Origin of the sequence: Uniformispora flossi, assembly GCF_049534875.1 — a bacterium.
GTDB lineage: Bacteria > Actinomycetota > Actinomycetes > Streptomycetales > Streptomycetaceae > Yinghuangia > Yinghuangia aomiensis.
In genome coordinates this window covers 1-113,550 of the sequence record NZ_JBMULZ010000017.1, presented here as the reverse complement: position 1 = coordinate 113,550, position 113,550 = coordinate 1, and the positions used below count along the sequence as shown (strand labels likewise).

General features: G+C 69.9%; 103 protein-coding genes and 3 pseudogenes (1 of these 106 only partly in view). 56 read left to right on the top strand and 50 right to left on the bottom strand.

From position 1 onward, the window contains the following. The 3 genes in view from ACPA54_RS30140 to ACPA54_RS30130 are tightly spaced (each overlapping or abutting the next) and all read left to right on the top strand, a layout consistent with a single transcriptional unit that may run on beyond the window. Positions 1-33, top strand: partial view of an ABC transporter permease gene (locus tag ACPA54_RS30140; RefSeq protein ID WP_423534554.1) — the end only. 915 nt of this gene lie to the left of the window's left edge; only the last 33 of its 948 coding nucleotides appear in the window; the start codon falls outside the window, past its left edge; it ends in the stop codon at positions 31-33. Then, positions 30-1,826 carry an ATP-binding cassette domain-containing protein gene (locus ACPA54_RS30135; RefSeq protein ID WP_423534553.1) on the top strand — a complete coding sequence of 599 codons (1,797 nt, stop codon included), beginning with the start codon at positions 30-32 and terminating at the stop codon, positions 1,824-1,826. The genes ACPA54_RS30140 and ACPA54_RS30135 overlap by 4 nt, the downstream gene beginning before the upstream one ends. After that, entirely contained in the window at positions 1,823-2,722 is a 900-nt protein-coding gene (locus ACPA54_RS30130) for an ATP-binding cassette domain-containing protein (RefSeq protein WP_423534552.1), read from the top strand. The genes ACPA54_RS30135 and ACPA54_RS30130 overlap by 4 nt, the downstream gene beginning before the upstream one ends. Before the next feature lie 139 nt (positions 2,723-2,861). Here the strand turns inward: ACPA54_RS30130 and xylB are convergent, their stop codons facing one another. Both xylB and xylA read right to left on the bottom strand, forming a co-directional pair. Further along, complete coding sequence (gene xylB / locus ACPA54_RS30125; RefSeq protein ID WP_423534551.1) at positions 2,862-4,304, bottom strand: xylulokinase; 1,443 nt, start codon at positions 4,302-4,304, stop codon at positions 2,862-2,864. Between the two features lies 1 nt (position 4,305). Next, positions 4,306-5,478, bottom strand: coding sequence for a xylose isomerase (gene xylA, locus ACPA54_RS30120; RefSeq protein ID WP_423534550.1), 1,173 nt, complete (start codon positions 5,476-5,478; stop codon positions 4,306-4,308). Between the two features lie 114 nt (positions 5,479-5,592). Here xylA and ACPA54_RS30115 point away from each other — a divergent pair, with 114 nt between their 5' ends. The 5 genes from ACPA54_RS30115 to ACPA54_RS30095 all read left to right on the top strand — a co-directional run bounded on the left by ACPA54_RS30115 (position 5,593) and on the right by ACPA54_RS30095 (position 12,046). Beyond that, entirely contained in the window at positions 5,593-6,798 is a 1,206-nt protein-coding gene (locus tag ACPA54_RS30115) for an ROK family protein (RefSeq protein WP_423534549.1), read from the top strand. A 231-nt stretch (positions 6,799-7,029) separates the two neighbouring features. After that, positions 7,030-8,808: an alpha/beta fold hydrolase gene (locus tag ACPA54_RS30110; RefSeq protein ID WP_423534548.1), complete on the top strand. Its 1,779-nt coding sequence runs from the start codon at positions 7,030-7,032 to the stop codon at positions 8,806-8,808. A gap of 315 nt (positions 8,809-9,123) precedes the next feature. Next, complete coding sequence (locus tag ACPA54_RS30105; protein WP_423534547.1) at positions 9,124-9,576, top strand: hypothetical protein; 453 nt, start codon at positions 9,124-9,126, stop codon at positions 9,574-9,576. A gap of 431 nt (positions 9,577-10,007) precedes the next feature. Next, on the top strand, positions 10,008-11,258 hold the full coding sequence (locus ACPA54_RS30100; RefSeq protein ID WP_423534546.1) for a cytochrome P450: 1,251 nt from the start codon (positions 10,008-10,010) through the stop codon (positions 11,256-11,258). A gap of 188 nt (positions 11,259-11,446) precedes the next feature. Further along, positions 11,447-12,046 carry a dihydrofolate reductase family protein gene (locus ACPA54_RS30095; RefSeq protein WP_423534545.1) on the top strand — a complete coding sequence of 200 codons (600 nt, stop codon included), beginning with the start codon at positions 11,447-11,449 and terminating at the stop codon, positions 12,044-12,046. Here ACPA54_RS30095 and ACPA54_RS30090 read toward each other — a convergent pair. After that, the gene (locus ACPA54_RS30090; RefSeq protein ID WP_423534544.1) at positions 12,028-12,237 is read right to left on the bottom strand and encodes a hypothetical protein; all 210 of its coding nucleotides are present in this window, start codon (positions 12,235-12,237) and stop codon (positions 12,028-12,030) included. The genes ACPA54_RS30095 and ACPA54_RS30090 overlap by 19 nt on opposite strands. Positions 12,238-13,027: 790 nt before the next feature. Then, positions 13,028-14,032: an AraC family transcriptional regulator gene (locus tag ACPA54_RS30085; protein ID WP_423534543.1), complete on the bottom strand. Its 1,005-nt coding sequence runs from the start codon at positions 14,030-14,032 to the stop codon at positions 13,028-13,030. A gap of 288 nt (positions 14,033-14,320) precedes the next feature. On the opposite strand from ACPA54_RS30085, the gene ACPA54_RS30080 reads away from it, so the two are divergent. The 8 genes from ACPA54_RS30080 (at position 14,321) to ACPA54_RS30045 (ending at position 20,512) form a co-directional block, all read left to right on the top strand. Next, positions 14,321-14,548, top strand: a complete 228-nt coding sequence (locus ACPA54_RS30080; RefSeq protein WP_423534542.1) for a hypothetical protein — start codon at positions 14,321-14,323, stop codon at positions 14,546-14,548. Then, positions 14,548-14,979, top strand: coding sequence for a hypothetical protein (locus ACPA54_RS30075; protein WP_423534541.1), 432 nt, complete (start codon positions 14,548-14,550; stop codon positions 14,977-14,979). The genes ACPA54_RS30080 and ACPA54_RS30075 overlap by 1 nt, the downstream gene beginning before the upstream one ends. A 23-nt stretch (positions 14,980-15,002) precedes the next feature. After that, positions 15,003-15,647: a lecithin retinol acyltransferase family protein gene (locus ACPA54_RS30070; RefSeq protein WP_423534540.1), complete on the top strand. Its 645-nt coding sequence runs from the start codon at positions 15,003-15,005 to the stop codon at positions 15,645-15,647. 17 nt (positions 15,648-15,664) lie between these two features. Next, positions 15,665-15,802 (top strand): hypothetical protein, encoded by a 138-nt coding sequence (locus tag ACPA54_RS30065; RefSeq protein ID WP_423534539.1) that lies wholly within the window; start codon positions 15,665-15,667, stop codon positions 15,800-15,802. Between the two features lie 496 nt (positions 15,803-16,298). Next, the gene (locus tag ACPA54_RS30060; protein WP_423534538.1) at positions 16,299-16,754 is read left to right on the top strand and encodes a tellurite resistance TerB family protein; all 456 of its coding nucleotides are present in this window, start codon (positions 16,299-16,301) and stop codon (positions 16,752-16,754) included. A gap of 221 nt (positions 16,755-16,975) precedes the next feature. Continuing rightward, positions 16,976-18,361 carry a hemolysin family protein gene (locus ACPA54_RS30055; protein WP_423534537.1) on the top strand — a complete coding sequence of 462 codons (1,386 nt, stop codon included), beginning with the start codon at positions 16,976-16,978 and terminating at the stop codon, positions 18,359-18,361. Beyond that, on the top strand, positions 18,358-19,392 hold the full coding sequence (locus ACPA54_RS30050; RefSeq protein WP_423534536.1) for a hemolysin family protein: 1,035 nt from the start codon (positions 18,358-18,360) through the stop codon (positions 19,390-19,392). The genes ACPA54_RS30055 and ACPA54_RS30050 overlap by 4 nt, the downstream gene beginning before the upstream one ends. Before the next feature lie 52 nt (positions 19,393-19,444). Beyond that, positions 19,445-20,512, top strand: a complete 1,068-nt coding sequence (locus ACPA54_RS30045; protein ID WP_423534535.1) for a TIGR04222 domain-containing membrane protein — start codon at positions 19,445-19,447, stop codon at positions 20,510-20,512. Between the two features lie 81 nt (positions 20,513-20,593). On the opposite strand, the gene ACPA54_RS30040 is transcribed toward ACPA54_RS30045, so the two are convergent. From ACPA54_RS30040 to ACPA54_RS30020, 5 genes are read right to left on the bottom strand one after another with little or no spacing between them, the layout of a single operon-like run. Beyond that, positions 20,594-21,505 (bottom strand): M56 family metallopeptidase, encoded by a 912-nt coding sequence (locus ACPA54_RS30040; protein WP_423534634.1) that lies wholly within the window; start codon positions 21,503-21,505, stop codon positions 20,594-20,596. A 27-nt stretch (positions 21,506-21,532) separates the two neighbouring features. Then, entirely contained in the window at positions 21,533-21,937 is a 405-nt protein-coding gene (locus ACPA54_RS30035) for a BlaI/MecI/CopY family transcriptional regulator (RefSeq protein WP_423534534.1), read from the bottom strand. Next, positions 21,930-22,442, bottom strand: coding sequence for a YvaD family protein (locus ACPA54_RS30030; protein WP_423534533.1), 513 nt, complete (start codon positions 22,440-22,442; stop codon positions 21,930-21,932). The genes ACPA54_RS30035 and ACPA54_RS30030 overlap by 8 nt, the downstream gene beginning before the upstream one ends. Continuing rightward, positions 22,439-22,567, bottom strand: a complete 129-nt coding sequence (locus ACPA54_RS30025) for a hypothetical protein (protein WP_423534532.1) — start codon at positions 22,565-22,567, stop codon at positions 22,439-22,441. Before ACPA54_RS30025 ends, ACPA54_RS30030 begins: the two co-directional genes overlap by 4 nt. After that, positions 22,567-23,403 (bottom strand): hypothetical protein, encoded by an 837-nt coding sequence (locus ACPA54_RS30020; protein WP_423534531.1) that lies wholly within the window; start codon positions 23,401-23,403, stop codon positions 22,567-22,569. The genes ACPA54_RS30025 and ACPA54_RS30020 overlap by 1 nt, the downstream gene beginning before the upstream one ends. A 54-nt stretch (positions 23,404-23,457) precedes the next feature. Between ACPA54_RS30020 and ACPA54_RS30015 the strand changes: the two genes are divergently transcribed. Further along, positions 23,458-24,057, top strand: a complete 600-nt coding sequence (locus tag ACPA54_RS30015; protein ID WP_423534530.1) for a TetR/AcrR family transcriptional regulator — start codon at positions 23,458-23,460, stop codon at positions 24,055-24,057. Between the two features lie 250 nt (positions 24,058-24,307). Here ACPA54_RS30015 and ACPA54_RS30010 read toward each other — a convergent pair whose 3' ends face one another. The 3 genes from ACPA54_RS30010 to ACPA54_RS30000 form a co-directional block, all read right to left on the bottom strand. Beyond that, on the bottom strand, positions 24,308-24,730 hold the full coding sequence (locus ACPA54_RS30010) for a hypothetical protein (RefSeq protein ID WP_423534529.1): 423 nt from the start codon (positions 24,728-24,730) through the stop codon (positions 24,308-24,310). Between the two features lie 105 nt (positions 24,731-24,835). Beyond that, entirely contained in the window at positions 24,836-25,936 is a 1,101-nt protein-coding gene (locus ACPA54_RS30005; RefSeq protein WP_423534528.1) for a PP2C family protein-serine/threonine phosphatase, read from the bottom strand. Positions 25,937-25,994: 58 nt separating this feature from the next. Next, positions 25,995-26,168 (bottom strand): hypothetical protein, encoded by a 174-nt coding sequence (locus ACPA54_RS30000; protein ID WP_423534638.1) that lies wholly within the window; start codon positions 26,166-26,168, stop codon positions 25,995-25,997. Between ACPA54_RS30000 and ACPA54_RS29995 the strand changes: the two are divergent. Further along, a pseudogene (locus ACPA54_RS29995) lies at positions 26,086-26,453 on the top strand (alpha/beta hydrolase); the annotation flags it as partial. The gene ACPA54_RS30000 and the pseudogene ACPA54_RS29995 sit on opposite strands and share 83 nt — an antisense overlap. Here ACPA54_RS29995 and ACPA54_RS29990 read toward each other — a convergent pair. Next, complete coding sequence (locus tag ACPA54_RS29990) at positions 26,454-28,307, bottom strand: gamma-glutamyltransferase (RefSeq protein WP_423534527.1); 1,854 nt, start codon at positions 28,305-28,307, stop codon at positions 26,454-26,456. Positions 28,308-29,151: 844 nt separating this feature from the next. Between ACPA54_RS29990 and ACPA54_RS29985 the strand changes: the two genes are divergently transcribed. Beyond that, the gene (locus ACPA54_RS29985) at positions 29,152-30,492 is read left to right on the top strand and encodes a hypothetical protein (protein WP_423534526.1); all 1,341 of its coding nucleotides are present in this window, start codon (positions 29,152-29,154) and stop codon (positions 30,490-30,492) included. A gap of 283 nt (positions 30,493-30,775) precedes the next feature. Here ACPA54_RS29985 and ACPA54_RS29980 read toward each other — a convergent pair whose 3' ends face one another. Both ACPA54_RS29980 and ACPA54_RS29975 read right to left on the bottom strand, forming a co-directional pair. Continuing rightward, the gene (locus tag ACPA54_RS29980) at positions 30,776-31,147 is read right to left on the bottom strand and encodes a toxin Doc (protein ID WP_423534525.1); all 372 of its coding nucleotides are present in this window, start codon (positions 31,145-31,147) and stop codon (positions 30,776-30,778) included. Positions 31,148-31,149: 2 nt separating this feature from the next. Next, the gene (locus tag ACPA54_RS29975) at positions 31,150-31,392 is read right to left on the bottom strand and encodes a hypothetical protein (protein ID WP_423534524.1); all 243 of its coding nucleotides are present in this window, start codon (positions 31,390-31,392) and stop codon (positions 31,150-31,152) included. A 386-nt stretch (positions 31,393-31,778) separates the two neighbouring features. On the opposite strand from ACPA54_RS29975, the gene ACPA54_RS29970 reads away from it, so the two are divergent. Continuing rightward, entirely contained in the window at positions 31,779-32,369 is a 591-nt protein-coding gene (locus ACPA54_RS29970) for a hypothetical protein (RefSeq protein WP_423534523.1), read from the top strand. Between the two features lie 424 nt (positions 32,370-32,793). Here ACPA54_RS29970 and ACPA54_RS29965 read toward each other — a convergent pair whose 3' ends face one another. The 7 genes from ACPA54_RS29965 to ACPA54_RS29935 form a co-directional block, all read right to left on the bottom strand. Next, positions 32,794-33,654 carry an alpha/beta hydrolase fold domain-containing protein gene (locus ACPA54_RS29965; RefSeq protein ID WP_423534522.1) on the bottom strand — a complete coding sequence of 287 codons (861 nt, stop codon included), beginning with the start codon at positions 33,652-33,654 and terminating at the stop codon, positions 32,794-32,796. A gap of 284 nt (positions 33,655-33,938) precedes the next feature. Then, positions 33,939-34,469: a MarR family winged helix-turn-helix transcriptional regulator gene (locus ACPA54_RS29960; protein WP_423534521.1), complete on the bottom strand. Its 531-nt coding sequence runs from the start codon at positions 34,467-34,469 to the stop codon at positions 33,939-33,941. 62 nt (positions 34,470-34,531) lie between these two features. Beyond that, positions 34,532-35,296 carry an enoyl-CoA hydratase-related protein gene (locus ACPA54_RS29955; protein WP_423534520.1) on the bottom strand — a complete coding sequence of 255 codons (765 nt, stop codon included), beginning with the start codon at positions 35,294-35,296 and terminating at the stop codon, positions 34,532-34,534. A 35-nt stretch (positions 35,297-35,331) separates the two neighbouring features. Then, positions 35,332-36,093: an SDR family NAD(P)-dependent oxidoreductase gene (locus tag ACPA54_RS29950; protein ID WP_423534519.1), complete on the bottom strand. Its 762-nt coding sequence runs from the start codon at positions 36,091-36,093 to the stop codon at positions 35,332-35,334. Positions 36,094-36,153: 60 nt separating this feature from the next. Next, the gene (locus ACPA54_RS29945) at positions 36,154-36,849 is read right to left on the bottom strand and encodes a nitroreductase family protein (RefSeq protein ID WP_423534518.1); all 696 of its coding nucleotides are present in this window, start codon (positions 36,847-36,849) and stop codon (positions 36,154-36,156) included. A gap of 56 nt (positions 36,850-36,905) precedes the next feature. Next, positions 36,906-37,730, bottom strand: a complete 825-nt coding sequence (locus ACPA54_RS29940) for an SDR family NAD(P)-dependent oxidoreductase (RefSeq protein ID WP_423534517.1) — start codon at positions 37,728-37,730, stop codon at positions 36,906-36,908. Between the two features lie 286 nt (positions 37,731-38,016). Beyond that, the gene (locus ACPA54_RS29935; RefSeq protein WP_423534516.1) at positions 38,017-38,499 is read right to left on the bottom strand and encodes a nuclear transport factor 2 family protein; all 483 of its coding nucleotides are present in this window, start codon (positions 38,497-38,499) and stop codon (positions 38,017-38,019) included. 232 nt (positions 38,500-38,731) lie between these two features. On the opposite strand from ACPA54_RS29935, the gene ACPA54_RS29930 reads away from it, so the two are divergent. Both ACPA54_RS29930 and ACPA54_RS29925 read left to right on the top strand, forming a co-directional pair. Then, a complete protein-coding gene (locus tag ACPA54_RS29930) occupies positions 38,732-39,250 on the top strand; it encodes a MarR family winged helix-turn-helix transcriptional regulator (protein ID WP_423534515.1) in 519 nt (172 codons plus the stop codon). Between the two features lie 166 nt (positions 39,251-39,416). Further along, complete coding sequence (locus tag ACPA54_RS29925) at positions 39,417-40,235, top strand: coniferyl-alcohol dehydrogenase (RefSeq protein WP_423534514.1); 819 nt, start codon at positions 39,417-39,419, stop codon at positions 40,233-40,235. Between the two features lie 165 nt (positions 40,236-40,400). Here ACPA54_RS29925 and ACPA54_RS29920 read toward each other — a convergent pair whose 3' ends face one another. The 3 genes from ACPA54_RS29920 to ACPA54_RS29910 form a co-directional block, all read right to left on the bottom strand. Then, positions 40,401-40,904: a pyridoxamine 5'-phosphate oxidase family protein gene (locus ACPA54_RS29920; protein WP_423534513.1), complete on the bottom strand. Its 504-nt coding sequence runs from the start codon at positions 40,902-40,904 to the stop codon at positions 40,401-40,403. A gap of 14 nt (positions 40,905-40,918) precedes the next feature. Further along, positions 40,919-42,532, bottom strand: coding sequence for an acyl-CoA synthetase (locus ACPA54_RS29915; protein ID WP_423534633.1), 1,614 nt, complete (start codon positions 42,530-42,532; stop codon positions 40,919-40,921). Positions 42,533-42,598: 66 nt separating this feature from the next. Continuing rightward, positions 42,599-43,378 carry an SDR family NAD(P)-dependent oxidoreductase gene (locus ACPA54_RS29910; protein WP_423534512.1) on the bottom strand — a complete coding sequence of 260 codons (780 nt, stop codon included), beginning with the start codon at positions 43,376-43,378 and terminating at the stop codon, positions 42,599-42,601. A 397-nt stretch (positions 43,379-43,775) separates the two neighbouring features. On the opposite strand from ACPA54_RS29910, the gene ACPA54_RS29905 reads away from it, so the two are divergent. Next, a complete protein-coding gene (locus tag ACPA54_RS29905) occupies positions 43,776-44,792 on the top strand; it encodes an LLM class F420-dependent oxidoreductase (RefSeq protein WP_423534511.1) in 1,017 nt (338 codons plus the stop codon). Between the two features lie 326 nt (positions 44,793-45,118). Further along, positions 45,119-46,564, top strand: coding sequence for an ABC transporter substrate-binding protein (locus ACPA54_RS29900; RefSeq protein WP_423534510.1), 1,446 nt, complete (start codon positions 45,119-45,121; stop codon positions 46,562-46,564). A gap of 42 nt (positions 46,565-46,606) precedes the next feature. Here the strand turns inward: ACPA54_RS29900 and ACPA54_RS29895 are convergent, their stop codons facing one another. Continuing rightward, entirely contained in the window at positions 46,607-47,173 is a 567-nt protein-coding gene (locus ACPA54_RS29895; protein WP_423534509.1) for a TetR-like C-terminal domain-containing protein, read from the bottom strand. 212 nt (positions 47,174-47,385) lie between these two features. Next, positions 47,386-48,231 carry an enoyl-CoA hydratase/isomerase family protein gene (locus ACPA54_RS29890; protein ID WP_423534508.1) on the bottom strand — a complete coding sequence of 282 codons (846 nt, stop codon included), beginning with the start codon at positions 48,229-48,231 and terminating at the stop codon, positions 47,386-47,388. A 326-nt stretch (positions 48,232-48,557) separates the two neighbouring features. Here ACPA54_RS29890 and ACPA54_RS29885 point away from each other — a divergent pair, with 326 nt between their 5' ends. Together ACPA54_RS29885 and ACPA54_RS29880 are read left to right on the top strand one after the other, a co-directional pair. After that, positions 48,558-49,712, top strand: a complete 1,155-nt coding sequence (locus tag ACPA54_RS29885) for a phosphotransferase family protein (RefSeq protein WP_423534507.1) — start codon at positions 48,558-48,560, stop codon at positions 49,710-49,712. Further along, complete coding sequence (locus ACPA54_RS29880; RefSeq protein WP_423534506.1) at positions 49,709-50,860, top strand: Rv3169 family protein; 1,152 nt, start codon at positions 49,709-49,711, stop codon at positions 50,858-50,860. The genes ACPA54_RS29885 and ACPA54_RS29880 overlap by 4 nt, the downstream gene beginning before the upstream one ends. Before the next feature lie 125 nt (positions 50,861-50,985). On the opposite strand, the gene ACPA54_RS29875 is transcribed toward ACPA54_RS29880, so the two are convergent. Both ACPA54_RS29875 and ACPA54_RS29870 read right to left on the bottom strand, forming a co-directional pair. Further along, the gene (locus ACPA54_RS29875; RefSeq protein WP_423534505.1) at positions 50,986-51,423 is read right to left on the bottom strand and encodes a nuclear transport factor 2 family protein; all 438 of its coding nucleotides are present in this window, start codon (positions 51,421-51,423) and stop codon (positions 50,986-50,988) included. Next, entirely contained in the window at positions 51,420-52,421 is a 1,002-nt protein-coding gene (locus tag ACPA54_RS29870) for an LLM class flavin-dependent oxidoreductase (RefSeq protein WP_423534504.1), read from the bottom strand. The genes ACPA54_RS29875 and ACPA54_RS29870 overlap by 4 nt, the downstream gene beginning before the upstream one ends. Before the next feature lie 246 nt (positions 52,422-52,667). On the opposite strand from ACPA54_RS29870, the gene ACPA54_RS29865 reads away from it, so the two are divergent. From ACPA54_RS29865 to ACPA54_RS29850, 4 genes are all read left to right on the top strand, one after another. Then, the gene (locus ACPA54_RS29865) at positions 52,668-53,870 is read left to right on the top strand and encodes an amidohydrolase family protein (protein WP_423534503.1); all 1,203 of its coding nucleotides are present in this window, start codon (positions 52,668-52,670) and stop codon (positions 53,868-53,870) included. Between the two features lie 221 nt (positions 53,871-54,091). Then, entirely contained in the window at positions 54,092-55,540 is a 1,449-nt protein-coding gene (locus tag ACPA54_RS29860; RefSeq protein ID WP_423534502.1) for an NAD-dependent epimerase/dehydratase family protein, read from the top strand. After that, a complete protein-coding gene (locus tag ACPA54_RS29855) occupies positions 55,537-57,939 on the top strand; it encodes a family 78 glycoside hydrolase catalytic domain (RefSeq protein WP_423534501.1) in 2,403 nt (800 codons plus the stop codon). Before ACPA54_RS29860 ends, ACPA54_RS29855 begins: the two co-directional genes overlap by 4 nt. Positions 57,940-58,126: 187 nt before the next feature. Further along, a complete protein-coding gene (locus tag ACPA54_RS29850; RefSeq protein WP_423534500.1) occupies positions 58,127-58,804 on the top strand; it encodes a TetR/AcrR family transcriptional regulator in 678 nt (225 codons plus the stop codon). An 83-nt stretch (positions 58,805-58,887) separates the two neighbouring features. Here ACPA54_RS29850 and ACPA54_RS29845 read toward each other — a convergent pair whose 3' ends face one another. Both ACPA54_RS29845 and ACPA54_RS29840 read right to left on the bottom strand, forming a co-directional pair. Then, the gene (locus tag ACPA54_RS29845; RefSeq protein ID WP_423534499.1) at positions 58,888-59,214 is read right to left on the bottom strand and encodes a hypothetical protein; all 327 of its coding nucleotides are present in this window, start codon (positions 59,212-59,214) and stop codon (positions 58,888-58,890) included. Positions 59,215-59,258: 44 nt separating this feature from the next. After that, positions 59,259-60,755, bottom strand: coding sequence for a class I adenylate-forming enzyme family protein (locus ACPA54_RS29840; RefSeq protein ID WP_423534498.1), 1,497 nt, complete (start codon positions 60,753-60,755; stop codon positions 59,259-59,261). Positions 60,756-60,816: 61 nt separating this feature from the next. Here ACPA54_RS29840 and ACPA54_RS29835 point away from each other — a divergent pair, with 61 nt between their 5' ends. The 6 genes and pseudogenes from ACPA54_RS29835 (at position 60,817) to ACPA54_RS29810 (ending at position 66,026) form a co-directional block, all read left to right on the top strand. Further along, positions 60,817-61,029: a hypothetical protein gene (locus ACPA54_RS29835; protein WP_423534497.1), complete on the top strand. Its 213-nt coding sequence runs from the start codon at positions 60,817-60,819 to the stop codon at positions 61,027-61,029. Continuing rightward, a pseudogene (locus ACPA54_RS29830) lies at positions 61,026-62,309 on the top strand (CoA transferase); the annotation flags it as partial. The gene ACPA54_RS29835 and the pseudogene ACPA54_RS29830, both read left to right, overlap by 4 nt. Positions 62,310-62,331: 22 nt before the next feature. After that, a pseudogene (locus tag ACPA54_RS29825) lies at positions 62,332-63,411 on the top strand (CaiB/BaiF CoA transferase family protein); the annotation flags it as partial. 70 nt (positions 63,412-63,481) lie between these two features. Next, complete coding sequence (locus ACPA54_RS29820; RefSeq protein ID WP_423534496.1) at positions 63,482-64,687, top strand: thiolase family protein; 1,206 nt, start codon at positions 63,482-63,484, stop codon at positions 64,685-64,687. Beyond that, complete coding sequence (locus tag ACPA54_RS29815) at positions 64,684-65,151, top strand: Zn-ribbon domain-containing OB-fold protein (RefSeq protein WP_423534495.1); 468 nt, start codon at positions 64,684-64,686, stop codon at positions 65,149-65,151. The genes ACPA54_RS29820 and ACPA54_RS29815 overlap by 4 nt, the downstream gene beginning before the upstream one ends. Continuing rightward, positions 65,148-66,026, top strand: a complete 879-nt coding sequence (locus tag ACPA54_RS29810) for an SDR family NAD(P)-dependent oxidoreductase (RefSeq protein ID WP_423534494.1) — start codon at positions 65,148-65,150, stop codon at positions 66,024-66,026. The genes ACPA54_RS29815 and ACPA54_RS29810 overlap by 4 nt, the downstream gene beginning before the upstream one ends. Before the next feature lie 120 nt (positions 66,027-66,146). Here ACPA54_RS29810 and ACPA54_RS29805 read toward each other — a convergent pair whose 3' ends face one another. Both ACPA54_RS29805 and ACPA54_RS29800 read right to left on the bottom strand, forming a co-directional pair. Continuing rightward, positions 66,147-67,175 carry an amidohydrolase family protein gene (locus ACPA54_RS29805; protein ID WP_423534493.1) on the bottom strand — a complete coding sequence of 343 codons (1,029 nt, stop codon included), beginning with the start codon at positions 67,173-67,175 and terminating at the stop codon, positions 66,147-66,149. 1 nt (position 67,176) lies between these two features. Beyond that, on the bottom strand, positions 67,177-68,052 hold the full coding sequence (locus tag ACPA54_RS29800; protein ID WP_423534492.1) for an SDR family NAD(P)-dependent oxidoreductase: 876 nt from the start codon (positions 68,050-68,052) through the stop codon (positions 67,177-67,179). A gap of 403 nt (positions 68,053-68,455) precedes the next feature. On the opposite strand from ACPA54_RS29800, the gene ACPA54_RS29795 reads away from it, so the two are divergent. Beyond that, positions 68,456-70,081, top strand: coding sequence for an ABC transporter substrate-binding protein (locus tag ACPA54_RS29795; protein WP_423534491.1), 1,626 nt, complete (start codon positions 68,456-68,458; stop codon positions 70,079-70,081). A gap of 73 nt (positions 70,082-70,154) precedes the next feature. On the opposite strand, the gene ACPA54_RS29790 is transcribed toward ACPA54_RS29795, so the two are convergent. After that, on the bottom strand, positions 70,155-70,910 hold the full coding sequence (locus ACPA54_RS29790; RefSeq protein ID WP_423534490.1) for a TetR family transcriptional regulator: 756 nt from the start codon (positions 70,908-70,910) through the stop codon (positions 70,155-70,157). A 553-nt stretch (positions 70,911-71,463) separates the two neighbouring features. On the opposite strand from ACPA54_RS29790, the gene ACPA54_RS29785 reads away from it, so the two are divergent. Next, positions 71,464-72,828, top strand: coding sequence for a glycosyl hydrolase 53 family protein (locus ACPA54_RS29785; RefSeq protein ID WP_423534489.1), 1,365 nt, complete (start codon positions 71,464-71,466; stop codon positions 72,826-72,828). 85 nt (positions 72,829-72,913) lie between these two features. Here ACPA54_RS29785 and ACPA54_RS29780 read toward each other — a convergent pair whose 3' ends face one another. Next, a complete protein-coding gene (locus ACPA54_RS29780; protein WP_423534488.1) occupies positions 72,914-74,101 on the bottom strand; it encodes an amidohydrolase family protein in 1,188 nt (395 codons plus the stop codon). 579 nt (positions 74,102-74,680) lie between these two features. Here ACPA54_RS29780 and ACPA54_RS29775 point away from each other — a divergent pair. The 3 genes from ACPA54_RS29775 (at position 74,681) to ACPA54_RS29765 (ending at position 81,136) form a co-directional block, all read left to right on the top strand. Next, complete coding sequence (locus tag ACPA54_RS29775) at positions 74,681-76,900, top strand: ATP-binding protein (protein WP_423534487.1); 2,220 nt, start codon at positions 74,681-74,683, stop codon at positions 76,898-76,900. 11 nt (positions 76,901-76,911) lie between these two features. Further along, the gene (locus tag ACPA54_RS29770; RefSeq protein WP_423534486.1) at positions 76,912-79,767 is read left to right on the top strand and encodes an ABC transporter permease subunit; all 2,856 of its coding nucleotides are present in this window, start codon (positions 76,912-76,914) and stop codon (positions 79,765-79,767) included. A gap of 61 nt (positions 79,768-79,828) precedes the next feature. After that, a complete protein-coding gene (locus ACPA54_RS29765; protein WP_423534485.1) occupies positions 79,829-81,136 on the top strand; it encodes an ABC transporter substrate-binding protein in 1,308 nt (435 codons plus the stop codon). A 139-nt stretch (positions 81,137-81,275) separates the two neighbouring features. Here the strand turns inward: ACPA54_RS29765 and ACPA54_RS29760 are convergent, their stop codons facing one another. Then, positions 81,276-82,280, bottom strand: a complete 1,005-nt coding sequence (locus ACPA54_RS29760) for a LacI family DNA-binding transcriptional regulator (RefSeq protein WP_423534484.1) — start codon at positions 82,278-82,280, stop codon at positions 81,276-81,278. 184 nt (positions 82,281-82,464) lie between these two features. Between ACPA54_RS29760 and ACPA54_RS29755 the strand changes: the two genes are divergently transcribed. After that, entirely contained in the window at positions 82,465-84,729 is a 2,265-nt protein-coding gene (locus ACPA54_RS29755) for a glycoside hydrolase family 3 C-terminal domain-containing protein (RefSeq protein ID WP_423534483.1), read from the top strand. Positions 84,730-84,800: 71 nt separating this feature from the next. On the opposite strand, the gene ACPA54_RS29750 is transcribed toward ACPA54_RS29755, so the two are convergent. Continuing rightward, complete coding sequence (locus tag ACPA54_RS29750; RefSeq protein WP_423534482.1) at positions 84,801-85,055, bottom strand: hypothetical protein; 255 nt, start codon at positions 85,053-85,055, stop codon at positions 84,801-84,803. Positions 85,056-85,403: 348 nt separating this feature from the next. Between ACPA54_RS29750 and ACPA54_RS29745 the strand changes: the two genes are divergently transcribed. Further along, complete coding sequence (locus ACPA54_RS29745; protein ID WP_423534481.1) at positions 85,404-88,217, top strand: family 78 glycoside hydrolase catalytic domain; 2,814 nt, start codon at positions 85,404-85,406, stop codon at positions 88,215-88,217. 248 nt (positions 88,218-88,465) lie between these two features. Here the strand turns inward: ACPA54_RS29745 and ACPA54_RS29740 are convergent, their stop codons facing one another. After that, entirely contained in the window at positions 88,466-89,161 is a 696-nt protein-coding gene (locus tag ACPA54_RS29740; RefSeq protein ID WP_423534480.1) for a type III effector protein, read from the bottom strand. 155 nt (positions 89,162-89,316) lie between these two features. Here ACPA54_RS29740 and ACPA54_RS29735 point away from each other — a divergent pair, with 155 nt between their 5' ends. The 4 genes from ACPA54_RS29735 (at position 89,317) to ACPA54_RS29720 (ending at position 91,003) form a co-directional block, all read left to right on the top strand. Further along, positions 89,317-89,754, top strand: a complete 438-nt coding sequence (locus ACPA54_RS29735; RefSeq protein WP_423534479.1) for an Hsp20/alpha crystallin family protein — start codon at positions 89,317-89,319, stop codon at positions 89,752-89,754. A gap of 116 nt (positions 89,755-89,870) precedes the next feature. Then, a complete protein-coding gene (locus tag ACPA54_RS29730; protein WP_423534478.1) occupies positions 89,871-90,233 on the top strand; it encodes an STAS domain-containing protein in 363 nt (120 codons plus the stop codon). Then, a complete protein-coding gene (locus ACPA54_RS29725) occupies positions 90,230-90,574 on the top strand; it encodes a hypothetical protein (RefSeq protein WP_423534477.1) in 345 nt (114 codons plus the stop codon). Before ACPA54_RS29730 ends, ACPA54_RS29725 begins: the two co-directional genes overlap by 4 nt. Before the next feature lie 39 nt (positions 90,575-90,613). Further along, positions 90,614-91,003, top strand: a complete 390-nt coding sequence (locus ACPA54_RS29720; RefSeq protein WP_423534476.1) for a DUF2267 domain-containing protein — start codon at positions 90,614-90,616, stop codon at positions 91,001-91,003. A gap of 175 nt (positions 91,004-91,178) precedes the next feature. Here ACPA54_RS29720 and ACPA54_RS29715 read toward each other — a convergent pair whose 3' ends face one another. Then, a complete protein-coding gene (locus ACPA54_RS29715) occupies positions 91,179-91,442 on the bottom strand; it encodes an EF-hand domain-containing protein (RefSeq protein ID WP_423534475.1) in 264 nt (87 codons plus the stop codon). A 349-nt stretch (positions 91,443-91,791) separates the two neighbouring features. On the opposite strand from ACPA54_RS29715, the gene ACPA54_RS29710 reads away from it, so the two are divergent. After that, positions 91,792-95,232: a DNA polymerase III subunit alpha gene (locus tag ACPA54_RS29710; RefSeq protein ID WP_423534474.1), complete on the top strand. Its 3,441-nt coding sequence runs from the start codon at positions 91,792-91,794 to the stop codon at positions 95,230-95,232. Positions 95,233-95,470: 238 nt separating this feature from the next. Here the strand turns inward: ACPA54_RS29710 and ACPA54_RS29705 are convergent, their stop codons facing one another. Further along, complete coding sequence (locus tag ACPA54_RS29705) at positions 95,471-96,595, bottom strand: erythromycin esterase family protein (protein ID WP_423534473.1); 1,125 nt, start codon at positions 96,593-96,595, stop codon at positions 95,471-95,473. 138 nt (positions 96,596-96,733) lie between these two features. On the opposite strand from ACPA54_RS29705, the gene ACPA54_RS29700 reads away from it, so the two are divergent. Further along, positions 96,734-97,390, top strand: a complete 657-nt coding sequence (locus ACPA54_RS29700) for a TetR/AcrR family transcriptional regulator (protein ID WP_423534472.1) — start codon at positions 96,734-96,736, stop codon at positions 97,388-97,390. Positions 97,391-97,658: 268 nt separating this feature from the next. Here ACPA54_RS29700 and ACPA54_RS29695 read toward each other — a convergent pair whose 3' ends face one another. Then, entirely contained in the window at positions 97,659-97,910 is a 252-nt protein-coding gene (locus ACPA54_RS29695) for an acyl carrier protein (RefSeq protein ID WP_423534471.1), read from the bottom strand. A 277-nt stretch (positions 97,911-98,187) separates the two neighbouring features. On the opposite strand from ACPA54_RS29695, the gene ku reads away from it, so the two are divergent. Further along, on the top strand, positions 98,188-99,231 hold the full coding sequence (ku, locus tag ACPA54_RS29690) for a non-homologous end joining protein Ku (RefSeq protein WP_423534470.1): 1,044 nt from the start codon (positions 98,188-98,190) through the stop codon (positions 99,229-99,231). Positions 99,232-99,350: 119 nt separating this feature from the next. Here the strand turns inward: ku and ACPA54_RS29685 are convergent, their stop codons facing one another. The 5 genes from ACPA54_RS29685 to ACPA54_RS29665 form a co-directional block, all read right to left on the bottom strand. Further along, a complete protein-coding gene (locus ACPA54_RS29685; RefSeq protein WP_423534469.1) occupies positions 99,351-99,827 on the bottom strand; it encodes a hypothetical protein in 477 nt (158 codons plus the stop codon). Between the two features lie 28 nt (positions 99,828-99,855). Further along, positions 99,856-100,353, bottom strand: a complete 498-nt coding sequence (locus ACPA54_RS29680) for an Asp23/Gls24 family envelope stress response protein (protein ID WP_423534468.1) — start codon at positions 100,351-100,353, stop codon at positions 99,856-99,858. Positions 100,354-100,497: 144 nt separating this feature from the next. Beyond that, complete coding sequence (locus ACPA54_RS29675) at positions 100,498-100,950, bottom strand: ATP-binding protein (RefSeq protein ID WP_423534467.1); 453 nt, start codon at positions 100,948-100,950, stop codon at positions 100,498-100,500. A gap of 194 nt (positions 100,951-101,144) precedes the next feature. Continuing rightward, positions 101,145-101,426 (bottom strand): hypothetical protein, encoded by a 282-nt coding sequence (locus tag ACPA54_RS29670; protein ID WP_423534466.1) that lies wholly within the window; start codon positions 101,424-101,426, stop codon positions 101,145-101,147. A 71-nt stretch (positions 101,427-101,497) separates the two neighbouring features. Further along, the gene (locus ACPA54_RS29665; protein ID WP_423534465.1) at positions 101,498-101,998 is read right to left on the bottom strand and encodes a flavin reductase family protein; all 501 of its coding nucleotides are present in this window, start codon (positions 101,996-101,998) and stop codon (positions 101,498-101,500) included. A gap of 188 nt (positions 101,999-102,186) precedes the next feature. On the opposite strand from ACPA54_RS29665, the gene ACPA54_RS29660 reads away from it, so the two are divergent. Both ACPA54_RS29660 and ACPA54_RS29655 read left to right on the top strand, forming a co-directional pair. Then, positions 102,187-103,140: a TIGR03557 family F420-dependent LLM class oxidoreductase gene (locus ACPA54_RS29660; RefSeq protein ID WP_423534464.1), complete on the top strand. Its 954-nt coding sequence runs from the start codon at positions 102,187-102,189 to the stop codon at positions 103,138-103,140. Positions 103,141-103,168: 28 nt separating this feature from the next. After that, entirely contained in the window at positions 103,169-104,647 is a 1,479-nt protein-coding gene (locus ACPA54_RS29655; protein ID WP_423534463.1) for an aminotransferase class I/II-fold pyridoxal phosphate-dependent enzyme, read from the top strand. Positions 104,648-104,670: 23 nt separating this feature from the next. On the opposite strand, the gene ACPA54_RS29650 is transcribed toward ACPA54_RS29655, so the two are convergent. The 3 genes from ACPA54_RS29650 to ACPA54_RS29640 form a co-directional block, all read right to left on the bottom strand. Further along, on the bottom strand, positions 104,671-104,853 hold the full coding sequence (locus ACPA54_RS29650; protein ID WP_423534632.1) for a CDGSH iron-sulfur domain-containing protein: 183 nt from the start codon (positions 104,851-104,853) through the stop codon (positions 104,671-104,673). An 88-nt stretch (positions 104,854-104,941) separates the two neighbouring features. Further along, complete coding sequence (locus ACPA54_RS29645) at positions 104,942-105,580, bottom strand: HemK2/MTQ2 family protein methyltransferase (RefSeq protein WP_423534462.1); 639 nt, start codon at positions 105,578-105,580, stop codon at positions 104,942-104,944. A 490-nt stretch (positions 105,581-106,070) separates the two neighbouring features. Continuing rightward, on the bottom strand, positions 106,071-106,628 hold the full coding sequence (locus ACPA54_RS29640; protein ID WP_423534461.1) for a hypothetical protein: 558 nt from the start codon (positions 106,626-106,628) through the stop codon (positions 106,071-106,073). 193 nt (positions 106,629-106,821) lie between these two features. Between ACPA54_RS29640 and ACPA54_RS29635 the strand changes: the two genes are divergently transcribed. Further along, on the top strand, positions 106,822-107,361 hold the full coding sequence (locus ACPA54_RS29635) for a cysteine hydrolase family protein (protein WP_423534631.1): 540 nt from the start codon (positions 106,822-106,824) through the stop codon (positions 107,359-107,361). A gap of 94 nt (positions 107,362-107,455) precedes the next feature. Further along, complete coding sequence (locus ACPA54_RS29630) at positions 107,456-108,613, top strand: glutathione-independent formaldehyde dehydrogenase (RefSeq protein WP_423534460.1); 1,158 nt, start codon at positions 107,456-107,458, stop codon at positions 108,611-108,613. Positions 108,614-108,857: 244 nt separating this feature from the next. On the opposite strand, the gene ACPA54_RS29625 is transcribed toward ACPA54_RS29630, so the two are convergent. Continuing rightward, entirely contained in the window at positions 108,858-109,028 is a 171-nt protein-coding gene (locus ACPA54_RS29625) for a hydrophobic protein (RefSeq protein ID WP_423534459.1), read from the bottom strand. Positions 109,029-109,245: 217 nt separating this feature from the next. Between ACPA54_RS29625 and ACPA54_RS29620 the strand changes: the two genes are divergently transcribed. Next, positions 109,246-111,465 (top strand): catalase, encoded by a 2,220-nt coding sequence (locus ACPA54_RS29620; RefSeq protein WP_423534458.1) that lies wholly within the window; start codon positions 109,246-109,248, stop codon positions 111,463-111,465. A gap of 795 nt (positions 111,466-112,260) precedes the next feature. Continuing rightward, positions 112,261-113,142, top strand: a complete 882-nt coding sequence (locus ACPA54_RS29615; protein ID WP_423534457.1) for a glutamate ABC transporter substrate-binding protein — start codon at positions 112,261-112,263, stop codon at positions 113,140-113,142. Positions 113,143-113,550 lie beyond the last annotated feature (408 nt).

The following is a 113,550-nucleotide window of genomic DNA, read 5'->3' as shown; positions in this document are numbered from 1 at the left end:
TGGCTCAACCCGAAGGCGAGGGCCGCCGCATGACCGACACACCCGCGCTCACCGCCGCGGCGGACCCCCCGCCGGCCGCTGTCCGCGGCTTGGCCGGACGCCTGATGCACAACCCGCTCGGCGCCACTGCCGCGGCATTCCTGGCCGTCATCGTGCTCGCGTCGTTCGCGGCACCACTGCTGGCCCCCGGCGACCCGGCCGCGGCGAGCCTCAAGGACGCCTTCGCCGACCCGAGCGGCGCCCACTGGCTCGGCACCGACTCGGCGGGCCGCGACATTCTCTCGCGGCTGCTGTACGGCGGCCGCGAGACGCTGCTCGGTGCACTCGTCACCCTCGGCATAGGCCTCGCACTCGGCGTGCCGGCCGGCCTGTGGGCCGGCTACCGCGGCGGCAGGTTCGACGCCGTCGCCGACTGGTGCGCGAACTTGGTGACGGCCCTGCCCGCGATGATCGTCCTCCTCGCGTCGCGCGCCATCATCGGCGCTACCGTGTGGGCGTTGATGATCGTGCTTGGAGTGCTCGTCGCCCCGGCGTTCTTCCGCTTGGTCCGCAGCATCGTCACCACGGTGCGCGGCGAGCTCTACGTCGACGCCGCCCGGGTCTCCGGCCTCTCCGACACCCGGATCGTCACCCGCCACGTGCTCATCGTGGTGCGCGGACCGGTCGTCATCACCGTCGCCCTCGTCGCCGGCATCGCCATCGGGCTGCAAGCCGGACTGGAGTTCCTCGGCATCGGCAGCGGCGACACCCCCACGTGGGGAGCGATGCTCAACGAGGCGTTCAAGAACATCGAACGCGCTCCCATGCTGCTGTTGTGGCCCGGCCTGGCGCTCGGCCTCACCAGCGCCGCGTTGGTCCTCTTGGCCGCGGCGATGCGCGATGCTTTGGAAGACCGCGGGATACGCGCCCGCGCCGCCCGAACGCGCCGCGCCGCAAAGCCGGAACCCGCACGGGAGGGGGAAAACGCGAGCCCTGTGGTGCCGCGGCAGCGCGCCGCGCTGTTGTCCGTACGGGACCTCGCTGTCGCCTACCTGACCCCGGCCGGGACCGAACGCCGCGTCGTGCACCGCGTCGACCTCGACGTCGCCCCGGGCGAAATCGTAGGCCTGGTCGGCGAATCCGGCTCCGGGAAGACACAGACGGCGTTCGCCGTGCTGGGGCTGCTCCCGGCCGCCGGTCGAATCGCCCGCGGAAGCATCCTCGTGGAAGGACGGGAACTCGTCGGTTCCTCGGAACGCGACTACCGCGCCCTCCGCGGTAAGACCATCGCGTACGTACCCCAGGAACCGATGAGCAACCTCGACCCCGCGTTCACCATCGGGAGCCAACTGACCGAACCCCTGCGCGTGGTCCTGGGGATGTCCCGCAAAGACGCCTCGGCACGTGCGCTCGCCCTGCTGCGCGAGGTCGAAATCCGTGACCCGAAGCGGGTGTTCGACTCCTATCCGCACGAGATATCCGGCGGCATGGCGCAGCGCGTCCTGATCGCCGGCGCGATCTCGTGCGATCCCAAGCTGCTGATCGCGGACGAGCCGACCACCGCACTGGACGTCCGTGTGCAAGCCGAAGTCCTCGACTTGCTTCGCCGATTGCGCGATGACCGCCAACTCGGAGTGCTGCTCGTCACCCACAACCTCGGCGTGGTCGCGGATCTGTGCGACCGCGTCGCGGTGATGCAGACCGGCCTCATCGTCGAAACCGGCGACACCGCCCGGGTTCTGCACACGCCGACTGCCCCCTACACCCAAAAGTTGCTGAACGCCGTCCTGGACGACGTCCCGGCCCGTGCCCCGTGGCAGCCACATCCGGCAAGGAGCACCGCATGACCGATCCCCTGCTCGACATCGTGGACCTGCGTGTGGCCTACCAGGGCAAGGGATGGCGCGCACCGAGCACGGAAGTCCTCAAGGGCGTCTCCCTCTCCATCCGCCGCGGCGAAACCCTCGGGCTGGTCGGGGAATCCGGGTCCGGCAAGACCACCCTGGGCCGGGCCGTCCTCGGACTGGCACCGGTCACCTCGGGCACCGTCACCTTCGACGGCGAGCGCATCGACGACGCCGACCGCAAGCGGCGCCGCACGCTCGGCCGGGACCTCCAAGTCATCTTCCAAGACCCCCACACGTCCCTGAACCCGTCGCGCACAATCGGCGACACCTTGGGCGAACCGTTGCTCGGGCACGGCGTCGGCGCCGCCGAGGCCCGCGCCAGGGTGGTGTCCCTGCTCGACCGCGTGCACCTGCCCGCCGACGCCGCCGGGCGCCTGCCCCGCGAGTTCTCCGGCGGCCAGCGCCAGCGCGTCGCCATCGCCCGCGCCCTCGCCCTGCGTCCGCGGCTGGTGGTGTGCGACGAGCCGGTGTCGGCACTGGACCTGACCACCCAGCGCAACGTCCTCGACCTTCTCCTGGAGATCCAGCAACAGACGGACGTCGCCTACCTGTTCGTCTCACACGACTTGTCCGTCGTGCGACTCATGAGTCACCGTGTCGCTGTGCTGCGGCACGGCGAGATCGTGGAGACCGGCGACGCGGCGGCCGTCACCGGTAACCCGGAGCACCCCTACACCCGTGATCTGTTGCTGTCCGCGCCCGTAGCCGACGTTGCCGCACAGCGCGAACGACGCATGCGCCGCCGCCCGAAAGGGTGCGTGGATGGACTCGTAGTCGACCGAGGCCAGGCGTCACTCCCACACGCAAGGCGCGTTGCGCCGAGGAACACGATTTAAGGGCATGAAGCCCACTAATCAGTACTCGGTGGCCCGCTGGCCCGCTGGCCCGCTGAGCGTTTCCACCCTGCGCCCGCCGAACAAGCGAGCGGCGAGGAACCGGCGTTCGCCCCGCAACGGTGTCCTTCTTCCCCACCGGTTACCGCACCGGATCCGGTCCGCCTCCGCGGGGATGGGCGGGACGGTCGAGATGGAGTGCGCGTGCGTCGGCGTAGCGGCGGCGGACGTGGGCGTCGAACCGCTGAGGGCGTAGCTCGGTGCATTCGATCGTCCAGGTCGGCGGGCCGCTGTCCTGGTTGATCGCCCACGCGGCCTGGCGGGCTGCCCCCAGTGCGGCGTATTCGGCGGGTTCGGGAAGCGCGACCGGGCGTCCGAACAATGCCGGGGCGATGTCCGCGATGGCCGGGGAGCGGGCCGCGCCGCCGGTAAGGACAACGCGCTCGCCGTGGACACCTGCTGTGTCGAGGGCATCGAGGGCGTCCGCCAGCCCGCACAGCATGCCTTCTATTGCGGCGCGAGCCAGATGGGCCGGATTGGCGGTGTGTCCGGTCAGGCCGTGAACAGCGCCTGTGGCGTTGGGGAGGTTGGGGGTGCGTTCGCCGTCCAAGTACGGCACCAGTACCAGGCCATCCGCACCCGGTGGTGCGGACAACGCGAGTTGGGCAAGCCGAGCGTGGTCCACGCCGAGCATGTGTGCGGTGGCGTCGAGTACCCGGGCTGCGTTGAGCGTGCACACCAGGGGCAGGAACCGTCCGGTGGCGTCTGCGAATCCGGCAACGCTGCCGGTGGGATCGGCGGTGGCGGTCCCTGCAAGGGCGTACGCGGTTCCCGACGTGCCGAGCGAGACCACGAGGTCTCCTTTGTCCGCGCCCAAGCCGAGCGCGGCGGCCATGTTGTCGCCCGTGCCGGCGGAGACCGCGACGCCGCCCGGCGTCGTGCCGGCGAGCTCCGAGGGCGCCAAGACGCGGGGAAGTACCGGCACCCGTCCGAAGGCAAGGCGCAGCAGGTCCTCGCGGTACGTCTGGGTGTGGGGCGACCAATAGCCGGTACCCGACGCGTCGCCCCGATCGGTGACCAGGTCCGTGAGGTCACGGCTGCCGGTCAGCCGCCAGGTGAGGTAGTCGTGGGGCAGGCAGACAGCGGCCACGCGGGCGGCGACGTCGGGTTCGTGTTCCGCCAGCCAGCGCAGCTTGGTGACGGTGAACGACGCCACGGGGACGCTGCCGACCGCATCGGCCCAAGCCCCCGGGCCGCCGAGCTCGCGTACCAGGTCGGCGGCTGCCCGGGCGGACCGCGTGTCGTTCCACAGCAGCGCGTCCCGGACCACTTCCCCGTCGTGGTCGAGGCAGACCAGGCCGTGCTGTTGGCCGGCGACGCCGATGGCCGCGACGTCGTCCAGGCCGCCCGCTTCGGCAAGCGCGTCTTGCAGTGCGCGCCACCAGTGTTCGGGGTGGACTTCGGTGGCGTCGGGGTGGGTGGCGCGGCCGTGCCGGACCACCGTGCCGGTGTCGGCGTCGCAGACGACGACTTTGCAGGCCTGGGTGGAGGAGTCGACGCCTGCGACGAGGCGGGGTGTGGCCATGTCAGCGGGCGCCGAGGAGGTGTTCGAGGGCGAGCTGGTCGAGGCGTTCGTAGCCGTAGCCGCGTTCGGCGGCGGTGTCGGGGTCGAAGGTGTCGGCGGCCAGATCGCGGTACGTTTCGCCGGGCGCGAGCGTCGGCACCGCGAGTTCGTCGCAACCGGCTGCGGTCATCGCTTCGCGCACCTCGGGGTCGGCGCGGAACGCGCGGGCGCGGTCCCGCAGCAGGAGATAGGTGCGCATGTTCGCGGCCGCCGACGCCCACACCCCGTCGGCGTCTTCGGTGCGCAGCGGCTTGTAGTCGAAGTGCCGCGGGCCGTCGTAGCCGCCGTGTTCGAGCAGGTCGACGAGGAAGAACGCGCTCTTCAGGTCGCCGTGGCCGAAGACGAGGTCCTGGTCGTACTTCGGTCCGTGCTGCCCGTTGAGGTCGATGTGGAACAGCTTGCCCGCCCACAACGCCTGCGCGACGCCGTGCACCATGTTGAGCCCGGCCATCTGCTCGTGCCCGACCTCCGGGTTGAGGCCGACCATGTCGGGGTGCTCGAGGCGCTCGATGAAGCCGAGGGCGTGGCCGATCGTGGGGAGGAAGATGTCGCCGCGGGGCTCGTTCGGCTTGGGTTCGAGGGCGAAGCGGAGGTCGTAGCCCTGGTCGCGGACGTAGCCGCACAGGGTGTCGAGGGCTTCCTTGAAGCGGTCGAGGGCGATGCGGGCGTCTTTGCCGGCGTCGGTTTCGGCGCCTTCTCGGCCACCCCAGAACACGTAGGTGCGCGCGCCGAGTTCGGCGGCGAGGTCGATGTTGCGCATGACCTTGCGCAGCGCGAACCGGCGGACGCCGCGGTCGTTCGCGGTGAACGCGCCGTCCTTGAACACCGGGTGCGTGAACAGGTTCGTCGTCGCCATCGGCACGGTCATGCCGGTGGCGTCGAGCGCGGCGCGGAACGCTGCGATCTTCTTGGCACGGGTGTCGTCGTCGGCGCCGAACGGGATCAGGTCGTCGTCGTGGAAGGTGACGCCGGACGCGCCCAGGTCCGCCAGTTTGTGCACGGCCTCGACGGGGTCGAGCGGCGCGCGTGTGGCGTCGCCGAACGGGTCGCGCGCCTGCCAGCCGACCGTCCACAGGCCGAAGGTGAAACGGTCGTCCGGCTGCGGGGTCAGGTCTGTCACGGTAGCCTCCGACATAAATAAGTCCAATGCATGGACTAAACACTGTTCAGCTAACCGGCGCAGCCCCTGGCTGTCAACACCCACCCTCCGGAACACTGCGCCGCCGAAGGGGGTGAAAGGATCACGGCCATGACCGTGCCGTCCCGTCCCACGCACATCGACACCATGCGGGAGCGCAACCTTGCGCTGGTCCTGGGCGAGGTCGCACGCCACCAGCCGGTGACCCGGGCGCGTCTGGCGGAACTGACCGGCCTCACCAAGACCACGGTCGCCACTCAGGTCGCCATCCTCGAAGAACTGCGGCTGACCACCAGCAGCGGCCCGGTACGCGCAGGCAGCCGCGGACGCCCGGGAGCACCGATCTCCCTCGCCTCGGGTCCCGTGGCAGGGCTCGGGCTGGAAGTGAACGGGCACTACCTCGCCGCCTGCGTCCTCGACCTCACCGGTGCCGTTCTCCTGAGCGAAACCCTCGAGGGTGACAACCGGGGACGGCCGCCGAACGACACCGTCGACGCGCTGGCCGACCTGGCGCGGGGCATCACCGGACAGGCCGCGCGGCAGGGCCTGGAGGTGGTCGGAACGCAGGTTGCCCTCCCCGGCGTTCTGGTCGACGACCGCGTCAACGCGCCGAACCTCGGCTGGAAGGCCGTACGAGCACGGCAGTTGCTGGCCGGCGCCCTGCCATCCCAGCCACTGGGGGTCGGCGTCGACAACGAGGCGAACCTCGGCGCCTTGGGCGAGCTCTGGTACGGCTCCGGCCAAGGGGCCGGCAGCTACCTCTACTTGTCCGGCGAGACGGGTATCGGCGCCGGAATCGTCGTCGACGGCGAACTCTTTCGCGGCGCGCACGGCGCGGCCGGAGAACTCGGCCATGTCGTCGTCGATCCCCAGGGCCCTCCGTGTGCCTGCGGGGGACGCGGCTGCCTCGAACAGGTCGCCGGGCTCGATGCCGTCCTGAACGCCGCAGCGGTCCCCGACCCCGCCCAGTCCGCCCAGCCCGCCGAGGCGAAGGTCGCGGAGCTGGTGCGCCGGCTCGAAGACCGCGACCCGGACGCTTGCCGAGCAGTCGAGGCGGCGGGCCGCGGCTTGGCCGTCGCACTTGTCGGCGCCGTGAACCTGCTGGATCCGGACACCGTCGTCCTCGGCGGCCTCCACGCACGCCTCGCCCCGTGGCTCATCCCCACAATCGAAGAGGCCGTTGCCCGAAGCGGCAATACCCTGCGCGGCCGCACCCCTGCACTTCGGCCGTCATCTCTGGCGACGCAAAGCGCCGTACGCGGCGCCGCGGGAGCAGTGATCGCACGCATCCTCGCCGACCCGCTCAGCCTCAGTTGACGGGACATCCACACGACGATCCCCCGCTGGACGCCCGTTCCGCGCGCGCCCGCTGAGGCCGCTCGTGCGGGGGCCGGTCACCGGTGCCCGCCACGACCGCCCCTGCATGGTTCGTGTGGAGGCGGATCGCGGTGGGCCTCCTCCTTGAGCGGGTGAACAGGCAACGAATGTGTTCGGTGGCCGATACCGTGTTCGGGGCTGTGCGGAGGGGGCTGCGCGGAGGGGGCTGTGGTGGCGGTTTCGGGCACGGAATTGGGTTTGGTGCTGGTTCACGGCTTCGCGTCCGGACCGAAGGTGTGGGAGCCGCTCATCAAGCTGGTCGAGGCGGATCCGGATCTGACGTTCGTGGGGCCCATGACGTTCGGCTATGCCACCGGGTTCGTCCGGTTACGCCCGGACCGCAGGATTCCCAGCCTGGACACGGTCGCCGACAGTTTCACGGCCTACTTCGACACCGAAGCGACGGCGCCAGAGGACCTGGTGATCGTGGGACACAGCCAGGGCGGCCTGATCATCCAGCGCTGGCTGGCGCGCATGCTCGCCGAAGGACGCGGCTCGGACCTGGCCCGGGTCAAGCGGGTGGTGCTGCTGGCATGTCCCAACAACGGGTCGCAACTCGGTGCCGGCCTGCGCCAACGGTGGCTGCGGCGCAATGAGCAGGAAGAGCAACTGCGGCCGTTGAACGAACAGATCACCGACACCCAGCGCATCGTCCTGCGCGACATCGTCAACGCCACCCAGGTCACCGCTCGGACCTGCCCCATCCCGTTCTCGGTGTACGCGGGCGAGTCCGACAACGTCGTCGTACCCGCGTCCGCGCGCAGCGTGTTCCCGAATGCGGCGGTGCTGCCCGGCGACCACTTCTCCATCGTCCGTCCGACCAGCGCCCGGCACCGCACCTTCACCACCTTGCGCCGGCTCCTCCTGACCCGCGACCAGCCGCCACCGCCCGGCGACAGCAGTGGGGCTGGGGCATCCGAGGTTGGCTCGGCGGCGCCCGGAGCGTCCCCGGTCCATGTACCTGGCTCGCAGCCGGCGATGCCCCGCAGCCGGGTGCTTGGTGAGCAGGCACTGCGGGCAGAGCATCCTGCGGTGGTGGCACTGTCCTTGAAACCCCTGACTGGTCACCGGGGCGGAGTAAGGGCGTTGGCGTTCTCTCCGGACGGGACGGTGCTCGCCGTCGGAACCGAGAAGGGGCTCTGGTTGTGGGACCCCGTCAACGGCAACGCACTCGGCGGCCCTCTGACCGGCCACAAAGGCATGGTCAATACCGTGGTGTTCTCTCCCGACGGAACCTTGCTCGCCACGGCCGGCGAGGACAAGTCGGTGTGTTTACGGGATCCGGGAACCGGCACGTTGCTAGGCGCGCCGTTCAAGGCGACCAAGGCGACCACCGTCTTCGCCGCGGCGTTCTCCCCCGACAGCACCTTGCTCGCCACCAGCGGAGACGGCGTAGTGCGGCTGTGGGACCCGCGCGCCGGCGTCCAGGTGGGAACCATCACCACCGGCTACGTCAGGACCATGGCGTTCTCTCCCGACGGGAGCCTGCTGGCCACCGGCGGAGGCCCGAATGAAAGGGTCGTGCGGTTGTGGGACATTGCCGAGCGCCGCAACGCCGGCGATCCACTGGGCTCTCGCACCGAGGGTGTGGTGTTCACGGTCGCGTTCTCTCCCGACGGATCCCTCCTGGCTGCGGGAAGCGGGGGCGGCGAAGTACGTTTCTGGCATCCGGCCACCCGCCGCCCCGTCGGTACGCCCCTTATATGCGGCGGCCGTTTCGTCCGTGCGGTGGCGTTCTCCCCTGACGGCAGGGTGCTCGCCACCGGCCACTCCCGGTCCCACGGCGGTGTACGGCTGTGGGACCCGGAAACCCGACGCCCGGTCCGGGACCCCCTGGTTGACTCAGACGTGTCCACAGTGGCGTTCTCCCCCGACGGATCACTCCTCGCCGCCGGCGGCGGCACCACCGTGTGGCGCTGGTCTATCGCCGGGACGGCCGGACAGGGATAGCCGGACCGGTACCGCGAAGCCACGTCGGACCAGCGGCAGCCGCCGTGGCGAAGCCGACCATCGCGGAGGAACGATCTCCCGGGCCGCATTGTTGGCAGCCGAAACCCCATCAGCGCCCTCGGGCAACCTCAAACCTGCCGCCGAACCGATTCTGCGCGCCGCGTCTGACCGTCCCATCCCGAAGCGCGGCCGTTCGGCGGCGCGGATGCGGCGCTGTCGGCCGACCAGTGCCGCGCGTTCCCCCAGGTCAAGAGCTGGTAAGCCCCCTCGGGGCGCCCTTGTCGCGCCGGATCACCCTTGCGAACATGTCTGCCCATGACAGCCGCTTCACGGCGTGCCGCGGGCACGCGTACATTCACCGACGTCCTGTTGTCGTGGACGTTCATCCGCCGCCGCACCCCCGAGCAGGACATCCGGGACCTGGCAGCGGGGCAGGCCCTCGAGGTCGCCGTGCTCAGCACGAGCCTCGGCGGCGTGCAGCTCCGGTCGATCGGCGGGGGCAACCAAATCCCCGTCACGCGCCGGGGATCCCTCCTGCTGACGGCCGGTCAGCCCCCGGTGTGGCGGGAGCGGCGCACCGATCGGATCGTCTCGCTCACCCCGCCGTTCGCCCTCGGCCCCGCCGCCGAACGGCACGTGCGGATACCCGGGCCGCTGGAGTGGTTCTCGTTGACCACTGGTGACGGCGCTCACGAGGTGGCGATCCCCAAGAAGGACGCCCTCCTCGTACGCGCGGCATTGGCAGAGGGCCCGGTGATCGTCGACTGAGCCGCACCCCGTGTGCCCGCGGGACCGCCTCCCGGCGAGGTCCTCGGTGTGATGCCGGACTACGTGTGAACGCGGTCATGGAACGCTGGGCCCGCACCTGCCGCCACCCACGAACTCCCCGACCGCACCTTGATCTGGAATCCGAGGTCGACGCGGGCGGACGCGCCGGGCTCACGTCGTCCGAGCGCGAGGAACTCGCCGCACTGCGGCGGGAGAACACGCGCCTGCGGGGTGAGGCTCCGGTTTGCGGTCGACGGTTCGTACGCACCGTTGTCTTCGCGGGCCGACTCGCGTGTGGTGTACCGCGCTTGCATCCGGCTGTGCGGCCGCTCGGTGCCGGATCCTATCGAGGCCTTGAGCTATAACGTGTTATCGACCATGCTCTCATCGCGCTCGCTCGACACACCCGACCCCCACGGGAGGTGGGGCCGATGCACGGTGCCCCCGTCATGGCCGAAGACCTGTTCGCGCCGGGCGTCCTCGACGACCCCTATCCGCTGTACGAGCGGCTGCGCGCGCACGGCCCCGTGCACTATATGCCGCAACTCGGCTTGCACTTGGTGGTGCGCCACGCCCAGGTCCTCCAGGCCCTCGACGACCCCGGCACGTTCTCCAGCAACCTCGCGGGCATCCTCTACGCGGGCGAGGATGGCGTCGCGCTCATGGACACCGGCGGCGCCGACTCCGGCACCGCGGTCCTGGCCATCGCCGATCCGCCGGCCCACGCCACCCACCGCCGCATCGTCCAGCAGACGTTCAGCCGCGGTGCGGTGGGTGATCTACGCTCCGACATCGATGCGATCCTGACCCCGCGCGTGTCCGCGCTGGCCGCCGCGGGCGGTGGCGACTGGATGGCCGCCGTGGCAACGCCGCTGCCCGTGCTGATGATCGGCCGCATCCTGGGGCTCCCGGACACGGACGCGGACCGCTTGGCCGCGTGGTCGGACGCGGGAGTGGAACTGCTGGGCGGACTGGCGGACGCCGACCGCATGGCGGAACTCGCCGTCGAGGTATTCGCGTTCCTGACCTATCTGCGCGACCACCTGGAACGGGCCGGGCACACACCGACCGGATCACTGACCGATCTGCTCGCGGCCGCACGGACGGACGGGCGGCTCACAGCCGACGAGGCGACCTCGATGCTGCTCCAACTCGTCACCGCAGGAAGCGAGTCCACAACCAGCCTGATCGGCTCCGCCACCCTCATCCTCGCCACCGACGCCGACCTGCAAGAACGTGTGCGCCACGATGACGCCTTGGTCGATGCGCTGGTGGAGGAAGCGGTACGCCTGGAGAGCCCGTTCCGCGGCCACTTCCGGGTGGCCACCCGCGACACCGAACTCGGCGGAGTCCACCTGCCCAAAGGCTCGCGCCTCGTGCTGCTCTGGGGCGCCGCAAACCGCGACAGCGCCGCGTTCGACGAACCCGATGCCCTGAACCTGACACGGCCTGCCCCCAAGGGCCACACCTCCTTCGGCCGCGGCATCCACTACTGCATCGGCGCCCACCTCGCCCGCCTCGAAGCCGGACTCGCGCTGCGCGCACTGCTCGCCGCAACGAGTCACGTCGCTCTCGCCCCCGAAGCCGAACCGGCCTACGTCCCCAGCATGCTCGTCCGCCGACTGACGGCTTTGCCCCTGACCGCAACTCCGAAGCCGGCACCGGAACAGACGCTCGCATGACACACAGCACAAGCCACGGCATTCTGCGCCTTTTATCGTGATCTTTCGTTGTCCAGGATCGCCTGAAGGAGGCGGGCCGCAAAACTCCCGCGAAATCTCCGGGCAGCGATGTCGAGAACGGTGGGGCGGCTCCGTCCCAGGGGCGGACGCGGCCGGCGAAGCCGCACCGAAGACACGAGGAGCACGAAATGACCGACTCGACCGGCCGCAAGGTGACCGCGAACCTGGTTCTCTCCCTCGACGGGCGCTACCACGGCGCCGGAGGACCCGCCGACTTCGCGATGTTCGCACGGTACGTGACCTCCGACGTCGCGCGGCGGCAACTCACCCGCACGTGGGAGAACGCGACAACCGCCCTGCTCGGCCGCGTCAACGCCGAAGGCTTCCTGGGGTTCTGGCCCTCGGTCGCCGACGACGAGAACGCCGACCCGCGCGACCGCGGCTACGCCAAGTGGCTCCTGGACACCGACAAAGTCGTCCTGTCGACCACCCTGACCACAGCACCGTGGGAACGCACCCGGGTGGTCAACGCCCCCGCCGCCGACGTCGTCGCCGAACTCAAGGCCACCGGCCGCGGCGACATCCTCGTGAACAGCTCCCCCACCGTGATCAAGCCGCTCCTCGCCGCCGACCTGGTCGACCGCCTGTATCTCATGGTCCTGCCGGAGATCACCGGGGGCGGTCAGCGCCTGTTCGAGGGCGGCCTGCCCGCCACGCGATGGAAACTCACCCACCACGAGACCGGTGATCTGGGCGAGATGGCCCTCGTCTACGACCGGGCCCGCTGAACCTGCGGGGGCACGACGGTCGAAATGACGACGATGCCCGTGCCCACCCACCCGCGCGGCCGCTGCCGGTGCGCCGCCCACCCACCGAACCGGAGCCCGACCGAGTACCGGATCCGTCGTTGTCGACGCGGCAGCGCGGGAGGCTCGTCCGCGCGGTCGCCGAGCGCGAGCACGTCGGCGCGTTCGGGCACACCGTCACGGTGACGCGCGGGACGTTGGACCGGTGGATCCGCGCCTACCGGCCGGGCAGGTGCGCGGCGCTCGCGCCGGCGGAGCGCGACGAGGTGCAGCGGATCCTGCGCCAGTCCACGGGCTGGTCGCCGACCGACTGCACCCTGCAGCGGCACTTCGCGCGCTGCGGGGCCGGCCCGGCCGATCTGGGCGCCGCGCCGGTCTTCGGCCGGTTCGAGGCGAAGCGCGCGAACGAGTTGTGGACGGGGGACGCCGCCCCGGCCCGCGAACCCGCCCACCAGCGAAGCCCCGCGCCCGCCCGCGACGCCTCCTCCCGCCCCGGAGCGCGCGGCCGAGCAGCCGCGCCTCCACACGTGCGTGATCTGCGGAGCCGGCTTCACCGAACTCTGGCAGGTCCAAGTCGCCACGGGCGCGACAACCCGGACGCTGGAGGTCTGCGCGACCAACCCACGCTGCTCACCGGCATCGGTGATGCCGCCGCTGCGTGTCCGCCACTGAGACTCGTCGCGCCCCCAACTCGATCGGGAACCATCGGCCGGCCCGCGACAGAGGAGAAACGACTCCGCCGACCGGCGGTTCTGCACTCCAGCGGATCCGACCGCGCCAAGCCGGTCCCGACGCAGTTTCACGACCGCTGGCTGCGTGTGGGCCATGAGCCCAGCCCGCGAACCCGGCCACGCAGCCTTCACCTGCCTTCACCCCTGCACGGATGATCGCGCATCCCCGAGCTGCCGTGCGGGGACGGCGAGCTGATGGCGCAGGGTCGGCCCGATACAAGGCCGACCCTGTTCACCGGTGCAACGTTGCCGAGGGGAGTTCGCCGTACCGGTGTTGGTAGTAGGCGGCAAAGCGGCTGGGGTGGAGGAAGCCCCAGCGGAGCGCGATGGCGCCCACGGTCGCGTCGGCCGGGGACGAGGCGAGGAGGTCGTCGCGAGCGCCGCGGAGACGGACTTCGCGGAGGTATCCGGACGGTGTGGTGTTCAGGTGGATGCGAAAGCCCTGTTGCAGTGCGCGGACACTGAGCGCGGTGGCGCGGGCGAGGTCGTCGATCGTGAATGCGTCCGCTGCGCGCTCTTCGATGATCTCGGCGGCCCGCTGGATTGCGCGCGGAGCCACGCGCGCGGTCGGGCCCCGAAGCCGAGCGGAGTAGTTGTTCGGCTGCGACACGAGGAGCTGGGTCAGCAGCAGGCGTTCAAGTTGGCGCATGGCCAGAGGAGTCCGCAGGATTGGGCCGGAGGAGTCGGCTTCGTCCAGGAGCAGGCGCAGGACCTTCCACCATGAACCGACCGCGGGTGCGGTGCGGTCCATTCGAAGGTCGAAGCGGACTGGGGTGGTGACCGGGCTCATCAGCAGCGCGTGCAGTTGGTCTTCCAGCGCGGTTCGCGGGACCCACAGAACGAGGTGGGGGCTTTGCGCCTCCACCTTGATGCGGTAGGCGCTGTCGACGGGCGGAATGGCGGCTGCCCTGTGGTCGTACAGGGCCTCGTTGCGGCCGTGTGTCAGCCCTGCGCGGCCTGCGAGCGGGGCCAACACCAGGTAGAAGCGCTCCTGCGGTTCAGGAGCGATGTCGACCTGTGAACCATAGTCCAGGAAGCACAAGTTCACCTGGCCGGCCTGCACGGCGTGAAACCGGGTCTCGAAGACGCCGGACCTTGACGGGACTTGGAGTGTGTGCGGGCAGAAAGCGTCGGCCACCGCGCGGCGGGCCTCGTCCACGTCCCGGGTGTGCAGCTTCGCGAACTCGCTTAACGGCAAGCGTACTTCGTCGCTGGATTGGTCGGCATCCAGGACCATCCTGCACTCCCCACTGTGCGGTTGCAGCAAGTGTATAGAGCGGTACGCATGGCGGATAGGAGAGCACAGGCCTGGCACGGGACTCTGGATTCGTCGGCTCGATCGGAGGAGTCAAGTCCCATGCGCCCGCCCCGGATACACGCCACGCTCGCCGCGCTGACCGCGGCCGCCATGCTCGTTGCCCTGCCCGCGTGCCGGGCTTCCCGGACAACAGCGCACGCCCCTGAGGCGAGGCCCCAGGCGCCCGGCATGCGGGTCCCCGGAGCCGGTGCGCAGCCCGGCGGCTTGGTGAGCGACATCGCGAAGGAAGCCGTGCAGACCCTCCCGGACATCGTGAACCTCTGCCCGCAACGAGGCACGATCGTGACCACCAGCGATGTGCTTGACGTGCTGGACCGTGCCTTTCCCCGCTCGCCGCAGCGCGAGCGCTATGTCAACCAGACCGTCGCGGAGCTGATCGCAGCCGATCTGAACACCCGTCGTGCGCGCGCCATCAGCGTGGACCAGTGCCCCTGATGACGCCTCCCGACGACGCTCTCGTCCGCGTCCCCGACGACCCGCGCCCCGAGTACCAGCAGGCGCTGCGCAACGAGATCGAACGTACGGCGAAGACATACCGCATCGGGACGTTCAACTACGGCGTCACCTACTACCTGAGCCGAATCTTCCTGATCGTGTCGTCGAGCGTCGTCGCCGCCGGCAACAACCTCGCCGACGGCAAGGCGAGCACGCTGATCGCCTGGATTCCCGCACTGTCCGTCGCGGTGGCCGCGATCACCGCTCTGGACACCTGGCTCAAGCCCCAGCAGAAATGGCAGGGATTCATGGAGTCCAGGGATCGACTCGAAGGGCTGATGTCCGAGTGCGAGGCGGGCCTGCCGCCCGATCAGGCCAGGGCTCGGCTGACCGAGATACGGACGGAACACCGCAGCAAAAACATCTTCTGAGTGACGGCCCCTTGGAGGGACCGGTGAAAACGCCACGACCGGTAGTTCCCGGCGACCACGTCTTTGCGATCCGCCGGCGTACGCTTTCCACCTATTCCCATCACGGGATCTTCCTCGGTTCCGGAGAGGTCGCCCATTTCAGCAGCCAAGGACCGAATGCCCGGTCGGGGTTGAAGAGCACCGTGCAAGTTGCCTCGATCGCCGACTTCCGCCAGAACGACCGGGTAACCCTGCGCTGGTACACGTCGCCCAAGCTGAACTCGGCCGAAGGCTACGCCGAGGCGCTGCAACGTACGCGCGATGTCCTGACCAGTTTCGCCCACTCTGGCCCCGGCTCGCCTTACCAGTACAACGTGTTCACCTTCAACTGCGAGCATCTTGCGGTGTTCTGCCGCACCGGTTTCATTCGGAGCGAACAGATCGGCGGTGGCTTGCGTGCCCAGCGCAACGGCACGGCGTACGCGTTCGTCAACGCCAGTCAGAGTGTGCCGGTGATCGGCTTGGCGGTCACCGCCGCGGGATTGGCGGGGTCTTTCCTCCGCCACCGCCGGGAGCGCCCGGGGGAGTCGTTCTTCCGGGGCCGCGGAATCCAGTCGGTCAACTGGGCGCAGAACCTTTTCGAGGGTTACGGTTTGGAGCACCACGACGTCCCGGCCCTCTTCGACTAGGCCCACGGAAAGGACGCATGGTGGCCATTATCGTGGGATTCCTCCTGTCCGCTGCGGGTTCGGTGATGGTGGCCGGAAGAAATCCCGTCGGGTTCAAGGTCATCGGCATTCTGCTCATGGTGCTGGGAATCCGCGTCTTCTTCCTCGGCGCATGAGGGCCATGGGCCCGACGCAAGGTTCTCCCGAAGCGGACACGGCGCCAGTGCACGGAGCACCCGGCACCCCGCACCTCGAAGAACGCGAGACCCGCCCTGCTCGGCCGCGTCAACGCCGAAGGCTTCCTGGTGTTCTGACCCTCCGTCGCCGACGACGAGAACGCCGACCTGCGCGACCGCGGCTACGCCAAGTGGCTGCCGCGATCAACAACATCGCCGGCTGGATCCACGCGCGCGGGGGCTTTCTCCATGACCTGACGCGCTTCGCTGCCGCGAGCACAGAGGTGCCCGCAGGTGCCGTCAGCGATACGGGCGCCGCGGGGCGGCACCTGTCCTGAAGGCCGGGCCGCCACGAAAGAAGCAGCCGGAAGCCGGGCGCCGCGGCGTTCAAGGGATACCCCTCGGCGCTCTCCCGCGATTTTGATCTACGGTTCTGTAGATTCCGAGTATCCGGGCGGTACACGCGCCGGCGTCGTCGATTCAGGAGAACGAGCAGATGGCCCTGTGGGACCGTTTCAAGCAGTCCGCGCAGTCGATGCAGTCGCAGTTGGTCGCGAAGAAGAACGACCTGAAGAGCGGGGCGTTCCGGGACGCGAGTATGGCGATCTGCGCCCTGGTGGCCGCGGCGGACGGCTCGATCGATCAGGCGGAGACGGCGAAGGTCGCCCAGCTGATCGGGTCGAACGAGGTGCTGCAGAACTTCGACCGGACCGACCTCGAACGCCGCTTCCACGGCTACGCCAACCAGCTCTCGGCCGACTTCCAGGTCGGCAAGGTGCAGGTCATGCAGGAGGTCGCGAAGGCGAAGAAGAAGCAGGACGAGGCGCGCGCGGTCATCCAGATCGGCATCGTGATCGGCGGCGCCGACGGCAACTTCGACCCCCAGGAGCGGGCCGTGGTGCGGGAGGCGTGCTTCGCGCTGGGAATCAACCCCGCCGAATTCGACCTCTGACCTGACGGCACAGCCCCGGCCACGCCACGTGGCCGGGGCTCTGCCGTACTGGTTTGCCGAGCTTTTACACTGCCGTAGATGACGCGGGCCTGGCCCTCCTGACGGGGCGGCACGGCTTGCGTGCCCAAGTCGCCTGGATGGAATGAGGTGTCGGCACCGCCGATGGACGGTCCTTCGAGCAGACGTCGGATTCCGTATGCGCGGCCCGAGGCGGTGACGCGGTGAACGACGGCTTGGCTCTCGGCGTGTCGGTGCTGCTGATCCTCGCGTGCGCGGTCTTCGTGGCCGCGGAGTTCGCCTTGACGACGCTGGACCGCGCAGCGTTGGAGCGCGCGGCTGCCGCCGGGGAGCGGGGCGCCCAGGGTGCACTGGCGGCGGTACGGCGGCTGACGTTCCAACTGTCCGGCGCCCAGCTGGGCATCACGCTGACGTCCCTGGTGATCGGCATGCTCGCGCAGCCGGCACTCGCCGCGGTGCTCGCCGGGCCCTTGGAATCGGCCGGCCTGTCCGAAGGAGCCGCGGAGTCGGTCGCGCTGCCTTTGGGCGTCGCGTTGTCCACGGTGACGCTCATGGTGTTCGGCGAGCTGGTGCCGAAGAACTGGGCGATCTCCCACCCCATCGGCGTCGCGAAAGCGGTCGCGGCCCCGCAGCGCGCGTTCACGACCGTGTTCTCGCCGCTGATCGGTCACTTGAACAACACGGCCAACCGCGCCCTGCACCGCATGGGTTTGGAGCCCGCCGAGGAACTGGCGTCGGCCCGCAGCCCTCAGGAGTTGGTGGCGCTGGCCCGGCATTCCGCGCGCGCCGGAACTCTGGAGGCGGACACGGCGGAGCTGTTCGTCCGCGCGGTGAGCCTGGCCGAGTTGACGACCGAGCAGATCATGACACCGCGCATCCGGGTGCACGGGCTGCGCGGCACGGCGACCGCGGACGAGGTGATCACGCTGACCCGGCGCACCGGCCACACCCGCTTCCCCGTCTACCAGGGGAGCCTTGACGACGTGGTGGGGATCGTCGAACTCAAAGCCGCGCTGGCCGTGCCGGAGGCGGCGCGGGCCGCCACCGCGGTAGCCGAGCTCGCCGAAACTGCACCGCTCGTCCCCGCCACTCTTCCGGTCGACGACCTGCTGAACCTGCTGCGCGGCGAGCAGACCATGGCCGTGGTCGTCGACGAGTACGGCGGCACCGCGGGCGTGGTCACGCTGGAGGACATCGTCGAAGAAGTCGTCGGCGACGTCCGCGACGAGCACGACCCCGAGGAGCGTCCGGAAGTCCGCCCGGTCGGGACCGATGCCGAGGGCCGCTCGTCGTGGGACGTCGACGGCTCCTACCGCGTCGACCAGGCCGAGGAGTTCGGCTTCCCCGAAGCGGACGGCCCCTACGAGACGCTGGCCGGACTGGTCGCGGACCGGCTGGCCCGCATTCCGCAGGTAGGTGACGAGGTGGCAGTCGGGGGGTGGACCGTTCACGTGACCGAGGTCGACCACCACCGGGCCTCGCGCGTCCGTGTCACCGGCCCGGTCTCCGCCCGGGACGAACACGAGGACGAACACGAGGACGAACACGAGGACAGAGACGAGGACGGAGACGAGGGGATGGCGAAATGACTGTCGTCCAGATCCTCATCGGGCTTCTCACTCTGGTCACCAACGCGTTTTTCGTCGGCGCGGAGTTCTCCTTCATCTCGGTGCGCCGCAGCCAGATCGAGCCTCGCGCCCTCGCGGGCGAGCGGCGCGCACGTTCGGTGCTGTGGGGCCTGGAGCACCTGTCCGCCGTGCTGGCGTGCGCTCAGCTCGGTATCACCGTCTCATCGCTCGTCCTCGGCGCCGTCGCCGAACCGGCGATCGCGCACCTGCTCGAACCGGTGTTCCATGCCGCGCATACCCCGGACGGGTTGATCCATCCCCTTTCCTTCGCGATCGCACTGGCGCTGGCCACGTATCTGCACATGCTCGTCGGCGAGATGGTCCCCAAGAACATCGCGCTGGCCGCGCCCGAGCGCACCGCCATGCTCCTCGGCCCGTCGCTGGTGGCGATGACCAAGTGGCTCCGCCCGGTGATCTTCGGTATCAACGCCCTCGCCAACGGCCTGCTGCGGCTCGTCCGCGTCGAGCCGAAGGACGAGGTCAACGCGGCGTTCACCGGCGACGAACTCGCCGACATGGTGGACGACGCCCGAGCAAACGGTCTCATCGACCCGGACGAGGGCGAACTGCTCCGCGACGCCCTGGAACTGGGCGAGCGACCGGTGTCCGACGTCGTTCTCCCGCTCGACGAAGCGGTGCACGTCGGCGTCGAAGTCACGCCGCGCCGACTCGAAATGCTGGCCGCGGCCAGCGGGTTCTCCCGCTTCCCGGTCCTCGCACACGACGGAAAAGTCCTCGGCTACCTGCACGTCAAGGACGCTCTCGACGCAGTCGACCGCGACGCGCCGTTCCCGGACCGGGCACGGCGCCCGGTCGCCACGGTCGCCGCGGACATCCGCTTGGACGACGTCCTCGCGGTGATGCGCCGCTCCGGCGCCCACCTGGCCGCCGTCACCGACCCGGAACGCGGCCTGCTCGGCTTGGTCACCATGGCCGACGTGCTCAAAGAACTGGTCGGACAGCCGACCGCAAAACACGCCGGAACCGCCTGACGGAGCCACGCTCCGCCAGGTTCCACAACCACCACGAGGGGGAGCACCACCCATGGTCTGGCTCGTCATCAGCGCCCTGCTCTTCGCCGCCGTCGGCGGCTTCGCGATGTCCGTGCGACGCGACGGCAAAGCCACGAGAGCACCGGTACCCGAACCCCACAGCCTCGACCTGTACCACCTCGCCTTCCTCGCGGGCGGGCCCGCGCGCGCCGCCGACGTCGCGGTTCTGGCCGCCCAGGCACGCGGGACCGTGGCGGTGGCCGGGAACGGCCAGGTCACCGCGGTCGGCGGGGACGCACCGGACGCGGTCGCCGCGGGTGTCCTGGACGCCGTCCGGGGCGGCGGCGGATCGCCGCCGCTGGCGAGCGTCCGCGTCGCCGTCGCGGAGTCGGCGGCCGTGCAGGGTTTGCGCGAAAGTCTTTTCGCGCAAGGTCTGGTGAATCCCGCTGCGCGCCATCCGCGGTTGACCGCCGTGCGCGTCGCGCTCTGCGCCGTGCCGCTCGTCGCGATCGCCGCGCTGTTCGTCGACGGGCTCGCGGGCTCGCCGAGTGACGACACGGCGATCTGGGTGGCGAACCTCATTCTCGCCCTCTTGGGCACCGCGGCCTGCGGGATCGCCCTGTACGCGCTCTTCACCCGCTACGACCGCCTCCGCGGCCCGCTGACCGAGCACGCGATCCACTACCTGTGGCAGCAGGTACGCGACCCCCAGGGCCTGCGCGGCGTGGAGTCCACGGTGGCAGGCGGCCACGGGCTCGGCTCGGTGGCCTTGGGCGGGGTGTCCCGCATCAAGGAGACAGCCCTCCAAGCCGTGTTCGCGCAAGCGTTCCAGGTCACTTCAGGACGTATCACCAGCGCCGGCTGGGCCGAACAACGGTGGATCGACAACGCCAACGAGCGAGGGCCGCTCGACGGGCCGTCGTATGTCGACCTGCACGAGGAGGCGATGCGGCAGCAGGCACCGGCACACCCCGCCCCCGGACAGCCGGTACCCGGCTTCCAGATCCCGCCGCCCACGTCCGGCGCTGCGCCGTACTCGCCGTACTCGGACGGAGCCGTCCCGTGGGAGTCGGCTCCGGGCGCGGGAGAGAGCCCCTACGGAAGCTCCGACCCGGCATAGGAACGGAAAGGGGCCGCACCGAACATGCGGTGCGGCCCGATCGCTTTTTTGGACCTGTGGCTGTTCGGCGACCGTTGCCTTCTAAAGGGCCGTGGCGGCCTTGAGGATGACGAACAAGGCGAACGCCGCGTTCGCGGTGGCGCACACGGACACGGTCGTGCCCGCGGCGGCCACGATGGCTGCGAAGCCCGTGGGGGATGCCGGGGCCGGCCACGCAGACGTCGGAGGCGGGGCAAGCAGCGCGGCAACCCGGCGCGGCACCGGGCCCGGTGCCGCGAATGCCGGGAGTGCCGAGGCGGGATGCCCCGATTTCGCCGAGGCCAGTGCCGCTTTGCCCACGGCGCGGGCGGTGACCGTGCGGTCCCCCACCGCGGCGGCCGCTTCCTCGTCGGCCCAACGTTCGACGGTGTAGGAGACCGCCGTACGCAGTGGCCGCAGCAGGGGATGGCTCACGGCCGCGAGGCGGGACACGGTCAGGAACAGGTGGTGGCGTCCGTCGAGGTGCGCCTGCTCGTGGGCAAGGAGCGCTCGTCGTTCTTCAGGTGTGAGGGACGTGAGCATCGCCGTGGTTGCGACGACGCGCGGCTCCCGACCGGGCAGGGCGTAGGCGTAGGGGCGTTCGTCCTGGACAACGACCAGGCCGCCCGCATCGGGCAGCGCGGAGACGGCGGATCGGGCATCGCGGCGTACCCGCCGGACGCGCCGCAGCGTCACCGCGGATGCCGTCACGACCGCGCCCAGTATGACGATCGCGAGACTCCCGAAAACCCGCACGTGCGGCACGGCGTCGCGCACGTCCGGGTCGCCCCATCCGTCCGGCAGCGGATTGCCCGGCACCTGGGCGGAACCCACGATCACCAGCAGCGCGACGCACCACGTGCTGCAAATGGCCAGCACCGCGGCAAAGCCGGTCAGCAGCCGGGTGGCGGCTCGCGGGTGGAGATGGTCAACCGCCAACCGCGCGACGGGAATCGCCGACAGCGGAAGGACCATCGGCAAGTAGACCGCGAAACGCACGCCTCAGCCCTTCCCGCGGTCGGACCCGGAAGGGCTGTCGATGCGGTCCAGCAGATGCCGCAGCGTCTCTTCGTCCTCGACCGAGAGCTCGGATACGAAACTGGCCAGCACAGCCGCCCGGTCCCTCTCCTGGTCGAGGACCTTGCGCATTCTGCGTGCTGCCAGCCCTGCCTCGTCGGCGACGGGCAGGTAGGCGTAGGCCCGCCCGTCCCGCACGCGCGACAAAGAACCCTTCTCGTAGAGCCGGGACATGATCGTCACGACCGTGCTGTACGCCAACGCGCCGCCGAGATGGGCCTGCACCCAGGCCGCGGTGCGCGGTTCGTCCGATGTCCACAGCAGCGCCAAGACTTCCGCTTCGAGCATGCCTTTGCCCCGGCGTGGGCTTTGCTGCCGGTGGTCAGTCATCGCGCCTCCGCGGGTTCCTCGGGACACCTACGGCGTTGCACAGTACCGGTAAGACGGGAGGGATCGAGCCGCGCGACCGGTCCTCCTGAGGCATATGCCGCGGGGTTGTCGGCCACAGGGCGGCTATGCCGGTCAGGGGGTAGAGGAGGAGGAACAGGTTCGGGATCCACCAGGCTGGACTGAAGTCCCCGCGGATAGTCCAGAACCCGATGGCCTGAAGGCCTGAGCAAGAGGTGAGCGTCAGCGAGACCAGCATCAACGGGCGCCATGCCTCGCGACCTTGCCGTGCGAGGCGCAGCGCCGTGAGGCCGGTCGCGCTGATGAGCAGGTCGAGCGGGAGGAACGACCAGTTCCAGGCGACAATCCGCTCGTCGCGGTAGTCGTTGAACAGCGCCGACTCCGGCAGGACGTGTGCGATGGTGATCGCCCAGTAGGCGATGAAGCCCACGTCGGTGACGACCATGAGCACTTTGACTACGCGCAGCGTGCGAGGAGCAGCGTTCACGAGGCACCCTGCAGGGCGCGTCGCGGGTCACCGTTCACGCGCAGGCCGCCCATTTCGCCGCCCGCTGCGGGAGGGGAGACTATGGCTTCGGCTTCGTCGACGGGAAACCGGGCGGTCTCGGGCATCAGGACTCCTTTGCCGGCGGCGGGTCGGTCTTGTGCGCCGTAAGTCCGCTTTCGCGGTGCTTCGGTGCGGGACGCTGCGGGTGACGGGCGGCGTACGCGAGCCGGTCGATCTCGGCTTTGTTGGCCGAGGCGAGCCGCCCCAGGCGGCGCAGGTCGCCGAGTTGGGCGAGCAGGCGCGGGGGGCGCAGTTCGAGCGAACCGGAGCGTCCGCGGACCAACAGTCGTCCCGATTTCAGGTCGCCGGACAGCCGCAGCTGGGCGAGTGCGGTCATCGCCGTGTTCTCACGGTGGGCCAAAAGAACCGCAGGCCCGTCGAGTTCGCGGCCGCTTACGAACTCGGGCAGGTGCACTTGATTGCCCGGCTGTGCGCCGAGCAGGTGCTCGTGGCCCGGCAGCGCAGCGATCCAGGGCCTCCCGCCGCGGAGGGCAACCAGGACGATGCCGTCGGGCCCGACTTCTTCGGCCGGTGCCACGGGGTCGAGGGTCGCGATGATCCGGCGGAAGTACCAGCGGAGCCAACGGTCGTGGCCGGGCAGCGCGGCCAGCTGCCGGGTCGGAGGGAACTTCGCGGATTCTTGGTCCAGGAGATCGCCCCGGAACGCGTCGCCGTTCCGGTCGACGTGGATCCGCGCGTCCGCCTGCACAAGTGTTCCGCCGGCCAGCAGGGCCACCCGCGGGTCGGCGTGGATCTGCCGCATCTTCCCCATGAGCGCGAACGTCGAGGTGACCACCGGTTTGTCGCCGCACACCAACGGTGTCACGGCACACGCACGGGGAGCGGTGCCGACCCGCCACGCCAGTACCCCGACGGCCGCATGCCTGAGCGAAGCCACCATGGATTTTTCCATAACCACGGTTACATAACCTGCATGATGTATCCTACGCTGTCAATGCCGAAGATCGTGGACCACGAAGCGCGCCGCAGCGCCATCGCCGCCGCGGCGTGCCGCGTCATCGGCGAAGGCGGCCTTGCCTCGGCGACGATGCGCGACATCGCGGCGGAGGCCGGCTGCACGACCGGCATGGTCCTCCACTACTTCCGCAACAAAGAGGAACTCCTGCTGGCCGCACTCGGATCGGCCAGCCAGGCCGTCGCCGACCGTATGGCCGCCCGACTGGCGATCCCGACCGCCGATCTGTACGACCTCCTGTGCGAGTGCCTCCCCTTGGACGACCGCCGACGGCTCGAGTGGCGCGTCTGGATCGCCTTCTGGGACACCGCGGTTCGCAACCCGGACCTCGCAGCCGAACAACGCGCCCGCTACCGGACCTGGCGCGAAGCGCTGCATCTGGTCCTGGCGACCTGCGGGCACCCGCCGCAAGCCGCGCTCGAGGAGGCAGCGGAAGCACTGATGGTGGTCATCGACGGCATCGGCATCCAGGCCGTCTTCGACACCGAGCGCTGGCCGCCGGAACGCCAGGAGACGCAGATGCGCAAGCAAGTTGGCCACATCCTCGACGAACTCACCGCACCGCAACAGCCCCGCTGACGGTGGGACGCTCGGCGCGTCCGTTGCGTTCACCTCGAAGCGCGGAACCGCACGAATCCCGAAGGACCGGATGGCGAAGGGGCCATCGCTGGTTCCGCCTTGGAACCGGAGTTGCACGAAACGAGCGCGGACGTCGCCGGGCGCGAACTCCTGGCTCCATTCCACACCATGCCGTGCGGCTTGCAGTGCAGCGCGCACGGCTCGGCCGGCGGCTACCGAAACCCGGTGCCGAGGCTCTCAGGACCTGCGGCTACATCGTCTTCAAAGGCTCTTTGAAGGACTTGCGGAACACGGACCCGGCCAGGGGAATGATCGGAGACATCAGCTTCGCCCCGAAGGATCGGGGATGCCGTTCGAGGCGCACGTCGACGCGGGTCCCCTGCTCGGTGGGCGTCAGGTGGAAGTTCCAGCCCCCTGGTCCGAAGGGCGTCGAGTCGCGCGTGGTGACGGTGACCGTGTTCCGGGAAGGGTCCCACTCGTAGCGGGCACGCTCCGACGACTTGCCGTTTCCCTCGGTGACTTCAGCCCACGTCTCCCCGCGTTCGTGGACGTGGAAGTGCTCCGCGTCGATGGACGGCCACTGCTCGACCCGCGACGGGCCGAAGTTCGTCAGCACCCCCATGACCTCCGAGGGGCTCATCGAGGAGGTCACATGGAAACGTAGCGATGGCATGGCCCGCTCCTTGGGACGAGAAGGCGGTGGCGTCAGACCCCTCTCCCAGCATGCGCCCGCGCCTGCTCCCGCGCACAAGCACGTCCTGCCTGCCGCCGACCCGGGTCAGATCGGCAGACGGCCGATGGCGATGACGGCGGCGTCGTCGCCGAGGTGTCCGTCGGCGTGGGCGAGGAGGTCGCGGCGGATGTGGTGGACGAGGGCGGCGGGCTCGCATGTCGTCCAGCGCGCGACTCGTTCGGCGAGGGGATAGAAGTCGCCGCGGCGGTTGCGGGCCTCGGTGACACCGTCGGTGTACAGCACCAACGTGTCACCCGGTTCGAACCGACGGGTCTCGTGCGGGTAGTCCTCCGCGGCGAGACTGTGCACGCCCAGCGGGGGCGCGGACCGGTCGCCGTCGACAAACGCCACTCGACCGCGGCTCACGAGCAGCGGTGGTGGATGCCCGCAGTTCGTCAGCCGGACGACCGGCTCGTCGTCGGGGATGTCGAGGAGCAGGGCCGTGATGAAGTGCTCGGCCGTCTCGTCGTCGGTCTCGGCGAAGTCGAGCAAGTAGCGGCCGACGCTGTGGTCGAGTGTGTGGGCCAGGTCGGGCAAAGCCGCATGCCGTGCGGCGAGGAGCCGGAACGCGCTGAGCAGCAGGGCGGACTCTCCGACAGCCGCCAGTCCCTTGCCGCGGACGTCGCCGATGAGCAGGCGGGTCCCTGCACCGGCGCGGGTGGCCGTGTACAGGTCCCCGCCGATCTGGGCCTCGTGCTCGGCGGCCAGGTACATCGTGGCGATCCGGAGCGGCCCGATGCGTTCGGGCAGGGGCCGCAGCAAAGCCCGCTGGGCGGCTTCGGACACCGACTCGGCGCGCGCCAGCTCCCGGATGCGGCGCTCCCGGACCACCGTGAAGACGACGATGAAGGCCGAGAGCACCGCCAGCGCGCCGATCTGTGCCATGTGGTTGCTGGTCGCCACGCCGCCGCGGAGCCCCGCGATCAGGACCTGCGCGGCGACCGCCAGAGCGCCGATGGCCGCGGTCAGCCTCGGACCCGCGAACGACGCCGTCAACGCAGGGGCGATCACCAGCAGAGGCCCCAGATGAACGTCGTTCGGCGCCTGCAGATCGACGACGACGATCAACACGATCAGCGCGACGGGCAGCACCACCAGCGCGGAGCGCGCCCAAGGCTGCGGGCCCTCGCTCGGAAGGCTTCGCATAACCACCCCTCCACTGTGCGCCGCGGCGGGCCCACCCGCACGTGCGGATACCCCTCGGTTACAGCGTGGTGACCAGTCCTCCGTCGACGCTGATGTCCAGGCGGATGTCCAGGCTGATGTCCACGCTCGACGCGGAATTGCTCGGGCAGCTGCGACCGCATTCCTCGACACCGGTCGAACCGCTGCTCGCCGGTCGGCCGATCGAGCGGCGCGAGGTGACCGTGACTGCCAAGGACGGTGCCGCGACCGCTCTGTCGGTCTTCCGTCCTCCCCACCTCGCCCCCGACGTCGGCCGCACCGGCATCGCGGTTCCGTGCATCCATGGGATGCACGGCGGCGGCATGGTCAGGGGCGACCGTTTCTCCCGGATCGACATCCCCCTGGAGTGGCTCGACCGGTTCGGCGCGGTCGTCGTCTCGGTCGACTACCGGCCGGCACGGGAGGCCACGGGCGCCACGCCGTCGGAAGACTTATCCGCGGGCTGCTCGGGGTTGCCGAGCACGCCGCCGAACGCGGGTCACTTGCCCAGGGCGGTCTCTTTGTGCAGGTGCAGGCCCGACGACGGTGCGAGTTGCCTTGACGCGGGTTCGGCCGCAGGCGCCGCCGAGCCGGGTGCCGGGCGACCGCGGTTCCGGCCGACGTGGGCCGTGGGGCTGAGCCCCTGGGCCGCCGGGTTGACGTCGGCGGGGGCGGTTTGGCGGGGCGGCACCGAGGCGATCGGGCGGTACGGGGGAACGATCGGCCCCGCCCGGTCCGGCTGCCGCACCGGTTCCGCGGCACGGTTGGTGGTGTAGCGGCTTTCCGCCGAACGGTTCGACGCGGCACGGGCGTCCGCGACCCCGTCCACGCTGCCGTCGGCGTGCCTCCGGATGGCAACCTGGGCATGGCCGTTCGGCCGGCAGGGGACCATGGTGTGGCCGAGTGCTTCCATGCCCCGTACGACCCCGGGTGCGGTGCCCGCCTCGTAGGCCACGGTGGACGCGCGGTCGACAGGGTTCGGGGCAGACCAGAGGTTGAATCCTTTCCACGGGTCGGTGTAGGCGTTGACGCGCGGTTCGCTCACCGCTTGTTCCGGGCTCTGTCCCCAGCTCAGCCAGGGGATCATGTTCGCGAGTATCTGCGGCTGCGTGTCGCCGCCCATGGTGCCCGCCGTGACCGTGTGGTCGCTGCCGCGCAAGATCATCGGGACCAAGGTGTGCGGCGGTCGGCTGCCCGCCTGGTAGCCCGCCGGGTCACCGGGGCGGAGGGAGAACGCGGTGCCCCGGTTGTGCAGTCCGGTGCCGGTCTCCGGGACGAAGATCCCCGAGCCGAACCCTCCCGCGTTCGACTGGGTGAGCGAGGCCACGGAACCGTCGGGGGCGACGGCGACGAGGTTGGTGGTGCCGCCCGCCGTCGCCGGGATGGTGTGGCGGCCCGGCTGTGCCGGGTCGATGTGGGCCAGCCGCTCCCGGACCGCACGGTCGGTGAGCAGGTCCTCCACATGCGCCCCGTCGTAGAGTCGTTCGGGGCGGTCGTAGCCGGCGGCGCGGGCCGCCTCGACCTGGATGTGGGCGCGCTGCGTCGGATCCGCGGCCGGAACCAGCGCTGAGCGCTCGGCCAAGGACGCGGCCAAGGGCACCAGGTACCCCTGAGTCGGCGCGGGAGGAACGGCGATGCCGTAGCCGAACGCTTCCAAGGTGAGCGGCGCGACCCACTCGCTGTGGACGTGTGCCAGGTCGTCGGCGTCGAAAAGCCCTTCCCCCAGCCGGATGAGGCCTTCCGCGAACTCCCCGCGGTACCAGGCGTCACGTCCGTGCCGGGCGACGGCGGCCAACGCCCGGCCGAGCAGCGGGCGGCGCACCAGGTCGTTCTCGCGCAGCGGCGTCCGGGCGGTCAGTTCGTCGGCGCCGCGGAGGGCGCCAGGTTCGGCCGCCGCCGCGGTGAGCTGTTGGGCGAGTGCCGCGGATGCGGGGAATCCGTCGGTGGCGTACCGGACTCCCGGTTCCAGGACGGTCGCCCAGGGCAGGCGCCCGTGGCGCTCGTGCAGCGCGGCCCAGCCGTCGACCGCCCCGGGCACCGTAACCGAGCGGATGTCGCCGGTCTGCGGGACGGCGGCGTGCCCTTCGCGCCGCATGGCCTCGGCGGCCTCGTCCGCACCGCTGCCGGCGCGTCCGATCCCCAGCAGGCACTCGACCTCCCCGCGCGGTGCCTGGTACATCGCGACGAGGTCGCCACCCGGCCCGTTGAGATGCGGCGAGGTCACGGCCACGACGACGCCGGCGGCGACCACGGCGTCCGCGGCCGAGCCCCCGGCCCGGAACATCGCGATGCCGGCGTCGGCGGCGAGCCGGTCCGCCGAGACCACGATCCCGTTCGGGTCACCGCTCCCCACGGCGGCCACCATCCGTGTTCCGGCTGGGCCCGCGGCCGGCGAATGCCGCCGCGGCGCGCGGTCCTCCCTGTCCTCCGGCGGCGCACTCCGTCCTCCGCCCCGGGCGCCCGCGGGTATGGCGGGCCGGCTCCCCCTGGCGTCGCCGGTCATCGGCCGTCGTCCGGGGGACCCGTGCCGACGCGGCCGATTCTCGCCGCCGACTGGCCGACCACCACATGACAACCCGGCCTTCCCTTGACGCGTTGCTGGACACCGCGGACGGTCGGAGCCCCTCCGATGACCGCCGGGTCGCGGCGATCCACGGTCGGTCCGGTCCGCGCGACGCGGTCCGTCAGCCCTGCCGCCGAGCACGTGGGTATGTCGGATCCGTCACGCGTCCGCCTCGTTCCGCATCGCTGCGGCTCGGGTTTCTCCGGGGGTTGGCGACCGGTGGCGGACGTTCGGCACAGTACAGGAGCGGTCCCCTCCGGTGGCCTGATAACGCCGGATCACGCAGGGACCGGCGGGCGTTGCGCAGATGTTCGCTGCTGGTGACCGGTGTGCTGTTGAAACCGGTGATGGTGTCGCTCGCGCGGATGCCGGCGGTTCGGCGGCGCCGTCGAGGACACAGACGCCGCCGTCGGGGGCGGTGATGCGGGTGTGCGGGGGCGCACTGAAGCGGAACGCGCTCGCGGCGTGCGGTTGTCGGGCGGTGGGAGACCGTGGTCATCCCCAGGCGGCTGGCCGCAGGGCCGGGGCCGTCTCGCCGACGCCGGCGTAGACCGAACGGCGCACCGCGGAGTGCTGCCGTCGTCGGTGTGTGCGCGAATAGAAGGCGACGTCTCGCCACGCTTTCTGGAGCGCCATGACCAGTCTTCCGGAGCCACCGGTCGGTCCGACCGCGGACGCTCCGGAAGACCGTCGTCCCGCGACCGCGAAAGCCGCGCGCTTCGCGCAGAGCGCGGCCTCGGCGTTGTTGATCACGCTGACGGTCGTGCTCGTACCGGTCTCGCTGGTCGCCGTGTGGCTCCACGACTTCGTCCTCGACACCGACCGGTACGTGGCGACCATGGCGCCGCTGGCCACCGACACCGCGGTCCAGGACGCCGCAGTGGACCGCATCACCGAGGCGGTCAACGTGAAGGTCGACGGCCAAAAGGTCGCTTCGGACGTCGCCGACTGGCTCCGAAAGCAGGGCCTGCCGCCGGACGTCGGAACGGCGGTCAAGGCGTTGGGGCCGACGCTGGACGCGCTGGCAAACGAGGCGGTGTCCAAAGCGGCCACCCGAGTCGTGCACAGCGAGGCGTTCTCCAAAGCCTGGACCGATGCGAACCGCGTCGCCCACGACGCCGTCGTCGAGGCGTTGACCGGCGAGGGGCGCGGCGCTGTCGGCGTCCACGGCGGTACGGTCACGCTGGACCTGGGCCAAGCGGTCGACACGCTCAAACAGGACCTGTTGGATTCGGGCATCGCGCCGGCCGCCACGATCCCGGATGTCGACAAGCAGTTGGTGATCTTCAAGTCCGGCGGGCTGGGCCAAGCGCGGCTCGCCGCGCGACTGCTCGACGCGCTGGGCAACTGGTTGCCTCCGATTACCGCCGTGCTCGGCGGGGCGGGAGTGCTGCTCGCGCGGCGGAGGCGGCGAGCCCTGGTGACGGTGTCGCTGTGCGCGGCCGGAGCATGCGTCCTCATGACGATCGGGCTGGACGTGGCCCGCACGATCTACCTCGACGAGCTGTCCAACGAGGCCGTGTCCGACGCCGCGGCCGCCGCGATCTTCGACACCGTCCTGCGTTTCCTGCGGTCGAGTGTCCGCACCGCGCTCGTGCTCGGCGTGGCCGTCGCGCTGGGCGCTTACCTGTCCGGGCCCGGACGGCTGCCCCGCCGGCTCCGCGCGGCGGCCGACCACGCGGCCGACCTCGCCGCGCGGAGCGGCGAGGCGCACGGCCTCGACGCGGGCACGGCCGGTGTGTGGGTGAACCGCTACCGGCGCCGGCTCGCGATCACGGTGCTCCTCGTGCTCGGCCTCGTGTTCGCGCTCTGGAACGACCCGACCGCGACTACCGTGATCGTGCTGGTCGTCATCCTCGTGGCCGCCATCGGGGCTCTCGCCCTGCTGGCCGCCGCCGGACGGGTCCACAGCCGAACCACCGACCGCGCCGCCACCCCACCCCCGCCGTCGGACGGAAGCGACGCAGCCCCCTGACTTCAGCCCCGAACGTGCGCAGCCGCCTGGCACTCTGGCCCCGGAACGTCCTGGCCACGGCCACGGCCGCCGGGGGAAATGGCGACACCGGGATCGCCCGGAACGACGCGCAGGAACCTCCTTCTTCGCGCGGGTGCAGCCCGGAAGCGCTTGCACCGAGGAGGCCCCGCAGTTCCAGCGGCTCAGAGCGGCGGTCGTTCGGCGGCTTCGGACCCGGGAGGAACGCCCGGTCCTCCGGTCTGAACTCCACTCGGTCCCCGCCGAGCTGCCGTTCGTCCTGCGGTCACACCTGCCAGGCGCGCAAATGCTCGGCGACGCCGTAAACGTCGACGGCGTCGTCTTGGACAGCCCGGGCAAGGTCGACGAGTTCACCGTAGGGAGGATCGATGGCCGCGCCGGCAGCCGCCAGGTAAGCGACGGCGGCCGCGCACGCGAACAGCGCGTTCCGCGCCGGCAGGGGACGCAGTCGCATGACGGTGTGCAGAAGGGCCGCGGCAGACCACGCCGGGTCCGCCTCCTCACCCAAACGCGGGGTGTTGACGCGGTGTCGCGCGACCGCGGCCACCAGGGCCGAGTAGTCGTGCACCGCCGGCTCGCGGGGCAGCACCTCGGCCTGGCGCTCCAGCAACCAGCGGACGTCTACACGGAAGTCCACGGTCAGGCGGCCCCGCGTCGACCGGCGGCGGGTGCGTCCTCGGGAAAGGCCGCGTCGAAGGCGTCCGCGTTCTCGGCGACGAACGCGCGGAAGGTCTCCGCCGCGACTGCCTGAGCCCGCTGCGCGGCCAGGTCGTCGTCGACCACGTCGTGCACGTAGGCCTTGAGCGACTTCCCCCGCTGCTTCGCGGCAGCGCGCAGCGCGGCAAGCTCGTCATCGCTGAAATCGACGTTGAGAGCAGGCATGGAACAACCCTAGCGGAGTCGGTACCGGAATGGACATAAAGCCAGGTCGAGGCATCGAAGTTTGGTACCGGAGGGGATCGCGCAGGCAAGCCCGACGGCGAGCTTCCGGGCAAGGCGCCGACGTGGTGTGGTGATGCGGCGGGCGCCGCCGGGGCTGCGGTGGTCAGGTGCGGTCCAGATAGGTCGGGATCGCAGGTTCACGTCCATTCGTACGACTCCCGGGACTGGGGCGTCCAAGGCTCCGCCGCCCCGCCGCCCCGCCGAATGCAAGGAACCCGCAAACCAGACTTCAAAGGACGACAACGATCTTCCGGCAGGCCGGATGTCCTGTGATGCTGTGCCGCGCGCCGCCGCCCGGCGCGGGCATGGACAACCCAGGAGACACCGTGCAGCCATATGCTCACCGGCCATACCCCCAACACCCGCAACCCGACTGGCGTACCGAGCACCGCTACACCGTCCTGACCAGCCACCCGCAGCCCCGAGCCTGGCTCGAACAGGCCGCCGCCCACGGCAAGAAGGGCTTCTCCCTCAACGAGTACCTGGAGATGGCGGACACCATCCAGGACCTGCTCACCGGCTCCCTGGCCGGCGTGGAGGACGGCCTCAGCCAACTCGTGGGCAGAACTCTCGCCAAATCCCTCGGTATTCAGGTGAGGAGATTCCGCGCCGAGTCGTACCCCTACCCTGTCGGCACCGTCATCCTCGGCGCCGCCTGCGCCATGGCCGAGTCCGGCTACACGCTCAAACGCATCCTCCAAGGCCCCGACGGCTGCCTTCTGGAAGGCAAGCTCGCCAAGTCCTGGAGCAACCATTCCGGATCGGTGGTCTGTGCGGTCGCGGGGACCCCACAGCACGCCCGGCTCCACAGCGGTATTCATATCCCCGGCCAGCTCGGTGACTTGGGCCGGTGCAAGCGCATCCTGGCGGCGCTCCACGAGCGAGTCACCGTCTACGCCACCGCCGCCCACGCATGACGTTCGGCCACCCAGCGATCGGATCGCCCGTCGGCGTGCTGTCGTACCGGTGAGGAAGGATCACGGCAGCTATCGAACGCTGCGGCGGCGACCAGCCGCTGATGGCCCAATCGTCGAAGGGGGGCGGCATGTTTCTCGTTGAGGACAGATTCTGCAAAGGGCTGGAGATCCTCAAGGCGGTGTTCGAGGGCAGGCCCGTCCTGCGGTAAGCACCCGCCCAGGCGCGCTCTTCGTGCTCGGGCCGGCAACTGATCACCAAGTCGTCGACATGACTGATGAGTTCGTCCGGATCCAGGTCCAGATCGGCCGGCGCCTGGACCGCGGCTGTTGCGGTGACCTGCGATCTGGGCTGGTGGAGTGGCTTCTTCGGATGCCCTGAACGCCCACTCTGCAGTTCCCGGGTGGGCGTGGGCTGTCTGCGGTGCTACCTCGCCGGTTCGGGGTGTGTCGGCGTGGTCAGCCATGCGGCGAGCTTCGCCAGTGTCCGGGCGAAGGCGGGGTGGTCGGGGTTGTTGAGGTGGCCGTGCCTGGTCCCCGGTTCGTATTGGACCTGGATCGCGGTTCCGGCCGCCCGGAGCTCGTCGGCGAACTGTTCGCCGGAGGCTCGCAGCGAGTCGCGTTCGGAGTTGACGATGAGCGTGGGCGGGAAGCCGACGAGGTCCTGCCCGCCGGGCAGAGCCTCGGGCAAGCGCGCGGTGTTCGAGCGGCCGACGTAGTTGGTGGTCATCCACCGCACCGAGGAGGCGGTGAACGTGCCCAGGCGTCGGCGCCCGCGCAAGGCTCGGCGCAGGTCCGGGCCCGCAGGAGGGAGGGTGGCGTGCAGCAGTGGGTAGGCCAGGGCGGCGCCTGCCGGCGGGGTACCGGCCCGGCACAGCCGCAGTGCCAGCGAGGCGGCCAGTGCCCCGCCCGCGCTGGCGCCGCCCACGTGCATCCGGTCGGGGTGCAGGCCCCACCCGGGTGCGGCGTCGGTGAGGACGTCCCAGGCGCTTGCGCAGTCGTCGAGCGGCAGCGGGTAGCGCACGGCGTCCGGGGCGCGCTGTGCGCGCCGCCTACCGAAGCCTGGGGCCAGGCGGTAGTCGACGTTCAGGCAGGTCACGCCCGCCGCGGCGAGGCCGGCGCAGACCGCTTGGCCTTCGGGCATGTCCATCGTTCCGCCGATGAACGCGCCGCCGTGCATCCACATGAGGGAAGCCCCCAGCGCGGCTGCGGGGACGTCGGCGGCGCGGTGCACGCGGGCGCGCACCCCCGCAGGTGCACCCGGCAGTGTGACGTCTTCGCCGTGCATGAACTCTCCTGGTGGTAGTGACAAGCGCACAGCTTCGGCAGCCCCGGGCAACTGCGGTCCAGGGGTGCTCCATCGGCTTCGCGGGTGTCCGGACGCCGCAGCCACACTCGACTCATTGAAACGATTCATGCAGGAGGGAGTGTATGAGCAGAAAACCTTGCATTGCAATGTTTTCTGCTCGTGATCACGACAGCGCTCAGGTCGCGCACTGGGGGCGGCCTCACTTGCCGACTACCAACCGGGCCGGTAGATGGCGGTTGGGGCGCAAAGACGAGTACTCAAGGTCACGGCAGTGCGCGCACGCGCGCGTCGGGTCGCCGGCAGTCTTGCCGCATCGAGCCAGTGGAGGATGCGCCCAGTTCGTGCAACGCGGCATCTTCGACGAATGCGGCGAGGAGTCGGGCGAACGTCTCGATGTCCGCGGCTTCCCACCCCCTCAGGGCCGCCCCGAGTTGCCGGTCCATCACCGCAGCCATCCTGCGATGGGCCTCCACGCCACGCCACGTCATGGCAAGGACAACCCGCCTCCTGTCCCGCCCGTCGGCGCAGCGGCGGACGTAGCCCGCGGCGTGGAGCCGCTCGACCGCGCGGGTGGTGGCTGTCCGGTCCATACCGGCCTCCAGGGCGACCTGGCCCATGGGGAGTGGGCCTGTGCGCGACAACAGCGACAACAGCGCATAGGAGGCCCTGCCGACGGTCACCCCCGCGGCCTTGGCACAGGCCTCGTACGCACGGCGGTTGACGTTGAGTCTCAGCAGGAGTTCAAGGCTGCGCTGAATCTCGTCGACGGCTCGTTCGGATTGTGTGTTGTTCATGCTCAATGCGGTTCTCGGGGGTCACAGCGCAAGGAGGTGAAGGCGGCCGGCGGCAACACGTGTCAGTCCCGTGACAGACCGGCCCACCGCGGCGGGCGTTTCTCGAGGAAGGCAGCACGGCCCTCGAGCGCGTCGCCACTCGCCAGCACCGCGCGGTGGCCGGACTCCGTGGCAAGCCAGCCCCGGGCATCGTTGGACGTCGTCGAAATTTCCACCGCGTTTCGCGTCTGCGCCACCGCCGTTGGCGAGTTCCGGCATATCCGGGCCGCAAGCTCAAGTGCTCCGAGGAGAGCATCGCCGGGCTCGGTCAGCTGGTTCACCAAGCCGACTTCGTAGAGGCGTGCCGCGTTGACCGGGTCGCCGGTGAACAGCATCTCGCGGGCGAAGTTGAGAGGCAGGGCACGCGGCCCCCGGAACAAGGCTCCGCAGTTTGCGATCACGCCGCGGCGCACTTCGGGAAGTCCGAACGTGGCGTTCCGCGAAGCCACCACCAGGTCGCATGCCAGTACCAGTTCGAAACCGCCGCCCACCGCGGGGCCCTCGACGGCCGCGATCAGCGGCTTGCTCCGCTTCCGGCGAATCAGACCGTACTCGCCACCGCGTCCTGTCTTCGGCGAATACCCGGCCGCCAGGTCGGTTCCTGCGGAGAACACCGAGCTTGTGCCGGTCAGAATGCCGCACCAGACGTCCGGATCCTGCTCCAGCCTGTCGATGCCGGCCTCGATGCCTTCGCTCAGCTCTTGGTCGACGGCGTTGCGTTTGTCCTCTCGCCGCAACGCGATCACCAGTGTCCGATCCCGGACCTCGTAGACCACGGTCTCCGCCATGGATGCCCTGCCTCTCGGTGTGTGCCTCGCCCGGTCTACGACGTGTAGGACCCGCCGTTCAGGTGGATCGTCTGCCCGGTGACCCAGGACGCCTGATCCGACGCCAGATACACGCACAGCGCCCCGGCGTCTTCCGGAGATCCCGTTCGTCCCACGGGGATCCGGGCGGCGAGCTTCCGGGTGTGGTTTGCCACGCGGCCACTCGTGGCCGGGTCGATCATGCCGAGGGCGATGGTGTTGGCTGTGATGCCTTCGCTCGCCGTCTCCAGGGCGAGGTGCCGCATGAAGGCGATGGCTCCTCCTTTGGCGGCGGCGTAGAGCGAGACTCCGATGGCTTGGCCCATCACGCCGGAGCCGGAGGCGATCGTGATGATGCGACCGTGTCCCCGGCTGCTCATTCCGTCGATGACGCTTTTGGCGCAGTTCATGACGCCGAAGAGGTTGACGTCGGTAAACCGGCGCCACTCCCCTGGCTCGCCGGCACGGAACGGCTTCGGACGGAACGCCCCGTCGCCGGCGTTGCCCGCGTTGTTCACGAGGATGTCGAACGGGGCTGTCTTGCGCTCGAATGCGGCAATCTCGGTGCTTACTTGGTCGTAGTCGGTCACGTCGAAGGGCAGTGCCTTTGCGGGGTATCCGGCATCTCGGATCTTCGCCGCTGTCGCGTCTGCTCGTGCCGCGTCGACGTCGTTCACGGCCACGAGTGCGCCTTGCTCGGCGAGGAGCCGGGCTATACCTGCGCCCACCCCCTGTCCGGCGCCGGTGACCAGGGCTGTTTTGTGCTGCAGTTCGAACATGCGGATTCTCCGGGCGCGAGGGTGCTTCGTGGGTGGTGGCAGGTGGTCCTACCGGTTCGGTCAGCTCGGCAACTGGGCGCGCGGTGGGTCGACTTCGGCCGTGTCCCAGTGGTTCCAGCGCACGATCGTCTCCGTCTCCGCGCGGACTGCGGGGCGGAAGTCCGTGCCGAGGCTGTAGGCCACGGGGAAGAGCCCCACCTGTGTGACCTCGTCGTAGGGGATGCCCAGCAGCGCGGCCATCTCCTGCTCGCGATGCAGATGCAGTGTGGTCCATGCGCTTCCGAGACCGCGGGTGCGGAGGGCGAGCATGAAGTTCCAGACGGAGGGCAGGACCGATCCCCAGGCGCTGGCCTGCGTGAAGATGTCCGCCCTGTCCAGGCGACCGGTGAACGTGGGTACGACCAGCACCGGGACTTCGTGGAGATGATCGGCCAGGTAGGTGACGGAGTGGGAAATCCTGTCCTGAGCCTCCCCTTTCGGATACGGGGAAGGCACGCCGGCGGCCTGCGCGCGAGCGGATGCCGCGAGCTGGTCACCGAGCGACGCCCGGTAGATGTCGGCCATCGCGGCACGGGTCGCCGGGTCATCGACGATCAGCCAACGGTAGCGCTGCAGGTTGGAGCCGTTGGGCGCTTGGAAGGCGATCCGCAGGCAGTCCCGGACCACGTGCCGTTCGACGGAACGGGTGAGATCCAGTCTGCGGCGGACGGTACGGGTTGTCGTCAGCACTTGCTCGGCGGTCAGCTCGGTCGTCATGGTGCTCTGGGGTCTTTCTGCGTGGAGCCGAAGATTCACCGGGTGCGGAGGCCGGCTCACATCGGAGCGCCGTCGAGAGAGTGGACAGTCAGGCCGAGTTCGTCGATCAGGTCGAGGCTGATGTGGGTGTTTCCGGTGTGGTCGGCCGGGCAGTCGCACAACGCAAGGATGGCTTCCACCATCTCCTCCATCGATTCGATCTGGTCCGGGCGGACGATGTCGCCGACCAGGTCGCGGGCACCCTCGCTCATCACGGCGGCGCGGGGTTCGACGGTGTTGACGCGGATGCCGTGGCCGTGGAGTTCGGCGGCGAGCCCGTTGCTGACGCGGTTCAACGCGGCCTTGGATGCTCCGTACACCGTGGTACCGGTGCCGGTGCCGCCGAGTTGGAACGGCGGGCCCTGCCAGTGGCGGGCGGTGCCGCTGGAGACGTTGACGATCCAGCCTTCGCCGCGTTCCGCCATCGCGGGGATGACGGCCTGGGCCAGGTGCAGCGGCGCGACACAGTTCAGTTCGTACATCAGGCGCATGCGTTTGAACGTGTAGTCCGCCACGGTGCCGTAAAGGGCGACGGCTGCGTTGTTGACCAGGACGTCGATCGGGCCGCCCAGCCCGGCCTCCGCCTCGGCGACGACCCGGTCCCGGTCCCGTTCGTCCGCCAGGTCGGCCTGGATCACGACCACCTGGCCGCCGAATCGGCGCAGTTGGTCCGCCGTGTCGCCGAGCGTTCCGGGGAGGTAGGCGTCCGCCGCGTCGACGGTGCGGGCGACGATCGCGACATCCGCGCCCTCGGCGGCGGCGCGCCGCGCGACGGCGGCTCCGATGCCCCGGCTCGCGCCCGTGACCACGACGCGCTTGCCATCCAGTCGCTTGCTGCCCATACGGGTCTCCTTGAGGCTGAATTCGAAGTAGGGCTGCGGTAGATCGACACGCGGCCAAAGACGGGGCCCATACCCCTGCACTGATCGGCAGGGGCGGGAGCATCAGAATGTCATGCATTGATGCATGATTCAAGAGCGGAATCGCCCCAGCCGGACAAACTCGGCTCACCACGGAAGGCACAGAGCTGTGCGGTGCGCCCGGCGACCGCCGCTCAGGCCCACCGCACCGCACGCCGCGGCTCCCGCGGAGCGCACGCCGCGAACGGCGACTTCATGCAGCGCCCCGTCACCAGCTCTTCTGGCGGTCGGAGACGAAGTCGACCTGGTGGAAGGGCGCCGACTCGATCGAGTCGAGGACGACGTCCTTGCGCCGGATCAGGTAGCCGGAGTCGGTCCGCGCCAGGGTGAGGTGGACGATGCCGCTGGACAGGGTGCTCGGCCTGCGGTCCACGATCTGGGTGACGAAGAGGTAGGACTCCAGGTCGAGTTCGCCGTCGCGTTCGGCGGTGACGTGGATGTTCGCGGCATGGTGGCGCAGCGGGTAGGGGCTGTGCCGGCGGTGCTCGCGGGTCCACGCCATGGCGGCCTCGCGGCCGCGGCAGTCGGACCGGATGAACTCCTCGTGCGGATGCTGCCCGGTCTCGGTGCGCGAACTGAGGTGGCAGTCGTCGGCGAGCAGGCCGGCAAGCTCGTCCAGCCGGCCCTCGTCGTAGGTGAACCACCAGCGGTGGACGAGCTGGTGCGCCGCGAAATGGTCGTGCGTGCTCATGGAGACACTCCGGGTCGTGGTGATCACGGCAGCCGAGACCCGGCTTGTCGTCGGGAGTAGCGGCCGCGGCGTCGAAACCTGCACTGGACAGACATACATGCATTGATGCATGACATCAAGGGAGGCGGCGGTTTTTTGTACGGCATGCGCAAATACTTGCGGCAAGCCCCCGCGCGAAACGCCCCACAGCCCCTGGTTGCAGTTATGCATTAATGCATGTATGACTGTGAGGGTGGCAAGCAACGTGACGGAAGACCCGGCGGTGCGGCGCATCGAGGCCTTCATCGGTCAGATCACGGCGATGAGCCGCCTACCAGCCTCGCGGCGGCGACTGCGGCAGCTCGCCGAGATCGACACACACGACTCAGGGCTCGCGATCCTCATGCTCCTGCGGAGGACAGGGCCCTTGTCGGTGACGGATCTCGCCAGGCACCTCGGAGTCAACCAGTCCACGGCCAGCCGCCAAGCGGCCCCGTTGGAGGAGACCGGGTTTCTCAGGCGCAGCGTGCACCCGTCGCACCGGCGGATCGCGCTGCTCGATCTGACCGAGGATGGCCTTGCCGCATGCGAGCGCGCCCAGGCCGTCGGTCGTCGAGACATTGCGTGGGCCATCAAGGACTGGTCGCCCGAAGACCGGGCGGCGTTGGGCATGTTGCTGGAGCGCTTCAGTGAGGCGTGGGCCAAGGGCGCCGCAACCGAGGGACTCGCTCCGGGCGCCGCCGACGACGGACCGGGGCACGCCCCTCAGTGAGCCAAAGCCGCACCGGGGCTCGTGTGGCCATGCCTAGATGTTGCCTTGCCCCTGCACAGGCATTTCCACCTCCACTTGCCGGACTCGGCCGAGATGGCGTGGCCGCGGGCTGAACACGGCCTGCGCTTACCCCCCCTCCGGCAGCCCCACTTACAGGAGGCCATGAATGAACAACCCCTTCAGCTACCACGGCAAGAATGTCCTCGTCACCGGCGGCTACTCGGGAGTGGGTGCCGCCCTGGTCGAGCTCCTGGACGCGCTGGGCGCCGCACGGATCACCGTGCTGGACATCAATCACCCGGCCGGCAGCGCCCACACGTTCGTGCGTGCCGACCTCAACGACCGGGCATCGGTCGATGCGGCGATAGCCGCGATAGGCACCGACGGGCCCATCGATGTGCTTTTCAACAATGCGGGCGTCGCCGGCACGGCCCCGGCCCCGGTCGTCTTCGGCGTCAACTACTTGGGTCTTCGTCACCTGACCGAACGGCTCGTGGAAGACGGCATGCTCCGCCGGGGCGGAGCAATCGTCAATACCGCGTCCATTGCCGGCTACGCGTGGCCGAACCGCCTCGATGAGCACAAGGCACTGATCACCCTGTCCACCTGGGACGACGCGCTCGCGGAACTGACGGCCCGCAAGGTTCAGGATCCGTACGTCTATTCCAAGGAACTCGTGCAGGTCTACACCATGCACTACGCCAAGACCGCTGCTGCCAACGGCCTGCGTATCAACAGCATTTGCCCCTCCCCCATCGACACCCCCCTGCTTCCGGATTTCCGGACGAGCATGGGCGACAAGGTCATCGACTGGAACGTTGCCCAGGGCAACGGCCGCCTCGCCACCGGGCACGACGTCGCCCTCGGCCTCGCGTTCCTCGGCGCAGATGCGTCCGCCTACATCAACGGGGCGAACATCAATCTGGACGGCGGGTTCCAAGCGTCCCTGACGGTTGGCAACGTCGACTACACAGGACTCCGCTGACCAGCAGTTTCACCTCGGCCCGACCGCAGCCGTGCGCATCCCGCAGAAATAGAGGCAACCGCGCCGGTCAGCGCCCCCCTGTGTCGCACACAGGGTGGCGCGCGGGTTGTCGGTGGAGACGACGAGGCCGTGCCGGTGTCGACCCGGCACGGCCTCTTGGTGCGATCAGACCGACGGCTCGCGCCGCGGCACCAGGCCCAGTTTCCGGTGGTCCCAGCTGACAACGCGTGTGGGTACCACCTTGACCACGACACGCTTGTTGAGCATCGCCTCCACCGCGGGACGCATGGCTTCTGTGTACGGCGCGTAGTAGCGGCTGAACAAGCTGGTGCCGAGTTCCCACATCCGCTCCGGGTCGGCGACGATCTCGGCTTTGCCGACGATCGAGACGCCGCGGAGTTCCTCATAGGACTGGCCGTCCTCGACGAGCAACGTGATGTTCGGGTTGCGGCGCAGATTGAGGACCTTCTGAGCCTTGGCCTTGCTTTCCAAGCCGACCGCACCCTCGAGGAACCCGTACCACATGCCGACCGAGTGAATACTGCCGTCGGCGTTGACCGTCGACATCGTCATGGAGTGGCGCTCGCCAAGAAACGCCTCGACTTCCTCCGGCGTCATCCTCACCTTGTCACGCTGCTTGATCCCGTGACCGATGTAGTCGTTCACCATGTCCGCCAATCAGCTCAGACGGCTTGAGCCGCCACGGTCTCGGCCCACTTGTAATCGGCCTTGCCCACGTTGGTGCGGCCGATTTCCTCCCTGAAGACGACCGCACGAGGAACCTTGTAGCCGGCCAGCAACGTACCGCAGTGATCCGCGAGTTCGTCATATGTCGGCTTGTGGTCGGGTCGGGGGGCGACTACCGCGACGACGCGAGACCCCCAACGCGGGTCCGGAACACCGACGACGACGCAGTCGAATACCGCAGGATGCGCCTTGAGCGCGGCTTCCACTTCTTCGGGGTAGATCTTCTCGCCCCCGGAATTGATGCACACCGAACCGCGGCCCAGCATGACGATGGTGCCGTCCGCCTCCAAGGTCCCGAAGTCGCCTGGCACGACGTACCGGACACCGTCGACCACGGGGAAGGTGTCCGCCGTCTTGGCCTCGTCTTTCCAGTAGCCCAGCGGAATGTGCCCCGACCGCGCGATCTTCCCCACCCGGCCCGATCCCGGCAGGACGGGTTTCATGGATTCGAGATCCAGTACGGTCACCTGCGGCCCCATGGCGAAGCGCGGAGCGACGCCGTCGGCGTCGGCGGCGCCGCTCTTTTCCACCGCGCTGCCCCCCGCGCCCAGTTCGGAGCTGCCATAGCCGTCTCGGATGAGCACGTGGGGTATGGCGGCGACGATTTCGGCGCGGACGGCGTCCGAGAGAATTGCGCCACCGGACCCGACGACACGCAAGTTGCTCAGGTCGTAGCGGCCGGACTTCGCCGCCTCGGCCAGGGGGCGTCCCATCGCGTCACCGACGATCGTGAGGGACGAGACCCGTTCGCGCTCGGTGATGCCGAGGAGTTCGTCCGCGTTGTAGGTGCGTGCCGTGTTGAGGACCACCCGGTAGCCCGCAAGCAGCCCGCCCATCGCAAACCATTGACCGGCGCCGTGCATCAGCGGAGCGGTCGGCATGAAGGTGAGCCGAACCTGGAGAGCGGCGTTCCCGGCGATGGATTCGGGCGTGGTGATCGGGTTGCCGGACCACCCACCGCCCCCGAACGCCCCGAAGAAGATGTCCTCGTGGCGCCACATGGTGCCCTTGGGCATGCCGGTCGTTCCGCCCGTGTACACGATGTAGCGATCATCGGCACTGCGCGGACCGAAGCCTCGGATTGGCGATGCGGCGGCTACTGCCGTCTCGTACTCGACGGCATCGTCGAGGTCCGCTGCTTGCGGAGTACCGTCGGCGATCGACACGTAGGTGGTTACGGCGGGGAACTTGGCGGCCAACGGCCGAAGCCGCTCGGCGTAGCCGCGTTCATAGATCATCGCGACCAAGTCGGCATCGCTGAGGATGTACTCCAACTCGGCTTCGACATAGCGGTAGTTGATGTTGATCGGGACGGCCCGGATCTTCCACGCCGCCAGGAGCGCCTCGACGTATTCGACTCGGGTGAAGCTGTAAATGCCGACATGGTCGCCGGCCCCGACGCCTTGGTCCAGGAGGTGGTGGGCGAGCCGGTTCGCCCGTTCCTCCAGTTCGCGGTAGGTCCGCCGCTCGTGGCCGGCGACGAGTGCCTCGGCATCGCCTCCGGCGTCCGCGAGCAGCTCCCACAAGTCGGCGAGATTGAATTCGGCCATGTTCGACACCTCGGATCGGATCGTGCGGACGACAACGGCGCCTTGGGGATGCCGGGCTCCGAACGGTCAGTGCACCGTCAGGCCGCCGTCGGCGCTGAGGACCTGACCGGTGATGTAGCTGCCGGCGTCCGAGGCGAGGAGGAGCGCGGGGCCGACCATTTCATCGGGCTCGGCCATGCGGCGCATGGGTGAGGACTGGGCCATCGAGGCAACCCGCTCCGGCGTGTTCGCACGGACCATGTCGGTGTCCACGGTCCCCGGCGCGAGTGCGTTGACCCGGATGTTCTCGGCCGCCAGAGACCCGGCGGCGGCTCGCGTGAAGGCGAGGAGGCCACCCTTGCCGATCGCATAGATGGAGGTGCCTTCGGAGCGGAGGAACACCCCGGCGCTCAGGACGTTGATGACGGACGCTCCGAAGATGCTGCGGCGCAGGTGCGGAAGCGCGTACTGGGTGAGGAAGACCGGCCCGCGGAGGTTGACGTCGAGCGATTTGGCCCATGCCTCGGCCGTGTACTCGCCAACGGGCTGTGCCAGGGCGTTCGCCGCGTTGTTGACCACGATGTCGAGATCGCCGAATTCGGCGACGGTCCGGTCGACCAGGCGTTCCAGCGCGTCAAGCTCGCCGAGATGGGTCGGGACGGCAAGTGCCGTGCCTCCCGCAGACGCGATCTCCTTGACCGCCGCCTCGCATGCCTCGGCTTTTCGGCTGGCGATCACCACCTTGGCGCCGTGCGCGGCGAAGCCTTTGGCGATCGCGAGACCGATGCCGCGGCTCCCGCCGGTCACGATCGCTACGCGGTCGGACAGGTCGAACGACGCGGACGGTACGCGGGGACCGGTGGGCATCGGGAACCTCCGTGAGTGCGGGATGTCTTGCACCCGACAGGTGTGCCGAGACATCGGATCGTGTGGACGGTGTGAAGGATGCTGCACACCACTCATACATGCATTGATGCATGACATCAATGCATGGCCAGGTTTCCGCCCCGGCAGACCGCGAAGACGATCCACCCGCCTGCATACCGCCACCGTTCTTGAAGTCATGCATCGATGCATGTATGACTGATCGGGTGCGGTGCCGGAGCGCGAAGCATCTACACCCCGAGGCGCCTCGCAGGGCTCATACGCGGCACTCGCGCATTTCGCGGACATCCCCCGCGTGTGCCACCGCTTCCGCAGCGATCGGACGGACACCGCCTTTCGCCGCAGGCGTCCGCGGCACCCACGACGTGAGGAGCAATCGATGAGGCTCGGCCTGACCTTCGGCTACTGGCGCCGCGGCCCCGCGTCGGGCGTCGTCGAACTCGCCCAGGAGGCCGAACGCCTCGGCTTCGACTCGGTATGGACCGCCGAGTCGTGGGGCTCGGACGCCTTCACCCCGTTGACCTGGATCGCGGCCCGCACGTCGCGCATCGGACTCGGCACCGCGATCACGCAGATGTCCGCACGCACCCCCACCGCCACCGCGATGCAGGCTTTGACGCTCGACCACCTGTCCGGCGGCCGCATGCTCCTCGGACTGGGGCTCTCCGGCCCGCAGGTCGTCGAAGGCTGGTACGGACGGCCGTTCCCCCGCAGCCCGCTCACCTTCACCCGCGAATATGTGGACGTCATACGCCAGGTCCTGCGCCGCGAAGCGCCCGTCGAGCTCGACGGCCACTACGCGCAGCACCCCTACCGAGGCGACGACGGAACGGGCCTGGGCAAGCCGCTGAAGTCGATCACCCACCCGCTTCGCCCCGGCCTTCCGCTCTTCCTGGGCGCCGCCGGCCCGAAGAACGTCCGCTTGACCACGCAGATCGCGGACGGATGGCTGCCGCTGCAGTGGTCGCCCTACAACCCCGACGCCTACGGCGACGCGCTGCACGACAAGCCGGAGGGCTTCCGCGTCGCCCCGACGGTCTCGGTCGTCGTGGACGACGACGTGGAACGCGCGATGCTGCCCGTCAAGGCTTCCCTCGCGTTCTACGTCGGCGGCATGGGCGCCAAGGACCGCAACTTCCACGCCGACCTCATGCGGCGCTTCGGCTACCCGGACGCCGCCGACCGCATCCAGGCCCTCTTCGCGGCGGGGAACCGCGACGAGGCCGTTGCCGCGGTCCCGAGCGAACTCGTCGACGAGATCGCCCTCGTCGGCCCCGCCGACCGCATCCGCGAACGCTTCGGCATGTGGCGCGACGACGCGCACGTCACCGACATGATCATCGGCTCCAAGAACCCGGCCACGCTGAAGCTCATGGCCGACTTGGCCCACGCCTGAAGGCCGCAGAGCCACGCCCTGGGCGACGACAACGCGGCCGTTCTCGGCATGCTGCTCGGCCTGTCGAGGGAGGGATCGAAGCTCTCCATGCCACCGGGGCCGCCGGCGACACCGGGCTCACCACCAAGCGAAGAGCAGTTACTGCATTCCGACAGCAAACAAAGGTGCATCCATACCTCGTCCGGCTCGTAGTCCCGCCGCCCGACGCTCCGTCGCCGCCATCGCGGTGGCATCGGCACTCACGCTGACCGCCTGCGCGGGAGGCCACGGCAAAATCCCGCACCGGCAGTGACGCCGCCTCCGCATCGCCGAAGCCGGGCGGCTCCTTGACCATCAGCGTGGTCAGCGATCTGAACACCGCCGACCCGTTCGGCGCCGCGGGCAACCAGGCAATCGACAGCACGCGCATGAACGCGCTCTACGACTCGCTCCTGTGGAGTGAGCCCGGCACCGGCAAGCCCGTCCCTCAGATCGCGTTGTCCCTGACCCCGGACCCGGGCGCGGCCAGTTGGACCTTGAAGCTGAGACCTGGCGTCAGGTTCACCGACGGCACGCCGTACGACGCCGCAGCGGTCAAGTGGACCTGGGACGAGCACAAGAACCCCGAGCGACGGTCGCTCGCCGCCGGGGCCGCGCAGGCGATCCGGGCCACGACGGTCGTGGACCCGACCACGCTCAAGGTGGACCTGGTGGCACCCAATGCGCACTTCGACCGCGTCGTCGCCACGTCCCTCGCATTCATCCCCTCACCGACGGCGTTTCGGAAGGATCCGCAGGCCTTCAAGACTCACCCCGTCGGCGCAGGGCCGTTCACGCTCGCGGACTGGGTCCGTGGTAGCGCAATGACGGTGCAGAAGAACCCGAAGTACTGGCAGGGACCCGAGCACCCCTACCTGGACAAGATCACGTTCCAGCTCATCGGCGACAGTGAGCAGAGCCTCAATGCCGCCGCGTCCGGCCAAGTCGACGCCAAGGTCAGTGTCAGCGCGGTGGACGGAGCCAAAGCCCGCGCCAAGGGGCTGAACGTTGTTCAGGTCAGCGGCATCACCGGCGAATCGATCATGTTCAACAACGCCAAGCCGCCGTTCGACGACGCCCGCGCGCGGCGGGCGGTCGCCTTGGCGCTCAATCCCGAGGACATCAACAAGGTGGCGTTCGGCGGACAAGGCACGCCGGCGAAGGGGATGTTCCCGGACGCCAGCCCCCTGGTCGCGCCCGGCGTGAACACCAATCCCGCGGGCGATCGCGCCGAAGCCCAGCGTCTCCTTGACGAACTGGCATCCGAGGGCGAGCCCTTGGACTTCGCGTTCACCATCCCCCAGAATCCCCAAGCCACGCGTACCGCCGAGTACATCCAGACCCAGTTGGCGACGCTGAAGAACCTCTCGGTCCGGCTGGAGCCGCTTCAGGTGGCCGCATTCGTCACGGCCATCCGCACGAACCGCTCGTTCCAGGCGTCGCTGCAAAACTGGCTGTTGTCGGACCCGGAGCCGTCGATGTACGGCTACTTGCAGTCGACCGGTGCGTCCAACTATCTCGGCTACAAGAACCCTGCGGCAGATGCGGCGCTGGAACGGGGGCGGATCGCCGTGGATCCTGCGCAGCGGCAAGCCGCCTATACCGACCTCGCGCGACTCCTTCAGGTCGACGTTCCGGTGTGGACCTACCAACAGGGCTTCGTCACCGCATACTTCCGCAACGGCGTGGCCGGGGTGGTGCTGACCAACGACGGGATGCTGATGACCGACCGAATCGGGCGCGCGGCGGGCTGACCCGAGACGCGGCGCGGTGGCCGCGCAGGCCGCCGCGCCGTGTCACGTGCCGGAACCGCGGCGCGTGCCGGCCTCGCGGCGCGTGCCGGCCTCGCGTACCCGGAGTCCTTCGGCGAATCGGTCCAGGAAGTACTCGAACGCGTCGTCGTCGTATACCGCGCCTGCGCTCCGGGACTGAACCTCCAACACGGCGAACCCGTGGATGGTGGCCCGGAAGGACAAATGCGCCAGGCGCACCTCGTCCTCGGTGAGGCCATAGGAGCGGAGAACCGCGCGCACGGCTTCCGCGGCGCGCTCACCCGCCGCCCGGTACTCCGGCGACAGCGGCGCGCTGCACTGCACCAAGAAGCGATCGGGATAGTTGCGCACATAATCGCGGTAGGCCTCGGCCAACGCCCGCAATGCCTCGTCGCCGGATCGGCCCAGGACGGCCGACCGCAGTTCCTCGCTCATCGTGCGCATGCCGTACAGACCCACGGCCCGCTGGATGGCCGCGAGGTTCTCCATGTGCGCATACAGCGCCGGCTGCTTCACCCCGAGCCTCCGGGCCAAAGCGGTGGTGGTCAGGGCCGCGGCACCCTCTTCGTCGACGAGTTCGACGGCTGCCATCGTGATCGTGTCGGGGTTCAGCCCGGCACGCTTTCGTGGCCGCTTCGCGGGCGCTGCCGATTCCGAGCGCGCCGTCTCGGTCTGCGCAGTCCCAGCCATCCGCCGCTTCCCCATCCGTGCCCGCGGCCGACCGGGCTGTCCGCCGCATGCCCTTATCTTATAGGGGCTAAGGTGACAGATGATCTGCCCGGCCGAACGCAGGACGCCGCAGGTCAGCCGCCCCAGGAGGGCGACCGCTTTTCCGCGAACGCCTTCGCCGCTTCGAGGACGTCGCCACTCGTGCTCGCGAGGATCTGGGTCCGGTTCTCGAGATGCAGGGCGTTGTCGAAACTCGGCGCGTCGAGGTTCGCCCACATGACTTCCTTGGTCATGGTCACGCCGAACGGGCTGTAGGAGAGAAGCGTCCGCGCGGTCTCCAGCGCCGCGTCGAGGACGCCGCCGTCCTCGACGACACGCGCCACGAGCCCGATGCGCTCGGCTTCGGCGGCATCGAACTCGCGTGCGGTCAGAATGAGTTCGTGGGCCCGCGAGCCGCCGATCAAGCGCGGCAGCGTGTAGCTGATGCCGATGTCGCATCCGCCGACACCGACCTTGACGAACTGCACGCACATGCGCGCGGAGCGAGAGGCGATCCGAATATCGCACGCGCATGCCAGCGCGAGCCCGCCGCCGAACGCCGGACCGTTGATGGCGGCAATTACCGGCTGAGGGATGCGACGCAGATGCGGTCCCAGATCGGCGATATGCGCCTGTGAGCGCATTCCGCCCGCCGGCGGGCGAAGCCCGGCCGAGACGGACGACGGGCCGATCGCCCGCAGATCCAGCCCGGAACAGAACCCGCGGCCCGCACCGGTGAGGACGACCACACGCACCGTGTTGTCGGCGCCGACCTCGTCCAACGCCGCATGCAGATCGTCCACGAGTTCGAAGGACAAGGCATTCAGCCGCTCGGGCCGGTCCAAGGTGAGCACCGCTATGCCGGCCTCTGGCCGGTCGACACGAATCAGCGACATTGCCGTCCTTTCGCTTCGTACACCCGTGGGCGCGATTGAGGGCACAGGTTCCTCCTCATGGAGGGTCGCCGTGCATCGGCGCAAGCCGGTGTCCGGCATGCGCTCACGCCACTAATACATGCATCAGTGCATGACATCAATGCATGCACATCCTCTCGCGTCTTGATGTCATGCATCAATGCATGTATGACTGGTCGAGCGCCCGCCTCTCGTCACCGAGGCCGACCCACGACGACAGAAGGCCGCAAGGCGGCATCGTCGGCGCCACACCCTCGGCGGGCAACCACACGAGGAGCCCATGTTGTTCCAGTCATCGACCACATCCCGAAGCGGCGGCATCAACTCGACAGCGACACCAAGCGGGCAACGTCATGAGTGATGCCCGCCCCCGTACCACCACCCGTGACCTCACGGCGTTGGGCCAGGTGCTGGCGCCTTGGCTCGGCGAGAAGCTCGGCGCGGACGAGGTGCCGACGGTGGCCGTCAGCGGTGGACCTACAGGCGCCGGGTTCTCGAGCGAGACCGTCCTGTTCGACGCCCGGTGGCGCCGTTCAGGGATGGCGCACAGCGGCGCCTATGTGCTGCGGCTGCCTCCGCCTGCGGACGCCTACCCCCTCTTTCCCCGGTATGACCTGGCTCGCCAAGTCACCGCAATGCGCCTGGTCGGAGAGCGAACTCGCGTACCGGTCCCCGACGTCCCCTGGTTCGAGGCCGACTCCTCGCTGCTGGGAGCGCCGTTCTTCGTGATGGAGCGAATCGACGGCGTCGCCGCCGCGGACATGCCGCCCTACGTGCTGGGAAGCTGGATCTCCGAGGCGTCACCGGCGGAGCAGGCTGCTGCCGAGTCCGGCGTCGTCCGAGCGCTCGCCGACATTCACGGGGTACAGGTCGGCGATGCAGCAGTGGACTTCGACTTCCTTGAGTTCGACACACCCGGCAACACGCCCCTGCGGCGTCACGTTGCCCATCAACGCGCCTACTACGACTGGATCCGCGAGGACCGCAGGTTCCGGTTGATCGAGGACGTCTTCGACTTTCTTGCGGACACGTGGCCCCGGACGGAGGGACCCGCCGTGGTGAGCTGGGGTGATGCGCGGGTCGCCAACGTGCTGTTCCGGGACTTCGAGCCCGTCGCCGTCCTCGACTGGGAAGCGGTCGCCCTGGGTCCACGCGAACTCGACCTCGGCTGGCTGGTCTTCTTCCACCAGTACTTCCAACGCATCGCTCGCCGACTCGGCAAACCCGGCATGCCCGGCTTCCTCGCGCCGTACCGGGTCCTCGCCGCGTACACGGCGGCGACCGGCTATGCGCCGCAAAGTTTCGACTGGTACGTGGCCTACGCCGCACTCCGCCAGGCGCTGACCTCCATCCGGGTGTCCAGCCGCGCCGTCCACTTCGGCGAACGGGATATGCCGGCGGATCCCGAGGACCTGATCATCGTCCGCAGCGAACTCGAAGACGTACTGGCCGGCCGGTTCCTCCCCGTCCGGCACCTGCCCGGCGCGAACCAAGGAGTCCATTCGTGATCAACCCCATCGGCCCGCTGACCCCGGCGGACGAAGGCTTCTCCCACCAGATCACCGACACCTTCGCCGTCGTGGGGTCCAGTGATCCCTCCTGGACGGAGAAAGTCTGCGCCATGGCGGCGGCCCGCGACGGTAGTCTCCAGCTCGGCTTCGGCCTCGGGAAGTACCCCAACCGCAACGTCATGGACGCCTACGCGGGGGTGTCCCGGGGCGTCGAACAGATCACGGTGCGCGCGAGCCGTGCGCTCGCACCGAACCCCGAGGCCACGGTCATCGGCCCGATCCGCTACGAGATCCTGGAGCCGCTGCGGTCGGTCCGATTCGTGCTGGAGGCCAACGACACCCAGCCGATCGCGTTCGACTGCCGTTTCGACGGCGCCTTCCCGCCGGCCTTCGAGGACCGGACGCACCTGCGCTCCGGCTATCGCGTGCGCTCCGACCTGGTGCGCTACCACCAGATCGGACGGTGCTCCGGCTGGATCGAGGTCGACGGTGAGCGTACGGAGATCACCCCGGACGCGTGGGTCTCCACGCGCGACCATTCGTGGGGCGTCCGCGTCGGTGTGGGCCGCCCGCCCGTCGATCAGGAGCCCCAGACCGCGCTCGGCGCCTATCACTTCCTCTGGACACCGAGCTACCTCGAACGCGCCGACGGAAGCGCCTACGGCGTCTTCATGGCGATGAACCACTTCCGTCGCCCCAACCTGAACAGCAAGGCGACCTGGGGCACCATCGAGCACCCTGACGGCCGAGTCGAACAGATGACGGACATCGTGCCGGAGCTGTCCTACGACCCGGTCAACCGTCGTCTGCTCGGCGGCCGCGTGCACTGCACCATGAGCGACGGATCCACGCGGACGATGACGGTCGAGGTCGTCTCGGAGACCGGATTCCACCTCGGCACCGGGCTCTACTTCGGATTCGACGGCCACCACCACGGCGAGTGGCGCGGACCCCTGCACGTCGACGGTGAACGGATCAACGACTGCTCCACGCCGGACAATGCCCGGCGGGTGCACCAGATCCGGGACACGGTCGTGCGCATCAGCGACCCGGTCGGCGGCGGCGTCGGCTGGGGCAACTGGCAGCCGATGGCCACCGGCGAACTCCCGGAGCTCGGTCTCACCGCGGAGACGTCGTTCATCTGACCACGGTATGGACAACGCCGGTGGGCGCGGTCCGAGTTCTTCGAACCGCGCCCCCGCCGCCCCTCCAAGGCCATTGCAAGGCCATTCCAAGACCATAAGGCCCACCGACGCGCCGTTGACCCGCCTCAGCGCAGGTCGGGCGGCGTCTTCGCCGCGTCCATGCGGAACACCCGCCGATTGATGCGCCAGCCCGCGGCCGTGCGGACCGCGTGGTCGACGAAGCGCCCGGACGTGTGCGCGACGCCCGCGCGTTCACCGGCCGCGGTATTGAACATGCCGAGCATGTAGTAGTGCACCGCCGCACCCTGGGAAGTCGGCTCGATCCACAGGTTGGCGACGACGTGCCAGGTATGGCCGGAGGACCAGCCCGCGGTGTCACGGGCGTGCTGCACCAAGGCGTCGATCCCCTCGTAGACGCCGATGCCCACGAGTTCGGTCACGACATCCTCGGTAAACAGGTCTGCCAGCGCCGCGAAGTCGCCGTAGTCGGAGAAGTGGCAGAACTTCGCCGGAAGTTCCGCCAGGTCGAGGCGGTCCGCGACGGAAAGGGGTGAGGCCGTCACTGCCCCTCCCCGCTGCCACCCACGTGCGGCAGGACCCTCGTCTCGAACAGGCGAAGGCTCTCCCAAGCGAGCTCCGGCGGGATGCCTCCCATCATGGGGTGGAAGAGAGCGAATCCATACGGCCCGGCAGCCACCAACTCCGCAACGAAGTCCTCGGGCGTGACCACCCGGTACTGGCCGGACTCCCGCAGCTTGTCGGCGTCGTGCTGCGTCGAGTAGCCGCCGATGCCTTCCGTGCCGGCCACGGCCATGTTGGTCCCGTATGCGTTCGCTTCGTGCATCGCGAAGGGGAGGATGCGCGCCCAGTCGCGTTCCGGGTCGTCGGACAGATGGACGAAGGCAGTACCCGTACCGAAGTACGGTCCGGGATCAGGTTTTCCGAGCAGTGCCAGTTCGTCCCGGTAGAACTCCCAGATCTCCGGGTTCGACGGCATGAAGCCGTCAGCGATCCGTGCCGCGCGGCGTGCGGCGGCTTCCACGCTGCCGCCGAGGACGAGGGGAGGACCGCCTTCCCGGAACGGCGTCGGGGTGACCTGGACCGACCGGCCGCGGAACTCGAACGGCTTGCCGGTCCAGGCCTCCCGCAGTGTCCGTACCGTCTCGGTGGTGAGCCGGACCCGGTCCTTGGTGGCGACTCCCGCCATGGCGAACTCGGCCTGCACGTAACCGTTCACCAGGACGACGCTCACGCGGCCGCGACTGATCAGGTCCACGACCGCGATCTCCTCGGCCAACCGCACCGGGTCGTGGAGTGGTGCCGGTATGGCGGAGATGGTGACGGCAATGTCCCGCGTGCGGGCGGCGACGGCCGCGGCCAACGGCAACGGGGCCGGCAGATAGCCGTCATCGCTGCCATGGTGTTCCGACAGGACGATCGACGCGAACCCCAGCCGGTCGGCCCATTCGGCCATGTCCAGCGCGGCGGTGAAGCGGTCCGCCATGGACGCGTCCGCAAAAGCCGGGTTCCTGAAGTCGAAGCGGAGAGCGAAGACGGCCATATGCGGCTGCACTCCAATCTGCTGGGTTGGAAAGAGCCGGACACGCAGCGCCGAAGGCGAACGGGCGCGCGGTCTCACGGCGCGCAGACGAAGCAGCGGCCCGCGCCGGCGCCCAATCGTGGAGGCGATACGCCGAATAGTCAACGATCCGAGCCTGCCCGCAATCCGGTACAGCCGAAGCCATTGAGGCCTCAGCGGAATTAGCGTAGCTTCAACGCTTATCCCTGGTGGACGAGAGGACGTGCCATGACTTCGTTCGTCTACGACGTGGACTCCCACTTCGAACCCGCCCCCGACTGGATGGACGGTTTTCCCGACCTCAAGAGTCGCGTGCCCGACCTGCTGCCCCAGGACGAGCCGGAGTTCGCACTGGCGACAGCCGAGCACTTCGCGTACTACACCTCGGAAGGCATTCGCCCGCTCGTGCCGCCCGAACAGCGGATGCCGCTGGACCGTGTGGTCACCCCGGCACTTCGGGCGATGTACCCGCGCGGGGAGGGCGCCGCGAGCATCAACGGGCACAGCATGCACCCGACCCTCGCTCCGGACGACCGGATCAAGACCCTGGACTCCCAAGGGATCACGGTCCAGAACCTCATATCCGGTGCCGGCTACACACTCATGTCGTGCCTGCGCGACCCGGGTTTGGCTCGGGACGTGGCTTGGGCGTTGAACACCCATCTCAGCGACGAACTGGCGGACCACCGCGACCGCCTCATGCCTGTGACGCTGACACATTTCGACGACCTTGACTGGATGGTCGCCGAGTTGGCGCGCATGCGGGCCCGAGGCAGCCGAGCGTTCCACGTCACCACGGAGTTCAGCAACGGAATCCCGCCGTTCCATCCGGAGTTCGACAAGGTCTGGGCGGCGGCCACCGAACTCGGCATGGTGGCGGTGCTGCACGCGGGACAGCTGCCGCCGCGCTACCACCCGGCGTACGCCAACACCGACGACCCTTCGCTCGTGACACGGATGAGCACGTCCCAGTCGTTCCAGGCCGCGCAGGTCTACCTCAACGCCCTGGTCTTCGGGGGCGTGTTCGAACGGCACCCGAACCTGACGGTCCTCCTTCTCGAAACCGGCATCGGCTGGGTCGAGTTCGCGGTGGAGAACATGGACGGCCGGGCTACGCCGGACGCCGGGTCGCGACTCGGCCCGTATCGCCTGCCGCTCAAGCCCAGCGAGTACGTCGAACGCAACGTACGCATCAGCCCGCTCCCGCAGACCGCGCAGTCGCCGCTCCGGCTGTTCGAACGGCTGCCCGGCGTAGCCGTGTTCTCGTCGGACATGCCGCATTTCGAAGGCAGCATCACGCCGGTCGACTTCTGGCGCGATGAGCTTGCGGATGTCGACTCGGCGACGTGGGACTCGTTCGTCGGCGACGGAATGGCCGCAGTGTACGAGCGCATGGGAGACCCACTCCCTACCCCGGACACGCCCGCCTGAGACCAGGCGCCCAGAACGTCCGGCCGGTGAGGCATCCTCCGCCCACCGGCCGGGCTCAGATGCGATCCGCACGGGCCCCCGGGCCCCCTGGAACCCCCGCCGCCGCAGCGCCATGCCGACGCTGCGGCGGCGGGCTCGACCCCACGGCCCACCGAGGCCGGCACTGATTTGCCAACATGCGATTGAAACGATTCAAGTTCAACGGGAAAGTAGGCGGCGGGATGACTACGCGCGTGTTCCTCACCGGCGCGACCGGCAACTGGGGTCGGTGCATCCTGCGCGAATTCGCTGACCGGGGCGACCGATTCCGGGTGGTCGCACTTGTCCTTCCCCGCGAGCGCGACCACCCGGTCCTCGCCGAATTCGCCGGCATGCCCAACCTGGAAGTGGTGTACGGCGACCTCACCGACTACCCGACCGTGGAGGCCTGCGTCGCGCGCGCGGACTACGTCCTGCACGTCGCGGCCGTCGTCTCCCCCCTCGCCGACGACCACCCGGACCTCGCCCGGGAGGTCAACATCGGCAGCGCCCGCAACATCGTCGACGCGGTACGGGCCCAGCCGGACCCGGGATCGGTCCGCGTGGTGATGGTGGGCTCCGTCGCCCAGACGGGAGACCGCAATCCGCCGCGCCACTGGGGGCGGGTCGGCGACCCGCTGGCGGTGTCGCGCTTCGACGAGTACGGGCAGACCAAGGTCGTCGCCGAGCGCCTGCTGGTCGACTCCGGCCTCCCCCGCTGGGCATGGCTGCGGCAGACCGGGATCTTCCATCCCGGCATGCTGGAGATCCGCGACCCGATCATGACGCACTCCCCGTTCGCGGGCGTCATGGAGTGGGCCTCCGCCGAGGACTCCGCCCGGCTCATGGCCAACATCTGCGAGGACGGGGTCCCGGAGGAGTTCTGGGGCGGTGTCTACAACATCGGCGGCGGCGCGGACTGGCGGCTGACCAACTGGCAGCTCCAGACGAGCATCGCCGGCGCGCTCGGAGTGCCGGACGTCCGCCGCTGGTACGACCGGAACTGGTTCGCCACCCGCAACTTCCACGGCCAGTGGTACACCGACTCCGACCGCCTCGAACAGCTCGTCCCCTTCCGCGCCGACACCTTCGAGACGGCACTCCGCCGGGCCGTCGCCGCCAACCCCGGGCTCAAGCGCGCGGGCAAGGTCCCCGGCTGGCTGGTCAAGCACGCGGTGATGAAGCCGCTCACGCGAAAGCCGCGCGGCACGATGGCGTTCATCCGCGCCGACGACGACGAGAAGATCGCCGCCTACTTCGGCTCCCGCAGCGCATGGGAAGCCATCGGCGACTGGTCCACCTTCGAGGCACCCGAACCCGACCGCACCCCCTCCTTCCTCGACCACGGCTACGACGAAAGCAAGGACCCGGAAAGCTGGACCCTCGCGGACCTGCGCGGAGCGGCCGACTTCCGCGGCGGCCGCCTCCTCGCCGACACCTTCGAACCCGGCGACATCGCCACGCCCCTGCCCTGGCAGTGCGCCGACGGGCACGCCTTCAGCGGCAGCCCGAGGCTGATCCTCACCGCCGGACACTGGTGCCCCGACTGCGTCCGCGACACCGCCGGCTACACCCGTCAAGCGCGGACAAACGCCTTCCTCGCCCAGGTGACCACCGACCTCCTCCACGCGTCCCCCGAAGGAACTTCGTGAACCAGCCCAACCACGGCCATGCGCCAGTGCCGGACGCCGCAGCGTTCCCGTCGCCGACGGCATGGCAGGCATCCTGGATCGAACCGATGGAGGACAGCCCCGGTGCGCCAAGCCAACGCCCGGCCTACCTGCTCCGTCGCGAATTCGTCCTCGATGCCGCGCCGGTGCGCGCGCGGGTGCACGCAACGGCGCACGGGATCTACGAGCTGTTCGTCAACGGCGTCCGGGTCGGCGACGACGAGCTGACCCCCGGCTTCACCGCGTATCGCACCCACCTCCACGTCCAGACCTACGACATCACCGACCTCCTGGCGCCCGGGGCGAACACCATCGGTGCGGTGCTGTCCGACGGCTGGTTCCGGGGTCGCTTCGGATTCCACCGGGTGGCCGACGGCTACGGCGACCGCACCGGGCTGCTTGCGGAGCTGCATGCGGACCTCGCGGACGGCACCGCCCTCGTGGTGGGCACGGATGCCGAGTGGCGCAGCACCGTCGGGGAGATCACCGCGGCCGACCTCATGGACGGCCAGCGCGTCGACTTCAGGCGGGCCGTGCCGGGGTGGTCCGAGCCGGGCCTGGACGACTCGGACTGGTCGACGGCGACAGTACGGCGGGACGGGCTGTACGCGGACTTCGGTCGTCTCACCACCAGCCCTGCCCCGCCGGTCCGCCGGATCGAGACACTCTCGCCCACGGCGATCACCACTCCGCGTCCGGGAGTTCAGGTGGTCGACTTCGGCCAGAACATCAACGGGTGGGTGCGGCTTCACGAGCTGGGGCCGCGGGGCACGGCCACGACGCTCACCCACGGCGAGGCCCTGGGGGCCGACGGCGATGTCACCATGGACCACCTGGTCGCCGTGGACACGGAGGGGAGCTACGGACCCGGCCAACAGGACCAGGTCATTTCGGCCGGGCGCCCGGACGACGTCTTCGAACCGCGGCACACCACGCACGGCTTCCGTTACGTGCGCGTTGAAGGCTTGCCGCGCGCACTCTCCCCTGAGGACATCAGCGCGGTGGTCGTGCACACGGACCTGCGGCGCACCGGCTGGTTCCGGACCAGCGACGAGCGCATCAACCGGCTCCACGAGGCGGCCGTATGGAGTTTCCGCGGCAACGCCTGCGACGTTCCCACCGACTGCCCGCAGCGCGAGCGGGCGGGATTCACCGGCGACTGGCAGATCTTCGCCCCGACCGCCACCTTCCTGTACGACGTGGCGGGTTTCTCCGCCAAGTGGCTCCGCGACCTTGCCGCCGACCAGTGGCCTGACGGCCGTCTCCCCAATTGGGCGCCCGAGCCCGGTCACGACCGGCGTTCCGAGGACATGTACGCCTTCATCAACGGCTCGGCGGGTTGGGGCGACGCAGCTGTCATCGTCCCCTGGCAGATGTATCTCGCCTACGGCGACACCCGCGTGCTGGCCGACCAGTACGACTCCATGGTGCGCTGGGTCGAGTACGGCGCCAGCATCGCTCGTGACCAACGGTTCCACGAACGGGCAGCCGCCCGCCCGGTCGCGGCACCACATGAGGCATACGTGTGGGACAGCGGCTTTCATTGGGGCGAGTGGCTGGAGCCGCAGCAAGCCGACGACACGCCCTTCTACCTTCAGGACCACGGCCCCGTCGCGACCGCGTACCTCTACTGGTCCGCGCATCTGCTGAGCCGGATCGCGGACGTGTTGGGCCGGACCGGTGACGCTGCGAAGTACACCGAGTTCGCCGCAAAGGTCCTGGCTGCCTGGCGGGCGGAGTTCATCCGCCCCGACGGAACGCTCACCGTCGATACGCAGGCGAACCACGTGCGTGCTCTCGCGTTCGGGCTGGTGCCGGACGAACTCCGTCCGCGAACCGCCGAACGTCTGGTGGCGCTCATTCGGGCAGTCGACAACCACCTCGGCACCGGATTCCTGAGCACCGCCTACCTGTTGCCCGTCCTCGCCGACACCGGCCACGTGGACGTCGCCTACGAGCTCCTCTTCCAGGACAGTTGCCCGTCGTGGCTCGCCATGATCGATCGCGGGGCGACAACGATCTGGGAAGAGTGGCAGGGAGTCGACGACAAGGGTATCCCGCACGCTTCGCTCAACCACTACAGCAAGGGAGCGGTGGTCTCGTTCCTGCACCGCTTCACCGCCGGCATTCGGATGCGCGAGGACTCCCCCGGGTACGGCCACTTCGACATCGCTCCGCGTCCCGGCGGTGGACTCACCTGGGCCGAGGCCCAGTACGACGCGGTCCACGGCCGGATTGCCACCAGGTGGGACCTTGTGGGCGACCGCTTTCACCTGAGTGCCACGGTGCCCGCCGGCAGTACGGCGACGGTGGTGCTCCCCGACGGGCGCACGTTCGATGTCGGCCCCGGCGAGCATCAGGCGACCTGCGCCATGCCCTGACACTGCCCGGACACTGCCCTGACACAACGGTTCAGGACCGCCCGGATTTTCAGCCGGGCGGCCGGCAGGGTGCCATGGATCGGCGCGCGGGCACGCCCTTGAGTTCATGCATTTATGCATGTTTCACTGTTCGGGTGACCGCTACCGAGGCCGAACAACCCGTCATCCAGCCCACGGAGACACCCAAGTGAGCGCCACGGCCTCGGCTGCGCCCGCCGCGCGCGGGCGCGGCCGCCCGCCGCGCCTGTCCCGCGAACAGATCCTCGATGCCGCCGTTTCCCTGATCCGGGCGGCCCCGTCGGAGAATCTGACCATTCGCCGGGTGGCGGCGGCCGTCGGAGCGACGCCGATGTCCCTCTACCGCTACTTCGCCGGCCACGAGGAACTGCTGCATGCGGTGGCGGAGCGGGTCGCCGCGCCCACGCTGAATCGGCGCCCGGCGGGCGCGCCGTGGCACGAAGATCTGCGCCGATGGCTACTCGTCAACGTTGAGCACGCCCAGGCATACCCGCAGTTGGTGCCCTACCTCGCGTCGACGCAGCGCGCCGCCTGGCTTCCCTCGTTCGTCTTGCTCGGCGACATCCTGCGCCCGTTGGACCTGGACGAAGCGGATCTGGCGGCGGCCATCGCCCTTGTGGGCACCACGATCGTGGGACTGGCGACCCTGACTGCCCACGCGCCTGCCACACGCGGGGACCTTGAGAAGCTCCACGCCGTCATGGCGCAGGACTTCCCCGACGACCAGAGCCGCATCCGCCCCGCCCTCGACCGGGTGCTGGGCAGCCACAGAGACCTCGTCGAGACGGTTGTCACCCAGACCATCCGCACCATCGGCTCATTGGCTCCCCACGCCCCGAACCGGTAGCACCCGACCAGGGTCCGGCAGGGCAATCGACGGGCAAACGACGGCACGGACGACGCACGGCCGGTCGGCCGCGCGTCCGGGCCTCAGTCGCTGGAGGGCAGCGCTTTCGCGGACTTGATCTCCAGCGGCGTGCGGTCGTCCGCCAGACTGCCAGCACCGGCCTTTGTCACCAGGACCTCGAAATCGTCCTCGCCCGCCACGGTGTACCTCTTGCCCAGCTGCGTTCCGGTGTCGAGCCCGGCGATCGGTGCGGCGGTCTCGTCGGGGCGCGCCTCGGCGAGCGGGATCATCGGCACGCCTCCGCAGGTGAGGTCGACGGTGCCCTGGGGCGGGCGTACGACGATGACTTCGGTGGCGCACACCTGGCTGCGCAGTCGGGTGCCGGCGGCGAGACGTGCGGGATCGGTCACGGAAGGCTCCTTGGTTCGGTACGGGGGGTAAGGGTCGGTAAGGGTCAGGAGGAGGTCGCGCGGGCGGCGAGCTCGGCCACGAGCTCCCGCCGGAGCAGTTTGCCGGTCGGGGTGTAGGGCAGAGATCCGCGGAAGACGAACTCGTCGGGCGTGCGGGACGAGCGCAGGCGCTCTCGGCTCCAGGCCCGGAGGGCTTCGGCATCCGGGATACCGGCGTCCGAGGAGACGACTACGGCGACGGTGCGCTGGCCCCATTCCTCGTCCGGCACACCGACAACGGCGACTTCGGCGATGCCCGGATGGCGATCGAGGACGGCCTCGATCTCGGCGGGGGCGACGTTCTCACCACCGCGCACGATGGTGTCGTCTCCGCGTCCCTCGATGAACAGACAGCCGCCGGAATCGATCCATGCGACGTCGCGTGTGGGAAACCACCCGTCCTTGTCCAGGGCACTGCCGAGGCCGGCGTACTCGCCCGAGATCTGCGGACCGCGCACCCATAGTCCTCCGGACTCCCCCGGCCCCGCCTCGCACCCGTCCTCGCCGCGGATCGACAACTCGACGCCCGGCAAGGGCCGGCCGGCACTGGACAGCCGCTGTCGCGCCACCGGGTCGTCGGAAGCCAGCGCGGCACGGTGATCCGCCGGTCCGAGCACCGCGATCGTCGAGGAAGTCTCGGTCAGGCCATAGGCATTGACGAAGTCCGTAGCGGGGAAGGCAGCAAGTGCGGCTTCCAGGACCGACGCGGAGACCTTGGCGCCGCCGTAGGCGAGCGACCGGAGCTCGGGCACGCAGGCGGGAGCGCCGTCCAGGTGTCGCACCACGCGGGCAAGCATCGTCGGGACGACGAGCGCGTGGGTGACGCGCTCCCGACGCACCGTCTCCAGCCAGCCTTGCGGTGTGAAGTCCGAAAGGTAGGCAACCCGGCGCCCGGCGTACACGTTGCTGAGGACCGAGGCGATCCCGGCGACGTGATACGGCGGCACGGCCACCAGGGCGCAATCGTCGTCGCCGGCGGAGAGGAACTCGGCGCTGCCCAGCACATATGCCATCAGGTGCTCGTGGCGCAGGACGACGGCCTTGGGCCGTGCGGTGGTTCCGCTCGTGAAGAGCATCACCGCCACTTCCGAGGGATCCGCAGGCGGGCCCGCGGGTTCGGTTTCGGCCGCGCGGACGAACCATTCTCCCGTCGTGAGAACCGGGACACCGGCCGGCACGCGATGCCTTTGGTCTCGGTCGGCGAGTACCACCGGAGTGTCGAGACGGCCTATCAGCTCGGCGAGATCCGCGTCTGTGAGGCGGTAGTTCAGCGGGGTCATCGGGAGGCCGGCCGCGGCGGCCGCGTAGACCGCGGCGGGGAACGCTTCACCCTGCACCCCCGGGTAGCCGACGTGTCGGGCGCCGGTTGCGGCAAGCAGTGCGGCACCTCCCGCGGCCCGGCGCGCCAGTTCGGCGAAGCTCCGGCCCGCCGCCCGCGAGCCGCAGGCGATGCGGTCCGGCACCGCCCCCGATGTCATGTCCAGCAGCGCGTCGATGCCCATGCCCACCTCCGTGTCGCAACGTGCCCTTGCATGCCGCGGAGCTTATAGCTATTAAGTTAATGTGAATACTGCTCAAGCAGATGCCAAGCATTCGAAGGAAGCCGACGCCACCCTCGGCCAGGGGCTTCGTGTCGTCGACGCGGACACGCACTGCCTGTACCCGGACAGCCTCGGAATCGCCGCACGTGCCATGCGCCAACTTGCGCCGGACGTGGTCCAGGCGGTCATGCAGGACAACGCCGTCCGGCTCTACAACCTGCCCCTCCCCCGGTGAGCGCGGCTGTGGACGTACAAGCGTCCGACGGAGCGGGGCCGTTCACCGGCTACCGTGTCCTCGAGCTGACCCGCGGGCTTGCCGGCGGCTATGCCGGCAAGCTCTTGGCCGACGCCGGGGCAACGGTCGCCCGGGTCGACCTGCCGGACCACGGCGATCCGCCCCGCCTCGGCACCGGGGCCGGCGCCCGCACCGGTGGGGAAGACTCCGCGCTGTTCCGCTACTTGCACGCGGGCAAGCAGCGTCTGCGGCCCCCGCCGGGCACAATGCCCGTCTCGGCCGCTTGGACACACGGCGCCGACATCGTGATCGAGGACCTCGGCTCCGATGGGGGATGTGGTGCTCGGCTGCGCGAGACCCACCCGGAGTTGGTCGTGGTATCGATCTCGCCCTTCGGTCACACCGGCCCGTGGGCGGCACGTCCTGCCAACGAATTCACGCTCCAGGCGCTGAGCGGGTCGACCGGAGGCCGCGGCGTGCCGGAAGGCACGCCGATGCAGAGCGGCGGGCAGCTCGGCGCGTGGGCGACCGGCGCTTACGCGGCGGTGGCCGCCCTGGCGGTCGCCAGGCGGGTGCGCCGCGGTGGCGCGGGCGAGCATGTGGACGTCTCGATGTTGGAGGCGATGCTGCTGACGCAGAACCCGTACGGCTACGTGGCCGCACAACTGGCCGACGGAGCCGAGGAGTCCCCCGCACGTTCGGTCGAGACCCCGTCCGTGGAGCCGACGAAGGACGGTTTCGTCGGCTTCTGCACGGTGACTGCGCAGCAGTTCCAGGACTTCCTCGTGATGATCGAGCGACCGGACCTCCTCGACGACGCGGAGCTGGCATCCGCGTCCGGCCGACGACGGCGCCGGGACGAGTTCTTGGCCGCCGTCCACGCCTGGACGACCGCCCGCACGACCGGAGAGATCGTGGAACTCGCGGATGCCTTGCGCATCCCCGCGGTTCCCGTGACCTCCGCGGGCCGGCTTGCGGACCTGGCCCATCTTCGCGAACGAGGGGTGTTCGTCCCGAACCCGCACGGGTTCCAGCAGCCTCGGGTGCCCTACAGACTGGGTGGGAAGCCCCCGCCGCCGGTGGGGCGCACCCCGACGGCGCGGGAATCCGGCGCTGCCCCGGCTTGGCCGGATCGCACCGAAACGGCACGGGGGCCCGCCGGTCCGGCCGCGAACGACGGTCTCCCGTTGCGGGGTCTGCGAGTCGTCGACCTCACCGCGTTCTGGGCAGGCCCCTCCGCGACGCACCTGCTCGCCTTGCTCGGCGCCGAAGTCGTCAAGGTGGAGTCGACCCCGCCGTCCCGACCCGATGCGCTTCACGACGGCGCGGCGCGACGCCGCGCGGTGGTGGGAGTACGGACCGGTCTTCCACGGTGCCAACGCCGGCAAGCGGGGAGTCACCCTCGACCTGATACACGAGCAAGGCCGCCGGCTCCTTGGCGAACTGGTGAAGCGCTCCGATCTCGTCATCGAGAACTTCACCCCGCGTGTCCTCGACCAACTGGGTATTGGCGTGGACCGGCTGCGGACCTGGAATCCCGACGCCGTCATCGTGCGCATGCCGGCGTTCGGCCTCGACGGACCTTGGCGCGACCGCCCGGGGTTCGCCCAGACGATGGAGCAGGTCGGGGGGCTGGCCTCGGTCACGGGTGATCCGGAGCTGCCCCCCATGCTGCCCCGCGCAAGCGACCCCATAGCCGGTGTCCACGCGGTCATCGCCGCGCTCTGCGCCCTGGAGCAGCGTGATCGCACCGGCAGAGGGTGCGTGGTGGAGGTGCCGATGATCGAAACGGTACTCAACGTCGGTGCCCAAGCCTTTGTCGAGCACTCCGCATACGGCATCGTCGCGGAGCGCATGGGCAACAGGAGCTCGGTCGCGGCGCCTCAGGGCGTTTATGCGTGTAGGGGCGATGAGAATTGGGTCGCTCTGTCCGTGGAGAACAACGACCAGTGGCGCGCGCTCCACGCTCTCATCGGCGGTCCGGGGCTGCCCACCCCGGAGGACCGGCACCGCGAGCACGACGATGTGGATGAGCGGCTTGCCGGATGGTTCGCGCCGCGAGCGCAGGACGAGGCTGTCGCCTGCCTGCTGGCCGCCGGAATTCCCGCTGCGGCCGTCCACTCGCCCGCCACTGCCGCATCGCATCCGCATCTGGCCGCACGCGGTTTCCTCGAGCGCGTCAAGCACCCGTTGGCCGGCGCCCTCGACCTGCCCGGCGCGCCGTTCCGCTTCGGTGCCCGTGGGAGCGCCCCCTGGCTCTCCGGACCGCCGCCCACGCTCGGCCAGGACAACGAGGCCGTCCTGGGCGGACTCCTGGGCCTTTCGCCGCAGGAACTCGACGCACTACGGGTCTCAGGCGTCGTAGGCGACGACCTCTCGTGACCGTGCACATGCCTATCCGTCCATGCCGACGCCCTACCCGGGGCGTTGGCAGCCAGAAAGGACTCCCCTTGTGATCACCACCCCGGATTGGGGCCGGGCCGAGCCACTCGACGACATCGCGGGCGCAGTCGCGATCGTCGGCGTTGGGGAGGCCGAGCACAGCAAGGCATCCGGTCGCACCACGGCGGAGATCGCCGCCGAAGCCGTGTCCCGTGCCATCGCCGACGCAGGACTGACGCCGGCGGACATCGACGGGATCATGTGGCACCCCGCGTTCTCCGAGCAGTTCGACGATGCCGCCTTCCGCGCCCACTTCGGCACCGATCACGCGATGTGGACGTCCACCGAAGGCGGAGGCATGGTGTGGGCGGGTACCGCACCCGCGACCGCATCCCGGGCGCTGGCGTCCGGCGAGGCCCGCTACATCGTCAACGCCTTCGCCGTCGCATGGGCCACCCAGCGCTCCGCCATGGTCGGCGGTCCGGGACAGAGCCACGCCCAGCAACTCGCCAAGCGCCAATACGAGGTGCCGTTCGGCTGGTTCCCCCAGCCGACCTACTTCGCCACGGTCGCACGCCGCCACATGCACGAGTTCGGAACGACGGCCGACCAGCTCGGCGCGGTCGCCGTCCAGACCAGGCGCCACGCCAACCTCACGCGCGGCGCGATCATGCACGACCGTCCCCTGACCCTTGACGCGTACCGTGCCTCGCCCCTGGTGGCCGATCCCTTTCGCAAGGAAGACTGCTCACTGATCTCCGACGGCGGCGCGGCGTACATCATGACCACGCCGGAGCGCGCCCGCGATCTCCCGCACCCGGTCATCGAGGTCGGTGGAGTGGGCCTCGGCACCAGCGACACCGGTGGTCATTGGGCGCAGCAGCCGGAGTTCACCTCGACACCGCAGATCTTTGCCGCGCCCGGCGCGTACCGCATGGCGGGTATCAGTGCCACCGACATCGATGTGCTGGCGTGCTACGACCCGTTCACGATCGTCTCCTTGATGCAACTGGAAGATCTCGGGTTGTGCGCGAAAGGCGAGGCCGGGCCGTTCGCCGAGAGCGGCGCCCTGGCTTTCGACGGCGGAGGCATCCCCTACAACACCCACGGAGGTCTGTTGTCGCACTCCTACGTCCTCGGCATTGCCCATGTGGTCGAGCTGTGTCGGCAGCTGCGCGGCGTGGCCGACGCCCAAGTGCCCGGTGCGGAGATCGCGGCGTACGGCGGCTACACCGGTCCCCAGGCCAGCACCCTGATCCTGCGGAGGTCCCGATGACCGAGACGGCGCTCCCGCCCGGGTTCCCCCTTCCCGACCTGTCGGAGCCACTGACCTCGGCGTTCTGGCTCGCTGCCGCACGCGACGCTTTGGCCCTGCCCTACTGCCGGACCTGTGCCCGCTTCCGCTGGTACCCCAAGCCGGTCTGTCCCGGATGCGGTACGGACGATCTTCCGTGGAGGGAAGTACCCGGAACGGGGCGCCTGTTCTCCTGGACGGTCGTTCATCACGCCTTCCTGCCCGCCTTCGCCGGGCAACTGCCTTTCGTTGCCGCCCTGGTCACCCTGGATGCCGCGCCGGGGGTACGTCTGCCCACCCGCATCGTCGGCGCGACTCCGGCGGAGCTCACGGTGGATGCACCCGTCGAGGTCTCCTTCGCCCCGCTCTCCTACCCCGGCGTGCCCGGCGAGGTACGCGCCCCGTTCTTCCGCCTTCGCCCCAAGACCGATCGGAGCCCGGTATGACCGCAAGCACATGCGCCGGACGGGTGGCACTCGTCACCGGCGCCAGCCGGGGCATCGGCCAAGCGCTGGCCGTCCGGCTCGCCGCCGAAGGGGCACTGGTCGCAGCCGTGGGCCGGACCGCGAAGCCCGGGGAAAGCCGGTATGCCGGATCCCTGGCGGAGACGGTCGACATGGCCACCGCCGCAGGAGGACAGGCCGTGGCGGTCGCCGCCGACATCGGTACGGCGGACGAGCGGCGCCGCGCCGTGGCGGAAGCCGAACGTCACTTCGGTCGGCCGGTCACCTTGCTCGTCAACAATGCCGCGGCCCCGAGGGCATTCGACCTGCGCTTCGACGGGATGGAGGAAGACGCCTTCCGCGCAGCGATCGAAGTCAACGTCTGGGCCGCTTGGGACCTTGCGCGCATGGTGATCCCCGACATGCTGCGCGAGGGTGCCGGCTGGATCCTCAACGTCTCATCCGCGCAGGCCCTACCGCGGGTCGGCCCGCCCTACTCCGGCATCTCGTCGGGCGGGGCCTGCCTGTACGGCGGGACCAAGGCAACCATCGACCGCGTCACCAGCGGCGCCGCGATGGATCTCCACGGACGCGGCATCGCCGTCAACACGTTGGCTCCCGAGGGCGCGGTCGCCACACCGCACGCCTCGTCGGTTGCCAATCTCCCGCCGGACAAGACCGAGTCCATGGAGACCTTCGTCTCCGCGGCCCTGGCGTTGCTCACGGGCGATCCGGACAGGCTGACCGGTCGTATCGCTTACAGCCTGTCGCTGATCAAGGAGCTCGGCATCGAGGTTCGCTCGCTCGACGGGCGCACGCTCGTCGACGGGTGGCAGGCTGCCGAGATCGATTCCGGGCGCCTGCTCACGCGCAGCTGACGAGAGGGTCCGACGCGAGGAGAGGCCGGTGCCTGGTCGCATTCGACCAGGCACCGGCCTCGGCCGCCGCCTTCCGTCACCCGGTAGGTCTGTGGTCGGTACTGTGCGCCGGTCAGCCGGTCAGCCCGTCAGCCCGGTGATCCGACGGAAGTTGCCGGAGGCGATCGCCGCCGCCTCGTCCGCGGTGAACGGCAGTGCGCGGAAGGCGGCGAGCGACGCTTCCGTGCGGGTTGCTTGCGGCCGACTCCCGTCTCCGTCGGGTTGAAGGAGTTCCGCCAGCACGTAGTTGCTGCCGTACAAGACCCGGTCCGTGCCCAGACCGCGCACGAACTCCACCACACGCTCCGGTGCCACATGACCGTCCGCGACTTCCAGCAAGCGCAACGACAAGTCGGCCGCGACCCCGGCGAACCGCTGTGCGAGATCGACGACCTCGGCATCCGCCCCTTCGCCGAAGACGGGATTGTGGCCGCAGTGCGCGAAGATGATCTTCAAGCTCGGGAACTCGCCCAGCGCCTTCTCGAAGTACGCGGGCCGGCTCGGCGCGCCCGCGTGGCCGCTGGCTTCCGTCAGCACGGGCACCCCTTGGCGTGCGCACCAGTCGAACAGCGGCCTCAGACGCGGGTCGTCGCCACGGATGCGCATGTCCCGGGGAACGATCTTCACTCCCAGCGCGCCGTGCGCCAACCGCTCCTCGACTTCGGCCAGGAGCTGCTCCTCACTCATCAGGACAGCGTCGACGCCGCAGAAGTACGAGAACTCGGCATTCTCCCGGGTGGTCTCCTGGGCCCACGCGTTGTTGTCGCTGATCCGCCGCACGATGCGGCGCCGCAGTTCCTCGGCTGCGGCCCCGCGCGCTTGGCCGTCGGGCAACGTGTACTGGCCGTCCCGCCAGTACTGGCCGGACCACGTGAACATGAGGATGTTCGAACGGCTCACGCCGTTGCTGCGCATGATGCCGCGCAGTTCGTCCACGGTTCCGTAGGCGACGGGCTCGGCAGCATGTCCGGAGCGCGGATTCCGGCTGAGAAAGTAGCCGAAGGCTTCGCGGCCGTGGTCTTCCGAGCGCATGACATGGGTGTGGGCGTCGATAAGCTCCGGCACGGCCCCTGGGCCGTCGCCGGTCATGACGGATTCGGTCGTCGCCATATCAGGCCTCCTGGGCGCGCTGGTCGAAGAGGTTCCGGACGGCCGCGGGTTCGAGGTCCATTCCGACCGGCGGACGGGCCGTGGTGTGGATGACGCCGCCGTCGGAGACGACCGTGTGGCCGGTCATGTAGCCGGAGAGGTCGGAAGCGAGGAACAGGGCGGCGCCGGCGGTCTCGTCCGCCTCGCCCAAGCGGCCGAGGATCGGCGCCGCGGCCGCCCGCCTGCGGAATTCGGCCATGCCCTCATTGGCCGGCGGACCGGCGTTCGGGTTGACGTGGGTGCCGGGCACGACGCAGTTGACGCGGATCCCGTAGCGGGCCAGTTCCATCGACGCCGAGATGGTGAAGTGCGCCACGGCGGCCTTCGCCGCGCCGTACCCGCAGATGTTCGGAGCGCCGACCAGACCGCTGGAAGACCCGAAGTTGACGATGCGGCCGGGAGTTCCGTCCTCGATCATGGCCAGCGACTCCTCCTGGCACGCCGTGAAGGCGGTCATGAAGTTCAGGTCCAGCCGGGCCCGCATGTCGTCTTCCGTCATGTCCAGAAACGGCTTGATGCCTTCGGCTCCGCCGGGGTTGCCGACGACGTTCACCGCCACGGTGAGCGGACCGAGTTCCCTGCGGGCAAGGTCGATCAGCCTGCGGACGTCCGCTCGTCGCCGCGCGTCGGTGTGCAGGTAGAGCGCTTCGGCTCCGGCGCCGCGCATCTCCTGAACGAGCGACTCGCCCGCATCATCGGCGATGTCGGCAACCGCCACCTTGCATCCCGCTTCCGCCAGTCGGCGGGACACCGAACGGCCGAGCCCCAGAGCCCCGCCCAGCACGATCGCCGTGCGGCCGTGGAGCCCCAGCAGATCCGACGTTTCGTTCTTGCGCACCGCTTCTCCTCACAGTCCGCCTCCCGCCTGGCGCCGAGGCAGATGCATCGAACGAGTCCCCTATTCGCTTTTCCTTAATATCTATAAGCACAAGAGAAGGTAAGCGTGTCGAGCGGACCGACGTACGCCATACGCAAACACTCCAGCGTACGGTCTACGCAAAAGGCCGCCGTTCTGCTCCCCCGCTGAGCTGCGGCTACGCAGCTGCCTGTTGTCTTCTTCCGGTGCACGCCCTACCTTGTGCGCACATTCACGCCTCACCTCGGGCGCAGGCTTCCCGTCTGCGCGTGCACGTCCTCAAGTCGCACGTTCCCCACGGCCCCGAAGCCCGCGTCTTGCACCGCGTCACGATCAGGCCCCACTCCGTCCGGCCGCCATGTTCTTGGCATGAGGAGGCAACACGGTGTCATCCAGATCGAAGAGCTCTGCCACCCAAGTACGTTCCCGTGAGCGACGGGTCGCGGCACTGGCCGGCGCCGTGGCCCTGGCCCTGGCCTTGACCGCATGTGGGGGTGGAGGCGGGTCGGGCAATGACGGCAAGGACGGGGCGGGCAATGCCGGTGCCTCCGCAGCTGCCAAATCCGGCGGCAAGCTGACCATGCTGGCGGTCCAGGACTCGGCGGCTCTGGACCCGTTCCGCGTGCCCAGTGTCGCCTTGGCCGACGAACCGCGTATGGCGGCTCTCTACGATCCCCTCTTCTTCATCGACCCCAAGACGCACCAAGTGACGCCGCACCTCGGCGAGTCGCTGTCGACGGCCGACAACGGGGCGACATGGACCATGAAGCTCCGGCCCGGTGTGCGCTTCAGTGACGGCACCCCCTTGGACGCCGCCGCGATCAAGCTCAACTACGACACGCACGCCAACCCCGCGGCGCGGTCCGTGCACATCGCCGTAGCCATGGGGATCAAGACGGAGGTCGTTGATCCCCTCACCGTCAAGCTGATGCCGACCGCCGCCCCGAACCCCAATCTCGACCGCGCGATCGCGACGGAACTCACTTACATCATGGCGCCGTCCGCGATCGCCAAGGGGCCGGAGAAGTACGGTGCCGAACCGGTCGGCGCCGGTCCGTTCGTCCTCAAGAGCTGGACGCGCGGTTCCGAGCAGGTCCTTGAGCGCAACCCGGACTACTGGCAGAAGGACAAGGGGCTGCCGAAGCTCGACCAGCTGACGTTCAGGAGCGTCCCGGACATCAAGCAGCAGTACAACACGGTGAAGTCCGGCCAGGCGGATCTGTTCATCAGCTCCGACGGCATGGTCTTGGAACAGGCGAAGAACGAGCTGAACCTCGCGAAGTTCGAGACCGACGGCGGCCAGATCGTCCAGTTCAACCTGCGCAAGGCCCCGTTCGACGACGTGCGGGCCCGGCGCGCCCTGACGCTCGCCCTGGACCCGGCGGACATCCCGAAGACCCTGAACAACGGCTACACACCGGCGAAGAGCTTCTTCACGGCGTCGGGCCAGTTCGCGGATCCCGCGGTCAGCCAGGCACCGCAGGACAAGGCCGAAGCCCAGCGGCTGTTCGACCAACTCGCCGCCGAGGGCAAGAAGGTCGACTTCAGCTACCTCGTTCCGCAGAACCCCTCGTCCGTCGCCGTCGCCGAATTCATGCAGAGCCGTCTCAAGGAGTTCCGGAACGTCTCGATGCGCATCGAGCCGGTGGAGATCGGCCAGTACACCGTCAAGTACGCGATCCAGCGCGACTACCAGGCCGTGCTCACGCAGATCTGGGCGGTCGATCCGGAGCCGATGCTCTACGGATATTGGTACTCGCAGAGCCCGTTCAACCTCAGCGGCTGGAACAACCCCGATGCCGACGCGGCACTGAACGCGGGGCGCGCAAGCACCGACCCGAACGTTCGCAAGCAGGCGTACTCCCGGCTCCAGCAGGCCCTCGTCTCCGACGTACCGCTATGGGCGTACGCCGAGTCCGTGACAGGCGTGGTCTCCAACGGCAAGGTGGCGGGCATCGAGCATTACAACGCCGGCAACATCTTCATGGACCGCCTCGGACTGAAGCAGTGACCAACAGCTGATCTCCCTGTCGGCGGGGCGCGGCGTCTTGGCCTCGGCCCCGCCGTCGGCGGTCGGCGGATGCCTACCAGGGTTCCGGGTTGCTGAATACCGGTGACATCGGAGCATCCACCCGGACGCGCCCTGGGCGCTGCGGCGCAGGGCGGCCGTCGCGGAGCCGTTCGATGGCGGCGATGGTGCCGTCGATGACGGTGTCATAGAGCCTGTCGAAGGCGCCCGGCAGCTCGTCGATGATGGCGCCGACCTTGGCGCGCTCGGCGGCGTCACGCTCCTCGGTGGCATCCATCGCCGCCCGCAGGGCGTTCGCCATATCGCCGGGGGGCCTGCGGGCGGCAGCCAGCGACGCTTGGCCCACGATCGTCGTGCCGACGAGCGCGATGGCCAGGGCCTGGTCCTCGCGGTTCAGCGCGAGCGGCTCCAGCACCTTGGCCAGGATGACGAAGGACGGCAGCCACGCGGGCTGCCGGGTGGACACAATAAAGGGCAACAGCCGGGGATAGGGCCGCAAGCTCTCCATGCTCAGGACCATCCACTCGCGCAGCTGGCCCTGCCAGGTGCCCGGGGACAGCTCGGTGATCGAGACTTCGAGGTCCTTCGTGAGGCGGTCCGCCACCGCGTGCAGGAGGTCCTCGCGGTCCGGAAAGTAGCGGTAGAGCGCCATCGGCGCCGAACCGGCCGCGTCCGCCACGGACTTGATGGTCAGCGACGCATTCGGGTCCTCGTACACCAGTCCCACGGCAGCCTCGACGATCAGATCGCGCGACAGCCGTCGGGGCCGGCCCCGGCCACGCCGAGGGGTGTCGTCGGGTTGCTGAGCCATGGTCCGTCCCTTCACCGCGCCCGCGTCGCGCGGTGCCTGGGCTCCAGGGTACGCAGTCCGGGCAACCGGCGGCCGCGGTGCCGCTCACCCCGGTCCGCCAACCCGCGGCACACGTGGGCCGGACGGCCGCGGGGCTCCTCCTGGCCGAAACCCGGGACGGCTCCCACCGACCATTGCCACCACGAACGCGTGGTGCCGCGGCCCGAATTGGTGATCCGCCAATCCACCCGGCCGGTGACCAGAGGCACGCGCAGCACGGCACCACGGCGTCGCCCCGTACGGCATACACGAATTCGTCGACAGCGGGGCCCGTTCGGCCTGGTGTCCGTTGGCCGCGGCCGGTACGCTCCCGGACGCACCCCACCGAGAACACGCACGCCAGCTATGCCGATGGAAATGAATCGTTTCATAAGGCTCGTTTCGTCACGCGGTTCCCGCGCATCGGCGATGCTGCGCCATGCCTTCTCGCATGCGGAACACGATCGGCACCTGTTCTGTAGAGACCTCGTCGGCACGGGCCACCCCGCGCCACGGCGAAAGGACCCGCACGCGCATGAACGCTCACCTCTCCTCACCCGATGCGAGGCCCGGAACCGCCGACGGCCGCCTCAGCCGTCGCGGCTTCCTGGGGATGTCGGCCGCGGCCGGCCTCGTTGCCGCAGGCGCCTTCCCGGGCACCGCTCGGGCCGACGCCACCAGTACCACCACGAGCGCCGGCACAGCGGCGTCGCCCGCCTCGGCACCGTTCCGGACGTCGCTGTCCGTCAGCCCGGAAACCGAGAACGTCCTCGCCCAAGTCGCTCTGAGTGACGGCACCCGGACGGCGACCACCCCGGAGCAACTCCAACGCCTCTACATAGCGCACGGATCCAACGAAATGTACGCGCGCATGGCCACGCGCCGTGTCGCCGCCGCGAACGGCGGCGACCACGGATTCCAGCGGGTCATCGAACGTGCTTGCCTGGCCCGCAAGTTGGGGCTCCCCCTCAACGTCGAACTCGGTCTGTGGGGGGTCTACGGCGACGTCTCCCACCAGCCCGGACCGGACTTCTCCGACTACCCGCTGATCTGGCTGCCCGGGCCGTGGGAGACCCTGACCCTGGATCAAATGGTGTACGCCCTACGCATGTACGGCGCCATGGCGGCCAGCCAGATCCTGGCCACAGGCGTGAAGGTCAACGTCTGGGACATCGGCAACGAGGTCGAGTTCGGCGTCGCCGGCGTCGCACCGCACGGGTTCACGGCATCGACGGACTACTGGACGTACCGCGCCCCGGATGCAGTCGACCCGGCCATCGGGCAGATGCAGGTGTACACCCTGCTCCTCCAGATGTCCGACAGCGACCGGATCTCCTGGCTCAACGCGCACTTGTGGCCGTACACCGGGCGCCTTCTCGCGGCGGTGACCGAGGGCATCCGCTGGGTCGACCCCCAGGCCAAGTTCAGTTCGCACACGAGCGTCATCGCCATGCAGTACCCGGGGTTCGCGGAGGCCTTTTGGCGGGCCATGGACGACGCCGGGTTCCACGTCCACCAGTTGGGCACGTCGTACTACCCGACCTCGGTGCAGTACGGCGACCAACTGGCCGCGTTCAAGAGCTCCAGCCAGTCGCTGCACAGCACCTTCGGCAAGCAAGTGTTCATCGCCGAGGGCGGGTACCCGTCCGGCACGATGACCGCTCCCCTGGAGTGGAACACCCCGGTCACCGGCTATCCCCTGACCCCGCAAGGCCAGTACGAGTTCGTGCGGGACGTCGTCGCGTGGGGTGCGCAGGACGGCTGCCTGGCCGGGGTGCGGCCGTGGGCGCCTGACTCCTGCGTCACGTTCTGGCAGCCCATGAGCCACTTCGCGACCGCTACCGGCGGGACCGCGGCGGCCAAGCCGGTCCTCGACGCCATCGCACACGGTCTCCGGTAGGCAAACCACGCGCGGATCGGCGGCGGCTCTGTGCCACCGCCGATCCGCGACGGAGTTCGGTGAATCGCGGTCACCCACGAACCGCTCAGGCAGGCAGCACCAGCGGGTCGCCCATCCGCGCGTACGACTCCGCGATGTTTCCGGCGAGGAAGCCGTCGCGGACGTCGGGAGCGGTGCCGGCGAGTTCCTTGTCGTAGAACTGCACGGGCGTCAGGTTTCCCTCGAAGTGCGGGATGTCGGACGAGAACGCCGCCACACCAGGAAGCTGCTCGAACAGGTCGAAGGGAAGCTGCCCGGCGTTCGGCAGCGGTGTGATGCGCACATTGCGCTGCACATATTCGGACGGCTTGAGCGGCAGCTTGTACTCGTGCAGGAACACGGCCGATTCCGGAGTGGCCCGGCCGTCCATGTTGGCGACGGTGTACGGGACCCATCCGATCCCGAGTTCGCAGATCAGGGCGGTGAGCTTGGGGTGGCGCTCGAAGACGCCGCCGAACACCATGGCGTTGAGGAAGACCTCGCCCATCTGATGGGTCTGCCCGGTCGCGATATGGGTCAGGACGCTCGGGTCCGTGGTGTTCGCGTACCCGGGGTCGAACTCGGCATCGGCCAGGCCCACGTGAAGGACGGCAACCATGCCGAGGTCCTCGGCCGCCGACCAGAAGCGGTCGAAGTCCCGGTGGAACAGCGGAATTCCGTTCACCGCACGGCTCGTCACGTGGAAGGCCCGGCTGCCGAGCGCACGCATCCGCGTGAGCTCTTCGATGGACCAGTCGAGGTCGTCGTACCGCAGAAGCGTCACCGGAAGCAGGCGGTCCCGGTGGTCCGCCGTCGACTCGGCCAGGTGCGTGTTCAGCGAGCCGACCGCCAGCTTGCCGAGCTCGGGGTCGCGGATCAGCGACATGTACACCATGCCGAGACCGCTCATGATGTTCTGCACGGCGATGCCCTGCTCGTCGAGCAACCGGACCCGGGCCGCCGCGTCGACCTCCTGCCACTGCGAGTGCCCGCCGAGATTGAAGCCCGCGGGACGGTCCTCGGGGAAGATCGCGTGCATGAACGGCGTGGTCATGTCCCGCATCGGGATGCGCGTCCCACGCGCGGCCACATGCCGGAGAGGGAACGCCGCGTAGGCGAAGTGCTCTGCCGTGTTCGGTGCGAACTCCGGTTCGTCGTCGGGCAGCTGCCCGGGCAGCCGGTCGCGCAGCCTGGGGAACTGGTCGAGCCAGTTTCGAGCGGGTTCAAAGTGCGCGTCGACGTCGATGACAGTCATGGCCTGCTGCTCCTCATGCTGGAAGCCGTAGGAAAGGGGCCGGCGCGCCGAAACATCCGCACCGGCGGTGGCCCGCGGCGGTCCGGCGTGGCGCGCCGGGTTTCCCGATCCGCGCGCCGGACCCGCCAGTCAAATAAAATACGGGATACACAAAAATCGCAAGAGGGACTCGCGGGCGCCTCGACCGCCTTGCGGTCGAGCCCGGCCGACCCGCTGGATGAATCGTTTCATGCGCGCGGCGAAGCCGCGGCGCTCGCGCGTAGGCGATACGCAAACGACACCTTCCGGATCAGAGACTTCCCGAAAGTGCAAGCCCGACTACTAGCGCGCGCAAGCACGGGGGGCTACGCTCCCGCACACGGTCCTGAAAGTTAACGCGCTCGACATCTCCCCGGCCCGAATGAAACGGTTCACAGCTCACCGTGGCGGGTGTACCGGACCCCGGCGCCCATGTGTCCGCCCGATCCGGCCGGACATACCGGGGAGCCACCCCGGTCACCGTCCCGTCGGCACGCCCATCGCGGAGTCATCCATGTCCAAGAGCATCCCCCGTCCGTCCCGTATCCCGGGGCCGACGCCATGAGCGCGCGGAACGGCGCGCCGCCGCCGGACACGTCGGTCGCGGCCGGCCTGGCGGCCGGCCTGATCGACGCGGAGGCCGAGCGCCAAGCGCGTCAGGCCGAGTCGGCACGCGAGGTGCTGTTCGCCGACGAATTGCTCCCCGGGGTCGGCGACGAGCAGTTGTCGCTGCGCCAAGGGCTCGCCGCGGGGGGCACGGCGACGTTCGTGACCTTGACGGCACTCGCCGCGATGGACGAACTCGAATCCGCCGCGCTGGGCATCCTCGCCCCCGACATCCGCGACTCGTTCGGTCTGAGCGACGGCGCGATCGTCTTCATATCCGCCGCTTCCGGCGCCTTCCTCGTCCTCGGCGCCCTGCCGATGGGCTGGCTCGCCGACCGCTGCCGCCGCAGCCGAGTCATCGGGTGGGCCGGTGTCGCGTTCTCCGCGATGGTGTTCGCGTGCGGGCTCGCGGCCAACGCGTTCCTGTTCTTCCTCACCCGGTTCGGGGTGGGCGTGGCCAAGTCGAGCACGCTGCCGGTGCACGGCTCGCTGAACGCCGACACCTACCCGATCGGCGTGCGCGGGCGCCTGGCCACGATCAATGCCGGTGCCGCACGCATCGCCGGCGCGCTCAGCCCACTCGCGGTCGGCGGCATCGCCACGTTGGCCGGCGGTGACGACGGCTGGCGTTGGCCGTTCCTCCTGCTCGGCATTCCCGCCCTGCTGGTCGCCGTCTGGGCGTTCCGTCTCCCCGAGCCGCCGCGCGGACAGCACGAAATGAAGTCGGTGCTCGGAGAAGTCGTCGAGGACGTCGAGCCCATGCCGATCTCGGTGGAAGCGGCGTTCGCCCGGCTCATGCGGATCCGATCGATCAAGAACTCGATCACCGCGTTCTCCGCGCTCGGCTTCAGCATCTTCACCGGCGGGGTCCTGGCGAACCTGTGGGCCGAGGACCACTTCGGGATGTCGACGTTCCAACGCGGCCTCATGGGTTCGATCACGGGCGCGTCCTTGCTGCTGGCGCTCCCGTTCGTGGGCCCGCGGTACGACCGGCTCTACCGGCGTGATCCGGCACGGGCCCTGGCGCTCCTGGGCTACCTGATCCTGCCGGGGACCGTGCTGCTTCCCGTCCAGTGGTTCATGCCCAACGGGATCGCGTTCATGATCGCCGGTATCCCGGCGGCCGTGCTCTCGTCGGTGACCTTCGCGATGGTCGGTCCCGTGCTGTCCTCGGTGGTGCCGTACCGGCTCCGCGGGCTGGGCAGTGCGCTCTCCGCGATCTACATCTTCTTCATCGGCGCCACCGGCGGTGCGCTGGTGTCGGGGCTCATCAGCAACGCGTACGACGCACGCGTCGCGGTCCTGGTCGTCGGTATCCCGTCCACGCTCATCGGCGGGTTCCTGGTCGTCCGCGGTTCCTCCTTCATCAGGAACGACCTGTCCCTGGTCGTCCAAGAACTGCGCGAGGAACTGGACGAGCGAGACCGCCAGTTGCAGGACCCGGAGAACATCCCGGTGCTCCAGGTCAACAACATCGACTTCTCCTACGGCCATGTGCAGACCTTGTTCGACGTCGGGTTCGAACTGAAGCGCGGAGAGACCCTTGCCCTGCTGGGTACGAACGGCGCCGGCAAGTCGACGATCCTCAAGGTGATCTGCGGCCTGGGGACGCCGTCACGCGGCGTGGTCCGGCTCAACGGCCGCACCATCACCTACGTTTCCCCCGAGCGGCGCGGCGACTACGGCGTTCACCTGCTGCCCGGCGGCAAGGGCGTCTTCCCCGGCATGACCGTGCGGGAGAACCTGGAGGTCGCGGCGTTCCGCATGCGCCAGGAGCCGACCCGCCGCGACGAACGGTTCGCCTACGTTCTGGAGCTGTTCCCCGACCTGGCCGGCCGCCGCGACCAGCTCGCCGGTTCGCTCTCCGGCGGGCAGCAACAGATGCTCGCGTTGGCCATGGTGCTGATGTTCGAGCCCGAAGTACTGCTCATCGACGAACTGTCGCTCGGTCTTGCCCCCGTGGTGGTGCAGGACCTGCTGGCGGTCATCGAACGCCTCAAGGCGGACGGGCTCTCCATGGTCATCGTCGAACAGTCGCTGAACATCGCGCTTGCGATCGCCGACCGGGCCGTGTTCCTCGAGAAGGGCCAGGTCCGGTTCACGGGACCTGCTCGCGAACTGGCCGAACGCGACGACCTCGCACGTGCGGTCTTCCTCGGCCGGGAAGGCGGCTGACCCACATGCAAATGCCAACCACCCAGCTCCTGTTCGACGGCGCCGTCACCGGCATGGTCATCGGACTGCTCGCGATGGGCATCGTGCTCGTGCACCGCTCGTCGCGCGTCATCAACTTCGCGGTGGCGAACATGGGCCTGGTCGGGTCCGTACTGTTCGCCCTGCTGGTCGTGCGCTACCACGTTCCCTACTGGCTCGCGCTGCCGGTCGCCCTCGCCGCCGGTACGGCCTTCGGTGCCGTCGTCGATCTGGCCATCGTGCGCCGGCTGTTCGGCGCCCCCCGCGTGATCGTCCTGGTCGCCAGCATCGGTGTCGCCCAGCTCGCGCTCACTATCGTCACCGCTTATCCGGACCTCGACGACTACACCACCGAGAGCTATCCCCTCCCGTGGAGCGGGACGTGGTCTCCGTTCGACGGGTTGGAGGTCTCCGGCGCCCAGCTGAGCATTCTCGTCATGGTCCCGGCCGCGGCGCTGGCGCTGACCTGGTTCCTCGGCCGGACGATCCTCGGGAAGGCCGTCACGGCTTCCGCCGACAACCCCGAACTCGCCCGGCTCAAGGGCATCAGCCCGAAGCTCGTGTCGACCACGGTTTGGGCCTTGGCAGGTCTGCTGGGCACGCTGTGCCTGATCCTGATCTCCGCACAGAACAAGTCGCTGACGCAGATCACCACACTCGGACCCACGACGCTGCTGCGGGCCTTGGCGGCCGCCGTCATCGCGCGGATGGTGTCGTTCCGCATCGCTCTCGCGGCGGGCATGGGGCTGGGGCTCCTGCAAGCCTTCATCCAGTTCAACTGGCTCGACCAGCCCGGGCTGACCGACCTCGTCGTCCTGGTGGTCGTGCTGGTCGCGGTCTTCGCGGTCAGCCGCGGACGGGACACCGAAGCCTCGACGTTCTCGTTCGCGCCGCGGGTCCGCCCGGTGCCGGAGCGGCTGCGCGGGCTGTGGTGGGTGCGCAACCTGGAACGTTCCGGGCTGCTCCTGCTCGGGGTGATCGCCATCGTCGTTCCGCTCCTGGTCACCCAGCCTTCCCGGCATCTGCTGTACACGGTGATCCTCGGCTACGCGATCTGCGCGGCGTCCGTCACCCTCCTCACCGGGTGGGCAGGCCAACTCTCGCTCGGGCAAATGGCGTTCGCCGGGCTCGGAGCACTGACGGCCGCCGCGCTCAACCGCGGGCTGCGCATCGACGTCGGCGACACGACATACAGCTTCCGCGGACTGACGTTCCCGGCCGCGGTGATCGTGGCGTCACTGTTCACCGCGGCCCTGGCCGCCGTGGTGGGCGCGGGAGCCTTGCGGGTGCGCGGACTGCTGCTGGCCGTGAGCACCTTCGCGTTTGCCGTGGCGTGCGAGCAGTACCTGTACCGGCGCGACGTTTTCCACGACGAGGGAACCAGCACCGCGTCGTTCCCGCGGAGCACCGTGTTCGGCATCGACGTGTCGACGCAACGCGCTTACTACTACCTGGTCCTCGTCGTCCTCGTCGCCGTGCTCGCCGTCGTGGCCCGGCTACGCAAATCCGGCGTCGGCCGGACGACCATCGGAGTGCGGGACAACCCGGCCACCGCGGCCGCGTACACCGTGGGATCGGCGCACGTGAAGCTGCGGATGTTCGCCCTCGCCGGCGGGATCGCCGGCCTGGGCGGGGCGCTGCTGGCGGGTTCCGTGCAGTCCGTGCCCTACGCCGACAAGTACTTCCTGAGCCCCGACTCGCTCACGCTGGTCTCGATCGTGGTGATCGGCGGCCTCGGATCGGTGTCCGGATCCGTCCTCGGCGCGTTGTGGGTCATCGGCCTTCCCGCGCTGATGCCGGGCAACGAGCTCGTGCCACTGCTCACTTCCAGTCTGGGTCTGCTCATTCTGCTCCTGTACTTCCCCGGCGGACTGGTGCAGATCGGCTACAGCGCGCGAGACGCGCTGCTGGCCTGGGCCGACCGGAAACTGGCACCGGAGCCGACCCGCAAGGTGTCCCCGGCTCCGCCCAAGGCCCTGGTCCACGCCTCCCACGCACCGTTGCCCGCCGAAACACCGGTACTGGCCACATCGGACGTGCGGGTGCGCTTCGGCGGACGGGCCGCGGTCGACGGAGTGTCGCTGGAGGTCCGGCAGAACGAGATCGTCGGCCTCATCGGGACGAACGGCGCGGGCAAGTCCACGCTGATGAACGCGGTCGGCGGCTTCGTCCCGGCCACCGGAACGGTGCGTCTCCTGGGCCGCGATGTCGGCCGATCCGGGCCCGCGGACCGCGCCCGCCTCGGACTCGGACGCACCTTCCAGGCGGCCACCCTCTTTCCGGAGCTGACCGTCCGGGAAACCGTTCAGATCGCCTTGGAAGCGCGCGGCCGCACCGGCCTGCTGTCCACGGCCCTGCACCTGCCCCACACGTTCGTGCGCGAGCGCGCCAAGCGATCGGACGCCGACGATCTGATCGACTTCCTCGGGCTGGGCCGCTACGCCGACGCCTTCATCTCCGACTTGTCCACCGGCACCCGCCGCATCGTGGAACTCGCCGGCCTGTTGGCACTCGACGCGCGTCTGCTGTGCCTGGACGAGCCCACGGCGGGCGTCGCCCAGCGCGAGACCGAGGCGTTCGGCCCGCTCATCCAGGAGATCCGCCGCGAACTCGGCGCCTCCATGCTCGTCATCGAGCACGACATGCCGCTGATCATGGGCATCAGCGACCGCGTCTACTGCCTGGAAACCGGTCGCGTCATCGCGGCCGGAGAGCCGACCGCGGTCCGCAACGACCCCAAGGTCGTCGCCAGCTACCTCGGCACCGACGAACGCGCCATCGAGCGCAGCGGCGCCGCGCCGATCAGGACCGCAGGCGCCCCCTCCGACGAGGCCACGGCGTCCGCCTGACCGCACGTCCCCCGTCCGCCCCGAGTACCCGACCCGCAATCCGACCAGAAACGGACCTCGCATGACAACGCACCGTGCCAGACGCCGCACCGCCGTCCTGCTCGCCGCCGCAAGTGCCCTCGTCCTCGCCGGCTGCACCGCGGAGAAGAAGGACGACGCCGCGACCACCGGCTCGGGCGGGCCTGCCGCTCCCCCGGTGTCCAAGGCGGCCCCCGGTGTGACGGCGGACACCATCAAGATCGGCATCACCTACCCGGACCTCGATTCGGTCAAGCAGTTCGTCAGCATCGACCACGGTCCGTACGAAGCGGCCTACAACGCCCTGGTCAAGAAGATCAACGACGCGGGCGGCGTCAACGGGCGCAAGATCGTCCCGGTGTTCGGCAAGATCAATCTGATCTCCCCGGCGGCCGCACAGGAGACCTGCGTCAAGCTCACCCAGGATGAGAAGGTCTTCGCCGTCCTCGGCAACTTCAACGGCGACGAGCCGCTCTGCTATGTCCAGACCAACAAGACCATCGCCGTCGGCGGCCAGCTCACCGCCAAGCGCTACGCCCAAGCCCAGGCGCCGTGGTTCAGCGACCTCCGCGGGGGCGACGAAGTCGCGGACGGCATGGCGCTGTTCAACGCCGGCAACAGCCTGGCCGGCAAGAAGGTGGCGGTGCTCTCCAACGTCAACGAGCAAGGGGTCATGAAGGACACGGTGATCCCCGCTCTGCAGAAGCTGGGCGTGACTCCCGTCGAGACGGGCGTTCTCGACGCCCCCGCGATCGACGCGGCGGCCATCGGCCAGCAGACCGGGGTCTTCATCCAGAAGTTCCAGGCATCGGGTGCGGACACGGTCGTCGTCGTCGGCAGTATGGCCGCGTCGTTCCCCCAGGTGCTGGAGCAGACGAAGTACCGTCCGCGGCTGCTGTTCACGGATGTCCTCCAGGTCCAGGCCTACGCCAACGACAAGGGCAAGCACGACTACAGCACGTTGACCGACGCCGCGGCGCTGGGCCTGAACGCGCAGTGGGGCGACCCCGCGAATCAGGAGTGCATGACCACGATCGAGGCCGCCGTTCCCGAGATGAAGGGCAAGCTGACCGTGGACCCGGCCACCCTTCCGGCCGGGACTCCGACCCCGCAGGTCTCCGCGTCGGTGGCGTGCCGCAACCTGACGCTCTTCAAGGCCATCGCCGACAAGGCCGGCAAGGACCTCAACTACGAGACCTTCCAGAACGCGGGCTTCGGCCTCGGTTCCTTCCAGGACCCCGGGTACGCGGACAAGGCCACGTTCAGCCAGGCCGCACCGCACGGTGCGATCCCGGCACGGCTGTTCACGTACGACCCCGCGGCACGGAAGTTCACCGTCGCCACCTCCTGAGCACCGTCGGCGGCGCCGTCTCACCGAGGCGGCGCCGCCGGGGTTGTGCCCGAATGCCGGCCGACCCCGAGGACCCGTACGGAACTCGTCCCGCCCTTCCCGCGCGGGGCCGACAGGCGGTCGGACCGCGAAGCGACGATCAGCCCCCCGCGGTGGATTCGCGGACGACGAGGCGGGTTTCGGGGGCGTACCCCATCGGCGACAGCGAGCGGCCCTCCGCTTCGTGGAGCGCCACCTCGGCGAGGAAGCGCCCGGCGTGCACGGCATCCATACGAATGCTGGACAGGGAGGGCACGAACAACGATGCCAGCGGGCTGTCGTCGTGTCCGATGACGGCAAGCCCGCCGGGCACGGCAACACCGTCGCGCACGGCAGCACCCACGACGGCAGCGGCAATGTCGTCGTTGTAGGCGGCGACCCCGGTCACCCCGGCCTTACGCCACCGACGGACCGCTGCGGCGGCCGATCCGTCTCCGAGATCCACCGTCCGTACATCGGCCATCTCGATCCCGCGCGTGGCCGCCTGCGCCTCGACCGCCGCAGCCCGCGCCCGCACCAGGTCCCCGAGTCGCGGATCGCCCGCGGCCGCAAAGGCGATCTTGCGGTGCCCGAGTTCGGCGAGGTGATCCACTTGGAGTCTCGCGCCCTCACCGATACCCGGCGCATCCTCGAAGCGCACATGTGTGTCGGGTCCCGGCACGATCCGGGTGACGCCCGCCGCGCGCATCGACAGGACGTCCGCGGCTTGGAACGCCGTCCATCCGATCACCACATCGGGGCTCAGCGCCTCCCACAAGGGGCGGGCGACGCTCTCGGCCGAACGCGTCTGCGTGACCAGGGAGTAGCCGGCCTCGTCAAGGGTGCGCGAGGCTTCCTCCAGATATACGCGCATGCTGAACTCGGCGGGCCAGTCCGGCAGGATCAGGAGGATGACCCTGCTGCGCCCGCCGGCGAGCGCAGCGGCGGCCTTGTTGGGGCGATAGCCGAAGCGTGCCGCCGCTTCCCGTACTCGGGCACGCGTGGCCGCGGAGATCGTCTGCCCCGGAGTGTCGTTCAGGACGAATCCGACCGTGGCCCGGGAGACTCCGGCCTCGCGAGCGACATCGGCCGCGGTGACACGGCGGGTCGACGTCGGCTTCGGCATGGGGCTCCCCCTGGGATCGGCGCCGAGAGGCGACCTGCTCGGCGCTTGCGCGCGCTAGCTACACAGCATAACGTACCGAGCACCGTGAACTAGCGCGCGCTAGCAGTCGTGTGTCGCCCTCAGCGCCCAGGGCCCGAGACGGCTCCGACCGCAGGCGAAACCCACCTCATGGAAAGGACCCCGGGTGTCCGACGTCGACCTCGCATCCCTGGACCTCGAAACGAAGGCCTCGCTCCTCACCGGACGCGACTTCAGCACCACCAAACCCGCCGCCGACGCGGGCATTGCCCCGGTCACGCTTGTCGACGGTCCGCACGGCGTCCGGCCGCCGGACGCCGCGGCGGACCACTTGGCCATCAACGCGAGCCTGCCGGCCACCTGTTTCCCCCCGGCGGTCGCGGTGGGATCCAGCTGGGATCCGGACGTCGCCGCCCGCGTGGGCGCGGCCGTGGCGCTGGAGGCGCGGTCGTACGGGATCGACGTGGTCCTCGGGCCGGGCGTCAACATCAAGCGCTCACCGCTGTGCGGACGCAACTTCGAGTACTACTCGGAAGACCCGTTGCTCGCGGGTGTGCTCGCGACCGCACACGTCCGGGCCATGCAAGCAGCCGGCGCCGGCGCGTCCGTCAAGCACTTCGCGGCCAACAACCAGGAGCACGACCGGATGCGGGTCAGCGCCGATGTGGACGAACGGACGCTGCGCGAAATCTACTTCCCGGCGTTCGAGCGGGTGGTGACCGAGGCGCGTCCGGCGACCGTGATGTGCTCCTACAACCGGATCAACGGCGTACCGGCCTCGCAAAACCATTGGCTGCTGACCGAAGTCCTCCGTGACGAGTGGGGCTTCGACGGAGTCGTCGTGTCGGACTGGGGAGCGGTCCACGACCGGGTCGCGGCGCTCGCCGCGGGCCTGGACTTGGCGATGCCCTTCGACGGTGGAACGGGGGAACAGCAGGTAGCGGAAGCGGTACACGCGGGCACTCTGGACGAATCGACGGTCGACCGGAGCGTGCGACGGCTCGCGGCGCTCGCCCAACGGACGGCCTCGGCGAACGACGCGGCGGAGACGGCCGGGGACGGCGGGGACCACCATGCCTTGGCGCGCGAGCTGGCGGCCGAGTGCGTGGTGCTGCTGAAGAACGACAACGCCGTGCTGCCGCTCGCTCGCGCCGCATCCGTCGCGGTGATCGGTGATTTCGCCGCGGTCCCCCGCTTCCAAGGCGGTGGCAGTTCCCACATCAACGCGACCCGCTCCGAAGGCGCGTTGGAGGCGCTGACCGAGGCGGCCGCGGATGCGGGCCGCGTCACCTACGCCCGCGGCTTCGCCGTCACCGGTACTGCCGCCCCCGACCCCGGCGTGCTGCTCACCGAAGCCGTCGCCCTGGCCCGCGGCGCGGACGTGGCCGTGGTGTTCGCGGGCCTCGCCGAGGCCGACGAGTCCGAGGGGTACGACCGCGAGACGCTGGACCTGCCGCCGGAACAGGTCGCCGTAATCCGCGCGGTCGCGGCGGCGGCTCCCCGTACCGTGGTGGTGCTGTCGAACGGCGGCGTCGTTTCCCTGGAAGGCTGGCACGACGAGGTGGACGCGATCGTCGAAGGCTGGCTGCTCGGCCAGGCCGGCGGCGGCGCCCTCGCCGACGTGCTCTACGGGGTGGTGAACCCGTCCGGCCACCTCGCGGAAACCGTCCCGGTGCGGCTCCAGGACAATCCGAGCTACCTGAACTTCCCGGGCGAGCAGGGCCATGTCCGCTACGGCGAGGGCGTCATGGTGGGCTACCGCTACTACACCAGCATCGACCTGCCGGTCCGCTACGCGTTCGGGCACGGGCTGAGCTACACCACCTTCGAGACCGGCGATCTCCGCGTCGCGTTGACGGGCGATGACACGGTGACCGTCACCGCCACGGTCACCAACACCGGTCCGCGGGACGGCAAGCACGTCGTCCAGGTGTACGTCGCCACGGACGCCGGGCCGGTCCGCCGCCCCACCCGCGAGCTTCGCGCCTTCACCAAGATCGCGGTACCCGCCGGGGCTTCCCGGACGGTCGAACTCATGCTGGACCGCCGCGCTTTCGCGTACTACGACGTCGCCGAGAAGGGCTGGGTCGTCGCGGGCGGCGAATACCGCGTCCAGATCGGCAACAGCGCCGTCGACATCGTCGCGGAAGCCGCGCTCACCCTGACCGGCGACGTCATCGCCCGTCCGCTGTCGCTCGACTCCACCGTCAGCGACTGGTTCACGCATCCCGTCGTCGGTCCCGAGCTCGTCACCCGTCTCAGCGCCGGGATGCCGGAGCAGACCCCCGAGCAGGCGGAGGAGAACGCCCGCATGATGCGCATGGTCGATTCCATGACGATGCGGCAGTTCATGGCCTTCATCAGCCCTGTCGTCACCGTGGCACACATGGACGACCTGATCAGGCTGTCGCACGGCGGTGCCGAAGGCTGAAGCACGGCAGTCGTGCCGGCCCCGAGCAGGCTGCCGCGCTCCGGCGAGGGGGCGGCAGCCTGCTTATGCGCCTACCGTCGAAAGCCGATGCGGTCGAACAGCACGACGCCGTCGCCGACGGTCTGGATGCCCGTGACCCGCGGATCGAAGACGACCGCGTTCACCGCCTCCTGGTAGACCCAGAACGGCAGGTCTTGGTTGAGCTGGATCTGGACGCGGGTGTAGGCCTCGCGGCGCGCTTCGAGGTCGGTCGTCCGACGGGCGGCGCGTCTCCGACGCGTCGTGGCGCCACGCCGCGGACGGGGGCAGGCACGAGAGCGATGCACGATTTCGCCTCACCGAGGATCGAAGGGAATGCGCAGCGCATGAAACGATTCATGCGGTGGCGATCGCGCGCGCCGGAGTCCCCCGCTTCGGCGACGCGCGCTGGAAGGGGGCTCAGCGTAGAGGCTTGAACTGAGCGATGCCAGGTTTTCTTACCCGGCATCGCGGGCGCCGCGCGCGACCCGTGGATCAAACCTTGCCTTGCTTGGTTTTATCGCCTAGCGTCACCACGGATCGAAACGTTTCAACTCGCACGCCGACGCCCCGCCGCCGAGCCCGATCCGATGGGCCCGCACACGAGACCGCACGCGGGGCAGACTCGGTCGTAGCCGCGGATGCCGAGGAGCACCATGACGCAACCCACCCTCCCGACGATCACCGTGGAGCCGGTGGCCTTCGAGCATGTGCGCGACGGCCTCGGCATCGGTCGGCCGTCCCCGCGGCTGTCCTGGATCACCCGGACCGACGCACCGGAGTGGCGCCAGCACGCCGGCGAAATCCAGCTTGTCGCCGCGGACGGGGCGCCCCTCGACACGGTCGTGAGCCGTTCCGACGCATCCGTACTGGTGCCGTGGCCGTTTGCCCCGCTCGCGTCGCGCGCACGCGCCGGAGTCCGCGTGCGGGTCGCCGGCACGGACACACCGGAGGCGTGGTCCGCCTGGAGCGACATCGCCTGGGTGGAAGCCGGGCTGCTGGACCGAAGCGATTGGACCGCGTGCTTCGTCGCCCCCGACACGGAGGAAGACCTCGGCCAGGACAATCCGTGCCCGGTCGTGCAGCGCGACTTCGTCATTCCCGGCCCCGTACGCTCCGCCCGGCTGTACGCGAGCGCGCTGGGCGTCTACGAGGCCGCGCTCAACGGGGTGCGCGTCGGCGACGACGTCCTTGCTCCCGGATGGACGCCCTACGACAAGCGGCTGCGCTACCAGACCTACGACGTCACCGCGCTGCTCACCACCGGCACCAACCGCCTCTCGGCGACCCTCGCCGACGGCTGGTACCGCGGGCGCCTCGGCTTCGAGGGCAAGCGCGCGCTCTACGGCGAGCGGTTGGCACTACTGGCGCAGCTGGAGGTCACCTGCGAGGACGGGACGGTCCTTGTCGTCGCCACCGCCGACGACGGTACCTGGCGCGCGGCCGACGGCCCGATCCGCCGGTCCAGCCTCTACGACGGCGAGACCCACGACGCCCGGGCCGTCCCCGAAGCCTGGCACGGCGTGCGCGCAGTCGACTTCGACCTGGCCCGCCTGAGTGCCCCGAGCGGTCCCCCGGTCCGCCGCACCGAGGAGCTGGCACCGGTCGCGGTGTCCGTCTCCTCCTCGGGCGCGACCATCCTCGACTTCGGCCAGAACCTCGTCGGCCGGCTGCGCATCACTGTCGACGGCGACGCCGGTCGGGAAGTGGTGCTGCGGCATGCCGAGGTCCTCCAGGACGGCGAACTGGCGACGGGCCCGCTGCGCACCGCCGAAGCCACCGACCGGTACATCCTGCGCGGCGGCGGCCCGGAGATCTGGGAGCCCCGCTTCACGTTCCACGGCTTCCGGTATGCCGAAATCACGGGCTGGCCGGGCGAATTCGACCCCGCTGACGTGCGCGCCGTGGTCATCCACTCGGACATGACCCGCACCGGCCACTTCACGTGCTCCGACGACCTGGTGAATCGCCTGCACGAGAATGCCGTGTGGAGCATGCGAGGGAACTTCCTCGACGTGCCCACCGACTGCCCGCAGCGCGACGAACGCCTCGGCTGGACCGGCGACATCCAGGCGTTCGCACCGACCGCGTGCCAGTTGTACGACGGCGCCGGGTTCCTGGAGTCGTGGCTCACCGACCTGGCGCTGGAGCAGGGCGACGACGGCACCGTACCGTTCATCGTCCCGAGCGCCGCCGCCTCCGGGTCCGGCATTCCGACGGCCGCGTGGGGGGATGCCGCCACGATCGTGCCGTGGACGCTTTACCTCCGTTACGGCGACGCGGGCGTACTCCACGCGCAATTTGCCAGCATGCGCGGTTGGGTCGACAAGGTCGCGGAGTTGGCCGGGCCGGACCTGCTGTGGAACACCGGGTTCCAGTTCGGCGACTGGCTGGACCCGAGTGCGCCGCCGGAGCAGCCCCAGGCGGGCAAGACGCCTCCGGACGTGGTCGCCACCGCCTACTTCGCCCGCTCCGCGGACATCGTCGCGAAGGCTGCCCAGGTGCTCGGCCGTGACGAGGACGCGGCCCGTTACGGCGAACTCGCGGCTCGCGTGCGCGCCGCGTTCCAGGCCGAATACACGACGGCCAACGGCCGCGTCATCCCCGATGCCCAGACCGCCTACGCACTGGCGCTCCAGTTCGACCTGCTCCCCCACGCCGGGCAGCGCGCCCGGGCCGCGGACCGCTTGGCGGCCCTGCTCCGCGAGAACGGTCACCGCATCGGCACCGGTTTCGTCGGCACGCCGCTGATGTGCGACGCCCTGGCCGACAACGGCCACCTGGACGCCGCCTATCGTCTGCTGCTCCAGCAGGAGTGCCCCTCCTGGCTGTACGCCGTCACCCAGGGCGCCACGACGATCTGGGAGCGCTGGGACAGCCTCCGACCGGACGGAACGCTCAACCCCGGCGGCATGACATCGTTCAACCACTACGCATTCGGTGCCGTCGTCGACTGGCTCTACCGCACGGTCGCGGGCCTGGACGCCGCGGAACCCGGGTACCGCCGCCTGCGCATCGCCCCGCGCCCGGGCGGAGGCCTCACTCACGCCCATGCGGACCTGCGTACCCCGTACGGAAAAGCGTCCGTGTCCTGGGAGCAGAGCGACGATGTGGTGGCGGTAACGGCCGTCGTACCGCCCAACACCTCTGCGGACGTCGAACTCCCCGACGGTCGAAGGCTGGTCGTCGGCTCGGGACGTCACACGTGGTCGGCCGCATTCCTCTCCGGCGGGACGCCGGTGGCGCTGACCGTCGACACTCCGATGTCACAGATGCTCGACCACCCGGAAGCCTTGGACGTCCTGCGCGAGACACTGACCCGCCACTGGCCCGAGGCCGCGGCGCACATGGACACCGAGTCCACCGGAAGCGCCGGGTACGCGGAGGTCAGCCCCCGCCAACTGGCGGCGTTCTTCGCGGAGGGCGACGTGTGGCTCGCCGAACTCCAGGAGCGCCTCGGCGTCCTGTGAATGGCACGAGTCCGCCGGGCGACCGGACTGCCTGCCGGACCCCATGCCGACGACATTGCAGGTCAGTCCGAGTACGCCCAGCCCGCCACGTATGCCCGCCCTCCGCGTGCCACCGACCGCCCGCATCTCGCGGGCGGCCTCGTTGCTCGGTGTGCGGCTCCGTGGGCAACGACCGACCGCCGCGTCTCGCGGGCCCAAGATTCGCGAGAGCACGGGGTGGTCGCGTCGGGTGCCGGCGCTCCGGAGGATCAGGGGGCTTCCCGGCGGCGCCGGTCGCTGCTCCGCCGCAGGTGGTCGATGTGGGCGGTGTAGGTGTCGATGCGGGCGCCGAGGTCCTGATGGTCCGGTTCGAGGTGGGGGCGGGTCGCGGTCAGGGGGTCGAGGAGGTGCGCGGGGTCGTCGTGGCCGAGGGCGGCGGCGAGTTCGGCCTGCGGCTTGCGCGCCTGGGCAGTGAGGTCGTCGAGGGCGGTGACCTGTCCGGCGAGGGTGCGCAGTGCGGCGGCGTGTTCGCGGGCCCACGCGGTGACGGCGCGGTCGGCTGCGCGGCGGTCGCGGGTGGCCTGGACACGCTCGTCGCCGGTGGTGCCGGGGGCGCCGCCGGGGCGTAGGCGCAGGTAGCGGCGTTCGGCGGCTTGGCGGCTGGTGACGCCGAGGGGTTCGGCGAGCGCGGCCCAGCTGGCGCCGGCGTGGCGTGCGTCCTCGATCAGGTCGGGTTCCCAGGTGGCGAGGCGGGCGCGCAGCTCGCGCAGCAGGACCAGCGCGGCGAGGGCGTCGTCGGCCTCGGGTACGGGATCCGGCGCCGAGGCGGGCCGTTCGGGCGTGGCGTGGTCGGCTGCGTCGTGCCGGGCCGCGGTGACCGCGGTGTCGATGGCGCGGAGCGCGGCAGCGGCCGCCAGGAAGCGGACCCGGGGCTCGACGCCCCGGGGATGGTCGGTGGGATTCACCTGTTCACCTGCTTTTCCCTCAGTCATCGTTCGGGTGACTTCATCGTTTGTCATCGTTACGACGACATGTTACAACAGTGGTGAGGTGAAATCACGGGCGCGGCCCCGGCCCCGGACGGGCCCGCCGCGCCGGAACGACACGGAGGTGACTTGCGATGCTGATGCGCACCGACCCGTTCCGCGAGCTGGACCGGATCACCCGGGACGTGTTCGGAGTGACCGGGACCTGGTCGCGACCGTCCGCGATGCCGATGGACGCCTACCGCGCGGGCGACGAGTACGTGGTCGCGTTCGACCTGCCCGGTGTCACGCCCGAGGCGATCGACATCGACGTCGAGCGGAACATGCTGACCGTGCGGGCCGAGCGCCGTCCGCTGCCGGGCATCGAGGATGCCCAGGCGGAGCTGTCCGAGCGGCCGTTGGGAGTGTTCTCCCGGCAGGTCATGCTCGCCGACACGCTCGACACCAACGCCATCAAGGCGGACTACGACGCCGGGGTGCTGACGCTCCGCATCCCCATCGCGGAGCGCGCCAAGCCCCGCAAGATCGCCATCACCCACGGCGGTACGGACCGCAAGCAGATCAAGGCATGACATGACGCTCCGGGTGCGCGCACCGGCCCCCCCTTCCCGGGGCGCGCACCCGGCGCACGGGGTCGCACGCCCCGGCTGCGCCCCTTCCCCGTCCGAACCCTCCGGGAGCCTGCCGCATGCTCGCCCTCGAACACCCCCGGCACCGCGGCGGCCCGTCGCGGGGCAGCGGGCGACCGGACGTTCCCGTGCAGGCGACCGCCGCCCGCCGCACGGTCGTCCGGGCCGACGGCGAAATAGACATCGCCACCGCCGACGCCCTGCGCGACCGCCTGTGCGCCGCGCTGACCGAACACGCCGAGGTCGCGGCCGACATGTCGGCCGTCACTTTCATCGACTGCGCCGGCCTGCGCGCCCTCCTGGCGGCGCGCGCCTTCGCCGACCGGCACGGCCGGCACCTCGTCGTGCACGACCCCAGCCGACCCGTGCAGCGCCTGCTCACGTGGACCCGGCTCGACCCACACCTGCGGACCACCCGATGAACGACGCACACACCCCGCCGCAGCGCGTCGCCGCCGACGAACGCGTCCGGCTCGAACGCCGCATCGACGAGGCGTTCGCCGACGTGCTGCGGCGCCTCGACGACCTCGCCCGCCGTACCGAGAGCAGGTTCGCCGAACTCCAAGCCCGGGCCGCCGAACTCACCGCGCACTTCGACGCCCGCGCGGCCCGGATCCTGGAAACACTGCCGCCACCCCCCGACGCACCGCAACCACCCCCACCGGCGGCGCCGCCCCGCCCTTCGTACCCACCGCCCAGGCACCCCGCCCACCCGGCACCCGCCACCGGCGCCGGCGCCGGAAGACATCGCCAACCGGCGTGAGGAGACCACCCGTCGACCCGCGCCAGAACGGACCAGGCCATGAACTGGGAGACCTTCCTCGACCAGGTCAAAGACCGTGGCGAATACCCCAGCCGCCGCGAGGCCGAACGCGCGATCCGCACCGTCCTCGCGCTGCTGGGCGCCCACCTGGTCGGCACCGAACGCGCCGACCTCGCCGCCCGGCTACCCGAGACCTGCGCACTCGTGCTCCTCAACCCCATGCACGCCTCCGAACCCCTCGACCCCGAACGGTTCGTCCGCGCCACCGCCGCCTGGATCGACGGCGCGACCGAGAAGACCGCCGCCTGGGACGTCAGCGCCGTCCTCAGCACCGCCGCCGATGCCGCAGGCGACGAACTCATGCGCCGTATCCTGCTGCAACTTCCCCCCGGCTACGACCTGCTCTTCGGACACCCCCAGCCCGTGTGAACGAGGCACACCGCCGCGTGAACACGGGCTGTCGCTGCGGTGGCCGCGAGCGGACCCCGACGGGTACGTCCGCGGGCACCGCGTTTCGGGCCCGGCCGGCGCAATCGACGGGGGTCCTCGGTGAGCAACCGGGCCCAGACACGCAGGTGGCCGGCCGCGGGCTCGTTTGGCGTGGTCACGGTGAGCGTTCCCTGCGGGCTTCGTCGCTGCGGCCGGGCTTGGTCTTCGCGGCGTTGAGCAGGGCCAGGAACGCGTCGAAGTCGATGGAGCCGGAGCCTTGGTCGTAGGTGTCCAGCAGGTGCCGGGCACCCGCCGCTTCCGCGGTGCGGCCGAGCCGTTTGAGCGCGGCCATCAGGCCTTCGGCATCCAGGAACCCGTCGTGGTCGGTGTCGTACCGCTGGAACACGTCGAAGTAGCGGACACGGTCGTCGTGGCTCATCGGTCGGCCTCCTCACTGCCCCGTCCGCCACCCGGTGCGCATGCCCCCGCCCCCGCTTCGGGCTCGGTGGCCGGCTGCCCTTCCAGCATTACGCGTCCCGCGGACCGGTCAAACCGCCGGTGGCAAGCACGAAGGCCGACCGGCATGCCGCGCCGCAGTCGGTCTCGACACCGGGACGATTGCGGGGTGCTTCGGGAGTGCGCCTCATCAGAGCTCGATGACACAGGGTCGCAACCGTCGATCAACCGCGCCGCGGCGGCGGAGGTGGCATCCCGGCAAAAATCGAACTATCGTTCGACAGAGAGACGGCTATATCGGACATCCGGGGGTGACGGAGCGGAGGTGTGCAGTGGTCGGTTTCGCGCACCTGCACGTGGCCTCCGGGTACTCCGCCCGCTACGGCGCCTCCCATCCCGAGGACCTCGCCGCACGAGCCGCGGAACGCGGCGTCGAGGCGCTCGCGTTGACCGACCGGGACACGGTTGCCGGGGCGGTGCGGTTCGCCGGCGCCTGCGCCCGGGCCGGGGTGCGGCCCATGTTCGGCGTCGATGTCGCCGTCGCGCCGCTGGTGCCGGAGCAATCCCGGCCCGGGCGGCGCCGTACGCCGGCCCGCGGCGGGGCGCATGTCACGGAGCCGCCGCTGCGGGTGGTCTTGCTGGCGCGGGACAGGGCCGGGTGGGCGCGGTTGTGCCGGCTGGTGTCCGCGGCCCATGCCTCCGGAGGCCTGCCCGTGGTGCCGTGGACGGCGCTGCGCGAGCACGCCGGTCCCGGCCTGTTCGTGCTGCTCGGTCCTACGTCCGAACCCGGTCGGGCCCTCACCGCGGAACGCCCGGACACCGCCGAGCAGCTGCTGCGCCCGTGGCGGGAGCTGTTCGGTGACGGTGTGCGGCTGGAGGCCGTGTACTACGGGCTGACCGGAACCGGCCCGGGGTCGTTGCGACTGGCCGCGCGCACGCTGCAGCTCGCCGACCGGACGGGGGTCCCGGCGGTGCTCACCAACGCAGTCCGGTACGCCGACCCCGGTCAGCACAAGATCGCCGACGTGCTCGACGCGGCGCGGCTGCTGCGGCCGATCCGGTGGCACCGGCACTGGCTGGACTGCGGGGAACGGTGGCTGAAGCCCGCCGACGCGATGGCCGCCGCGGCCGCCCGGATCGCCGAGGCAGCCGGCTGCGCGCCGGACCGCGCCGCCGGTCTGCTGCGCGAGACCTCGGCAACCGCGGACGCCTGCCGCGTCGCCCCGGAACAGGATCTCGGGATCGGAAGCACGCACCTGCCCGAACCGTCCGTGGTCGGCGCCCGCGACCTCGCCGCGGCGGCGCGGCTGCTGCGCGGCCGGTGCGAGGCCGGCCTGGTGCGCCGCGGCCTGGACGGCGACCCGGCCGCGGCCGTGCGGCTGGACCAGGAGCTGGCGGTGATCTCCAAGCTCGGCGTCGACGCGTACTTCCTGACCGTCGGCCAAGTCGCCGCGGACATCCGGGACATGGGAATCCGGGTGGCGGCGCGCGGATCGGCGGCCGGGTCCATGGTCTGCCACGTCCTCGACGTCGCCACCGCCAACCCGCTCGACCACGGGCTGTTGTTCGAACGGTTCTTCTCCGAACGGCGCACCGCGCTGCCGGACATCGACATCGACGTGGAGTCCGCCCGGCGTCTGGAGGTCTACGACCGGATCTTCGAGCGGTTCGGCGCCGAGCGGGTCGCGGTCACCGCGATGCCCGAGACCTACCGGGCCCGCCACGCCCTGCGCGACACCGGCCTCGCGCTCGGCCTCCTTCCCGCGGACATCGACCGGATCGCCAAGGCCTTCCCGCACATCCGCGCCCGCGAGATCCCCGCCGCTCTCACCGAACTGCCCGAGCTGCGCGGCGTGGCTGCCGAGGCCGGCCGGTTCGGGCCGTTGTTCACCCTCGCCGCGCAGCTGGACGCGCTGCCGCGGGGGATGGCGATGCACCCGTGCGGGGTCATCATCACCGACAGCACGCTGTTGGACCGGCTGCCCGTCCAGCCCACCCCCGGCGGCCGGTACCCGATGGTCCAGGCCGCGAAGGAGGAGGTCGAAGCGCTCGGCCTGATCAAGCTCGACGTGCTCGGGGTGCGGATGCAGTCCGCGATGGCGCACGCCGTCGCCGAGATCGAACGCACCACCGGCGAAACCATCGACCTCGACGACGACCACCAGGTGCCCCTCGACGACTTCTTCGCCTTCCAGCTGATCCAGGCGTCCGACACCATCGGCATGTTCCAACTCGAATCCCCGGGCCAGCAGGACCTGCTGAGCCGGCTGCAGCCGCGCGGCGTCCAGGACGTCATCGCCGACATCTCCCTGTTCCGACCCGGCCCGGTCGCCGGCGGCATGCCCGAGCAGTACATCGCCGCCCGCCACGGCAAAGCCCCTACCTACGCCCACCCCGACCTCGAGGCGGTCCTCGCCGACACCTACGGCGTCACCATCTGGCACGAGCAGATCATGGGCCTGATCGCCACGCTGACCGGCTGCGACCTCGCACTTGCCGACGTCGCACGCCGCGCACTCGGCGACCGCGAACGCGCCCCGCAACTACGCGACTGGTTCCACCACAAAGCAGCCGCCCGCGGCTACACCGCCGACGTCCGCGACGAGGTGTGGCGGATCGTCGAAGCGTTCGGCGCCTACGGGTTCTGCCGCGCCCACGCCGTCGCGTTCGCCGTCCCCGCCCTGCAGTCCGCCTGGCTCAAAGCCCACCACCCCGCGGCCCTGTACGCCGGCTTGCTGGAACACGACCCGGGAATGTGGCCCAAACGCGTCATCGTCGCGGACGCCCGCCGCCACCACGTCCAAGTCCTGCCCGTCGACGTCAACCGCTCCGCCCCCACCCACACCATCGAACAGGCCGACGACGGCACCTGGGCCGTCCGCCTCGCCCTCTCCGCCGTCCGCGGCATCACCGAAGAACAGTGCACCCGCATCGCCGACGGCCAGCCCTACACCTCCCTGACCGACCTGTGGCAACGCGCCCGCCCCGCCCTCCCCACCGCCGAACACCTCGCCACCATCGGCGCCTTCGACTCCCTCCACGACGGACGCACCAGCCGCCGCGACCTCCTCCTCCAACTCGGCGAACTCCACCGCCGCGACCGCCGCGTCGGCGACGGCCAAATCCCCCTCGAAGACCCGCAACTCGACGCCACCCAGCCGAGCGGACTCCCCGACATGACCGCCCGCGAAGCCCTCGGAGCCGAACTCCACGTCCTCGGCATCGACGTCACCCGCCACCTCATGGAGCACCACTACCGCCTTCTCCGCGAAATCGGCGCCGTCGACGCGGCCAACCTCACCCACCGCCGCCCCGGCGAAACCGTCCTCGTCGCCGGCATCCGCGCCTCCACCCAGACCCCGCCCATCGCCTCCGGCAAACGCGTCATCTTCGTCACCCTCGAAGACGGGTCCGGCCTCGTCGACCTCGCGTTCTTCGAGGACAGCCATGCCGCGTGCGCCCACACCGTCTTCCACTCGGGACTGCTCCTGGTCCGCGGCACCGTCCAAGCCCGCGGCCGCCGACGCACCGTCGTCGGCACCATGGCCTGGGACCTCGACCACATCGCCGCCGTGCGGCGCGACCACGGACCCGCCGCAGCCCTCGAACTCCTCGGCGCCCCCGGCCCCGCACCCACCCCCGCCCAGCCCCGACGCGTCCTCCTCCACCCCACCGGAGCACGCCAACACCCCTACGCCGACCTCCAAGCACCCGGCACCCGATCCGCGGACCTGTCCCGATACGGCCACACCAGCCCTGGAAGCCCGGGCTGACGACGTCCCCGCACGGGGTACCTGCGCGGCGGCCCGCGCTCCGACGATGCGCGCGACACTGCGCCGCGGTCAGCCCGCGACCGCCGACCCCTGCCATCAGCGCGCAGCAGTGCGGCAATCGGCGCCATGGCCTGGTGTGTCCTCCACGACGGGGCACCGCTCGTTTGGAGGTGACGCGCGCGGGCTTCCTGCGGGGCTGTCGAGTTCGGGGCGAGCGCCGGGTCGCCTTGCCGCGCCGCTACGCCGGCAACCCGTGCACCGGGGACACTTCGCGCAGGTGGACAAGCACGTCGAACGCGGCGGGCAGGCGGGCGACGGCGAGGTGTTCGGACGCGTCCCGGGAAGGGTCGTAGACGCCGCTGATGACCCGTGCCTTCATCGGCCCATCCCATCCGCCGTCGCGCAGGTCGAGCCAGTGGGCGGCCCGGTCCGTGGCGCCGAGGCGGGCGTCGAGCCAGTCGGGGGCGGGCTCCGGGACCTGGAAGGGCCCGAGGTCACCATGGTGGAAGCCGATCGCCGCAGAGACGTAACGCGTGCCGTAGTGCGCGCGCAGCACACTGCCGACCGTGGGCTGGAAGCCTCGTTGCGGGGCCAGGCCCAGCGTCGCCGGCGCCGCCGAGGTGTGCGCGATGCCGTCCCAGTAGGCGACGCGGTGCCCTGTGCGGTGCTGGTGGTCGACGATCGTGTCGGCCCACGTCCGCGCGTCGCCGGCGTAGTTGTCGCGTCCCGCGACGCTGCGCTGGTGGAAGTCCACGATGAGGCGCATGCGTTCCAGGCCGGCGCCGCCGCCGGGCAGCTGCCGGACGATCGCGAGTGCGTCGCGGGCGTGGTCGGCGAACGGACGGCCCGGGTGCAGGCCTCTCGCCCGCTGCACGTGCTCGTCGATCTCGTGTGCGCTACGGATCGGGTCCAGGTGCCCGGCCACTTCGGCGAGCCGGTGCGGTGCGGCACGGCGGACGTGCTCCACCACGACGTCGTAGTCGGCCGGTTGCGCCTGGGCGGGCTTCACCCCGAAGATCCGGACCGGGTCGTCCGGATGGTCCCGGTTGAAAGCGCGGATCCACTCCAGCGCCGCGGCCATCTCCGCGGTGCGCCAGGGCCGCCAGGCGCCGGCAAGGGCGGATCGCCCCGTGCCCGTACCGCCGGTGACGTACGCGTCGAGTGCCGCACCCGCCGAGGCGCTGTCCTGGACGGCAAGCGCACGGAAGCCGTGCGTGCGGACGAGGCGGCGGAATAGCCGGTCGCGCACCTCGAAGGTCTCATGAGCGAATCTCGTCGACTCGCCGAGTCCGGCGACGGTCGCGCCGGCGGCGATCGCGGCGGCCAGCTCGTCGTACGCCGTCTCGGTCGTCAACGTGGTCATGCCGAATCCCCCTCGCGGAAGCCGAACTTGGTCGTGGTAGCTCCCTTGGGTGCGAAATGTTGCACCGAACGGTGTAGACATTACACCGAACGGTGCAACACATGCACCGATCGGTGTAAGCAACTAGAGTCGGAGACCGTGACCGAGAGAAGGAAGCCGGGCGGCCACCCGGACAAGCGCCGCGCGATCACGGCCGGGGCGCTGACCCTGTTCGCCCGCGACGGTTACACACGCGCCGGACTGGACGCCATCGCCGCCGAGGCGGGAGTGTCCAACCGCACCATCTACAACCACTTCACCGACAAGGCCGCGTTGTTCCAGGCGGTGATCCAGGAGAGCACGCAGCGGGTCGCGGATGTCATGGTCGACATCATCGACCGCCATCTGACCAAGGTGAGCGACCTCGAGAACGACCTGATCGACTTCGGAGTGGCCTGGCTCGGCGTACTGACCTCTGACCTGGCCCCGCACTTCGCGCTCATCCGCCAGATCAACGCCGAGATCGAACACATCCCGCCGACAGCCCTCGAGCTCTGGCAGGAAACCGGCCCCGGCCGCACCCGACGCGCACTGGCCGAACACCTGCGCAGGATCGCCGAGCACGGCGACCTCACCATCGACGACCCCGCTCGCGCGGCCAGGCACCTGATGCTGCTCATCTCCGCCGACAACCTCGACAATCGGGCGGACCTCCAGGACGAGGACACACTCCGCGAGATGGCCACCGCAGGTGTCTTGACCTTCTTGTACGGCTATGCGGCGGTTGGCGGGCGCGAACCCGCGCACGGCTCGTGACCACCCGCACTTCGTCGGCCCAGCTCGCGGGCGCGGCGCACGCGGGAGCGGGCGCGGCTCCCCGGGCGGCTATCGACTCCGGCAGCGACCACACTGACCCGGCGCAACCCACGAGCCCCACCAAGGCGTCAGCCGCTCACGGCCGGAGGGTGAGCGGCTGACTTTCCGTCCTCAAGGCGTGTTGCTCACGTGCTACCGACTGCGGAGCCGAGCCGGGGGGCTGTCCGCCGAGGAGCGGCTTGCAGCGGTTGGCGATATGTCGGCCCGGTCAGGGGTGCGGGGTGCTTCGGGGGGTGCGTCGGACGACGAGGTCCACCAGATCGCGGACGGTACTGACCGCCTCGACGTCGGCGAAGCTCAGGTCTGCCCCGAACTCCTCGTTGACGCGCAAGACGAGTTCGGCGATGCCGAACTCGTCGAGGCCGTAGTCGTCGTGAAACCGGGATTCGGCGGTCAGCTGCGCGACCGGGACAGCGAGTTCGTCGGCGATGACGTCGGACACGCGGGCCTGAAGGTCCATGACAGTGCTCCCAGTGCAGGATTCGGGCGGGCAAGAGCCCGCACCGGGCGGATACCACCACAAAACAAGAAATACACCGCGTATCGCTTTAGCTACTTACTGTGGGGGCTGCGTGGTGGCTTCTTGGCATGAGCCGCTCGTCATGGCGTGAGGCCGGGCGTAGGGGGAAGGCGCACATGTAGTCGTCGGCGAGGCCGCGGTGCGGTCCCGCTCCCGGGGCGTCGGCTCGACTCGGACGGTCTCGGGGCGGAACACCGCAGGTCAGGGGTGAGACGCCATGGCGGCACGGTCGATATGGAGCGGAGTCCTGGGCGTCGGGCTGGTGAGCCTGCCCGTCGGCCTGTACGCGGCGACCAGCGCACACACGACGCACTTCCACCAGATCCAGCGCGGCACCTCGGACCGCGTGCGCATGCAGCGGGTCAACGCACGCACCGGGAAACAGGTCGACTACGGCGACATCGTCAAGGGCTTCGACCTCGGGGACGGCGAGTACGTGGTGGTCGAACCCGGCGAGCTGGATGCGATCGCCCCGGGCAAGTCGGAGCTGCTGGGTGTCGACGGGTTCGTCGACGCCGACGCCATCGCGCCGATCTTCTACGACCGCACCTACTACCTCGCACCGCGCGGGGAGCCCTACAAGAAGGTCTACGAGCTGCTGCGCCAAGCCCTGCGCGACTCGGGCCGGGTCGGGGTGGCGACGTTCGTGATGCGGGGCAAGCAGTACCTGGTCGCGTTGCGCGGTGGGGACGATGTGATCACGTTGGAGACGCTGCACTGGGCCGACGAGGTCCGCGACCCCTCGTCGGAGCTGGACCTGCCGCGGCACACCAAGCCGGCCGCGAACGAGGCGAAGATGGCCCGGCAGCTCATCGACGCGATGGCGATCGACTGGGACCCCGCCAGATACAGCGACACCTACGAAGAACGCGTCCGCGAACTGATCGAGGCCAAGGCCGAAGGCGGGGAGGTCGTGGCCGAGGAGGGCGCGCCGGAGCCGACCGAGGTCGTCGACCTCATGGAGGTCCTGCGCCGCAGCGTCGATCAGGCCGGGGCCGGATCCGGCGGGGCCCCGGGTTCGGATCGTGCGGATTGGGATCGTGCGGGCGGCCGGTCGCGGCCGACGAACCGCGGCGGCGGCCGCCGCGGGCCCAAGTCGGGTCGCGGCAAAGCGCAGGGGCGGTCCGGCGGCAAGCGCCGTTCCGCGTTGGCCGACCTGACCCGGCAGGAGCTGTACGAGCGGGCATCCGACCTGGGCGTGCACGGCCGGTCCCGCATGACCCGCGCCGAACTTCTGGACGCGGTCCGGTCCGCGTCCTAGGCGACCCCGGCGACCCCTCACCATCCGGCCGTTGACGTCGTCGACGTTGACGATGCGTACTGGGCGGAAGGCAGCCGGCCGTGCCATCGTCGCCCGGGTCGGGCCTCGGTGAAGGCAGGTCAGGTCTCGGTGAAGGCGGCCTCACCGCGCAGGATCACCGCCGACTCGGCGACCTGGCGCAACCGTGCGTTGAACGCCGCGACCAGCGCGTCACCGGCCAACTCGGGGGTTCCCACCGGCCAGGTGCCCGGCGGCACGATCTCCACCGTCACCGAGCCGTACGCGCGGGCGGACTCCAGCCACGACCCGTGCAGCGACGTCGGCGCACCCATCGTCCAGGAATGCCGCCCTCCGGCCATCCGCAGCCGGGTGAACCATCCGTCGTGCGCGCACACCTCGGCGGTCGTCTCCGCTGGATCACCAACCGCCAGTCCGAAGCCCGATTCCCACGCGTGGTCGACCAGCACCGGGTACCGCTCGGCGGCAGGTTCGACCAGCGCTTCGGGGTAGGGCAGCACGTCCGCGTCGGGCGGTGCCACCAGGGCGAAGGCGATGTGTGGCCGGGTGGGCTGTCCGGCGGGCAGATACGCGTCCATGGCACCTCGATTCCTCCACGCGGCTGATTCAGTGCACTCGGGGCTCCTGTGACGAGCCGTCTTCTGCGATGTGGACGTCGTCGACCGCGATGTTCACCTCGACCACCTCGAGCCCCGTCATGCGCTCCAGGGCTTCGATGACGGTCTCGCGTACTTCGGCGGCCAGCGCGGCGATCTCCACGCCGTACTCCACCACGATGTCGAGATCCACCGCGCACTGCTTCCGGCCGACCTCCACGTCGACGCCCTGGGCGACGTTGCGCTTCGCGCCGGGGATGCGCTGCCGCATCGCACCGAACGTCCGGGACGTGCCAGAGCCCATCTCGTGGACGCCTCGCACCTCGCGCGTCGCGATGCCCGCGATCTTCGCCACCACACCGTCCGCGACGGTAGTGCGGCCGCGCTCCGAACTCAGGGCGTCGGGCGAGCCGGAACCGGAGGGGCGGGACTGGAGACTGCCGGCCGGAGCCCGCCCCTCGTCCCGCTGGTGCGTATTGCTCTTCTGCTGCGTGTCCGTGTCACTCATCAGCGCGACTCCTTTTTAGGGTGAGCGGCCCACCCTGGCGCCTGCCCTCCTGGGCGACACCCATGCCGGAATCGGCGCACCGGCCGGTTGCCGCCGGCTCCTTTCATCCGCGGACACGAGCTTCGTGCTGTCCCGGAGCGGTGTTCAGAGGTGCTGCTCCGGGCGCCGATCGCTGCTGTCGGGGTCCGGTTCGGGAGCAGGCGGACGGAAGCATGCGATGACGGTCTTGCCGTAAATGCAGGGCCTGGCCTCCCAGTTGTCGGCCAGGGCGTCGACCAGAAGCATGCCCCGGCCCCCGGATTTCCCGACGTCCACCGGTCCGGGCTCGGGCAGTACGGGGGAGGCGTCGTGCACCGCCACGTGCAGGCACCGCGTGTCCCAGGTCAGTACCAGCCATGCCGTGCTGTGGGCGTGGACCTGGGCGTTGGTGACCAGTTCGGAGACGGTGAGAATGACCGCATCGACCGTCTGCGGAGCTGTCGCCGTCCAACCGATCGACTCCAGGCGCTCATACGCCCAGTCACGCGCGGTTTTCACCTCGCTCGTCAACGGCAGGGCCCGCGCCCAGCCCACCGCCCGCACCGATGATCCGCTCACCGCGTCCCTCCCGGCTTGTTCCCTGTGTCTGCCGGTTACCCCGGACTTCCGGATTGACGCAGCGTGTCGCCATGGTGTGGTCGAGGGACCGCCCCGGCCACTTCAGCCCTCGGGCCAACCGGGCGCCCCTGACGAACTCCTGTGTCAGCCCGACTACGAAACTTCGCGCCCCTCCCCCGGATCACCCATGGCACTCACAGCGGCTGTAGGCGGCGGGTCACTTCCCGGAGGTAGTCGTCACCGTAGGCGGCCACGACGTCTTCGAGGTCGATCATCGGCGGGATGTCGATAACCGGCTGCCGATCCGTGAGGAACTGTGAGGTTGCCTCGATGAACCGCGCCTCGTCGACGCCGGGGACATCGACTTGGTCGAGAACGGCCTGAGTCGCTCGGAAGCGCGACGTGATCTCCCCGTCGGGGCCGGGAAACCGCACCAGGTATTCGTGATCGCCCAGGGGCTCGATCCGGATATCCATGGGTAGTTTTGCTCCTTTCCTTGGTGAACGCCGCTGTGTCCCTTCAGCGCGCTGCCGGCGGGTGCCGGTCGTCACGAGGGGTGGCCGGGCTGCATGTCCCGCACGTCGGAGTACATGAGCGGTGGCTCCATCTGAGGGGTTCCGGCGGCGGAGTCGCCCGAATCGAGCGGCGCCAGGACGAACCCGGTGTGGTCCCCCAAACCGGTGAGGCGATCGACCACGGTGCCGACGAACCGACGCGGGCAGTCGGTCAGCAGCGGGACTCCCTCCTCCCCCGGCGTCCAGCGGCAACGGGCGAACTTGTCGGTGTCGTCACCGGTGCGTTCCCCGAACAGTTCGGCGAGTTCCCGCTGACGAGCGCTCAAGGCATGCACGGCCAGCACGCGTGATGCCTGGGCGACCGGGTGGGTGTGGTTGGCCCGGGAGACGCAGACGAGGAAACGCGCGGGGGCGATGCTGCACTGCGAGGCGAACCCGACCAGGCACCCGGACCGCTCACCTGTGGCCGGGTGCGCCGCGGTCACCACGAACATCGGGTAGTCCAACGCATCCGCGAATCGCTCGAAGTCCATCGGCCACAGCCTCCCGGGTCGTCCACCGAAGCGCCCTCTGGAACCACGATGGCACCCCGGCGGAGGGACCGAAATCCGGCGCCACGCCGCACGACCCGGAACTTCCGGGGTAGCCGCGCGGGCGAAACCCGCCGCGGGTCGCGGAAAGCCCGCCGGCCCGGCGGCGACCGAGGAGGCGACGGACCGCCATGGCACGCATCGGCTACTTTCTGTCCTGCGAGGAGTACACCCCGGCCGAGCTGATCGACCAGGCACGGTTGGCGGAGAAGGCCGGTTTCGCCGGCCTCGCGATTTCCGACCACTTCCATCCGTGGAACGAGGCGCAGGGAAACAGTCCCTTCGTCTGGTCGGTGATCGGCGCGCTGAGCCAGGTGACCGCGCTCCCGGTGACCACACTCGTGACCTGCCCGACCGTTCGCCTGCACCCGGCGGTCACCGCCCAAGCCGCCGCGACGGCGGCCGTCATGACCGCGGGCAGGTTCCGCCTCGGTGTCGGCACCGGCGAGGCACTCAACGAACACGTCACGGGCGCGCCGTGGCCGGCGTGGGACGTCCGTGCCGACATGCTCGCGGAAGCCGTCGAGGTCATGCGCCGTCTCTTCACCGGCGAGACGATCACCCACCGCGGCCGGCACTACACCGCCGACAACGCCCGCTTGTACACGGTTCCGCAGAACGACGTACCGATCTACGTGTCGGCCTTCGGCCCGCAATCCCTCGACCTTGCAGCCCGCATCGGCGACGGCCTGGTGACCACGCAGCCCGACCCCGATGCCGTCCGGGCGTTCCGCGACAGCCGCGGACGGGGGCCGGTCCTGGGTGGTCTCAAGGTGTGCTGGGACGGCAACCGCGACCGTGCCGTCGAGACCGCACACCGGCTGTGGGCCGTCGAGCAGCTGCCCGGCGAACTCGGGCAGGTTCTGCCGACTCCGCAGCACTTCGAACAGGCGGCCGGGCTGGTCACGCCCGACATCGTGGCGAAATCCGTCACGTGCGGGGACGACGTGGAGGAACACGTCGCCGGGCTACGGGCGTTCGCCGACGCGGGCTTCGACGAGGTGTTCGTGGGCCAGATCGGAACGCACCACGAGGAGTTCTTCCGCGCCTACGGAGAGCGCGTACTGCCGGCCGTGCAGGGGTGAATCCCGCGCGGCCGGGTAGCCGCGGGCCATGAGCGGCCGTCTCGATCAGTCCCGTGCGCCGGTGCTGGAGGCCTTGGATGCCTACCACCGGCGCGGCTACATCCCCTTCACCCCACCGGGCCACAAGCAGGGCCGCGGTGCCGATCCGCGGGTGCTCGCCACGCTCGGTCCGGGAGTATTCGCGTCCGACGTGCTGGCCGTGGGCGGCCTCGACGACCGCTTGTCGTCCGGGCGTGTCCTGGAACGCGCGGAGGCGCTCATGGCGGAAGCGGTCGCGGCGGACCGCACCTTCTTCTCGACCTGCGGCAGCAGCCTGTCGGTGAAGAGCGCGATGCTCGCCGTCGCCCGCCCGCACCAAGAGCTGGTCATCTCGCGGGACGCCCACAAATCGGTGGTCTCGGGCCTGATCCTGTGCGGCATCTGCCCGCGCTGGGTCGAGCCGCACTGGGACCCGGACCTGCATCTGGCGCACCCGCCCGGCCCCGCCGACTACGCGCGGGCCCTCGATCGGCACCCCGACGCGGTCGGCGCGCTGGTGACGAGCCCGACGCCGTACGGCACGTGCGCGGACCTGGCGGGCATCACCCGGACCGCACACGAGCACGGCGTCCCCGTGATCGTGGACGAAGCGTGGGGCGCCCATCTGCCGTTCCACGACGGGCTGCCGACCTGGGCGATGGACGCCGGTGCCGACGTATGCGTGACGAGCGTCCACAAGATGGGTGGCGGCCTCGAACAGGGCTCGGTGTTCCATCAACAGGGCGACCGGGTCGACCACAATCATCTCGCCTCCTGCGCTGACCTGCTCGACACGACGAGTCCCAACGTCCTGCTGTACGCGGCCATGGACGGGTGGCGCAGGCAGATGGCGCAGCACGGGAACACGTTGCTCGCCGATGCCCTCGTTTTGGCGTCGCACGTACGCGAACGGATCGAGGCCATCGCGGGACTCCACGTCGACTGCGACGAATTCCTCGGCCCGGACCGGGCCTTCGAAGTCGACCCGCTGCAATTGGTCATCGACGTCGGCGCCCTGGGCATCACCGGCTATGCGGCGGCTGACTGGCTCCGTATGCACCACCGCGTCAGTCTCCATGTGTGCGACCACCGCCGGGTCAGCGCCCAGTTGTCGTACGCGGACGACCGCGCCACCGCGGACGCCCTGGTCACCGCATTGCAGGCCCTGCCCGCGCACGCGCAGGGTCTGCGCCGCGCCTCGGCCGTCGTCGATGTGCCGAGTCCGACGGATCTGCGGTTGGAGACGGTGATGCTGCCGCGTGACGCGTTCTTCGCGGACACCGAGCATGTCGACACCGACCGCGCCGAGGGTCGCGTCGCCGCCGAAATGCTGACCCCGTACCCGCCGGGGATCCCGGTCGTCGTCCCCGGCGAACGGCTGTCGAAGCCCGTGCTGTCCTACCTCCGCAGCGGCGTCGCCGCCGGCATGGTCGTGCCGGACGCCGACGACCCGTCGCTGCGTGTGGTCCGGGTGGTCGCAGGCACCTGACGGGGTCCCGGGAGGTTTGCCGATCACGCCCCCGGGTGCACGGCGGATCCGCTCGCCGGGCGCCGGTGGCTGGTATCGCACCACGGCATGCGCTTGCTCCGCCGGCACAGGCAGACGGCCACCACGACACGGTCCGAGCGCGCTGTGGTGCCGTCGGGCATGTCGACTTCCACCGGGCCGCGCAGCAATGCGGGCCCGCGGGGCACGACCGTCACGTGGGCCGCGCCCCGCTGTTCGGCCCCGTACACACCGAGGACTCGGGGTTCGCTCTGCTTCCTCGGGGCCGGAGGGGGTTCATGACCGATCGGCACGCACGACCACCAATTCCTCTTCCCGGCAGCCCGGGGCGATCAGGCCGCGTTCTTCCAAGTAGGCGGCACGCGACGACATGACCGGCCCGAACGGCTCGCGCTTGCGGGCCGCGACCGTGGCATGCAGTCCCGCGGCGGCGAGCAGCCGAAGCGTCTCCGCGATACCACACAGCGACGAGTGCACCACGAGCAGCGATCCGCCAGGGGTCAGCACGCGCGGGGCGGCGCGGCACAGGCGGTCGAGCAGGAGCCGCCCGTCGCGGCCCGCGTCCCACGAGCGGCCGGGGCCGTGCCGAGGCAGGTCCGCTTCCGGGGCCGGCACGTACGGCGGGTTCGCCAGCACGACGTCGTAGCGGTGGCCGTCGACGGGGGCGAACAGGTTGCCCCGGCGTACCGCGACGCCGCGGTGCCGGCGCAGGCTGTTCCACCGTGCCGCCCAGACGGCCCGGCGTGTGGCGTCGACGGCGGTGACCCGGCAGCTCGCCCCGGCTGCGTCGGCGGCGGCCATCGCTACTGCGCCCGTGCCAGTGCAGACGTCCAGGACGCTGCGGGCCGTGGTGGCCAGGCCGGTGTCCAGATAGGCGCTCACCAGAAGCCACGTGTCGGCCTGCGGTCGGTACATGCCGGGGAGGCGAAGCACGCCCGGCAGGGCATCGGGCGGCGAGTGCCCCGCCGCGTCGGCCGGCCGTCGCCGTCCGTCACTGCCGCGATGAGCAGGCAGCGCGGAGGTGAAGGGGACGGCGGCAGGCCGGGTCATGGGTTCGGCTCCGCGACATCGATGCCGGCGCGCGCGGACGCCAGGCCGCCGACCCCGGCAGGGTCGCTGTTGCACACCCCGCCGACCAGGGCTTCCCCAGGGGTCGCGCGGAGGGTCTCGAACCTCAGCCCATGCGGCGCGGCCGCATGGTTGCGGAGGCGACCGCGCTCCGATGTCGATGGGACGTTCATGCCGCAGCGGCTACCCGGCCTGTGCAAATCAACCGCAGGTGCCCGATGTGGGCTGAGGAATCCGGCGCGGCACAGGCCAACGCGGCAAGGGGCGGGGGCTTCGGGCGCGGACGAGACCGTGCCGCCGCGTCGGCACCGAGCCGTGCAGGGGTCGGCGATCCCGGTCAGGCGGGGGACGGCCGGTGGGCTGTGCGCCGCACGTCACCCGCAGCGGGTTCCGGGCCGAACGCTCCCGCGGCCATGCGGACCCGGAGCCGCTCGAGGAAGCTCGACTGGTCCTCGGCCCGGTCGATCAGCGAGTCCAGCTCGTCGGCGGGAAGACGGTCGTCGTTGTCGGCGAGCATCCTGAGTGCGCGCCAGCATGAGGCTTTGCCTTCGACACCCATACGCATGGCCTCCAGCTCCAGCACGTTGCTGAGCGGCGACCTGCGGACGATCCGGCCGTTGGGTTTGAGCCGCCCGACGCGTTCGGCCGTCCACGCGGCGGCGACCTTGGCCCGCTGCGGCGTGATGTCCAGAGAGGCCATGAGTGTGCGGAGCGTTTCCCGGTCCCGGGCGACGTCGTGGGCGAACGTATCCAGTTCGCGGCCGTATGGGCCGTTCCGGTGGGTGCGCGCCAACCGTCGTGCCAGTTCCGAGCCGCCGGTGGCTCCGGCGAAGTGGTCCGTCAGATACAGGCGCAGCATTCGTTCGGGCTCGGCTCGGGCTGCGAGGGGGTTCATGGTGGCTCCTCCTGTCCCGGACGGCGAGTGAGGTCCACTCCGGGCGCCTACCCGGACCGCGGGCGCCCATGCCGTACCGCCGGAGCCCGCGGGCCGCGGGACCGCCCCGGGGGCGTTACCTGTGCGGCCGACGGGTATCCGCGCGGGCGTACTGCGGCAGTACGGCGTGGATCCGGACCCGGGAGCGATCGGCATGGACAAGACCGCGGTGCTGGTCATCGACATGATCAACACCTACGAGCACAAGGACGCCGAGCGCCTGGTCTCCTCGGTCCGCGAGACCTTGCCCGCCATGCGGCGGCTGATCCGCAGGGCTCGGGACGCCGGCACGGACGTGATCTACGTCAACGACAACTTCGGCCGCTGGAGATCCGACCATCGGGAGTTCCTCGCCGCCTGCCTGGACGGGCCGCACGGCGACCTCGTCCGGCCGATCGCACCCGATCCCGAATCGATGTTCGTGGTGAAGGCACGCCATTCGGCCTTCTTCCAGACCCCGCTGGAATACCTGCTCGACCGGCGCGGCGTGCAGCGCGTGGTGCTGTGCGGGCAAGCCACGGAGCAGTGCGTCCTGTACTCGGCCATCGATGCCCACGTGCGGCACTTTCGCATCGTCGTGCCCCGGGACGCCGTGGCACACATCCACCCCGATCTCGCCGACGCCGCACTCCGCATGATCGAACTCAACCTCGACGCCCGGGTCTGCCCCGAAGACCAGGTTGCCTTCGCCTGACACCCCGGGGTCGCGCTCGTGTGGCCGCCGCCTTTGCGGGCAGCCGCCGGGCGTGCGCGAACGCGCCATGCATACGGAAAGGTGATGAGAAACCATGAAGGCCGCTGTCTACGCCCGCGATGTCGCCGTGAAGGACGTGCCGGACGCCAAGATCGAGCACCCCTGCGACATTCTGGTGAAGATCACGACCACCAACATCTGCGGTTCCGACCTGCACATGTACGAGGGGCGGACGTCCTTCGAAACCGGGCGCACGCTCGGGCACGAGAACCTCGGTGTGGTCGTCGAGGTCGGATCGGGTGTGCGGAAGGTCAAGGTCGGCGAGTACGTGGTGCTCCCGTTCAACATCGCCTGCGGGTTCTGCAAGCAGTGCGAGCAGGGGCTGACGAGCTACTGCTTGACCATGCAGCCCGACCCGTCGCTGGCGGGTGCCGCCTACGGGTTCGCCGACATGGGTCCGTACCAGGGCGGCCAGGCCGAGCTTCTGCGCGTACCGTACGGCGACTTCAATGCCCTGCGCCTGGGCGAGGACGCCGAAGAGCGCCAGAACGACTACGTCATGCTGGCCGACATCTTCCCCACCGGCTACCACGCCACCGAGATGGCCGGCGTGAAACCCGGCGACCAGACGATCGTCTTCGGCGCGGGCCCGGTCGGTTTGATGGCGGCCTACTCCGCCCTCCTGCGCGGCGCGGGAAGGGTGTGGGTGGCCGACCACCAGCCGGACCGGCTGCGGTTGGCGGAGCAGATCGGCGCCATCCCGATCGACACCTCGACGCAGGATCCGGCCGGCGTCGTCAAGGAAGCGACCCTCGGGCTGGGCGCCGACAACGGATGCGAGTGCGTCGGCTACCAGGCGCACGACCCGCAGGGCCGTGAAGACGCCGCGCTCACCCTCAACGGCCTCATCGATGCCGTCCGCTTCACCGGCGGCCTCGGAGTCGTCGGCGTGTTCCTTCCCGAGGACCCCGGCGGCGAGGACGCCCAGAACGCCATGGAAGCGCAGGGCAAGATAGCAATCGACTACGGCCTGATGTGGTTCAAAGGCCAGCGCATGGGCACGGGGCAGGCGCCCGTCAAGCGGTACAACCGGGCCCTGCGCGACCTGATCGCCGGCGGCAAGGCCGAACCCGGCTTCGTCGTCTCCCACGAACTGGACCTCGACGAAGCCCCCAGCGCCTACGAACACTTCGACAACCGCGACGAGGGCTGGACCAAGGTCGTCCTCCACCCCGACGGCACCACACGGTGACCCGGCCGACGCCCTGCCGCGGGCGGCGTCCCTTGGTGAGGCACGTGAGGGACGTGAGGCACGCCGAACCATGCCGGGCCCGTCCGCGGCACACCCGCCGATCCGTCAGGAGGTGAGGCGCGAGTGTCACGTACGGAGGTGCCCAGAAGGGCCGGATGAGCCGACAACATCGCTTGCCTCCTCGTTGAGCGGGTGTCGGCCCACCGAAACGCGGGGGGGTCGGCCGGGCGGTACGACGATTCGGCTACCAGCGGTACCAGCGTCCGCGGCCTCCGTCCGCGCCGGTGCTGCGGACGAGGAACCCGAGCAGCCAGATGGCCAGCACGATGACGGCAACCCACCACAGCACTTCCAGGGCGAACCCGGCGCCGAAGAGGACGAGTGCCAGAAGGAGGACCAGAAGAAGAGGAATCATGATTCCGGCACTGCCCGCAAACCCCGGTTCAATGCGCAGGTTTCGTGGATCCGGTTGCGGAGGCGGTTGCGCCGGGTGCCACGGGCAAGGTGTTCGATCCGGTGATCGCGGGCAGCCGAATGTCACGCTGCCGCCGGGGATACCGCAACCGGCGGTTTCCACGACCGAGTGTCGCCCCGTGCGCGTGGCACTGCCGTAATCCCATGATCGGAATCCTGTGACCGCGAAGAAGAACCCCGTGTCGGCTGCCGCCGAGAAGATCGTCGAGAAGGTCCAGGAGGCCGCCTCGTCGGGGAACGAGATCCCCGGGGCGCCGGCTGCGGTCTCGCCGCCCGTGGACGAGCCGACCGAGCCCACCGGGCCGCTCCACCCGAAAGCCGACCAGCGCGGACCCGAGACCTACGGTCCCACCGGGCAGCCCACCGGCGCGTCGCGGGAAGACGTCGCCCAGGGTGGCGAGTGGCTGACGACCGCGCAGGGCACACGGCTGTACGACACCGACCACTCCCTCAAGGCCGGCCCCCGCGGGCCCGTCCTGCTCCAGGACCACCACTTGCGGGAGAAGATCACCCACTTCGACCACGAGCGGATCCCCGAGCGGGTGGTGCACGCGCGCGGTGCCGCCGCGCACGGCGTCTTCCAGGGCTACGGCAGGGCAGAGCGGATCTGCAAGGCGGCTTTCCTGGGCAAGGACGTGGAGACCCCGGTCTTCGTGCGGTTCTCCACGGTGCTGGGTTCCCGCGGCTCGGCCGACACCGTGCGCGACACCCGCGGCTTCGCGACGAAGTTCTACACCTCCGAGGGCGTCTTCGACCTGGTCGGCAACAACATCCCGGTGTTCTTCATCCAGGACGCCATCAAGTTCCCCGACGCGATCCACGCCGGCAAGCCCCACCCGGACCGGGAGATCCCCCAGGCGCAGAGCGCGCACGACACGTTCTGGGACTTCGTGACCCTGCACACCGAGGCCACCCACCACACGTTGTGGAACATGTCCGACCGGGGCATCCCGCGCTCGTTCCGGATGATGGAGGGCTTCGGCGTGCACACCTTCCGGCTGGTCGACGCCGAGGGCGGGACGACGCTGGTCAAGTTCCACTGGAAGCCGAAGCTCGGCGTGCACTCCCAGGTCTGGGAGGAAGCGCAGATCACCGCGGGCATGGACCCGGACTTCCATCACCGGGACCTGGCCGACGCGATCGAGTCCGGTGCCTTCCCGCAGTGGGAGCTGGGCGTGCAGACGTTCCCCGACACCGACGACCAGATGTTCCAGGGCATCGACCTCCTCGACCCGACCAAGATCGTTCCGGAGGAGCTGGCGCCCGTTCAGCCGATCGGCATGCTCACCCTCAACGCGAACCCGTCGAACTTCTTCGCGGAGACCGAGCAAGTCGCATTCCACGTCGGCAACCTCGTCCCGGGCATCGACGTCACCAACGACGCACTGCTGCAAGGACGGCTGTTCTCCTACCTCGACACCCAGATCTCCCGCCTCGGCGGCCCCAACTTCCCGCAGCTGCCGATCAACAGGACGCACGCGCCGGTCAACGACATGCTGCGCGACGGCATGCACCAGACCGCCGTCCACCAAGGCGTGGCGCCCTACCGGCCCAACTCCCTCGACGGCGGCTGCCCCTTCCAGGCCGGCGCGGACAACGGCGCCTACATCGAAGTCCCCGCGGACGTGGCACCCGCGCACAAGGTCCGTGACGCGGCGGCCACCTTCGACGACCACTTCAGCCAGCCCCGCTTGTTCTGGCTCAGCATGACCCCGACCGAGCGCGAGCACATCGTGGCCGCATACACCTTCGAGCTGAACAAGTGCTACGAGACGGCGATCAAGGAACGCGCCCTGAAGGTGCTCGCCAACATCGACGCCGAACTGTGCGCCCAGGTCGCCGCCGGCCTCGGCCTGCCCGCGCCCGCCGCGACCGTCGAACACGCCGAGACCCACGCCAGCCCCGCCCTGTCCCAACTGCGCGGCCGATGGCCGTTGGACGGCCGCGTCATCGGCATCGTCACCTCGGCGGGACAGGGCCTCGCCGACGTGCGGGCGGTGCGCCAAGCCATCCTCGACAAGGGCATGGTCCCGCTGGTGATCGCCCCGGCCGGCGGGCAGTTGGAGGACGACGGCGACCCCGTCGCCATCCAACGGACGTTCGCCACCGCCCGCTCCACCGAGTTCGACGCGCTGTTGCTCGCGGGCGCCCCCGCGGCCGGCATCGACCCGCGGGTGCTGGTGATGCTCGACGAGACCTACCGGCACGGCAAACCCCTGGGCGCCTGGGGCAACGGCGCGGACGCACTGCGCGCGGCCGACATCGACCCCGAAGGACCCGGAGTCGTCGCCGCGTCCGATTCCGGAGCCGTGCTGGAGGACGTCGCCGACCTGCTCAGCCAGCACCGCGTCTGGGACCGCCTCGCCCCGGCGGTTTGACCTGCGGCCGACCATCCACCCAGGCATGGCACACCGGCCTGTCCGGCGGTCCGAATCGTCCTCCTCCGCGATGCGGCGTGCCCGCGTCGCGGAGGAGGACGACCGGTCGGCACGGTGAGGCCGAGCCAATCTCAGCCTGGAGTGCGCGCACACCGTGGCGACGGCACGTCATGGCACGGCGCCGCTTTCGCCGATCCCCATGTGATGATCGGGAGCACCTACCTGCCAGGCCATGAACGCTGCGGCCCTCGACAAGGCGCTGTCCCATCTCGGGTCTTCCACTTCGAACAGCTTGCAGAAGCGGCGCGATGTTCGAGGAAGTCGTCGAGGACAATTGCGCATTGGCGACGTCAGGTGGCCGGCGCGGTGCGGCGCTCTCCCAAGCGACACGACCTGCGGCATGCGCGAACTTCAGGCCGGCGATGGTGGCCAGGCACCAAGCACCCGTAGCACTCATAGCACTTCAGGGTGAGCTCGTGTCACCGGCCATGCACTCCCTCCTCCGCACCAGTTGGTCCACCCGTACGGCTCGGCGGGAACGTGGGCGGGACACTTGTGGGCACTCGCCCGTGCGGGAAAACCCTCGAATCGCGGTTGATCGGCGGCGGAGTCTGTCGCTCTCGCGCTTCGGTCACGACCATGATGGGGGGCACCGGATGGGGGGAGATCGTGGCGATGACAGCTGGACCACGCATCCGCGGACTTCCGCGGATTTCCTTGTTGCTTCCGCTGGTTGCGCTCGTTGTGTCGGCGGCGGGATGTTCGTCGGCGCAACCACGGCCCACTTCCGTGTCCGTGTCACCTTCGAAGATTCCGGTGGCGCGGCCGGCCGTGGGCGCCGACTATCCGGCGTCCGCGGACGATGCCTCGTGCCGGGTGCGGGAGAGTCTGAGACCGCTCGACCCGGTGCCCGCGCCGGGGCGGATGCCGGCCGGGTCGTCGATGGCCGAGATCGTCGCACGAGGCCGCATCGTCGTCGGCGTCGACCAGAACACCCAGTACTTCGCGGCGCGGAACCACCACGAGAAGGACCGCATCGAAGGTTTCGACATCGAGATGGCCGAGGCGGTCGGTTTGGCGCTGTTCGGCGAACCCGGCCATGTCGCTTACCGGGTCATCACCCAGGCGCAGCGAATCCCGCTGCTGCAGAACGGCGAGGTCGACCTCGTCGTGGACACCATGACGATCACGTGCGACCGCAAGCGCCAGGTGTCGTTCAGCGGCAACTACTACGACGACGGGCAGCGTGTGCTCGTGCCGTGGGACTCTCCCGTGGCCGGCATCGGCGACCTGCGCGGCAAGCGGGTCTGCACGGTACGCGGAACGACATCGATCGCGACTTTGCGGGACAAGGGCACGCTGCCGTATGCCGTCGACAACTGGACGGACTGCCTGGTCGCGCTCCAACGCGCCGAGGTGGACGCCATCTCCACAACTGGGGCGCTGCTGGCGGGGTTGCGGGCGCAGGACGGCGATACCAAAATCGTCGGCCCGCGTTTCACCGACGAACCGCACGGCATGGCGGTACGCCTCGACCGCGCCGACTTCGTCCGGTTCTTGAACGGGACACTCACCCGCATGCTCGCGGACGGTACATGGGAACGCCTGGCACGGACATGGCTGTCGCCGGCCTTCGACGGGGAGCCGCAGAAGCCCGAGACGTCATACGTGGGGTGAAATCCGACGGATCCGCACCGTCACGGCACGGTCGGCGTTCTCGCGGTCGGCCCGCACCCCGGCTGCCCCGCGCCACCGGCAGAACCCCGACCGGGAGCCCTCAAGGATCCGGCACGACCGCTCGACGTCAAACGCGTCCTGGTCCCGTACGAACGGGAAGCGACTCACCAGTTCGTCTCTCCCGCCTCGGTCAGGTCTTCTTCCCCCAAGTGCTCGCTCTGGTTTTTGCATTGCTCGCACCCGACCTCGCAGGGCCCGTTCGCACACGGTCGAGTGCGAGCGGCGGGCCTGCGCCTTGCGATGCGCGGCCGCGGACACCGCAGCGGTGGTGGTGCGCGGATGAGGGGTGGGGGGGGGGGGGGGTGGCGCGCCGCGCCCCCCCGGCGGCGCGCCGGGGGGGGGTTGGGG

What these genes read in the sequence shown, in the direction of transcription:
- ACPA54_RS29910 (WP_423534512.1), bottom strand. Translation starts at nt 43,378, where the DNA reads ATGCCCACCGGTCCCCGCGTACCGTCCGCGTCGTTCGACCTGTCCGAC.
- ACPA54_RS29730 (WP_423534478.1), top strand. Translation starts at nt 89,871, where the DNA reads ATGCTCGCCCTCGAACACCCCCGGCACCGCGGCGGCCCGTCGCGGGGC.
- ACPA54_RS29865 (WP_423534503.1), top strand. Translation starts at nt 52,668, where the DNA reads ATGACTTCGTTCGTCTACGACGTGGACTCCCACTTCGAACCCGCCCCC.
- ACPA54_RS29745 (WP_423534481.1), top strand. Translation starts at nt 85,404, where the DNA reads ATGACGCAACCCACCCTCCCGACGATCACCGTGGAGCCGGTGGCCTTC.
- ACPA54_RS29975 (WP_423534524.1), bottom strand. Translation starts at nt 31,392, where the DNA reads ATGCCTGCTCTCAACGTCGATTTCAGCGATGACGAGCTTGCCGCGCTG.
- ACPA54_RS29625 (WP_423534459.1), bottom strand. Translation starts at nt 109,028, where the DNA reads ATGATTCCTCTTCTTCTGGTCCTCCTTCTGGCACTCGTCCTCTTCGGC.
- ACPA54_RS30040 (WP_423534634.1), bottom strand. Translation starts at nt 21,505, where the DNA reads ATGGTCCTTCCGCTGTCGGCGATTCCCGTCGCGCGGTTGGCGGTTGAC.
- ACPA54_RS29945 (WP_423534518.1), bottom strand. Translation starts at nt 36,849, where the DNA reads ATGACGACCGAGCTGACCGCCGAGCAAGTGCTGACGACAACCCGTACC.
- ACPA54_RS29685 (WP_423534469.1), bottom strand. Translation starts at nt 99,827, where the DNA reads ATGGACGCGTATCTGCCCGCCGGACAGCCCACCCGGCCACACATCGCC.
- ACPA54_RS29765 (WP_423534485.1), top strand. Translation starts at nt 79,829, where the DNA reads ATGACAACGCACCGTGCCAGACGCCGCACCGCCGTCCTGCTCGCCGCC.
- ACPA54_RS29665 (WP_423534465.1), bottom strand. Translation starts at nt 101,998, where the DNA reads ATGGACTTCGAGCGATTCGCGGATGCGTTGGACTACCCGATGTTCGTG.
- ACPA54_RS30035 (WP_423534534.1), bottom strand. Translation starts at nt 21,937, where the DNA reads ATGACTGACCACCGGCAGCAAAGCCCACGCCGGGGCAAAGGCATGCTC.
- ACPA54_RS29860 (WP_423534502.1), top strand. Translation starts at nt 54,092, where the DNA reads ATGACTACGCGCGTGTTCCTCACCGGCGCGACCGGCAACTGGGGTCGG.
- ACPA54_RS29720 (WP_423534476.1), top strand. Translation starts at nt 90,614, where the DNA reads ATGAACTGGGAGACCTTCCTCGACCAGGTCAAAGACCGTGGCGAATAC.
- ACPA54_RS29810 (WP_423534494.1), top strand. Translation starts at nt 65,148, where the DNA reads ATGACCGCAAGCACATGCGCCGGACGGGTGGCACTCGTCACCGGCGCC.
- ACPA54_RS30005 (WP_423534528.1), bottom strand. Translation starts at nt 25,936, where the DNA reads ATGCGAAGCCTTCCGAGCGAGGGCCCGCAGCCTTGGGCGCGCTCCGCG.
- ACPA54_RS29775 (WP_423534487.1), top strand. Translation starts at nt 74,681, where the DNA reads ATGAGCGCGCGGAACGGCGCGCCGCCGCCGGACACGTCGGTCGCGGCC.
- ACPA54_RS29815 (WP_423534495.1), top strand. Translation starts at nt 64,684, where the DNA reads ATGACCGAGACGGCGCTCCCGCCCGGGTTCCCCCTTCCCGACCTGTCG.
- ACPA54_RS29935 (WP_423534516.1), bottom strand. Translation starts at nt 38,499, where the DNA reads ATGAGCACGCACGACCATTTCGCGGCGCACCAGCTCGTCCACCGCTGG.
- ACPA54_RS29920 (WP_423534513.1), bottom strand. Translation starts at nt 40,904, where the DNA reads ATGGTGAACGACTACATCGGTCACGGGATCAAGCAGCGTGACAAGGTG.
- ACPA54_RS29735 (WP_423534479.1), top strand. Translation starts at nt 89,317, where the DNA reads ATGCTGATGCGCACCGACCCGTTCCGCGAGCTGGACCGGATCACCCGG.
- ACPA54_RS29840 (WP_423534498.1), bottom strand. Translation starts at nt 60,755, where the DNA reads ATGGGCATCGACGCGCTGCTGGACATGACATCGGGGGCGGTGCCGGAC.
- ACPA54_RS29725 (WP_423534477.1), top strand. Translation starts at nt 90,230, where the DNA reads ATGAACGACGCACACACCCCGCCGCAGCGCGTCGCCGCCGACGAACGC.
- ACPA54_RS29715 (WP_423534475.1), bottom strand. Translation starts at nt 91,442, where the DNA reads ATGAGCCACGACGACCGTGTCCGCTACTTCGACGTGTTCCAGCGGTAC.
- ACPA54_RS29670 (WP_423534466.1), bottom strand. Translation starts at nt 101,426, where the DNA reads ATGGATATCCGGATCGAGCCCCTGGGCGATCACGAATACCTGGTGCGG.
- ACPA54_RS29645 (WP_423534462.1), bottom strand. Translation starts at nt 105,580, where the DNA reads ATGTACCGACCGCAGGCCGACACGTGGCTTCTGGTGAGCGCCTATCTG.
- ACPA54_RS30050 (WP_423534536.1), top strand. Translation starts at nt 18,358, where the DNA reads ATGACTGTCGTCCAGATCCTCATCGGGCTTCTCACTCTGGTCACCAAC.
- ACPA54_RS30020 (WP_423534531.1), bottom strand. Translation starts at nt 23,403, where the DNA reads ATGGTGGCTTCGCTCAGGCATGCGGCCGTCGGGGTACTGGCGTGGCGG.
- ACPA54_RS29895 (WP_423534509.1), bottom strand. Translation starts at nt 47,173, where the DNA reads ATGGCAGCCGTCGAACTCGTCGACGAAGAGGGTGCCGCGGCCCTGACC.
- ACPA54_RS29680 (WP_423534468.1), bottom strand. Translation starts at nt 100,353, where the DNA reads ATGAGTGACACGGACACGCAGCAGAAGAGCAATACGCACCAGCGGGAC.
- ACPA54_RS30025 (WP_423534532.1), bottom strand. Translation starts at nt 22,567, where the DNA reads ATGCCCGAGACCGCCCGGTTTCCCGTCGACGAAGCCGAAGCCATAGTC.
- ACPA54_RS30045 (WP_423534535.1), top strand. Translation starts at nt 19,445, where the DNA reads ATGGTCTGGCTCGTCATCAGCGCCCTGCTCTTCGCCGCCGTCGGCGGC.
- xylB (WP_423534551.1), bottom strand. Translation starts at nt 4,304, where the DNA reads ATGGCCACACCCCGCCTCGTCGCAGGCGTCGACTCCTCCACCCAGGCC.
- ACPA54_RS29705 (WP_423534473.1), bottom strand. Translation starts at nt 96,595, where the DNA reads ATGACCACGTTGACGACCGAGACGGCGTACGACGAGCTGGCCGCCGCG.
- ACPA54_RS30060 (WP_423534538.1), top strand. Translation starts at nt 16,299, where the DNA reads ATGGCCCTGTGGGACCGTTTCAAGCAGTCCGCGCAGTCGATGCAGTCG.
- ACPA54_RS30130 (WP_423534552.1), top strand. Translation starts at nt 1,823, where the DNA reads ATGACCGATCCCCTGCTCGACATCGTGGACCTGCGTGTGGCCTACCAG.
- ACPA54_RS30010 (WP_423534529.1), bottom strand. Translation starts at nt 24,730, where the DNA reads ATGCCATCGCTACGTTTCCATGTGACCTCCTCGATGAGCCCCTCGGAG.
- ACPA54_RS29925 (WP_423534514.1), top strand. Translation starts at nt 39,417, where the DNA reads ATGAACAACCCCTTCAGCTACCACGGCAAGAATGTCCTCGTCACCGGC.
- ACPA54_RS29915 (WP_423534633.1), bottom strand. Translation starts at nt 42,532, where the DNA reads ATGGCCGAATTCAATCTCGCCGACTTGTGGGAGCTGCTCGCGGACGCC.
- ACPA54_RS29905 (WP_423534511.1), top strand. Translation starts at nt 43,776, where the DNA reads ATGAGGCTCGGCCTGACCTTCGGCTACTGGCGCCGCGGCCCCGCGTCG.
- ACPA54_RS29940 (WP_423534517.1), bottom strand. Translation starts at nt 37,730, where the DNA reads ATGGGCAGCAAGCGACTGGATGGCAAGCGCGTCGTGGTCACGGGCGCG.
- ACPA54_RS29955 (WP_423534520.1), bottom strand. Translation starts at nt 35,296, where the DNA reads ATGGCGGAGACCGTGGTCTACGAGGTCCGGGATCGGACACTGGTGATC.
- ACPA54_RS29660 (WP_423534464.1), top strand. Translation starts at nt 102,187, where the DNA reads ATGGCACGCATCGGCTACTTTCTGTCCTGCGAGGAGTACACCCCGGCC.
- ACPA54_RS29965 (WP_423534522.1), bottom strand. Translation starts at nt 33,654, where the DNA reads ATGCACGGCGAAGACGTCACACTGCCGGGTGCACCTGCGGGGGTGCGC.
- ACPA54_RS29960 (WP_423534521.1), bottom strand. Translation starts at nt 34,469, where the DNA reads ATGAACAACACACAATCCGAACGAGCCGTCGACGAGATTCAGCGCAGC.
- ACPA54_RS29640 (WP_423534461.1), bottom strand. Translation starts at nt 106,628, where the DNA reads ATGAACCCCCTCGCAGCCCGAGCCGAGCCCGAACGAATGCTGCGCCTG.
- xylA (WP_423534550.1), bottom strand. Translation starts at nt 5,478, where the DNA reads ATGTCGGAGGCTACCGTGACAGACCTGACCCCGCAGCCGGACGACCGT.
- ACPA54_RS29655 (WP_423534463.1), top strand. Translation starts at nt 103,169, where the DNA reads ATGAGCGGCCGTCTCGATCAGTCCCGTGCGCCGGTGCTGGAGGCCTTG.
- ACPA54_RS30065 (WP_423534539.1), top strand. Translation starts at nt 15,665, where the DNA reads ATGGTGGCCATTATCGTGGGATTCCTCCTGTCCGCTGCGGGTTCGGTG.
- ACPA54_RS30075 (WP_423534541.1), top strand. Translation starts at nt 14,548, where the DNA reads ATGACGCCTCCCGACGACGCTCTCGTCCGCGTCCCCGACGACCCGCGC.
- ACPA54_RS30105 (WP_423534547.1), top strand. Translation starts at nt 9,124, where the DNA reads ATGACAGCCGCTTCACGGCGTGCCGCGGGCACGCGTACATTCACCGAC.
- ACPA54_RS29985 (WP_423534526.1), top strand. Translation starts at nt 29,152, where the DNA reads ATGACCAGTCTTCCGGAGCCACCGGTCGGTCCGACCGCGGACGCTCCG.
- ACPA54_RS29695 (WP_423534471.1), bottom strand. Translation starts at nt 97,910, where the DNA reads ATGGACCTTCAGGCCCGCGTGTCCGACGTCATCGCCGACGAACTCGCT.
- ACPA54_RS29885 (WP_423534507.1), top strand. Translation starts at nt 48,558, where the DNA reads ATGAGTGATGCCCGCCCCCGTACCACCACCCGTGACCTCACGGCGTTG.
- ACPA54_RS29630 (WP_423534460.1), top strand. Translation starts at nt 107,456, where the DNA reads ATGAAGGCCGCTGTCTACGCCCGCGATGTCGCCGTGAAGGACGTGCCG.
- ACPA54_RS29805 (WP_423534493.1), bottom strand. Translation starts at nt 67,175, where the DNA reads ATGGCGACGACCGAATCCGTCATGACCGGCGACGGCCCAGGGGCCGTG.
- ACPA54_RS29780 (WP_423534488.1), bottom strand. Translation starts at nt 74,101, where the DNA reads ATGACTGTCATCGACGTCGACGCGCACTTTGAACCCGCTCGAAACTGG.
- ACPA54_RS30085 (WP_423534543.1), bottom strand. Translation starts at nt 14,032, where the DNA reads ATGGTCCTGGATGCCGACCAATCCAGCGACGAAGTACGCTTGCCGTTA.
- ACPA54_RS30100 (WP_423534546.1), top strand. Translation starts at nt 10,008, where the DNA reads ATGCACGGTGCCCCCGTCATGGCCGAAGACCTGTTCGCGCCGGGCGTC.
- ACPA54_RS29760 (WP_423534484.1), bottom strand. Translation starts at nt 82,280, where the DNA reads ATGCCGAAGCCGACGTCGACCCGCCGTGTCACCGCGGCCGATGTCGCT.
- ACPA54_RS30115 (WP_423534549.1), top strand. Translation starts at nt 5,593, where the DNA reads ATGACCGTGCCGTCCCGTCCCACGCACATCGACACCATGCGGGAGCGC.
- ACPA54_RS29870 (WP_423534504.1), bottom strand. Translation starts at nt 52,421, where the DNA reads ATGGCCGTCTTCGCTCTCCGCTTCGACTTCAGGAACCCGGCTTTTGCG.
- ACPA54_RS30095 (WP_423534545.1), top strand. Translation starts at nt 11,447, where the DNA reads ATGACCGACTCGACCGGCCGCAAGGTGACCGCGAACCTGGTTCTCTCC.
- ACPA54_RS29790 (WP_423534490.1), bottom strand. Translation starts at nt 70,910, where the DNA reads ATGGCTCAGCAACCCGACGACACCCCTCGGCGTGGCCGGGGCCGGCCC.
- ACPA54_RS29950 (WP_423534519.1), bottom strand. Translation starts at nt 36,093, where the DNA reads ATGTTCGAACTGCAGCACAAAACAGCCCTGGTCACCGGCGCCGGACAG.
- ACPA54_RS29770 (WP_423534486.1), top strand. Translation starts at nt 76,912, where the DNA reads ATGCCAACCACCCAGCTCCTGTTCGACGGCGCCGTCACCGGCATGGTC.
- ACPA54_RS29785 (WP_423534489.1), top strand. Translation starts at nt 71,464, where the DNA reads ATGAACGCTCACCTCTCCTCACCCGATGCGAGGCCCGGAACCGCCGAC.
- ACPA54_RS30015 (WP_423534530.1), top strand. Translation starts at nt 23,458, where the DNA reads ATGCCGAAGATCGTGGACCACGAAGCGCGCCGCAGCGCCATCGCCGCC.
- ku (WP_423534470.1), top strand. Translation starts at nt 98,188, where the DNA reads ATGGCGGCACGGTCGATATGGAGCGGAGTCCTGGGCGTCGGGCTGGTG.
- ACPA54_RS30135 (WP_423534553.1), top strand. Translation starts at nt 30, where the DNA reads ATGACCGACACACCCGCGCTCACCGCCGCGGCGGACCCCCCGCCGGCC.
- ACPA54_RS29635 (WP_423534631.1), top strand. Translation starts at nt 106,822, where the DNA reads ATGGACAAGACCGCGGTGCTGGTCATCGACATGATCAACACCTACGAG.